Annotated in this window: 109 protein-coding genes, 1 other RNA gene and 1 pseudogene (1 of these 111 running past the window's edge); 36 read left to right on the top strand and 75 right to left on the bottom strand. The window is 64.0% G+C overall.

The genetic code is table 11. The features are described 5' to 3' along the window. Window positions 1-180 carry the 5' portion of a multidrug effflux MFS transporter gene (locus J2X35_RS19095; protein WP_056110419.1) on the bottom strand. 1026 nt of this gene lie to the left of the window's left edge, so only the first 180 of its 1206 coding nucleotides appear in the window; the start codon lies at window positions 178-180; its stop codon lies off the left edge, out of view. A gap of 161 nt (window positions 181-341) precedes the next feature. Between J2X35_RS19095 and J2X35_RS19090 the strand changes: the two genes are divergently transcribed. From J2X35_RS19090 to J2X35_RS19075, 4 genes are all read left to right on the top strand, one after another. Then, entirely contained in the window at window positions 342-1022 is a 681-nt protein-coding gene (locus J2X35_RS19090) for a TetR/AcrR family transcriptional regulator (RefSeq protein ID WP_310189115.1), read from the top strand. A 169-nt stretch (window positions 1023-1191) separates the two neighbouring features. Continuing rightward, window positions 1192-1731 carry an SspB family protein gene (locus tag J2X35_RS19085; RefSeq protein WP_056110423.1) on the top strand — a complete coding sequence of 180 codons (540 nt, stop codon included), beginning with the start codon at window positions 1192-1194 and terminating at the stop codon, window positions 1729-1731. A gap of 14 nt (window positions 1732-1745) precedes the next feature. Further along, window positions 1746-1943 carry a DUF4169 family protein gene (locus J2X35_RS19080; protein ID WP_310189113.1) on the top strand — a complete coding sequence of 66 codons (198 nt, stop codon included), beginning with the start codon at window positions 1746-1748 and terminating at the stop codon, window positions 1941-1943. A 4-nt stretch (window positions 1944-1947) separates the two neighbouring features. Further along, the gene (locus J2X35_RS19075) at window positions 1948-2169 is read left to right on the top strand and encodes a ribbon-helix-helix domain-containing protein (RefSeq protein ID WP_056110427.1); all 222 of its coding nucleotides are present in this window, start codon (window positions 1948-1950) and stop codon (window positions 2167-2169) included. Window positions 2170-2251: 82 nt separating this feature from the next. Here J2X35_RS19075 and J2X35_RS19070 read toward each other — a convergent pair whose 3' ends face one another. After that, window positions 2252-6157 carry an AsmA-like C-terminal region-containing protein gene (locus tag J2X35_RS19070; protein WP_310189110.1) on the bottom strand — a complete coding sequence of 1302 codons (3906 nt, stop codon included), beginning with the start codon at window positions 6155-6157 and terminating at the stop codon, window positions 2252-2254. Window positions 6158-6325: 168 nt separating this feature from the next. Here J2X35_RS19070 and J2X35_RS19065 point away from each other — a divergent pair, with 168 nt between their 5' ends. After that, the gene (locus J2X35_RS19065; RefSeq protein WP_056206750.1) at window positions 6326-6736 is read left to right on the top strand and encodes a DUF3011 domain-containing protein; all 411 of its coding nucleotides are present in this window, start codon (window positions 6326-6328) and stop codon (window positions 6734-6736) included. 63 nt (window positions 6737-6799) lie between these two features. Here the strand turns inward: J2X35_RS19065 and J2X35_RS19060 are convergent, their stop codons facing one another. Beyond that, a complete protein-coding gene (locus J2X35_RS19060) occupies window positions 6800-8215 on the bottom strand; it encodes an FAD-linked oxidase C-terminal domain-containing protein (protein ID WP_310189108.1) in 1416 nt (471 codons plus the stop codon). A 110-nt stretch (window positions 8216-8325) separates the two neighbouring features. On the opposite strand from J2X35_RS19060, the gene J2X35_RS19055 reads away from it, so the two are divergent. Next, window positions 8326-8808 (top strand): thioesterase family protein, encoded by a 483-nt coding sequence (locus J2X35_RS19055; protein WP_310189107.1) that lies wholly within the window; start codon window positions 8326-8328, stop codon window positions 8806-8808. A 152-nt stretch (window positions 8809-8960) separates the two neighbouring features. Then, window positions 8961-9158, top strand: a complete 198-nt coding sequence (locus tag J2X35_RS19050) for a hypothetical protein (RefSeq protein ID WP_056110439.1) — start codon at window positions 8961-8963, stop codon at window positions 9156-9158. A gap of 196 nt (window positions 9159-9354) precedes the next feature. Here J2X35_RS19050 and J2X35_RS19045 read toward each other — a convergent pair whose 3' ends face one another. Then, window positions 9355-9603, bottom strand: a complete 249-nt coding sequence (locus J2X35_RS19045) for a hypothetical protein (protein ID WP_056115677.1) — start codon at window positions 9601-9603, stop codon at window positions 9355-9357. Between the two features lie 332 nt (window positions 9604-9935). Here J2X35_RS19045 and J2X35_RS19040 point away from each other — a divergent pair, with 332 nt between their 5' ends. Together J2X35_RS19040 and J2X35_RS19035 are read left to right on the top strand one after the other, a co-directional pair. Next, window positions 9936-11030, top strand: coding sequence for a histidine kinase dimerization/phosphoacceptor domain -containing protein (locus J2X35_RS19040; protein ID WP_244478734.1), 1095 nt, complete (start codon window positions 9936-9938; stop codon window positions 11028-11030). A gap of 8 nt (window positions 11031-11038) precedes the next feature. Then, on the top strand, window positions 11039-11536 hold the full coding sequence (locus J2X35_RS19035) for a response regulator (protein ID WP_310189103.1): 498 nt from the start codon (window positions 11039-11041) through the stop codon (window positions 11534-11536). A 15-nt stretch (window positions 11537-11551) separates the two neighbouring features. On the opposite strand, the gene J2X35_RS19030 is transcribed toward J2X35_RS19035, so the two are convergent. After that, complete coding sequence (locus tag J2X35_RS19030; RefSeq protein ID WP_310189101.1) at window positions 11552-12430, bottom strand: dienelactone hydrolase family protein; 879 nt, start codon at window positions 12428-12430, stop codon at window positions 11552-11554. 142 nt (window positions 12431-12572) lie between these two features. Between J2X35_RS19030 and J2X35_RS19025 the strand changes: the two genes are divergently transcribed. Next, the gene (locus J2X35_RS19025; RefSeq protein WP_056110444.1) at window positions 12573-13007 is read left to right on the top strand and encodes a hypothetical protein; all 435 of its coding nucleotides are present in this window, start codon (window positions 12573-12575) and stop codon (window positions 13005-13007) included. 14 nt (window positions 13008-13021) lie between these two features. Here J2X35_RS19025 and J2X35_RS19020 read toward each other — a convergent pair whose 3' ends face one another. Next, window positions 13022-13474, bottom strand: coding sequence for a pyridoxamine 5'-phosphate oxidase family protein (locus tag J2X35_RS19020; protein ID WP_056110447.1), 453 nt, complete (start codon window positions 13472-13474; stop codon window positions 13022-13024). Window positions 13475-13541: 67 nt separating this feature from the next. On the opposite strand from J2X35_RS19020, the gene J2X35_RS19015 reads away from it, so the two are divergent. Next, the gene (locus J2X35_RS19015) at window positions 13542-14126 is read left to right on the top strand and encodes a LysE family translocator (RefSeq protein WP_310189099.1); all 585 of its coding nucleotides are present in this window, start codon (window positions 13542-13544) and stop codon (window positions 14124-14126) included. A 28-nt stretch (window positions 14127-14154) separates the two neighbouring features. On the opposite strand, the gene J2X35_RS19010 is transcribed toward J2X35_RS19015, so the two are convergent. From J2X35_RS19010 to J2X35_RS18975, 8 genes are all read right to left on the bottom strand, one after another. After that, window positions 14155-16470 (bottom strand): glucose/quinate/shikimate family membrane-bound PQQ-dependent dehydrogenase, encoded by a 2316-nt coding sequence (locus tag J2X35_RS19010; RefSeq protein WP_310189096.1) that lies wholly within the window; start codon window positions 16468-16470, stop codon window positions 14155-14157. Between the two features lie 254 nt (window positions 16471-16724). After that, on the bottom strand, window positions 16725-17156 hold the full coding sequence (locus J2X35_RS19005; protein ID WP_310189094.1) for a type II 3-dehydroquinate dehydratase: 432 nt from the start codon (window positions 17154-17156) through the stop codon (window positions 16725-16727). A 10-nt stretch (window positions 17157-17166) separates the two neighbouring features. Beyond that, window positions 17167-18468, bottom strand: a complete 1302-nt coding sequence (locus J2X35_RS19000; protein ID WP_310189091.1) for a TRAP transporter large permease — start codon at window positions 18466-18468, stop codon at window positions 17167-17169. Next, window positions 18465-18971 carry a TRAP transporter small permease subunit gene (locus tag J2X35_RS18995; RefSeq protein WP_310189090.1) on the bottom strand — a complete coding sequence of 169 codons (507 nt, stop codon included), beginning with the start codon at window positions 18969-18971 and terminating at the stop codon, window positions 18465-18467. Before J2X35_RS18995 ends, J2X35_RS19000 begins: the two co-directional genes overlap by 4 nt. Window positions 18972-19155: 184 nt before the next feature. Further along, window positions 19156-20142 (bottom strand): TRAP transporter substrate-binding protein DctP, encoded by a 987-nt coding sequence (gene dctP / locus J2X35_RS18990; protein ID WP_310189088.1) that lies wholly within the window; start codon window positions 20140-20142, stop codon window positions 19156-19158. 36 nt (window positions 20143-20178) lie between these two features. Next, a complete protein-coding gene (dctP, locus tag J2X35_RS18985) occupies window positions 20179-21165 on the bottom strand; it encodes a TRAP transporter substrate-binding protein DctP (protein ID WP_310189085.1) in 987 nt (328 codons plus the stop codon). 46 nt (window positions 21166-21211) lie between these two features. Next, on the bottom strand, window positions 21212-22102 hold the full coding sequence (locus tag J2X35_RS18980) for an SMP-30/gluconolactonase/LRE family protein (RefSeq protein WP_310189084.1): 891 nt from the start codon (window positions 22100-22102) through the stop codon (window positions 21212-21214). Next, the gene (locus tag J2X35_RS18975) at window positions 22099-23007 is read right to left on the bottom strand and encodes a shikimate dehydrogenase (protein ID WP_310189082.1); all 909 of its coding nucleotides are present in this window, start codon (window positions 23005-23007) and stop codon (window positions 22099-22101) included. The genes J2X35_RS18980 and J2X35_RS18975 overlap by 4 nt, the downstream gene beginning before the upstream one ends. 276 nt (window positions 23008-23283) lie before the next feature. On the opposite strand from J2X35_RS18975, the gene J2X35_RS18970 reads away from it, so the two are divergent. Continuing rightward, the gene (locus J2X35_RS18970) at window positions 23284-23967 is read left to right on the top strand and encodes a TetR/AcrR family transcriptional regulator (protein WP_310189079.1); all 684 of its coding nucleotides are present in this window, start codon (window positions 23284-23286) and stop codon (window positions 23965-23967) included. A 27-nt stretch (window positions 23968-23994) separates the two neighbouring features. On the opposite strand, the gene J2X35_RS18965 is transcribed toward J2X35_RS18970, so the two are convergent. Next, window positions 23995-24432 carry a VOC family protein gene (locus tag J2X35_RS18965; RefSeq protein WP_310189077.1) on the bottom strand — a complete coding sequence of 146 codons (438 nt, stop codon included), beginning with the start codon at window positions 24430-24432 and terminating at the stop codon, window positions 23995-23997. A gap of 707 nt (window positions 24433-25139) precedes the next feature. On the opposite strand from J2X35_RS18965, the gene J2X35_RS18960 reads away from it, so the two are divergent. Both J2X35_RS18960 and J2X35_RS18955 read left to right on the top strand, forming a co-directional pair. After that, the gene (locus J2X35_RS18960) at window positions 25140-27050 is read left to right on the top strand and encodes a TIM barrel protein (protein WP_310189075.1); all 1911 of its coding nucleotides are present in this window, start codon (window positions 25140-25142) and stop codon (window positions 27048-27050) included. Between the two features lie 91 nt (window positions 27051-27141). Next, window positions 27142-29910, top strand: a complete 2769-nt coding sequence (locus J2X35_RS18955; protein ID WP_310189074.1) for a UvrD-helicase domain-containing protein — start codon at window positions 27142-27144, stop codon at window positions 29908-29910. Window positions 29911-29947: 37 nt separating this feature from the next. On the opposite strand, the gene J2X35_RS18950 is transcribed toward J2X35_RS18955, so the two are convergent. Together J2X35_RS18950 and J2X35_RS18945 are read right to left on the bottom strand one after the other, a co-directional pair. After that, the gene (locus J2X35_RS18950; protein ID WP_310189071.1) at window positions 29948-30454 is read right to left on the bottom strand and encodes a DUF6998 domain-containing protein; all 507 of its coding nucleotides are present in this window, start codon (window positions 30452-30454) and stop codon (window positions 29948-29950) included. 399 nt (window positions 30455-30853) lie between these two features. Next, entirely contained in the window at window positions 30854-31201 is a 348-nt protein-coding gene (locus tag J2X35_RS18945) for a DUF559 domain-containing protein (RefSeq protein WP_310189383.1), read from the bottom strand. A 175-nt stretch (window positions 31202-31376) separates the two neighbouring features. Between J2X35_RS18945 and J2X35_RS18940 the strand changes: the two genes are divergently transcribed. Both J2X35_RS18940 and J2X35_RS18935 read left to right on the top strand, forming a co-directional pair. Further along, the gene (locus J2X35_RS18940; RefSeq protein WP_310189068.1) at window positions 31377-32096 is read left to right on the top strand and encodes a hypothetical protein; all 720 of its coding nucleotides are present in this window, start codon (window positions 31377-31379) and stop codon (window positions 32094-32096) included. A gap of 243 nt (window positions 32097-32339) precedes the next feature. After that, a complete protein-coding gene (locus J2X35_RS18935; protein ID WP_310189380.1) occupies window positions 32340-32813 on the top strand; it encodes a VOC family protein in 474 nt (157 codons plus the stop codon). Between the two features lie 273 nt (window positions 32814-33086). Here the strand turns inward: J2X35_RS18935 and J2X35_RS18930 are convergent, their stop codons facing one another. Continuing rightward, on the bottom strand, window positions 33087-33950 hold the full coding sequence (locus J2X35_RS18930; protein WP_310189065.1) for a DMT family transporter: 864 nt from the start codon (window positions 33948-33950) through the stop codon (window positions 33087-33089). A gap of 88 nt (window positions 33951-34038) precedes the next feature. Here J2X35_RS18930 and J2X35_RS18925 point away from each other — a divergent pair, with 88 nt between their 5' ends. The 3 genes from J2X35_RS18925 to J2X35_RS18915 all read left to right on the top strand — a co-directional run bounded on the left by J2X35_RS18925 (window position 34039) and on the right by J2X35_RS18915 (window position 38755). Then, complete coding sequence (locus J2X35_RS18925; RefSeq protein ID WP_310189062.1) at window positions 34039-35463, top strand: PLP-dependent aminotransferase family protein; 1425 nt, start codon at window positions 34039-34041, stop codon at window positions 35461-35463. 262 nt (window positions 35464-35725) lie between these two features. Next, window positions 35726-37120, top strand: a complete 1395-nt coding sequence (locus J2X35_RS18920; RefSeq protein WP_310189059.1) for a DUF2778 domain-containing protein — start codon at window positions 35726-35728, stop codon at window positions 37118-37120. A 141-nt stretch (window positions 37121-37261) separates the two neighbouring features. Further along, window positions 37262-38755 (top strand): esterase-like activity of phytase family protein, encoded by a 1494-nt coding sequence (locus tag J2X35_RS18915; RefSeq protein WP_310189056.1) that lies wholly within the window; start codon window positions 37262-37264, stop codon window positions 38753-38755. 63 nt (window positions 38756-38818) lie between these two features. Here the strand turns inward: J2X35_RS18915 and J2X35_RS18910 are convergent, their stop codons facing one another. The 3 genes from J2X35_RS18910 to J2X35_RS18900 all read right to left on the bottom strand — a co-directional run bounded on the left by J2X35_RS18910 (window position 38819) and on the right by J2X35_RS18900 (window position 40029). Then, on the bottom strand, window positions 38819-39133 hold the full coding sequence (locus J2X35_RS18910) for a long-chain fatty aldehyde decarbonylase (RefSeq protein ID WP_056110485.1): 315 nt from the start codon (window positions 39131-39133) through the stop codon (window positions 38819-38821). A gap of 70 nt (window positions 39134-39203) precedes the next feature. Beyond that, the gene (locus tag J2X35_RS18905; protein ID WP_056115691.1) at window positions 39204-39485 is read right to left on the bottom strand and encodes a hypothetical protein; all 282 of its coding nucleotides are present in this window, start codon (window positions 39483-39485) and stop codon (window positions 39204-39206) included. A gap of 94 nt (window positions 39486-39579) precedes the next feature. Beyond that, entirely contained in the window at window positions 39580-40029 is a 450-nt protein-coding gene (locus tag J2X35_RS18900) for a low affinity iron permease family protein (RefSeq protein ID WP_310189052.1), read from the bottom strand. A gap of 276 nt (window positions 40030-40305) precedes the next feature. On the opposite strand from J2X35_RS18900, the gene J2X35_RS18895 reads away from it, so the two are divergent. After that, window positions 40306-41487 (top strand): hypothetical protein, encoded by a 1182-nt coding sequence (locus J2X35_RS18895; protein ID WP_310189049.1) that lies wholly within the window; start codon window positions 40306-40308, stop codon window positions 41485-41487. Between the two features lie 76 nt (window positions 41488-41563). Here J2X35_RS18895 and J2X35_RS18890 read toward each other — a convergent pair whose 3' ends face one another. The 4 genes from J2X35_RS18890 to J2X35_RS18875 all read right to left on the bottom strand — a co-directional run bounded on the left by J2X35_RS18890 (window position 41564) and on the right by J2X35_RS18875 (window position 43847). Next, on the bottom strand, window positions 41564-41854 hold the full coding sequence (locus J2X35_RS18890; RefSeq protein ID WP_056206755.1) for a hypothetical protein: 291 nt from the start codon (window positions 41852-41854) through the stop codon (window positions 41564-41566). Between the two features lie 184 nt (window positions 41855-42038). Beyond that, window positions 42039-42680 (bottom strand): DapH/DapD/GlmU-related protein, encoded by a 642-nt coding sequence (locus J2X35_RS18885; protein ID WP_310189046.1) that lies wholly within the window; start codon window positions 42678-42680, stop codon window positions 42039-42041. A 104-nt stretch (window positions 42681-42784) separates the two neighbouring features. Next, entirely contained in the window at window positions 42785-43264 is a 480-nt protein-coding gene (locus tag J2X35_RS18880) for a CreA family protein (protein WP_310189378.1), read from the bottom strand. 76 nt (window positions 43265-43340) lie between these two features. Beyond that, window positions 43341-43847 (bottom strand): cytochrome b/b6 domain-containing protein, encoded by a 507-nt coding sequence (locus J2X35_RS18875; protein WP_310189043.1) that lies wholly within the window; start codon window positions 43845-43847, stop codon window positions 43341-43343. 227 nt (window positions 43848-44074) lie between these two features. On the opposite strand from J2X35_RS18875, the gene J2X35_RS18870 reads away from it, so the two are divergent. Both J2X35_RS18870 and J2X35_RS18865 read left to right on the top strand, forming a co-directional pair. Next, window positions 44075-44653 carry an SCO family protein gene (locus J2X35_RS18870; RefSeq protein ID WP_310189040.1) on the top strand — a complete coding sequence of 193 codons (579 nt, stop codon included), beginning with the start codon at window positions 44075-44077 and terminating at the stop codon, window positions 44651-44653. Window positions 44654-44672: 19 nt separating this feature from the next. Next, window positions 44673-45545, top strand: coding sequence for a 50S ribosomal protein L11 methyltransferase (locus J2X35_RS18865; RefSeq protein WP_310189038.1), 873 nt, complete (start codon window positions 44673-44675; stop codon window positions 45543-45545). A gap of 16 nt (window positions 45546-45561) precedes the next feature. Here J2X35_RS18865 and J2X35_RS18860 read toward each other — a convergent pair whose 3' ends face one another. Beyond that, entirely contained in the window at window positions 45562-45741 is a 180-nt protein-coding gene (locus tag J2X35_RS18860; protein ID WP_056110498.1) for a hypothetical protein, read from the bottom strand. 202 nt (window positions 45742-45943) lie between these two features. Between J2X35_RS18860 and J2X35_RS18855 the strand changes: the two genes are divergently transcribed. Continuing rightward, entirely contained in the window at window positions 45944-47791 is a 1848-nt protein-coding gene (locus J2X35_RS18855; protein ID WP_310189036.1) for an aminopeptidase P family protein, read from the top strand. Here J2X35_RS18855 and J2X35_RS18850 read toward each other — a convergent pair. The 28 genes and pseudogenes from J2X35_RS18850 to J2X35_RS19880 form a co-directional block, all read right to left on the bottom strand. Further along, the gene (locus tag J2X35_RS18850) at window positions 47788-48084 is read right to left on the bottom strand and encodes an AzlD family protein (RefSeq protein WP_056110502.1); all 297 of its coding nucleotides are present in this window, start codon (window positions 48082-48084) and stop codon (window positions 47788-47790) included. The two genes, J2X35_RS18855 and J2X35_RS18850, sit on opposite strands and share 4 nt — an antisense overlap. Beyond that, window positions 48081-48802: pseudogene (locus J2X35_RS18845) on the bottom strand (AzlC family ABC transporter permease). The gene J2X35_RS18850 and the pseudogene J2X35_RS18845 overlap by 4 nt, the downstream one beginning before the upstream one ends. 98 nt (window positions 48803-48900) lie before the next feature. Beyond that, complete coding sequence (locus tag J2X35_RS18840) at window positions 48901-49596, bottom strand: TIGR02453 family protein (RefSeq protein ID WP_310189376.1); 696 nt, start codon at window positions 49594-49596, stop codon at window positions 48901-48903. Further along, on the bottom strand, window positions 49596-51800 hold the full coding sequence (ligA, locus tag J2X35_RS18835) for an NAD-dependent DNA ligase LigA (RefSeq protein ID WP_056115699.1): 2205 nt from the start codon (window positions 51798-51800) through the stop codon (window positions 49596-49598). Before ligA ends, J2X35_RS18840 begins: the two co-directional genes overlap by 1 nt. A 270-nt stretch (window positions 51801-52070) precedes the next feature. After that, window positions 52071-53741: a DNA repair protein RecN gene (gene recN / locus J2X35_RS18830; protein ID WP_056110508.1), complete on the bottom strand. Its 1671-nt coding sequence runs from the start codon at window positions 53739-53741 to the stop codon at window positions 52071-52073. A 54-nt stretch (window positions 53742-53795) separates the two neighbouring features. Further along, a complete protein-coding gene (locus tag J2X35_RS18825; RefSeq protein WP_056110510.1) occupies window positions 53796-54659 on the bottom strand; it encodes an outer membrane protein assembly factor BamD in 864 nt (287 codons plus the stop codon). 204 nt (window positions 54660-54863) lie between these two features. Then, window positions 54864-55817 carry a UDP-3-O-acyl-N-acetylglucosamine deacetylase gene (gene lpxC / locus J2X35_RS18820; RefSeq protein WP_310189032.1) on the bottom strand — a complete coding sequence of 318 codons (954 nt, stop codon included), beginning with the start codon at window positions 55815-55817 and terminating at the stop codon, window positions 54864-54866. 274 nt (window positions 55818-56091) lie between these two features. Next, window positions 56092-57729 carry a cell division protein FtsZ gene (ftsZ, locus tag J2X35_RS18815; RefSeq protein WP_056110512.1) on the bottom strand — a complete coding sequence of 546 codons (1638 nt, stop codon included), beginning with the start codon at window positions 57727-57729 and terminating at the stop codon, window positions 56092-56094. Window positions 57730-57823: 94 nt separating this feature from the next. After that, the gene (gene ftsA, locus J2X35_RS18810; protein ID WP_056110514.1) at window positions 57824-59131 is read right to left on the bottom strand and encodes a cell division protein FtsA; all 1308 of its coding nucleotides are present in this window, start codon (window positions 59129-59131) and stop codon (window positions 57824-57826) included. Continuing rightward, window positions 59128-60069 (bottom strand): cell division protein FtsQ/DivIB, encoded by a 942-nt coding sequence (locus J2X35_RS18805; protein WP_310189028.1) that lies wholly within the window; start codon window positions 60067-60069, stop codon window positions 59128-59130. Before J2X35_RS18805 ends, ftsA begins: the two co-directional genes overlap by 4 nt. After that, window positions 60057-60983 carry a D-alanine--D-alanine ligase gene (locus tag J2X35_RS18800; RefSeq protein WP_310189026.1) on the bottom strand — a complete coding sequence of 309 codons (927 nt, stop codon included), beginning with the start codon at window positions 60981-60983 and terminating at the stop codon, window positions 60057-60059. The genes J2X35_RS18805 and J2X35_RS18800 overlap by 13 nt, the downstream gene beginning before the upstream one ends. A gap of 256 nt (window positions 60984-61239) precedes the next feature. Next, window positions 61240-62202 carry a UDP-N-acetylmuramate dehydrogenase gene (murB, locus tag J2X35_RS18795; protein ID WP_405023245.1) on the bottom strand — a complete coding sequence of 321 codons (963 nt, stop codon included), beginning with the start codon at window positions 62200-62202 and terminating at the stop codon, window positions 61240-61242. Continuing rightward, window positions 62202-63608, bottom strand: coding sequence for a UDP-N-acetylmuramate--L-alanine ligase (gene murC / locus J2X35_RS18790; protein ID WP_310189021.1), 1407 nt, complete (start codon window positions 63606-63608; stop codon window positions 62202-62204). Before murC ends, murB begins: the two co-directional genes overlap by 1 nt. Further along, a complete protein-coding gene (gene murG / locus J2X35_RS18785) occupies window positions 63605-64732 on the bottom strand; it encodes an undecaprenyldiphospho-muramoylpentapeptide beta-N-acetylglucosaminyltransferase (protein ID WP_310189017.1) in 1128 nt (375 codons plus the stop codon). The genes murC and murG overlap by 4 nt, the downstream gene beginning before the upstream one ends. Then, window positions 64733-65893: a putative lipid II flippase FtsW gene (gene ftsW, locus J2X35_RS18780; protein WP_056110527.1), complete on the bottom strand. Its 1161-nt coding sequence runs from the start codon at window positions 65891-65893 to the stop codon at window positions 64733-64735. A gap of 2 nt (window positions 65894-65895) precedes the next feature. Next, window positions 65896-67293 (bottom strand): UDP-N-acetylmuramoyl-L-alanine--D-glutamate ligase, encoded by a 1398-nt coding sequence (gene murD / locus J2X35_RS18775; RefSeq protein WP_310189014.1) that lies wholly within the window; start codon window positions 67291-67293, stop codon window positions 65896-65898. Window positions 67294-67297: 4 nt separating this feature from the next. Further along, the gene (gene mraY, locus J2X35_RS18770; RefSeq protein ID WP_310189011.1) at window positions 67298-68380 is read right to left on the bottom strand and encodes a phospho-N-acetylmuramoyl-pentapeptide-transferase; all 1083 of its coding nucleotides are present in this window, start codon (window positions 68378-68380) and stop codon (window positions 67298-67300) included. Between the two features lie 22 nt (window positions 68381-68402). Beyond that, entirely contained in the window at window positions 68403-69836 is a 1434-nt protein-coding gene (locus tag J2X35_RS18765; protein ID WP_310189008.1) for a UDP-N-acetylmuramoylalanyl-D-glutamyl-2,6-diaminopimelate--D-alanyl-D-alanine ligase, read from the bottom strand. Further along, the gene (locus J2X35_RS18760; RefSeq protein WP_310189005.1) at window positions 69833-71278 is read right to left on the bottom strand and encodes a UDP-N-acetylmuramoyl-L-alanyl-D-glutamate--2,6-diaminopimelate ligase; all 1446 of its coding nucleotides are present in this window, start codon (window positions 71276-71278) and stop codon (window positions 69833-69835) included. The genes J2X35_RS18765 and J2X35_RS18760 overlap by 4 nt, the downstream gene beginning before the upstream one ends. Before the next feature lie 81 nt (window positions 71279-71359). Further along, window positions 71360-73066 (bottom strand): penicillin-binding protein 2, encoded by a 1707-nt coding sequence (locus tag J2X35_RS18755; RefSeq protein ID WP_310189002.1) that lies wholly within the window; start codon window positions 73064-73066, stop codon window positions 71360-71362. Beyond that, window positions 73063-73446, bottom strand: a complete 384-nt coding sequence (locus tag J2X35_RS18750; RefSeq protein WP_056110541.1) for a hypothetical protein — start codon at window positions 73444-73446, stop codon at window positions 73063-73065. The genes J2X35_RS18755 and J2X35_RS18750 overlap by 4 nt, the downstream gene beginning before the upstream one ends. A 3-nt stretch (window positions 73447-73449) precedes the next feature. Further along, window positions 73450-74466, bottom strand: a complete 1017-nt coding sequence (rsmH, locus tag J2X35_RS18745; protein ID WP_310188999.1) for a 16S rRNA (cytosine(1402)-N(4))-methyltransferase RsmH — start codon at window positions 74464-74466, stop codon at window positions 73450-73452. Beyond that, a complete protein-coding gene (gene mraZ, locus J2X35_RS18740) occupies window positions 74463-74921 on the bottom strand; it encodes a division/cell wall cluster transcriptional repressor MraZ (protein ID WP_056110545.1) in 459 nt (152 codons plus the stop codon). The genes rsmH and mraZ overlap by 4 nt, the downstream gene beginning before the upstream one ends. 380 nt (window positions 74922-75301) lie before the next feature. Beyond that, window positions 75302-75694: RNase P RNA component class A (gene rnpB / locus J2X35_RS18735), an RNA gene on the bottom strand. A gap of 80 nt (window positions 75695-75774) precedes the next feature. Continuing rightward, window positions 75775-76551, bottom strand: coding sequence for a transglycosylase SLT domain-containing protein (locus tag J2X35_RS18730; protein ID WP_310188996.1), 777 nt, complete (start codon window positions 76549-76551; stop codon window positions 75775-75777). Window positions 76552-76716: 165 nt separating this feature from the next. Further along, a complete protein-coding gene (locus J2X35_RS18725) occupies window positions 76717-77502 on the bottom strand; it encodes an N-acetylmuramoyl-L-alanine amidase (RefSeq protein ID WP_310188995.1) in 786 nt (261 codons plus the stop codon). Beyond that, window positions 77499-78218 (bottom strand): DnaJ family molecular chaperone, encoded by a 720-nt coding sequence (locus J2X35_RS18720; RefSeq protein ID WP_310188992.1) that lies wholly within the window; start codon window positions 78216-78218, stop codon window positions 77499-77501. Before J2X35_RS18720 ends, J2X35_RS18725 begins: the two co-directional genes overlap by 4 nt. Window positions 78219-78355: 137 nt before the next feature. Next, window positions 78356-78682 carry a hypothetical protein gene (locus J2X35_RS19880; RefSeq protein WP_405023244.1) on the bottom strand — a complete coding sequence of 109 codons (327 nt, stop codon included), beginning with the start codon at window positions 78680-78682 and terminating at the stop codon, window positions 78356-78358. A gap of 89 nt (window positions 78683-78771) precedes the next feature. Between J2X35_RS19880 and J2X35_RS18710 the strand changes: the two genes are divergently transcribed. After that, window positions 78772-80019 carry a DUF3419 family protein gene (locus J2X35_RS18710; RefSeq protein WP_310188990.1) on the top strand — a complete coding sequence of 416 codons (1248 nt, stop codon included), beginning with the start codon at window positions 78772-78774 and terminating at the stop codon, window positions 80017-80019. Next, window positions 80016-80684, top strand: a complete 669-nt coding sequence (locus tag J2X35_RS18705) for a class I SAM-dependent methyltransferase (RefSeq protein WP_310188988.1) — start codon at window positions 80016-80018, stop codon at window positions 80682-80684. The genes J2X35_RS18710 and J2X35_RS18705 overlap by 4 nt, the downstream gene beginning before the upstream one ends. 31 nt (window positions 80685-80715) lie before the next feature. Here the strand turns inward: J2X35_RS18705 and J2X35_RS18700 are convergent, their stop codons facing one another. After that, the gene (locus J2X35_RS18700) at window positions 80716-82092 is read right to left on the bottom strand and encodes a serine hydrolase (protein ID WP_310188985.1); all 1377 of its coding nucleotides are present in this window, start codon (window positions 82090-82092) and stop codon (window positions 80716-80718) included. A gap of 205 nt (window positions 82093-82297) precedes the next feature. Here J2X35_RS18700 and J2X35_RS18695 point away from each other — a divergent pair, with 205 nt between their 5' ends. Further along, window positions 82298-83089 carry a GH25 family lysozyme gene (locus J2X35_RS18695; RefSeq protein ID WP_310188982.1) on the top strand — a complete coding sequence of 264 codons (792 nt, stop codon included), beginning with the start codon at window positions 82298-82300 and terminating at the stop codon, window positions 83087-83089. Window positions 83090-83162: 73 nt separating this feature from the next. Beyond that, window positions 83163-84341, top strand: coding sequence for a lytic murein transglycosylase (locus tag J2X35_RS18690; protein WP_310188981.1), 1179 nt, complete (start codon window positions 83163-83165; stop codon window positions 84339-84341). Between the two features lie 37 nt (window positions 84342-84378). On the opposite strand, the gene J2X35_RS18685 is transcribed toward J2X35_RS18690, so the two are convergent. The 3 genes from J2X35_RS18685 to J2X35_RS18675 all read right to left on the bottom strand — a co-directional run bounded on the left by J2X35_RS18685 (window position 84379) and on the right by J2X35_RS18675 (window position 88024). After that, window positions 84379-85599 carry an alanine racemase gene (locus tag J2X35_RS18685; protein WP_310188978.1) on the bottom strand — a complete coding sequence of 407 codons (1221 nt, stop codon included), beginning with the start codon at window positions 85597-85599 and terminating at the stop codon, window positions 84379-84381. Window positions 85600-86081: 482 nt separating this feature from the next. After that, window positions 86082-87002, bottom strand: coding sequence for a methylenetetrahydrofolate reductase [NAD(P)H] (gene metF / locus J2X35_RS18680; RefSeq protein ID WP_056110565.1), 921 nt, complete (start codon window positions 87000-87002; stop codon window positions 86082-86084). Continuing rightward, window positions 87002-88024 carry a metalloregulator ArsR/SmtB family transcription factor gene (locus tag J2X35_RS18675; RefSeq protein ID WP_310188976.1) on the bottom strand — a complete coding sequence of 341 codons (1023 nt, stop codon included), beginning with the start codon at window positions 88022-88024 and terminating at the stop codon, window positions 87002-87004. Before J2X35_RS18675 ends, metF begins: the two co-directional genes overlap by 1 nt. A gap of 124 nt (window positions 88025-88148) precedes the next feature. On the opposite strand from J2X35_RS18675, the gene J2X35_RS18670 reads away from it, so the two are divergent. Next, on the top strand, window positions 88149-88463 hold the full coding sequence (locus J2X35_RS18670) for a DUF2293 domain-containing protein (RefSeq protein ID WP_056110568.1): 315 nt from the start codon (window positions 88149-88151) through the stop codon (window positions 88461-88463). Between the two features lie 7 nt (window positions 88464-88470). Here the strand turns inward: J2X35_RS18670 and J2X35_RS18665 are convergent, their stop codons facing one another. The 4 genes from J2X35_RS18665 to J2X35_RS18650 form a co-directional block, all read right to left on the bottom strand. Next, complete coding sequence (locus tag J2X35_RS18665) at window positions 88471-89088, bottom strand: MOSC domain-containing protein (RefSeq protein WP_310188974.1); 618 nt, start codon at window positions 89086-89088, stop codon at window positions 88471-88473. A gap of 91 nt (window positions 89089-89179) precedes the next feature. Further along, complete coding sequence (locus J2X35_RS18660) at window positions 89180-90301, bottom strand: beta-ketoacyl-ACP synthase III (RefSeq protein WP_310188972.1); 1122 nt, start codon at window positions 90299-90301, stop codon at window positions 89180-89182. Window positions 90302-90452: 151 nt separating this feature from the next. Next, entirely contained in the window at window positions 90453-91229 is a 777-nt protein-coding gene (gene tam / locus J2X35_RS18655; protein WP_056110574.1) for a trans-aconitate 2-methyltransferase, read from the bottom strand. 405 nt (window positions 91230-91634) lie between these two features. Further along, entirely contained in the window at window positions 91635-92021 is a 387-nt protein-coding gene (locus tag J2X35_RS18650) for a hypothetical protein (protein ID WP_310188969.1), read from the bottom strand. A gap of 263 nt (window positions 92022-92284) precedes the next feature. Here J2X35_RS18650 and J2X35_RS18645 point away from each other — a divergent pair, with 263 nt between their 5' ends. Continuing rightward, a complete protein-coding gene (locus tag J2X35_RS18645) occupies window positions 92285-94012 on the top strand; it encodes a hypothetical protein (protein WP_310188968.1) in 1728 nt (575 codons plus the stop codon). A gap of 100 nt (window positions 94013-94112) precedes the next feature. On the opposite strand, the gene J2X35_RS18640 is transcribed toward J2X35_RS18645, so the two are convergent. Together J2X35_RS18640 and ettA are read right to left on the bottom strand one after the other, a co-directional pair. After that, window positions 94113-94343 carry a hypothetical protein gene (locus tag J2X35_RS18640; protein ID WP_310188967.1) on the bottom strand — a complete coding sequence of 77 codons (231 nt, stop codon included), beginning with the start codon at window positions 94341-94343 and terminating at the stop codon, window positions 94113-94115. 36 nt (window positions 94344-94379) lie between these two features. After that, a complete protein-coding gene (gene ettA / locus J2X35_RS18635) occupies window positions 94380-96029 on the bottom strand; it encodes an energy-dependent translational throttle protein EttA (RefSeq protein ID WP_310188966.1) in 1650 nt (549 codons plus the stop codon). Between the two features lie 197 nt (window positions 96030-96226). Between ettA and J2X35_RS18630 the strand changes: the two genes are divergently transcribed. From J2X35_RS18630 to J2X35_RS18600, 7 genes are all read left to right on the top strand, one after another. Beyond that, entirely contained in the window at window positions 96227-97501 is a 1275-nt protein-coding gene (locus J2X35_RS18630; protein ID WP_310188965.1) for a GGDEF domain-containing protein, read from the top strand. A gap of 79 nt (window positions 97502-97580) precedes the next feature. Beyond that, window positions 97581-98540, top strand: coding sequence for an alpha/beta hydrolase (locus tag J2X35_RS18625; RefSeq protein WP_310188964.1), 960 nt, complete (start codon window positions 97581-97583; stop codon window positions 98538-98540). A gap of 54 nt (window positions 98541-98594) precedes the next feature. Then, complete coding sequence (locus J2X35_RS18620) at window positions 98595-99767, top strand: CaiB/BaiF CoA-transferase family protein (protein ID WP_310188963.1); 1173 nt, start codon at window positions 98595-98597, stop codon at window positions 99765-99767. 28 nt (window positions 99768-99795) lie between these two features. Continuing rightward, entirely contained in the window at window positions 99796-101445 is a 1650-nt protein-coding gene (locus tag J2X35_RS18615) for a thiamine pyrophosphate-binding protein (protein ID WP_310189372.1), read from the top strand. A gap of 127 nt (window positions 101446-101572) precedes the next feature. Beyond that, the gene (locus tag J2X35_RS18610; protein ID WP_310188961.1) at window positions 101573-101896 is read left to right on the top strand and encodes a metalloregulator ArsR/SmtB family transcription factor; all 324 of its coding nucleotides are present in this window, start codon (window positions 101573-101575) and stop codon (window positions 101894-101896) included. Next, window positions 101893-102324 carry an SRPBCC domain-containing protein gene (locus J2X35_RS18605; RefSeq protein WP_310188959.1) on the top strand — a complete coding sequence of 144 codons (432 nt, stop codon included), beginning with the start codon at window positions 101893-101895 and terminating at the stop codon, window positions 102322-102324. Before J2X35_RS18610 ends, J2X35_RS18605 begins: the two co-directional genes overlap by 4 nt. 51 nt (window positions 102325-102375) lie before the next feature. Continuing rightward, complete coding sequence (locus J2X35_RS18600; protein ID WP_310188958.1) at window positions 102376-102597, top strand: hypothetical protein; 222 nt, start codon at window positions 102376-102378, stop codon at window positions 102595-102597. A gap of 86 nt (window positions 102598-102683) precedes the next feature. Here the strand turns inward: J2X35_RS18600 and J2X35_RS18595 are convergent, their stop codons facing one another. The 11 genes from J2X35_RS18595 to J2X35_RS18545 all read right to left on the bottom strand — a co-directional run bounded on the left by J2X35_RS18595 (window position 102684) and on the right by J2X35_RS18545 (window position 112278). Next, entirely contained in the window at window positions 102684-103658 is a 975-nt protein-coding gene (locus J2X35_RS18595; RefSeq protein ID WP_056110596.1) for an ABC transporter substrate-binding protein, read from the bottom strand. A gap of 47 nt (window positions 103659-103705) precedes the next feature. Next, window positions 103706-104860 (bottom strand): ABC transporter permease, encoded by a 1155-nt coding sequence (locus J2X35_RS18590; protein WP_310188956.1) that lies wholly within the window; start codon window positions 104858-104860, stop codon window positions 103706-103708. Window positions 104861-105059: 199 nt separating this feature from the next. Continuing rightward, complete coding sequence (locus J2X35_RS18585) at window positions 105060-105929, bottom strand: ABC transporter permease (protein ID WP_310188954.1); 870 nt, start codon at window positions 105927-105929, stop codon at window positions 105060-105062. Then, on the bottom strand, window positions 105926-106408 hold the full coding sequence (locus J2X35_RS18580) for a hypothetical protein (protein ID WP_310188952.1): 483 nt from the start codon (window positions 106406-106408) through the stop codon (window positions 105926-105928). Before J2X35_RS18580 ends, J2X35_RS18585 begins: the two co-directional genes overlap by 4 nt. 91 nt (window positions 106409-106499) lie before the next feature. Further along, window positions 106500-107291, bottom strand: a complete 792-nt coding sequence (locus J2X35_RS18575) for an ABC transporter ATP-binding protein (protein WP_310188950.1) — start codon at window positions 107289-107291, stop codon at window positions 106500-106502. A gap of 82 nt (window positions 107292-107373) precedes the next feature. Further along, window positions 107374-107751, bottom strand: coding sequence for a hypothetical protein (locus J2X35_RS18570; protein WP_310189370.1), 378 nt, complete (start codon window positions 107749-107751; stop codon window positions 107374-107376). Window positions 107752-107753: 2 nt separating this feature from the next. Beyond that, on the bottom strand, window positions 107754-109205 hold the full coding sequence (gene hydA, locus J2X35_RS18565; RefSeq protein WP_310188949.1) for a dihydropyrimidinase: 1452 nt from the start codon (window positions 109203-109205) through the stop codon (window positions 107754-107756). Between the two features lie 10 nt (window positions 109206-109215). Beyond that, the gene (locus tag J2X35_RS18560; RefSeq protein ID WP_056110607.1) at window positions 109216-110088 is read right to left on the bottom strand and encodes a hypothetical protein; all 873 of its coding nucleotides are present in this window, start codon (window positions 110086-110088) and stop codon (window positions 109216-109218) included. Beyond that, window positions 110089-110721, bottom strand: coding sequence for a LysE family translocator (locus J2X35_RS18555; protein WP_310188946.1), 633 nt, complete (start codon window positions 110719-110721; stop codon window positions 110089-110091). It abuts the gene before it with no gap. A 4-nt stretch (window positions 110722-110725) separates the two neighbouring features. Further along, the gene (locus J2X35_RS18550) at window positions 110726-111976 is read right to left on the bottom strand and encodes a Zn-dependent hydrolase (protein WP_310188944.1); all 1251 of its coding nucleotides are present in this window, start codon (window positions 111974-111976) and stop codon (window positions 110726-110728) included. An 8-nt stretch (window positions 111977-111984) separates the two neighbouring features. After that, on the bottom strand, window positions 111985-112278 hold the full coding sequence (locus tag J2X35_RS18545; protein WP_310188941.1) for a cupin domain-containing protein: 294 nt from the start codon (window positions 112276-112278) through the stop codon (window positions 111985-111987). Window positions 112279-112462 lie beyond the last annotated feature (184 nt).

The following is a 112462-nucleotide window of genomic DNA, read 5'->3' as shown; positions in this document are numbered from 1 at the left end:
GATCTGGCCGAGACCCATCGACAGGAAGAAGATGAGCAGGCTCCACTGTACGGCCGAGGTCGATGCATCGAGATCCTGGCCGATGGACGGCAGCGCCGGCAGGTACATATCGATGGCAAAGGGACCGATGGCCGACAAAAGGCCGAGCACAACCGCGAGGCGGAGATAATTGGTAGGCATGACAATGGCTTCTTTCAGTCTGGTTCAGCCGGCGGGCGGCATAACCCAAGGACGTTCCATCCCTGACGATTCCGACTCGTGCGAGCCGCAATCCATATTTTGATTGACCAATTTTTTAGACACACTTGTCCAATTCGTCAATCACCTGTATATATTTTTTCATGAAAGCACACGCCTCTCCTGACACTTTCCCGCCACGCGGCCATACGGCCAAGCGCGTCTCCATCATTGATGCAGCCGGCGCGGTATTCTGCCGGGAGGGCTTTGCAGGAGCCAATATCGACCTGATCGCGGTCGAAGCCGGTGTATCGCGGCAGACCGTATATAATCATCACGGCGACAAGGAAAACCTCTTCGTGGCGGTGGTGCGCGACCTGTCGGAACAGTCCAACGCCAGCGTGTTCGCCACGCTCGCCACCTTCCCCGATCACCCGAAGGACCTCGAGGCCGACCTCGCCGCCTTCGCGGTGCGGCTCAATTGCAACTGCCTCTGCAACCGCGAGGGCAAATTCCTGCGCAAGCTCATCCAGGCTGAGGGCGAGCGCTACCCCGAATTGTTCGCCGAGTGGCGCGACGAGGGCTCGACGAAAATCTGGTCCGCTCTTGCCGCCCGCTTCGCCCGTCTCGCCTATGCAGGGTTCCTCGACATCGACGACCCGGACCTGACGGCGCGGCAGTTCCTGGCCCTCGTCAATGCCGAATTGCAGACCAAGTTCATGTTCGGCCAGACACCGACGGAAGCCGAAATTCGCAAGGCCGCGGCCAATGCCGTGCGTACCTTCCTCCGCGCTTTCGGCAAGCAGCCGGCAAAAGCCAGACGGCGTGAAACCATCGAAGCATAGGGTCAGGACCTGTTAGTCCTGTCGCGGACAACTGTTTGTCCGACCGAATTTTCCGATCAATTTCTGTATCGGCCCCTGCCTATCGTCCGGCGGGGCCTTATATCCAGTTTACGAGGCCGCGAAGCTTGATTACAGCTATGCGGGCGATTCAAAGGACCCAGACCGCCGCATGGCCGACGACCACATCCGATACGACATCCTTACCCAGGAAGCCCTGCGCGGCGTCATGCGCAAGGTCCTGGCCGAGGTTGCGCGCACCGGTCTGCCCGGCAATCACCACTTCTTCATCACCTTCCTGACCAACGCGCCCGGCGTGCGGATATCCACCCGGCTGCGCGAGCGCTATCCGGAACAGATGACGATTGTCATCCAGTTCCAGTATTGGGACCTGAAGGTGTCGGACACCGGTTTCGAGATCGGCCTGTCCTTCTCGGACGTGCCCGAGAAGCTTGAAATCCCGTTCTCCGCCGTGCGCGGCTTCTACGATCCCTCGGTCAATTTCGAGGTCGAGTTCGACGTCCGGACCGAAGCCCCCATTGCGGCGACGGCGGAAAATGTCGAAACCGGCCCCGTCGCAATCCCGACGGAGAAAAAGCCGGAAAGCAAGAAGGCCGCCGATGCGGCCAAGACGGCCGCGGCCGCGGCGGCAGCCGATCCGTCCGGCAAAGGCGCCGACGTCGTGTCGCTCGACGCCTTCCGCAAGAAATAAGCTTCAGCACGGCCATGGCCGAAATCGTCAACCTCCGCCAGGCCCGCAAACGCAAGGCGCGCGCCGACAAGGAGCGCACGGCCGAGCAGAACCGCCTCCAGCACGGGCGCACGACGTCCGATCTGGTGCAGCGACGGCTGGCCAGCGAAAAGGCCAACCGCTTGCTCGACGGCCACCGGTTGGAGCCCCATCCTCCTTCGGAGGACGAGTGAAACCGTGAGCGCGGTCGAGAAGCGATCCGTCAGCATACGCGGGCACCGCACCAGCTACTCGCTGGAAAAGCCGTTCAACGACGAACTCATTGCTCTCGCCGCCGCACGGAACGTGACGCTGGCGGCATTGATTGCCGAGATCGACGAAGGCAGACCCCGCGAAAGCAACTTGTCGTCAGCGCTGCGGATTTATGTCCTCGAGCAGGTCAAGTCCGCCCGCCGCTGATATCGCCTGCGTCCGCAAAGGCTCGCGAACAACACCCGATCATCAGCATCCCGGCTATCCGCATACGAATGACAGCCCAAAATCATTGGGTGTCGAACACGTCTCCCAGCGGCGACGCGTCCGGCTGGCGCAGCGGTTTTGTCTGTGGCGCCGGGGATGGCACCGGTGTCCGTTCCGCCGGAGGCGCGGGCTGGGGAGCCGGCTGAGACGCCGGGCGGCTGGCCTTGCGTTCCGCCTCCTGCCTGGCCTTTTCCTCCGACGCGATGCGCTCTGCTTCCTCGGCCTTGCGCTCGATTTCTTCGGCGACGGCTTTTTCAGCCGCCTTGCGTCCGGCTTCCTCGGCCGCAGCTTTTTCAGCGGCTTTCACCTTCTCCGCGTCGGCGGCAGCCTTTGCTTCGGCATCGGCCTTCGCCCTGGCGGCTTCTTCCGCGGCCTTTCTGTCTTCCTCGGCCTTGCGGGCCGCTTCCTCCTGCTGGCGGCGCAGTTCCGCGGCCGCCCGCGCGCGTTCATCCTGCAGGGCGGCGTAGTAGCGCACCTCGCGGCGCAGCCGTTGCTTTTCCAGCAGTGAGGCCTGCATCGCCTCGACGCGCCGCTGCTCCTTCTCCAGCGCGCGCTGCGTCAGGAATTGCGCCAGCGGCGCACTGTCGAATGTCCGCACCGTCGCGCCAGGCGCGCCGTCGAGACTGAAGTTCACGATCGGCTCCGAACCGACCAGCGCCTCGTCGCCCGGCCGGTAGGCGATCGCGCCGCGCGCCGCGACGGTGCCGGCGTTCAGGTCGGCGCTCAGATCGGCGCTCAGCGTCGCCGCCGGGTTTTCGAAGGTGACGGGCGGCGCCCGCAGCGTCCCGTTGGCAAGCGTGAAGGCGATGTCGGTATCGGCGGCGTCGAAACTGCCGGCTGCCGCCAGCGCCGGCGCAAAAGCGGCGGTTTTCCCGGCATCGATGTCGCGCCCGGTGGCGTCGGCCTGCGTGATGAAAGCCGGAAATGCCTGCGGATTGACGTTGGCGATCGTCAGCCCCTTCAGCGAGACCGTCCCCGAGCCGGAAAGCGATGCGATCATCGCATCCACCGACTTGCCGCTGGTGGAAACCGTCGTCGTGAGCCCGGCCGCTCCGGTCAGGCCGGCATCGGGCAGCATCATCGTGAGGTCCGTGCCGGAAAGCGTCGCCTGGCCGGTGAAAAGGCCGGTGCCGCCATTGTTCTTGAGCTCGAACAGCCCGGCCAACTCGCCACCGAACAGTTTGCCCTTGAGGTTCGCTACCGAAAGCGCCTCGTCGCCCAGTTTGAAAGCCATTGTCGCATCGTAGACCGTGGCGAAGGCGCCGGCCGCCAGCGCGCCGGTGCGGATGTCCAGGTCGGCGGTAAAGGGGGCGTTCGACTTTCCGGCGAAAGGAGCAACCGGCCAGCCCTCGGCGACGCTTTCCAAGGCGGTGCTGCCGAAAAGCATGGTCGCCACCGGTTCAAGATCCAGTTCGTCCAGTTCCAGCGCACCGGCCAGATGCGGCCGCCCGTCCTTGATCTCGGCATTGATGTCGCCCGCGACCGCCGCCTCGTTGATCGTTCCGTTGAGCCCGCTCAGCACCAGCAGGCCGCTGCCATAATCGGCGTCGGCGGCCAAGGTCGTGCCCATGCCAGCGCCCATGCCGGGCAGCGCGATGCCGGTCGTCATCAGCCACGGTTCGAGGTCGGCGGCGTCGAGGCTGGCCCTGCCCCTCGCAACGGCGCCCTGCTGACCATTCGCCACTGTTCCATTGAAGGTGAAGCTGAAATCATTGCCGGAAAGCCCGAACTGGGTGGAAAGACCGTCGCGCAACGTTCCCTTGGCGGACAGGTCGGTGCTGCCCTCGCCCGCCACCCCGAGCGGCAGAACCGGGACGCCGTAAAGCGCCAGCAGCGCGGTCGCGTCGTCATTCTTGGCGTTGAACGTCACGGTGAGTGGCGCATTCGCCAGATCGTCCGGCCTGCCCTGTCCCGAGAGCGAGGCGGAAAAGGCCGAGCCGCCGGCGCTGCCATGCGACGACAGCGCCACGCCGATGCTGCCATCGCCAGTGCCGGCCATGCTGGCGACCAGATCGACCTGCGCTTCATTGAACAGGCCCGGATAAGCCCTTGCGCGCGCCGCGAGCCCCTTCACGACCGCATTGCCCGGATAATGCCGCGCCGCCGCATCGATCAGCGGCGCAAGATCCAGCGACACGACCGATGCATCGATATTGCCGGTCGGATTGGCTGGGAAATCCTCGATGCGTCCGGTGGCGCTTATGGCCGCGCCTGCGAGCCCGTCGACCGAAAGCCGATCGATTTCCAGCGTGCCGGCGCGCAGCCGCAGCGCCGTGTCGATCCTGTCGGCGGTCAGGCCGGCGGCGGTGACGGGCCCGGCCTTGATCTGGAAATCGAGATCGCGGTCGGCAAAGCGGTTGGCGCCCTTGTCGGAAACGAAAAGCGAGACGAACGCCGTCAGCCCCTCGACGTCCAGTTCATCGCCGTCCAGCTTCATCTGCACCGAAGGCCGAGCGTTTTCCGGTTGGGCGGAATCGATCGAGCCGTGGAATCTGGCTTTGCCAAGGATCAGTTCGAGATCGCTGAAGGTCTGGCGCGCGTCGGTCATGTCGACGTTCGCCTTGAAGCCGGCGGCCGGAAGACGGCGGATCGCCTCATCGATATCCTTTGAAAGCCAGGCTGCGAAACCGGAAGGCTGCGCCACGGCAAGCAGCAGCGAACCCTTGAAGCCCAGCCGGCCGGCGACGCTCACCGCCCCGCTTGCCTCGAGTTTCGTGCGGCCGGGCAAGGTCGCAGCCAGCGATTTGACGGTCCACCCGGTTGGCGCGGGCTCTGCCGAAAGCCTGACATCGCGGATTGTCGTGTCGCCCGCCACCACCGCCGGCAGCTTCACTTCGACCGTGCCTGGAATCGTCGGCTTAGGCAGGTCGAGCAGCGCGGTTTCAAGCCCCGACACGCGTTGCGCCAGCGTCAGCCCGGCCTTGGTATCGGCGCCGACCGCCTCATCGAACTGCATCTGGGCGCCGCTGGCCTCGACGGCGAAGCGCGGAGCCGGCCCGAGATCGACCGACGCCTTTCCGTCCGCCGTGTAGGGATTGTTCAGCGGACCGGTTTCGAAACGGAAAGCGTCGACCGTCAGCTTGCGATGATCGAGTTGGAACTTGCCGTTCAGCCTGTATCCGGGTTCCGCCTTGCCCGCGCTGACCTTGACCGGCTCGCCGTCGCTGCCGCGCAGTTGCGCAGTGTTCTTGTCGTCGCCGGCGATCCTGAACTGTCCTGAATAATCCGCCCCGCCCTTGTCGATGCGGGCGGTGCCGTCAGTCTCGACGGTCAGCGGATAGGCGTCGGGGTCGGCCCTGACACGGACCCTGAGCGCGCCGGTCTCATCCACTCTTCCCGTTGCCACGGCAATTTTCGTCCGCATGCCGTCGATGCGCAGCGATCCGTCCATCCGCCAGGGACCGGCCAGCGATTTGGCCGAGATCGTGCTGTTGATCTCCGACAGCAGGTGTTTGCGCGCTCCGGACTCATGCAGAACCGTCACCTGTCCTTCGGTAACGGTGAGCTTTTCAATGGCGACGTGGCCGGCATCGAAGGGCGAGGAGGGGCGGATCGCCCAGTCGACGCCACCGTCCGCGGCGATATCCACCGTCGCCCTTGGCCGCACCAGCCGCATGTCGTAGATCAGCACTTCGCCGCGCAGGAACGGCGCCAGCTCGGCGTCCATTGAAAAGGTTTCCACGGTCATGGCCGGCTGCCCGTCAGGGCCGCCCGCGACCGACACGTCGCTGAACGTCACCGATGGAAACGGCAGCAGCCTCGCCGTTGCGTCGCCCTTCACCGTTACCTTGCGGCCGAGTATGGCGCTCGCCTCGCGCTCGAAATCGGCCCGGTACCCAGTCCAGTCGATAAAGGGAGGCGCCACCAGCGCCGCAAGCAGCACCAGCACGAAAAGACCGCCGAATATAACAAACAGGCGAGCGAGCATCACCCCGACATATTTTTAGGAACCCAACGCACTCTAGCCGCATTGGCGTGTCGATAAAGTGGCAATTCGTTAAGCCTGCCCTTTTCCAGGCCGCGGAGCGAAACACTGGATGTCTTGCGCGCGTTATCGACTTTGCATAGGATTTTCCTGCGGGAGAAAGGTGAAGACATGCTGAGGTTTATTGCTGTTTTCTTCGTTGCATTCGCAGGCTGGGGATTGTCGCCTGCCGCGGCTCAGGGGCGAGCCATCGCCTGCGAATCGCAGGGCAATCAGTACACCGAGTGCCGGTCCTATTTCCGCGCGCCTGTGATCGTCCAGCAGAGGTCGAAGCGCAGTTGCGTGCGTAACCGCACATGGGGCTATGAGCGCGGCATCATCTGGGTGGACAATGGCTGCCGCGCCGTGTTCGCCGAAGGCGCCCGCCCGCGCTACCGCTCTGACTACGGCCGGAGATATGACAACCGCCGCTACGACGACGAGGACGACAGCGGCATCATGATCATGCCCGGTGACGACTTGTATGGCCGGCGTCGCGGAGAAGGCCCGCCTCCCTGCCCCTTCGGCGGGTGCCGGGACTGACGGATACGTCTGCCGGACTTCAAGACCCGGCGACCCTGATTTCCCGTAAGCGCTGCAGGCCGGTCAGGTCTGCGCCGGCAGGATTTTTCCCGGGTTCATGATGTCGAGCGGGTCGAGCGCCTGCTTGATTGTGCGCATCACGTCGACGCCATGCCCGAGTTCCTTCCGCAGGAACCCGGCCTTGCCCTGGCCAATGCCGTGTTCACCCGTGCAGGTGCCGTCCATGCGGATTGCGCGTTCGTTGAGCCGCGCGACGAATTTTTCCACCAGCGCGATCTCCTTCGGATCTTCCGGGTCCATCAGCGCCAGAACGTGGAAGTTGCCGTCGCCGGCATGGCCGACAATCGGCGCGATCAACCCCATTTCGGCGATGTCGGCTTCCGTTTCCGTCACGCATTCGGCCAGCCGCGATATCGGCACGCAGACATCGGTCGACAGGCCCTTGGCGCCGGGCCGCAGCGTCAGCGACGCCCAGTAGGCGTCATGCCGCGCCTTCCATAATTTGGCCCGCTCTTCCGCCACGCTGGTCCACAGGAACGGTCCGCCGCCCTGCTCCTCGGCGATCATGCCAAACGTCTCGGCCTGCTCGGCCACGCTCGCCTCGCTGCCGTGGAACTCGACGAACAGGCAAGGGCTTTCCGGATAGTCTAGCCTGGAATAGGCCTTCATCGCCCGCATCTGCAGGGCGTTCACCAGTTCGATCCGCGCCACCGGGATGCCCATCTGGATCGTCGCGATCACCGCCTGGCAGGCGGCGTCGAGGCTCGGAAACGGGCAGACGCCGCCGGAAATCGCCTGCGGAATGCCCTGCAATTTCAACGTCAGCGCGGTGATGACGCCAAGCGTGCCTTCCGAGCCGATCAGTAGCCGGGTCAAATCATAGCCGGCGGCGCTCTTCTTGGCCCGCTTGCCGGTCGTGACAACTTCGCCGCTCGCCATCACCGCTGTCAGCGACAGCACATTCTCGCGCATCGTGCCGTAGCGCACCGCATTGGTGCCGGAAGCGCGCGTCGCCGCCATGCCGCCAAGCGTGGCATTGGCGCCGGGATCGATGGGAAAGAACAACCCTGTATCGCGCAGGTAGTGATTGAGGTCTTCGCGGGTGACGCCGGGCTCGACGGTGCAGTCGAGATCCTCGGCATTGACGGCCACGATGCGGTTCATGCGCGACGTATCCACCGAAACCCCGCCGCCCGGCGCGTTGACATGCCCTTCCAGCGAAGTGCCGACGCCGAAGGCGATGACCGGCACGCGGTGCTCGGCGCAGGCGCGCACGATCTCCTGCACCTCGGCCGTGCTTTCCGGCCAGACGACGCCGTCCGGCGCCTGGTTGGGAATGTAGGTTGTGGTGTGGCCGTGCTGTTCGCGCATCGCCTGCCCGGTCTGCAGCCGCTCACCGAAACGCTGCTTCAGGATGCCGAGCACGGCGGCAATGCCTTCCTCGTTGCGGTGTACCGATGCCAGGTCGCTCAGCGCCATGTTGTTCCTCCGCATAGGGGCCGGAGCTGCCCCCAAAGATGCCCTTGTCCTTCGATCCCCGATGCGTAGTCTGATCGGCCGCAGCCTGTCCAGCCTTGGAAGACCTTTCGATGACCCCAGCACCTTATGTTTCCGCAGCCATGAAGATAGAGCCCGAATGGATCGACTATAACGGCCACCTCAACATGGCCTACTATAATGTTCTGTTCGATCGCGGTTCCGACGAGGCCTTTGAACTGCTGGGCATGGGGCCGAACTATGCCAGGCAGCGCCGCCACACCACCTATGTCGCGGAAGCCCATGTCTGCTATGTGCGCGAATTGCATTTGAAGGACAGCGTCACCGTCTCCTTCCACCTGCTCGACCATGACGAGAAACGCATACGCGCCTACCAGGAAATCCGCCACGCCGAGGGCTGGCTGGCGGCGACATGCGAGACGCTGACCCTGCATGTGGATATGGCCGGGCCGAAAGTCGTCCCCTTCCCCGCCGACATCGTGATGAACATCGAGGCCATGCGGGCCGCCCACGCGCATTTGCCTTCTCCACAGCGCGCAGGCGCCTCGATCGGCATCCGCCCCAAATCGGCTTGACCCGCCGAGCCCGTGCTCGTTAACCTTAACAAATCTTGAAGGTGCATAAGCCGGATCGGCTCTTGAACGAATCGGCAAGGGATTCAAGAACCGTTGTCAGGATTGCGGAACCAGGCGGCGGACGAAAAAGCAGGCCGGCTTGAGGAACGAGCATGAAAATCGACATCGAGGCCGCCTCGGCAAAGCTCGCAGCCGATCCGCGCATCAGCGATTATGATTTCTGGCGTTCGCTCAAGAACCTCAACAACGAGATATTCCAGATCGCCAACAGCAACGAGCCTATCCCCATGGATATGATCCGCTGGCGCGTCATCCTCAAGCAGGCCCGCTCCAAGCGCGGCCACGCCTGAAATCTGCCCCGAGCCTAATGGCCCGAACGCATTCATCCGCCTGAGATTTTGTATTTGCCTTGGCCATTTCGTCTTGGCTGGATAGCGACTTGCCCTGATGCATGTCGCCCAAATACGCAGCGGTTTTGGGAAAGCGACATGCATAAAAACAAGAACTTAAAGCACGTCGTTTGAATCCATTTTGATCCGGCGTGCTTTAGAACGCGTAGGCCGCCGTGGCTCCCAAGGCCAGAATGACCGCCAGCGCAACCAGCGCGGCATAGATACGCGGCAGGTCGAAGAGAATCGCGTGACCCGCGACCCATGCGGCGGTCGCGGCGCCCACCGCCATCAGAAAACCGTTGCGGTCCCCGTTGACCAGATTCGCAGCCATCAGGCCGCCGGTGACCAGCGCCCCGAACACGATGATGACGGCGATTGCCGCCTTGTCGAAATTATCGTCCATCCGCGATTCCTCGAACTTTCGCATCTATATCGCCGGGACAGGTTTACGCCAGTTCCCATGCGGAGCAAGCGCAAAGTGAAGCCGGACAGACCCCATCCGCGCAGATTTGCAGTTTCCGTTTGCGTCAAACCCGCGCTTCAACTGCGCATAGATCGCGGATTCCAGAATTGATATGGAAATCATGACGTTATCGTCGGATCCGGAATCCATTTTTCATCTCGAAACGATTCAAGATTGAACCAAATCCGCTCCCCGCCCGTTTATGCCCGCCAGAGGCTTGGAGTGAAATGATGGAATTTAAACCGACCAGGGAATCACCTGACGCGTGGCATATGACGGACGACCTGCATGCCGAACACGGCAAGGGCGATCCATTTGCCGCAGCCATCCGTGCGACCCGCATGTCGATGATCATCACCGACCCGCGCAAGGCGGACAATCCAATCGTATTCGTGAACGACGCCTTTCTGAGGCTGACCGGATATTCGCGCAATGAGGTCCTCGGCAGCAACTGCCGGTTCCTCCAGGGCCCCGACACCGATCGCCAATCGGTCGAGCGGGTGCGCCAGGCCATCCAGGCCAACTCGGATATATCGATCGATATTTTGAACTACCGCAAGGACGGCTCGGCATTCTGGAATGCACTGTACATCAGTCCTGTTTCCAACGATCGCGGCGAGGTGCAGTTCTTCTTCGCCTCGCAACTGGATGTAACCGACCGCAAGGAGTCCGAGCACAGGGTGAAGGCGGACAAGGAGCGTTTCGAAGCCGCCGTCAAGGAGCGAACCCGGGAGCTGGAAGAGGCCCTCGAAGCGCAGACGGTTCTGATCCACGAGGTGGATCACCGGGTCAAGAACAACCTCCAGATGGTCGCGTCGCTGATCGTCATGCAAAAGCGCACCATAAAGGACGAGGAAACGCGCCATTCGCTGGATGCCATGCTTTCGCGGATTGAAGCGCTTGGCACAGTCCATCGGCGGCTCTACCAGTCGAAGGATGTCAGCCGTTTCGATCTGGCCGACTTTGCCGACGATCTGATCTCCGATCTGCTGACCGCGTCGGGCCATAGTGAAATCCGTAAGGAACTGGATCTGCAGCCAGTCATTATATCTGCTCACAAGGCGACGCCTGTTGCGCTGATGATGAACGAGCTTGTCACGAACGCTTTGAAGCACGCCTTCAAGAACGGTGGAGACGAGAGCTTGAAGGGCACGTTGGGCGTGCGGCTTCACAATCACGGTGAGCACATCAATATCGAAATCGCCGATGACGGCGTGGGTTTTGACGGCAAACAGGAAAACAGCACCTCCTTCGGGACCCGCTTGATCCATTCGCTGGCCCGCCAATTGCGTGCCGAAGTGACTTGGGAGAATGCCAATCCCGGCACCCGCGTGAAGATAAAACTGCCTGCCGACGAAATGCAGTGAGGTATATGATGTTGAAGCCGCTCAAGGTGCTGATTGTCGAAGACGAGGCGCTCCTTGCCATGGAGCTGGAAAGCCTGATTGAGGACGCCGGTCATGAAGTCGTCGGCTGGGCGACCTCTTCCAGCGAAGCCCGCGAACTGATCGATACGGTCGACGCCGACATCGCCTTCGTCGATATTCACCTGACGGACGGGCCGACGGGGGTCGATGTCGCCGAATATATAGTCGGCAAGGACAATTCGATGGTCGTGTTCATGACGGCCAACTCAAAGCGAATTCCGGAGAACTATGCCGGCGCTGTCGGCGTCATCGCCAAGCCCTATACGATGGCCGGCCTGAATTCGGCGCTGCGCTATTGCAGGAAGGCGTGCGGGAACCACCACCGGTTTCAACCTGTCCGACCGGGTTCACCCTGTCGCCCGACTATCAATCGGCGTGGTCGTCTTCCCACAATTGATGAAAAGCCCACCCTCCGCGGGTGGGCTTTTCGATTCGGATTGATCTAGGCTGAGTCGATTGATCTAGGCCGAAAGATTTTCCTTGAAGAAGCTCACCGTCCGCTGCCAGGCAAGGTCAGCCGCCGCCTTGTTGTAGCGGGCTTCCGACGTTTCGTTGTTGAAGGCGTGGTTGGCGCCCTCATAGATGTAAAGCGTGTATTTCTTGCCGTTCTCGTCCAGCGCCTTGCGGAAGACATCGATGCCGGCATTGATGCGCTCGTCCAGCCCGGCATAGTGGAGAAGCAGCGGCGCCTTGATCTTCGGCACGTCCTCCGGCTTAGGCTGCGCGCCATAATAAGCCACCGCCGCGGCAAGATCCGGCGCGTTCACCGCCAGCATGTTGACCGTGCCGCCGCCCCAGCAGAAGCCGACCGCGCCGACCTTGCCATTGCCGCTCTCGTGGCCCTTGAGGAACGCGACCGTGGCAACCGCGTTGGCCTGCACCTGGGCGGGATCGAGTGTGGAAAACTGTTGGCGCGCCTTTTCCTCATCGGCTGGCGTGCCGCCGAGCGGCGACATGAAATCCGGCGCCAAGGCTACATAGCCTTCCAGCGCCACCCGCCGCGCCACATCCTTGATATGGGCGTTCAGGCCACGGTTCTCGTGCACCACGATCACGGTGCCGAGCTTGCCCGACTGGTCGGCGGGCCGCACCAGATATCCCTTCATGTCGCCACCGCTGCCCGGATAGGTGACGTCCTCGGCCTTCAGCCTGCTGTCATCATCGGCGATCACCGCCGCTCTGGCGGCATTGGTGGCAAGCATCGGCGCGATGGCGACCGCTGCTGCGCCCGATCCGGCCAGTCTGGTCAGCGTCTCCATGAAGCCGCGCCGGTCGAGCGTCAGATGCGTATATTCATCATAAGCGTCTATCATCGCCTGCGTGATCAGGGGCTTGTTCATTTTTGTGTTCTCCGTTCTGCGCCGATGCGATTAGATAGCGGTCGAACCTGCATGGTCTAATCACGACGAAGTGAGTGGCCCGTGTAGGCCGGTCATGCCGCTATCGGGCGGCGCGCTGCGGCAGGGGCGAGAGAGGAAAGACATGAACGTCCAGGAGATCATCTACGCCATCTCGAACAAGGTCGATATCGACCCGATGACCATGGAGAAAGTGGTCGGCACCATCCTGTCGGTGCTGCAGCACGAGACGGAAGGCACCAGCGCCGAACGTCTGTTCGACAAGCTGCCGGGTTCGCTGCAACTGGCCGAGCAGTATGACGTCATGGCCCCGAATGCCAGTTCAGGCGGCGGGCTTCTGTCCTCCCTGCAAGGTGCGCTGGGCGGTGCCCTCGGCGAAAAGGCCGGTGCCCTCATCAACGGCATCGCCCAGTTGAAGGCGACCGGCCTCGATATGGCACAGATCCAGCAGGCCGGCACGGCGCTGATCGAGGAGGCGAAGTCGGTCGCCGGCCCCAAGGCCATCGAGGACGTTCTGGCCCAGGTGCCGAGCCTGAAAGGCCAGCTTGGGCTCACCTGAGTGTGCGGCCCCGTTTAGGTCGCATTGACGGCTTCGCGCCCGACAACCTCATCGATGACAAGGCGGTAGAAAAGAGGGTGAGAATGATCCTCGGCTGGTGCGCCTGAGGGTTTCAATGCGCCTGGTTCCCACCAATTGGCGTACTTGCTGAGCAGGGACCAGGCCCGCTCTCGTTCAACCATCAGATCCGCGTCATCTGAGAGTTCCTCATAGTGACCCTGCACCATGACGCTCGTCCAGGAACGGTTGTCTGAGAATTGCTCGACGACCATGGCTGCCTGCGGATTGGCGCGCATGATGTCTACTTTCTTGCCGGGCATCGAGAACGAGTAGATAGCATTGTTTTCGAGTGCATAGTAAATTGGAACCACGTAGGGACGATCGTTCAAAGCACAGGCCAGATAGCCGAGGCGCTGTGTCTCCAAAAACTTGGTACACTGCAGCCTGCTCATTGTTTGAACCTGCATCCGATTCCCTCCTGCTCGAGCACCGATGCGATTGTCGCAGATATTGCCTCCTCTGACGACGCCATTCTTGATCACGGCGCTGCTGGTCGAGCTGACGCCTGGCCCGAATATGACCTATCTCGCACTGGTGTCCGCCAGCAATGGACGGCGCGCCGGATTGGCCACCGTTGCCGGTATAGCGATAGGCCTGGCGACCATTGGACTGATTGCAGCACTGGGCGTCGCTGAAATCATACAAGCCTCCGCCATTGTATACGAGATGCTGCGGTGGTCCGGCGTGATCTTCCTGCTTTATCTCGCTTGGGAAGGATGGATCAGCGGCACTGATGTAGTCGCCAGCGCCCCGACTGAACATGGCCGCTATTTCACTCGAGGCTTGATTACAAATTTGCTCAACCCGAAAGCGGGCGTCTTCTATATCTCTGTATTGCCGACATTCATTGACCCGACCGTGTCGGCCACACGACAGGCGATGATACTCACAGCGGTCTATGTGACCGTTGCAACGCTTATACATCTTGTCATCGTGCTCCTGGCTGGATCGCTGGAACCCGTTTTGAACGACCCCGGACGGGAGAGACTCGCCAGGAGGTTCTTTTCCTTGCTGCTGGCTGCCGTTGCGCTTTGGTTTGCATGGACAACGGCCCGCTGACCGTCACCAATGGCAAACCTTCATACGCCTACTTCCCCAGCGTGTAGGCCATGACGTAGTCACCCGCCTTGGTGCCGACCGAGCCATGGCCGCCGGCGACGATCACCACCATCTGGCGGCCGTCCGCCGTCTCGTAGGTCATCGGCGTCGACTGGCCGCCCGCCGGCAGGCGCGCTTTCCAAAGCTGCTTGCCGGTGGTCAGGTCGTAGGCGCGCAGATAGTCATCCACGGCAGCCCCCAGGAACACGACGCCGCCGGCGGTGATCATCGGCCCGCCGATGCCCGGCACGCCGACCTTCAACGGCAGCGGCAGCGGCGTCATGTCGTAGACGGTACCGTTGCGGTGCTTGTAGGCGATCTTGCCGGTGCCCAGGTCGGCGCCGGCGACATAGCCCCAGGGCGGCGTCTGGCAGGGAATGCCGAGCGGCGACAGGAACGGTCCCATCACCACCGCATAGGGCGCGCCCTCGTTGCGGTTCAGCCCCTGCTCCGACCCCCTTCCCTCGTCGTCGGGCGCAGGCACCTGATCACGCGGCACCAGCTGCGATTTGAACGCCAGGTAGGTCGGCATGCCGAACATCACCTGTCGCACCGGATCGACGGCGACGCCACCCCAGTTGAACACGCCGAAATTGCCGGGATAGACCAGCGTGCCCTGCACCGAAGGCGGCGTGTAGCGGCCTTCATAGCGCAGGCCCTGGAACTCGATCCGGCAGGCGAGCTGGTCGAATAGGGTGATGCCCCACATGTCCTTGCCGGTCAACGGCTTCGGGTTGAAACTCAGCGCCGATACCGGCTGCGTCGGCGAGGTCTTGTCTTCGGGGATCGCCCCGCCCGGCGCCGGCACTTCCTTCACCGGCAGGATCGGTTCGCCGGTCTCGCGGTTCAGCACGTAGATGTCGCCCTGCTTGGTCGGCCCGACCAGCCCCAGCACGACGCCGGAGGCGGTGGTGATATCGACCAGCGACGGCTGCGCCGGAACGTCCATGTCCCACAGATCGTGATGCACCGTCTGCCGCACCCAGCGCACATGCCCGGTATTCAGATCGAGCGCGGTTATCGACGATGCGTATTTCTCCACCGCCTCGCTGCGGTTCATGCCGAGCTGGTCGGGCGTCTGGTTGCCGAGCGGAACGTAGACCAGCCCGAGCTTCTCGTCGGCGCTCGCCGTCGACCACATGTTGGGCGAGTTGTGCGTGTATTCCTGCCCGGCGGGCAGCGGCGTCGTCACGTCCGGATTGCCGGAATCCCAGTTCCACACCAGCGCACCGGTATCGACGTCGAAGGCGCGAATGACGCCGGACGGCTCCTCGGTCGAATAATTGTCGTTGACCGCGCCGCCGACGATGATCTTGCCGCCGGCGATCAGCGGCGCCGAGGTCGAGTAATAATAGCCGTCCTTGGGAAACGGCATGTTGGTCATCAGATTGAGCGTGCCGCCTTCGGCAAAGCTGGGGCAGACCTGGCCGTTCGCCGCGTCCAGCGCGATCAGCCGCGCATCCGAGGTCGGCAGGTAGACGCGCTCGGCGCAGGCGCTGCCGGCGGCGAGCTTGACGTCGTGGTAGTAGGAAACGCCGCGGCAGGTCTGGTGCTGGCGCTGGTTCTCCGGCCCGATCTTCGGATCGAAGCGCCACTTCTCCTTGCCGGTCGCCGCATCGATGGCGATGGCGAAATTGTGCGGCGTGCAGATGTAGAGCGTCTCGCCGATCTTCAGCGGCGTCACCTGATAGGTGGTTTCCGTCACGTCGTCCGGCCCGCGAATGTCGCCCGTCCGGTAGGTCCAGGCCGGCTCGAGCTTGGCGACGTTGCCGGGATTGATCTTCGTCAGCGGCGAATAGCGCTGGCCGTAGGGCGTGCGGCCGTAGAAGTGCCATTCGCCGGGCGGCACCGCGCCGCCGAGATCGGCCGAGGGCGTCACCGCATCGGCCGAAAGTTCGCCCGAAATGTCGTATGGATCGACCGACATCGAATAGCCGGCCACGCCGAACGACGCCAGCACCGCAAGGATCAGCGGCGCGCGGCCGTCGCGCCCGGCGAGCCTGCGCCGCACCCACGGCGTCAAAAGCCACAGCGCGATGAGCACGATGATGCCGCCGCGCGGCCCGAGCGACCACCAGTCGAACCCCGCTTCCCATACCGCCCAGATGAGCGTCGCCAGTACGATGCCGGCATAAAGCCAGAGCGCGGTGCTGCGCCTGCGCCACAACAGGAAAGCCGTGGCAAGAAACGCCAGTCCGGCGATGAGATAGTACCAGCTGCCGCCCGCCGCGATCAGCCATCCGCCCCCTATGCCAAGGTAAAGTCCGATGAGGGCGAGGATGATCGAGGTGATCAGGACGGCCATGGCGTGACCCCTTTGCAATTCACTGCGCGCGGACCGAAAAACGGTCCGGATTATGTCAATCCGTCGAGCCTTTCCCGATAGCGTCGCCCTGTCAAGCAGACGGGCGTCACGCGGCGGTCACGAACAAGGGAAACCCGGATATGGTGGCTTTGGCCCATGAATGCTTTCGTGGTCCGACTGCACCCGTCGAGGCCTCGTTGCTCAGTGAAGCGCGCCGCGGGAGGAGAAACAATCCCGTACAGCCTGACGGTATTTCAGCCGTCCAGCTGCTCCACCAGCCACGTGACTGCCAGCCCGTAACCGCGCGGCCCGAGCCCCGCCAGCACAGCCGTGGCCGCCTTCGACATCAGGGAATGGTGGTAGATTTCCTCGCGCCGGTGGATGTTGGAGATGTGGAACTCGACGATAGGTCCGGGAAACATCTTGAGCGCGTCGAGGATGGGAATGGACCGGAAGCTCAACCCGGCCGGATTGATCAGGATGCCGGAGCCCTCGTCGATCGCCTCGTGGATCCAGTCGACGATCTGGTGTTCGGCGTTCGACTGGTGGAATCGCACGCTGTGCGGCCCCGCCGCGTCGCGGCACAGCGCCTCGATCTCGGCAAGCGTGGTGCGTCCGTAGATTTCCGGTTCGCGCGTGCCCAGCCGGTTCAGGTTCGGACCGTTGATGACATAGATCGGCTTCATGGTTCGCGTCCTATCCCTGGTAGCCCAGCAGCCGCGGCAGCCATAGCACCAGCGACGGAAAGAAGGTGATAAGCCCCAACGAAACGATCATCGCGTAGAGGAAGGGCATCGTGTCCCGCACCAGGTCGCGCAGCGGCACTTCTGCGATGCGCGTCATGATGAACAGCAGCAGCCCGTAGGGCGGCGTGATCAGCCCGAGCATGATGTTGACGACGACCATGACGCCGAAATGCACCATGTCGATGCCGAGCGCCTGCGCGGTCGGGATCAGGACCGGCACCACCACCAGCAGGATCGTCGTGCCCTCGAGCACGCAGCCGAGCAGCAGCAGGATGACGTTGACCAGGATCAGGAAGCCGGTCGGCGACAGGTCCCAGCTCGTCAAAAGCACGCTGATCGACTGCGGGATGTTCTCCACCGTGACGACGTAGTTGAACACCAGCGCGCCGGCGATCAGCATGCCGATCGAGGCGGTGGTGCGGGCGCTCGACAGCACCGAGCGGTAGAATTCGCCGAAGGAAACGCTGCGGTAGAGCACCACGGAAATCAGCAGCGCATAGGCGGCGGCGACGGCCGCTGCCTCGGTCGGCGTGGTAATGCCGGTATAGATGCCGCCGAGGAGCACCACCGGCATCATCAGCGACGGCAGCGCCCGCCAGGTGACGCCGGGCAGTTCGCGCACCGGTGTCGGCTTCTCGAGCGGGAAATTCTTTCGCCGCGCATCGAAGAACACGATGACCATCTGCGACAGCGCCATCAGCAGGCCGGGGATGACACCGCCGAGGAACAGGTAGCCGATCGAGGCATCCGACACGAGCGCGTAGATGACCATGGGGATCGACGGCGGGATGATCGGGCCGATGACGGCCGTCGCCGCCGTCAGCGCCGCCGCGTAGCTCGCCGGATATTTGCCGTCCTTGGTCATCAGTTGCTGCATCATCTTGCCGGTGCCGGCAGCATCGGCGATGGCCGAACCCGACATGCCTGCGAAGATGATCGACTGCAGGATGTTCACATGCGCCAGCCCGCCGCGGAAACGGCCGACGACGGCGTTGCAGAACGCCATGAGCCTGTCGGTCATGGAGCCGATGTTCATCAGTTCGGCGGCGAGGATGAACAGCGGAACCGCGAGGATGATGTAGTTCGAATACATGCCGTTGAGGAACTGCTCCGCCACCGTTCCCATGTCGAGGCCCGCGAGCAGCAGGTAGAGGATCGAGCCGGCGATCATGGCGTGGCCGATGGGCAGGCCGAGGAAGGCCAGCGCCGTGATGGCGACGATGGAAAGCGAGAATGGGCTTGTCAGGTTCATACGCCGGATCCCGCCTTGGTCGGATCGAATTCTTCCGGCGCCTTGCCGAACATGGCCTGCCACGACAGCCACAGATAGCGGGCGATGATGGCGATGACGAAGACGATGTAGATGGAATAGAGCCAGTCGAAGCGGATCTTCAGATAGGCGGTCTTCTCCACGCGCATGAAGGTCACATAGTCCCAGACTGCCGGGAAAGAGACGGCGTAAAGGACGATGAGGGCGAAGGCCGAGATGAGGAACATGACGCGCCGCGCCTTGGCGCCGACCGCCGAATAGATCAGGTCGAAACGGATTTCCTCTTCCTCGCGCACGACGAAGGCGGCGCCGAACAGCACCAGCCAGATCCACAGGATGACGCTGATCTCGTTGGTCCAGCCGATCGGCAGGTTGAGCACGTAGCGGAAGACGATCTGCAGCAGGAACGCCGCGAACATCAGCGCCAGCATTGCCGCCAGGATGTTCTCGGCGCGGCGGTAGAGCCAGCCGCCTGTCTGTTTCACTTGTGGATTCAAAGGTCCCTCCAAGGACGCTGGCCCCTATCGACCGCCCACCCTTACCCTCCCCGCAAGGGGGAGGGAGGCGTCGACGTCTCAAAATCCCCTCCCCCTTGGGGGGAGGGTTAGGCTGGGGGTGTCAAGTCGTGCACGGATGGTCTGACCGACTTGTTCAGTCCCCGAAGCGCCCTCACATCGCGTTGATCTTGTCGATCATCCCGGCCGGCCAGTCCTTGGCAAGGTCGGACGCCAGGTATTTTTCCTGCGCGAACTTGCGGAAGGCCGCCACATCCGGCTCGTACACCTTCAGGCCCTTGCCCTTGAAGGTTTCGACCAGTTCCTTCTCATGGTCGAGATGCTTCTGCGTCGAGAACTCGATCGCGGCGTCCGCGGCAGCCTGGAACTTGGCCTGCTTGTCGGCGCCCATCTCGTCCCAGACCTTCTTGGAAACCGCCAGCAGGTCGAAGCCGACGAGATGCGAAGTCATGACGATCTGCGACATCACTTCGTAGAACTTCATGTTCTCGACGTTCGGCAGCGGGTTGTCCTGGCCGTCGATGGCGCCGGTCTGCAGGCCTGTATAAACCTCGGCATAGGCCATCGGCGTCGGATTGGCGCCGAGCGCCTGGCCGAGGAACTGCCAGGCGTCGCCGCCCGGCATCCTGAGCTTGATGCCGGCCATGTCGGCGGGCGTCTTGATTTCCTTGTCGGGCTTGAGGCCGACCTGGCGCAGGCCGAAATAGGTCGGCCCGAGGATTTTCACGCCGAGTTGGTCCTCGGTCATCTTCTTCAGCTCCGCGCCCTGATCGCTGGCGAAGAACGTCTTCAGATGCGCCGCGTCGCGGAACAGGTAGCCGGCGGTGACGATCGACCATGCCGGGATCTGCTTGGAAATGTCCTGCGGGGCGATGTTGCCCATTTCGAGGTTGCCGCGCTGCATGGCGACGAGCTCGGTGCCCTGCTTGAACAGGTTGCCGCCATAGTAGCCTTCATAGGTGAAGTCGTCCTTGATGGCGTCGGCGAACTTCTTCATCATCTCGGCGCGGATATCCTGCTCCGAGAAGACGGCCGAGAAGCGCAGCTTCGGCTTGTCCTGCGCGAAGGCAGGCAGGGCCGAGCCGATGGCGGCGGCCCCGGTCGCGGCCAGGAACAGGCGGCGGTTCATTTCAAGTTTCATGTCAGTACCTCCCAGTGTTGATCATGCACGATAATTTCAAAGCGCGTTGATCCGCTCGACCATGCCGGCGGGCCAATCTTTCGAAAGCGGCGATTCCAGATATTTCTTGTTGGCGTAGGCGCGGAACGCGTCGACGTCGGGCGTATAGACGTCGAGCTTCTGCTGCTTGAAGAAGTCGACCAGTTCGGCTTCCTGCTTGACGTATTCGGCGTCGCTCCAGGCAAAGGCGGCGTTCGCCGCGTCCTGCATCTTTTTCTGCTGGTCCGGCGTCAGGCTGTCGAACAGCTTGGCGTTGATGAGCAGCAGGCCGAAGCCGACATTATGGCCGGTGAGAACGATCTGGTTCGTCACCTCGTAGAACTTCATCAGTCTGTCGTTGGGCAGCGGATTGTCCTGCGCGTCGATGGCGCCGGTCTGCAGGCCCGTATAGACCTCCGCATAATCCATCGCGACCGGATTGGCGCCGATGGATTCGCCGAGGAACTGCCACGCCTCGCCGCCCGGCATCCTGAGCTTGATGCCGGCCATATCCTCCGGCTTCATGATCTTCTTGTCGCCCTTGAGGTTGACGTGCCGCGCCCCGTAATAGGCCGGCGCCAGGATGACGACGCCCATCTCGTCGCGCGCCAACTTCTTGAACTCCGCGCCGATGTCGCTATCGAAGATCGCCTTCATGTGCCTGGCGTCCCGCACCAGATAGGCTGCCGTCAGGATCGAGAAGGCCGGAACCTGCTTGGCGAAATCCGATGGCGGCATCAGCGCCATCTCCAGGTTGCCGCGCTGCACGGCGACGATCTCGGTGCCCTGCTTGTAGAGCGACGAACCGAAATAGGGTTCGAAGGCGAAATCGGCCCCCAGTTCCTTGGCGAAGATGTTGACCAGCGCCTGCGAGCGTGGCGCATCCGCCGTCGTGGAATCGGCGAAGCGCAGCTTGATCGCCTCGGCCATCGCCGGACCGGCCATCGCCAGCACGCCGAGAGAAATCGCGCCCGCCAGCAGCGTCCGTCTTGTCACCCTGTTCATTCCAGTCCTCCCGTTTTCCTCCCGGCGCTTTCCCCGCCGGCCAATTTCACGCGCCGAAACGATGCTCCGGCAGCCCCTGCCCGACGCCCTCTATGGCGAACAGCCCGCCAGCCTGCGGCTCCTCCGCGAGTTGTTCCGGGCTCAGGAATTTCCACGCCGTCGTCACGTAAAGCGTCTTCAGGTCGCGTCCGCCGAACGCCAGGCATGTCGGATTGGTCACCGGCATTGCGATCGTGCGATCGATCCGCCCGTCCGGCCGGTAGCGGACGATGCGCCCGCCGGCGAAGAACGCCGCCCACAGGCAGCCGTCGGCATCCACGCACGCCCCGTCCGGCCTGTCGCCGCTTGCGGAATAGTCGGCGAAGACACGGCGGTTGGCGATCACCCCGTCGTCGAGGTCGAGATCGTAGGCGAAGCTGGTGTAGCGGCGCGTGTCGGTAAAATAGAGCGTCCCGCCGTCAGGCGAGAACGCGATGCCGTTGGAGACGACGACGCCGGTCTCGACGCGCGTCGCCACGCCGTCCGTGTCGACGCGGTAGAGCGATCCGTTCGGCTGCGACAGGCCGTTGTCCATCGTGCCGACCCAGAAGCGGCCGCGCGCATCGACCCGGCCGTCGTTCAGGCGGTTGTCGAGCCCGTGCTCCAGCGTGAGCAGGTCGCAGGGGTAGCCGGTATCGGCGTCGCGCGAGTATAGCGTCAGGTCTTCCGCCAGCAGCCTGTCGCCGGCCTTGGTCAGCGCCTGGGTGCCGGCATAGGTGCCGGGCAGCGCCACGGTCTCCTGCGCGCCGCTTGCCGGATCGTAGGATCGCAACGCCGGGTTCTCGATGTCGATCCACCACAGCTTTTGCGTGCGGTCGCACCACAGCGGCGTCTCGCCGAGGCGGTCGCGGCTTTCCACCACGCAGTCGATACGGACGTTCGGCGTCACCGCGTTCATAGCGCCGCCTCGAAATGGCCGGCCATGGCGCGCCGGTCCGCCGGGCGGCCGGTGAACAGTTCGAACGCGCGCACCGCCTGGTAGATCGCCATGCCGGTTCCCGGCAGCGTCCGGCAGCCAGCCGCCCGCGCCTGCGCGAGCAGTTCGGTGTCCGGCGGAAAATAGATGATGTCGGCGACCCATTTTTCCGGCCGCAGCAGCGCCGAATCGAACGGCGTGCCCGGATATTTGGCCATGCCCACCGGCGTCGTGTTGACGATGCCGTCGGCGGCCCGCACGGCGGCGGATGGATCGGCGCAGGCCTCGACGCGGTCGCCGAAGAAAGCGCTCATGCGCAAGGTCAGGTCTTCGGCGCGGCCGGGCTCGGTATCGACGATCGAAAGCCGCCCCGCCCCCAGCTGCATGAGAGAATGGCCGACGGCGGCCCCCGCGCCGCCGGCCCCGAACAGCGCGACGCGCCCCATCGGCGCGCCCGCCATCGATTCGTGGAAACTCTCGGCAAAACCCCAGCTGTCGGTGTTGTGGCCTTCCCTGCGGCCGCCCGCGAACACCACCGTGTTGACCGCGCCGATGGCGCGCGCCTCGTCCGACAGGGCGTCCAGCACCGGGATCACCGCCTGCTTGAAAGGATGCGTGACGTTGAGGCCATGGAAACCGGCGGCTTGAGCGGCTGAGACTAACTCGCCGAGCGCCGCATCCGGCAGGCCGAGCCGGTCGAAATCGAGCAGCAGGTAGGAATAGGCGATACCGAGGCGGCGCGCCTCGCGCTCATGCATGCCCGGGGTGCGCGACGACTGGATGCCCCTGCCCGCGAGGCCGACAATAACGGTATCGTGGCCCGTTCCGGCGGCGCCGCGATGGTCGGCCACAAGTTGGCCAAGCAGGTCGACGAACGTGTCGGCCATTCCCGTCTGTTCCTCCCTCGGCGAGCCGCCTCCAGGCTCGCGGACGATCCGCGGATCGCCTCTTCTCCCATCGCACAGTTCTTCCAGTGCCCCCTTTCAAGGCGCCATTCCTGTCAGCGTCTCTCCCGGCGACTTGACTTCCCAGTGCTTCGCTTTCGCAGCGCTCTTGTCTTCATGCGGGACCCGCCGGTAAATGGAGCCGTCCCGATTTGCGGACAATGTACTAACTGGTTAGTTTAGTCAATTGCCGATGGAACTCGGTGGAACGGAATTGGCATGGCAGCGGTGAAACCCGGACAAAAGCCCAAGAAGGATCGGGGCGCGACACGCGTCCAGGACCCGGACGGCACGCGCCGCAACATCCTTGAGATCGCTTCGAAGGAGTTTGCGCTGAACGGCCTGTCGGGCGCGCGGATAGACGAGATCGCGGCCCAGACACGCTTCAGCAAGCGGATGATCTATTATTATTTCGGCGACAAGGAGGGGCTGTACCTCCATGCGCTGGAGAATGCCTACCGGCAGGTGCGCGAGGGCGAGGCGCGGCTCGACATCGAAGGGCTGCCGCCGGTCGCGGCGCTGACCCGCCTGGTCGAATTCACCTTCGACCACCACCATCTGCATGAGGAATTCATCCGCATGGTGATGATCGAGAACATCCATCACGGCGAGTATCTGGAACAGTCCGACGTCATCCGCGAACTGAACGTCACCGCCATCGACCACATCGCCCGCGTCTATGCGCGCGGCGTCGAGGACGGCAAGTTCCGGCCGGGCCTCGATCCGGTCGAACTGCATTGGCAGGTCAGCGCGCTCTGCTTCTTCAACGTCTCCAACCGCGCCACCTTCTCGAAGATTTTCGGCCGCGACATCGGCGCGCCCGATCAGCTTGAGCGGCTGAAGCGCAACACCGTCGATATGGTGCTGCGCTTTGCTTCCAAGGCCGAAGTGCTGGGGGAGTGAACCTGTCCGGAAAGTTCGTAATTGTCCTCAGCCCAGTTCCTGGGCGAGTCCGATGAGAAGGCCTTCAGGCCCGCGAATGTAACAGAGCCGATACACGTCCTTGTACTCGACGACCTCGCCTACAAGCTGCGCGCCGCGCTTGCTAAGCCTCGCAAGCGTGTCGTCTATATCGTCGACGGTGAACATGACGCGGAGGTAGCCTAACGCGTTGACCGGGGCATTCCGGTGATCCGCGACGACCGCCGGCCGGATAAAGCGTGAAAGCTCGAGCCGGCTGTGGCCGTCCGGCGTGCGCATCATGGCAATCTCGACATGCTGGTCGCCCAGCCCGGTCACACGCCCGGCCCATTCTCCTTCGACCGTGGCCCGCCCTTCGAGTTCGAGGCCGAGTTCGCGAAAGAAATCGATTGTCTCCCCGAGGTCTTCGACCACGATTCCCACATTGTCCATCCGCTTGAGCGCCATTTCAGATCTCCGGTGTGCCGTTCCAGGTCATTCCAGTCTCAACGTGCCCAGCATAAAGGCTGCCGCCCATTCTTCACAATCTGCAATTGCCTTCCGCCCGCCGCTCACCAGTCCCTTCTCCCCTTGTGGAGAAGGTGGCCGAGCCGAGCGGAGCGAAGCGAGGTCGGATGAGGGGTGCTCCAGCCAGCGCAGCCCACGCTCCGGCCAGCACCCCTCATCCGTCTCGGCGCTGCACGCCAATCCACCTTCTCCCACAAGGGGAGAAGGCAACTCCCCACCCCGCCTGCGGCGCGACCTTTCCACAAAAAGGGGACGGAAGAGGCCACACCTTCGTCATCCCGGCGGAGCAGGCCGAAGGCCGTCGCGCAGACCCGGGACCCATTGAGCAGGGCGGCCGGGTTCGAGGTTTGCATCATCAATCGCGAGGCGCGCCACCGCCCAAGAGCAGGAAGGCGCACCAACGCAAGGACCGGGCCGCGCCTGACTATCTTGCGGCCAAGGGTCCCGGATAGCCTCCGTTTCCCTCCGGCTTCCGGGATGACGCATGGTGCGCTCGGCCCGCCTCCGGATGACGAAGGGCATGCGCGGACCCCCGATGCTCCGCATCACCCTTGCCGCCCTTGCCGCCGTCTCCCGCCCTTGCCGCCGCTCTCGCCCTGCCATAATGTACGAACCAGTTCGTACATTATGGCTTCGGGAGGGTCGTGGTGAAAACATCCATCGCAACGGTGTCGATTGCCGGCGACCTTGCCGAGAAATTCGCCGCCATCGCCGCCGCCGGTTTCGACGGCGTCGAGATTTTCGAGAACGATTTCCTCGCCTTCGACGGCTCGCCGCGCGATGTCGGCCAGATGGCGCGCGACGCCGGCCTCGCCATCACCCTGTTCCAGCCGTTCCGCGATTTCGAAGGCCTGCCCGAGCCGCAGCGCAGCCGCGCCTTCGACCGCGCCGAGCGCAAGTTCGACGTCATGCAGGAACTGCGGACCGACCTGATGCTGGTGTGCTCGTCGGTATCGCCGGTTTCGCTCGGCGGCATCGACCGCGCCGCCGCCGATTTCCACGAACTGGGTGAGCGCGCCGCCCGGCGCGGCCTGCGCGTCGGCTACGAGGCGCTGGCCTGGGGCCGGCATGTCTACGACCACCGCGACGCCTGGGAGATCGTCCGCCGCGCCGATCATCCCAATATCGGCCTGATCCTCGATTCCTTTCACACGCTGGCGCGCAGGATCGACCTCGCCTCCATCCGCTCGATCCCGAAGGACCGGATTTTCATCGTCCAGCTTGCCGACGCGCCGCAGATCGAGATGGACCTGCTCTACTGGAGCCGGCATTTCCGCAACATGCCGGGCGAAGGCGACCTGCCGGTGCGCGACTTCATGCAGGCGGTGGCGGCGACCGGCTATGATGGCTATTTGTCGCTGGAAATCTTCAACGACCAGTTTCGCGGCGGCTCCGCCCGCGCCATCTCGGTCGATGGCCACCGCTCGCTGGTCTGGCTGATGGATCAGGTGCGCCGGCAGGAGCCCGAAATCACGACCTCCGTTCCGGCCATGCCCGACCGCATCGCCGTCGAGGGCGTCGAGTTCATCGAGTTCGCCGCCGATCGGCAAGGCGCCGGGGAACTCCGGATGCTGCTCGAAACGCTCGGCTTCACCGAGGCCGGCCGGCATGTATCGAAGGACGTCACGCTCTATCGGCAGGGCGACATCAACATCGTCGTCAACACCGAGCGGCAGGGCTTCGCCCATTCCTCCTTCGTCGTCCATGGCACCTCGGCCTATGCGATCGGCCTCAAGGTCGAGGACGCCGCCGCCGCCGTGGCGCGCGCCCGGGCGCTGGGCGCGGAGGTGTTCCACCAGCCTGTCGGCCCGGGCGAGCTGACCATTCCCGCCGTGCGCGGCGTCGGCGGCGGGCTGGTCTATTTCATCGACGGCAAGACCGATCTCGTCAGGGTCTGGGACATCGAATTCGCGCCCCTGCCCGCCACAAACGCTCAGGGCGGCGTCGGCCTGACCCGCATCGACCATATCGGCCAGACGATGGCGCAGGAGGACATGTCGAGCTGGCTGCTCTTCTATGTCTCGCTGTTCCAGACCACCAAGACCCCGCTGATCGACGTCATCGATCCCGGCGGTATCGTCCGCAGTCAGGTCGTCGAGGGAACGGACAAGCGGCTGCGGCTCACCCTCAACGGCGCCGGGAGCCGCCGCACGCTGGCCGGCCATTTCGTCGCCGAGACGTTCGGCTCCGGTGCGCAGCATCTCGCGCTCGCCACCGGCGACATCTTCGCGACCGCCGAGGAACTGCGGTTGCGCGGCTTCGAGCCGCTGGCGATATCCCCCAACTACTACGACGATGTCGAGGCCCGCTTCGGCCTCGAACCGCAACTTGCCGACCGGCTGCGCGCCGCCAGCATCCTCTACGACCGCGACGATCATGGCGAGTTCTTCCAGCTTTACGCGCGCACCTTCGGCGAGGGCTTCATCGTCGAGATCGTCGAGCGGCGCGGCGGCTATGCGGGTTACGGCGCGCCCAATGCGCCCTTCCGCATCGCCGCGCAGAAGCGGCTGATGCGCCCCAAGGGCATGCCGAAAGACGGCGCCACCGCCTTCCTGTAGAGACGCCGGCAGAGAACACTTTGGCAACATTGCCGGGCTGCCGGACCGAGATTGCTGGCCTTTTCGCCCCGAATCACTACATTCGGAGGAAATGTCCGGCTTTCCCGACGACGACATGCCCTTCTTCGATGAACCGGGCGCGAGGCCCTCTGCCCCGTCCGGCGGGAAGAGTGCGCCCTCGGCGGCGCCGTCCGGCATCGCCGCGCGCGCCATGGCGGCCCGGCAGGGCGGCAACCAGCCGCCCGATTATCTGAACGGCCTCAACCCCGAGCAGCGGCTTGCGGTGGAAACCACGGAAGGCCCGGTGCTGGTTCTGGCCGGGGCCGGCACCGGCAAGACCCGCGTGCTCACCACCCGCATCGCCCACATTCTGGCCACCGGAAAAGCGTGGCCGAGCCAGATCCTCGCCGTCACCTTCACCAACAAGGCCGCGCGCGAGATGAAGAACCGCATCGGCCTGCTCGTCGGCGAGGCGGTCGAGGGCATGCCGTGGCTCGGCACCTTTCACTCGATCGGCGTGAAGCTGTTGCGCCGCCACGCCGAGCTGGCCGGCCTGCGCTCCGATTTCACCATCCTCGACACCGACGATGTCGTGCGGCTGATCCGCCAGCTGATCCAGGCCGAGGGGCTGGACGACAAGCGCTGGGCGCCGCGCACCTTCGCCCAGATGATCGACGGCTGGAAGAACAAGGGCCTCGGTCCCGCCGACATTCCCGAGGGCGACGCCCGCGCCTTCGCCAACGGCAAGGGCCGCGAGCTCTACAAGGCCTACCAGGACCGGCTGATCACGCTCAACGCCTGCGACTTCGGCGACCTTCTGTGCCACCCGATCCGCATCTTCCGCGCTCATCACGACGTGCTGGCGGAGTATCACCGGCGTTTCAAATACATCCTCGTCGACGAGTATCAGGACACCAACACCGCGCAATACATGTGGCTGCGCTTGCTGGCGCAACGGCCGAAATCAAGTGACGGCCTACCGGCCGAAGGCCGAGGCGGCGACCGCCGCCCGCCCGACGTTTCGGGCGCGCCCGCGCAGGCCAGTGAGCGAAGCGAACGCGCGGCCGCGAGCGAAAACAAAGTCAACATCTGCTGCGTCGGCGACGACGACCAGTCGATCTACGGCTGGCGTGGCGCGGAAGTGGACAACATCCTGCGCTTCGAGAAGGATTTCCCCGGCGCCGCCGTCATCCGCCTCGAGCGCAACTACCGCTCGACCGCCCACATCCTCGGCGCCGCCGCCCATCTCATCGCCCACAATGAGGGCCGGCTCGGCAAGACGCTGTTCACCGACCGCCCGGACCCCGAGGACCCGAAGGTCAACGTCCACGCCGCCTGGGATTCCGACGAGGAGGCCCGCGCCATCGGCGAAACCATCGAGGCCTATCAGCGCAACAGGCACAACCTCAACGACATGGCGATCCTCGTGCGGGCCTCGTTCCAGATGCGCTCGTTCGAGGACCGCTTCATCGAGATCGGCCTCAACTACCGCGTCATCGGCGGTCCGCGCTTCTACGAGCGCGCCGAAATCCGCGATGCACTGGCCTATCTGCGCGTCGTCGCGCAGGGCGCCGACGACCTCGCCTTCGAGCGAATCGTCAATGTGCCGAAGCGGGGCCTCGGCGAAGCCACGATCAGCCAGATCCACGCCACCGCCCGCGCGCTGCGCATTCCCATGCTGGAAGCCGCCGCCAGGCTCGCCGAAAGCGACGAGCTGAAACCGAAGCCCCGCGCCGCGCTCCGCGAGGTCGCCGCCAATTTCGAGCGCTGGCAGACGGCGCTGGAAACCACGCCGCACACCGAGCTGGCCGAGACCATCCTCGAGGAGAGCGGCTACACCGACATGTGGAAGAACGACCGCTCGGCCGAGGCGCCGGGACGGCTGGAGAACCTCAAGGAGCTGATCCGCTCCATGGAGGATTACGAGTCGCTGCGCTCCTTCCTCGAACATGTCGCGCTGGTCATGGACGCCGAGCAGAACGAGGGCATGGACGCCGTCTCGATCATGACGCTGCATTCGGCCAAGGGGCTGGAATTCGAGACCGTGTTCCTGCCCGGCTGGGAGGAAGGCCTGTTCCCGCACCAGCGCGCGCTGGACGAGGGCGGCCGCTCCGGCCTGGAGGAGGAGCGGCGGCTGGCCTATGTCGGCCTCACCCGCGCCAAGAAGAATTTGCATTTGTGGTTCGTCTCCAACCGCCGCATCCACGGCCTGTGGCAGTCGACCATTCCGTCGCGCTTCCTCGACGAACTGCCGGAAGCCCATGTCGAGGTGCAGGAAGGCGGCAATTCCTACGGCGGCTACGGCAACCCCTATGGCGGCGGTAATTTCGCCGGTGGGCGGGGCGGCTTTTCCGGCGGACGCCAGAACCCCTACGGCGCCTCCCGCTTCGACACTTTGAAGACCGGTGCCGAAGGCATCGGAAGCGCCGGTGGCGCTTTCGAAGGTCGAGAAGGCCGGGTCGCTGCCGGAGGCAGCGGGCACCCGGCAGGCGGCCGATCAGGCGCCTTCTCCAACACTTACGCGACGCCCGGCTGGGCGCGCGCGCAGCAAAACCGCACCGAGGCGACCAGCCGCAACTGGGGCACGCGCTCCGGCCACCAGGTCGAGCGCATCGGCTATGGCGAGACGGATTCCGGCTACGGCGCCGGCGCGGGTTCGGTCAAGGGCCGCACCATCGAGGGCGAGCTGGTGGCGAAATCGGTGGCCGACACCCCTTCCCCCTTCTCGGTCGGCGACCGCGTCTTCCACCAGAAATTCGGCAACGGCAACATCGCCAGCATCGAAGGCAACAAGCTGACGATCGACTTTGATAGAGCGGGGCAGAAAAAGGTTCTGGACGGGTTTGTGACTGGGGTGTGAGGGGCCCTTGGTAAGGATTACTTAGACACCAGAGGGCTTATAGGAAGGAATGGTTCGTCCATTTGGGGCCTTCGGTGTGAAATAGTTTTAGACGCTGATGTTCTTCAACTTTTTTGTCTGCGGCGCGAATTTGAGCGGGCGACACCATCCGCTGATTGTTGAATTTTACAGGCAATGTTTTGGTAGCGATACTCTCAGGACCGTTAAATACAACCGTTCCTTGCGCTTCCTCGAAATCGAGATCAAAAAACAAAAGGTGCGCGGCACGGGTTTCTGTCTGCCGGAAAGCAGGTCCTCTACCAGTCCCGGTTGCCTTGACTTGCACGGTTGTTTTTCCATCCGGAGCATAGCCGTCGATCCCTGGAATTGATCGAGTTTCGACAAGACGTATCCCAAAAAGCTCGGCAGCAATCGCCTCGCCAAGATCTCCAACCAAATTGCCATCCAATGTGAAACGCAGCCCAACCGCACTGTAGTGATCTCGGAGCTTGTTCCTTGCGAAAACAAGGTCAGAGATTGCCGGCGGTAGTTTAAACTTTTGCATAGTCTAGTCTTCCTCTCGCTCGTGGATTTACTAGGCGATCCGCTCCATCCGGGTGCGCATCACGCGCATTGCCCAACCCCTATCTCCCCCCTTGCGGGGGAGAAAGCGATTTCAGCATCTTAGCGAGCAACCGAGCCTGCGACGGCAAGCGAGCTAAGTGCTAGAAATCGCAAGAGAGGGGCTTTCGCAGGCAAAGCCTAAATTGCCCCTCTCTTGGATTTTCTACGACTTAGCCTCGCTGACGCTTCGCGCCGCTCGGCTAAGATCGTGAAAATCCTTTCTCTCCCGCAAGGGGAGAGATGGCCCCGCGCCCGGTAACGGATGTGGCCTCCCAAGGGAGAGATAGGCCGCGCATTGCCAAAGCGGCGCACCTTACAAGGGGAGAGATAGCACCCCGCATCATCGTCCCGCCTCGCGCATGATCTTCACGCACACAGCGTCCAGATTGCCGGTCACCTCGTCGTTCCAGAAGCGCAGCGTCCGGAAACCCTGACTTTCGAAATGCCGGTCGCGCTCTGTATCGCCAGCGGATTCGGCATGTTGCGACCCGTCGACCTCCACGATCAGCCGGGCGTCGAAACAGGCGAAATCGAGAATATAGCCGTCGAGCGGCACCTGCCGCTTGAACTTCAGGCCGGCGAGCTGCCTGTTGCGCAAAACCTGCCAAAGCATGGTCTCGGCCTTCGTCGCGTCTGCCCTCATGGCGCGCGCGAACTTGCGGTGCTGAGGCGGCGTGAGCCGATGGATCAAGATACCCCCCGATTGCATTTCTTAAGCATTTGCTCGGGACAAGTCTGTTCGCAAGTACAGCAAATACTTTTCTTGCTACAGGAAGAAAGCCCCCACCATCCCTCCCCTCTTTTATCCACGCCCCCACCCCCTTCCCCCATAATCCCTCCGCCTCCGTGCCGGGGAGAAGGTCTTGGACTGGAAAGTTGCCATCGACATCCACCGCGAGGCGCTGAGGCGCATCCTGGCAATGCTCGTCGCCATGGCGGGTCTTCCGGCTTCGCCCGCCTCTGGCGGCGGTGCGGCCGGCGCCAACGGCACCACCTTGCCGCGCCGGCTGCATCGCGCCCTGCTTGCCCTGCTGCGCCCCGCCGAAGCGGCGGCGCGGCGGCTGGTCATTATCGCCGCGCGCGGCCTCGTCGTGGTGCTACCACCGCGCAAATCCTCACAGGAGGGTTCGGCCCTGCGCATCGCCGGCAGTCTGCCGACGCCGCCGAAAGCCGTCGCGCGCGCCCTGCCGCTGTTCGATCCTTTGCCGCGCTGGACCCGACACATTTCTCATTCGGCCGTGCCGCGAATTTCCGTTCCCGGCTTCAACGCACCCTTCCCGGTCGCGCTCCCTTCGCCGCACGATCCGATCGGCGCGGCGCGTCTCCTGCTGCGCCTCGAGGCACTGGGTTCCGTGCTGGACGACCTGCCGCGCCATGCCCGCCGCCTCGCCTGCCTGCGGGCGGCAAGGCGCCAGCCCGCCGCGTCGGCGATTGCCGGTCCGGTGCGGCTCAAGCGCACCTGGCCGCTGCGGCCGGGCCGGCCGCCGGGCTCCCGGCCAAGCCGGCGATCCGCCCATGCGGTTCACGCGGTTCTGGGCGATCTCCAGGGCCTCGCCGTCTGGGCGCTTTCAGACACGTCCTGACGGTCGGTCCCTCCAGCGTTGCGGCCAATGCCATCCGTCGAAGCATGTCGCTTGCCGACGGTCGTTTCCGCGCGCCTCTGCTCTCGTCATCCCGGAAGCCGGTGGAAAATCAAGCAGCATGACGCGCGTGGTCAAACGGACGAAAATTTCGATGCCCGTGTCGGTATCCCCTCTCCCGGAACGTCCTATGCCTGGCCGTCGTTTCAGGACGGACAGTTTGAACCGCAAGGAGCCCCCATGACCATTCCGAAAAACACCATCTGCATCTGGTACGACAAGGACGCCGAGGCGGCCGCGAACTTCTACGCCTCGGTCTTCCCGGATACCAAGGTCGGCGCGATCCATCGTTCGCCGAGCGACAATCCGGGCAACAAGGAAGGCGACGTGCTCGTGGTCGATTTCACCGTCTGCGGCATCCCCTGCATCGGCCTGAACGGCGGCACGATCTTCAAGCAGACGGAAGCCTTCTCCTTCCAGATCGCCACCGACGACCAGGAGGAGACCGACCGCTACTGGAACGCCATCGTTTCCAATGGCGGCCAGGAAAGCGAGTGCGGCTGGTGCAAGGACAAATGGGGCGTTTCCTGGCAGATCACGCCGCGCACCCTGACCGAGGCGATGGCCGCCGGCGGCGCCGAAGCCAAGCGCGCCTTCGACGCAATGATGAAAATGCGGAAGATCGACGTCGCCAAGATCGACGCCGCGCGGCGGGGGTGAGAGCCCGGTTCGCCGAAGGCGAATCCATCGTGCCGGTGGCACGATGGAAGGGCTCGAACGCCGGGGAGCTGCGGAGCAGCGGGGGCCCCCGGCAGGGACAGCGGACGCGAACGCCTCCTACCTCCCCCTTGTGGGGAGGTCGGCGGGCAAGGCCCGCCGGGTGGGGGTGGATCAACGAAGAAGGTTTTTCACCCCCACCCCCTCTTGCAAACTTCGCTTCGCTTCCATCGCTCGTCCGACCCTCCCCACAAGGGGGAGGGTAAAACGCTCCTTCTACCGGGCGAATTTCCTCGCCCCGGCCACGCACAGGATCACCGCCACCGTCACCGCCAGCATCAGCGGCGTCACCGGCTCATGCAGCAGCGTCGCCGCCAGCGCCAGGCCGAAGAAGGGCTGCAGCAGCTGCAGCTGCCCGACCGCCGCGATGCCGCCCTGCGCCAGTCCGCGATACCAGAACACGAAGCCGATCAGCATGGAGAACACCGAGACGTAGGCGAGGCTGGCCCAGGCCGGCGTTTCTATGTTCGAGAAGCTCGGCGGCAGGGTGAGGCAGACCAGCACGGCCATGACCGGCAGCGACAGCACCAGCGCCCAGGAGATGACCTGCCAGCCGCCGAGCCGCCGCGACAGCCGCGCACCCTCGGCGTAACCGAGCCCGCAGGCAAGGATCGCCGCCAGCATCAGCCCGTCGCCGATGGGCGAGGCCTCCAGCCCCTGCGACAGCGCGAACCCTGCGACCAGCGCGCTGCCGGCCACCGAAAACACCCAGAAGATCGGCTTCGGCCGCTCCCCGGCGCGCATCACGCCGAACACCGCCGTCGCCAGCGGCAGCAGCCCGACGAAGACGATGGAGTGCGCCGCCGTGACATGCTGCAGCGCAAGCGCGGTCAACAGGGGGAAGCCGATGACGACGCCCAGCGAGACCACGGCGAGCGCCGTGAGGTCGCCGCGCGCCGGCCGCTTCTCCCGAAACATGGCGAGCAGGCCAAGCGCCAGCACGCCGGCGATCGCCGCGCGGGCGACGGTCAGGAACACCGGATCGAACTGCAGCACGGCGATGCGCGTCGCCGGCAGCGATCCGCTGAAGATCACCACGCCGACAAAGCCGTTGAACCAACCGGCGGCTGACCGCTCCATGCCATGCTCCTTCGAAACTGCCCGCTTCGTATCGGCGTTCCGGACTGGCGAAACCAGAAACGGTTCGATACAGTTCGTTCAAACTGTTATGGTGTTGGATTCAGTACAGATGAGTGACTCCCTTGCCGGCACGCGGGTCGAGCATGTCATGCGAACGGTGCGCCAGCGCATCGCCGGGCGCAGCCTCACCGTCGGCGCGAAACTGCCCTCCGTCCGCGCCATGGCCTCGGCGCTCAAAGTGTCGCCCTCGACGGTGGTGGAGGCCTATGAGCGGCTGGTCGCCGAGGGCGCCATCCGCTCCCGTCCGGGCTCGGGCTTCTACGTCGCCGGGCAGGCGACGCCGCTGGCCCTGTCGGAGGTAGGCCCGAAGCTCGACCGCGCCGTCGATCCGTTCTGGGTTTCCCGGCAATCGCTTGAGGCCGGCGAGGCCAGCCTGAAGCCGGGTTGCGGCTGGCTGCCGCCGTCCTGGATGCCGCAGGACGGCATCCGCAAGGCGCTGCGCGCGCTCGCCCGCGCCGACGGCCCTGCCCTGGCCGATTATGGCTCGCCGCTCGGCCTGCCGCCGCTGCGCCGGCTCATCGCCCGCAGGATCGCCGAACGCGGCATCGAGGCGGCGCCGGACCAGATCCTGCTGACGGAGTCCGGTACGCAGGCGCTGGACCTGCTCTGCCGCCTGCTTCTGGAGCCGGGCGATGTGGTGCTGCTCGACGACCCCTGCTACTTCAATTTCCAGGCGTTGCTGCGCGCCCACAGGGTCCGCGTCGTCAGCGTGCCCTATACGCCGACCGGTCCCGATATCGAACGTCTCGAAGCGGTGCTCGCCGAGCACCGGCCGCGCCTCTACCTCACCAATTCCGCCATCCACAACCCCACCGGGGCGGTGCTGTCGCCGGTCGCCGCCCACAAGGTGCTCAAGCTGGCCGAGCGGTTCGCGCTGACGATCGTCGAGGATGACATCTTCGCCGATTTCGAACACGGCCCGGCGCCCCGTCTGGCTGCGTTCGACGGATTGGACCGCGTCATCCACATCGGCAGTTTCTCCAAGACGCTGTCGGCCTCGGCGCGCTGCGGCTATGTCGCGGCGCGGCCCGAATGGATCGAAAGGCTGATCGACCTCAAGATCGCCACCACCTTCGGCGGCGGCCGGCTGGATGCCGAACTGGTGCTGGCCGTCCTGAGCGATGGCGGCTACCGGAAGCACCTGGAACATCTGCGCGGCAGGCTGGCGCGCGCCCGCTTCGACGTCGCGGGGAGGCTGAGCACCATCGGCGTGACGCCCTGGCTCGAGCCGCAGGCAGGCATGCTGTTGTGGTGCCGTCTGCCGGGCGATGTCGATGCCGCCGACATTGCCCGCGCGGCGCTTGCCGAAAACATCGTGCTCGCGCCGGGAAACGTGTTCAGCCCGTCGCAATCGGCCCGAAGCGCGATGCGGTTCAACGTCTCGCAGATGTCGGACGACCGCATTTTTCAGGTGCTGGACAGGGTGTTGCGGGGCACCGTGCAAAACCGCTGATGCGTCCTTTTCTTGACTCCACGCCAAAAACCGGGCTTTAGAAAACCCAAGGAGAGTGGGACTTGCCGCTTTTCGTGGCCGGAAAACGCGAATGCGCATCGGCCCGCCAGAAAAATGGCGGCGGCACAGGGATTGGTTAACCAACTTTGTCCATCTTTTGAATCAATCGGCAACAACGGCATGGCGCGGGGGCGCGCCGCAGGTTTGTTCGGCAGCGTCGGTCCTGAAGGCCGCGACGCCGGTTGAGAGAAAATTGGTTGGTATGGCGTATTTGTTTGTGAAGGGCGGACGTTCCGCCAGCGGCTCGACCCGCAAGCCGGCTGGCTATGGCAGCGTCCTGCGCTGGGCCGTGATCCCCGCTGTCGGCGCCGGCCTCGTCCTGTGGTCGCTGGCGATGATGGCCGGCCTGTCCTCGGCGGCGAACACGCTGGCCTCGGACCTGAATCCGCATGCCCTGCCCTCGTCCACGCTCGCTGCCCTTTCCGGCGCGCCGCGGCACAGCCTCCGCCTTGCCGGCGCACAGCCTGTCGCCAAACGCGAGGCCCGCGTCCTGCCGGGCTTGAAGCCGTCCGGCGTGGAAAAATCGGTTCGCCTCGCCAGCCTCGACGCTACGCCGCTTGCGCATATCCAATCCGCCGCCGAGCGTTTCGACCGCAAGGTAACCGAGGCGGCGTTGTCGCCGGCCAAGCTTGCCGCCGTCTTCGCGCAGGCCGATATGGTCCTTGCCAGCGCCGAGCCGGCCCCGCCACCCATGCGCGAGCGCTTCTCCAGCGCGATATCCGTTCACGGTGCGCCCGAGGCATCCCGTTTCGGCCCCGGCGTCACCGAGACTGTACGTTCGTCGCGCCTCGCATTGGCGCTTGCCGCCGCCGGTGAAGTCGAGGTCGCCCTCGCCTATCCGACCGCGACCGCCTCAGACGTGCCGGACGGCATTTTTGTGTCGCCGCTGGAACCGGTCGAGGCAGAAGGCGACACGGTCCTGCTCGCCGCCATTCCCGAGGCTGCGCCGTTGCCGACGCGTCGTCCGAAGCTGACCGAAACCGCGCGCGCCGAGGCTGCACCCTCCAATGCCGCGCGGCCGGACGCCGGACCACGCATCGCCGAAGCAGCCAAACCCGCGCGCAAGCCCGCCGAAAAGCCGAAACAGGAAATGCTTGCCTTCGCCCGTCCGGACAATCCCGATGGCGGCGGCATTTTCAAGAAGCTGTTCTCGGCCCCGCGCCCCCGCAAGGACACCGCCATCTACGACATCAGCGCGCAAACGGTTTATATGCCCGACGGCACGCGGCTGGAAGCGCACTCCGGCATCGGACGGATGGTCGACAATGTCGCCTATATCGGGGTGAAGAACCTCGGCCCGACGCCGCCCGACACCTACAGGATGGTGATGCGCGAATCGCGCTTCTATGGCGTCGAGGCGATTCGCCTGCTGCCGGTCGACGGCAAGACCAAGCATGGCCGCGATGGGCTGCTCGCCCACAGCTATCTGCTGCGTGGCGGCGCTGCGCAGTCGCATGGCTGCGTTGCCTTCAAGGACTATCCGAAGTTCCTCAAGGCCTTCAAGGCAGGCAAGGTCAAGTACCTCGTCGTCGTGGCCGGACGCGGCGGCCGAAGCCAGCCCGCCACGCGCATGGCCCGGAACGGCAACGACGCCTGATCCCAAGCCGGGAAACGGGCGACCTTTCAGCGTCACGGCGTTGTCACGCACCTATCATGTTGGCGGCCTAGACAGGCAGGCGAACGTTCCGGCCATGGCCGGAGCGCGGTTCAGCCGTCTATCGCCCTTGAGAGGTCCACCATGAAGAATATCCACCCTCCGGTTGCGCGTGCCATACTCCTGGCAGCGCTGACGGCTCTTACGTCATCCGTCGCCCTGGCTGACAATTCCGCCACCGTTGGCGGCACCGCCTTCGTCAACAAGGGACTGGTCGGCGCCGGCCGTATCCCAGCCAACCAGAAGGACAAGTTCGGTGAGACCTTCGGTTCCGGTTCCGGCATGGCCATCGACCAGCAAGGCTGGACGCGCGACGCCAACGGCTACAAGGGCACGTTGTGGCTGCTGCCGGACCGCGGCTACAACGCCGTCGGCACCGTCGATTACCGCCCGCGCCTCAATACGCTGTCGATCGAGTTCGCGCCGGTCGTTCCGGGCGCAGCACCGCAGGTCGGCAACGAGCAGACCGGCGTCAAGGCGACGCTGACCGACAGTCTGCTGCTCACCGACAATGCCGGCGCCGACACCACCGGTCTCGATCCGCTCGATGGCGTCCGCGCCGCCGCCGGCGACATGCCGATCCTGCCGGAAGCCAACGGCAAGATCGCGCTCGACAATGAGGCGATCGCGCGCCTGCCCGACGGGACCATGTTCATTTCCGACGAATATGGTCCGAACATCTACCGTTTTTCGGCCGAGGGCCGGCTGATGTCGGCGACGCAGCCGCCCGCCGCCATGGTACCGATGCGCAAGGGCACGGCCAATTTCGCCTCCAACAATCCGGGATCTGGAGCGGCCGCGCCGGAGCCGAAGAACCCCGAGACCGGCCGGCAGAACAATCAGGGCCTTGAAGGCATGGCGCTGACGCCGGACGGCAAGACGCTCATCGCCGTGCTGCAATCGGCGGCGCGGCAGGATGGCGGCGACGCGCCCTCGACGCGCCAGAACACCCGCGCGCTCGTCTATGATGCGACCGACCCGTCTCAGTTGAAGCTTGCGCACGAATACATCGTGCCGCTGCCGGTCTTCACCGATGCCAAGGGTAAGACCACGGTCGCCGCCCAGAGCGAGATCGTGGCGCTCACCGACAAGACCTTCCTCATGCTGTCGCGCGACAGCGGCAACGGCCAGGGCCTCAAGGGCGACACCTCGCTCTACCGCTCCATCGACATCGTGGACGTTTCGGCCGCGACCGACATTGCCGGGACCGATTTCGACAAGGACAAGTCTGCCGCGCCGAAGGGCGTCGTGGACGCATCGATCAAGCCGGCAACGCTCACGCCTTTCATCGACATGAACGGTGGCGCCGATCTGGCCCGATTCGGCCTGCACAACGGCGCGCCGAACGACAAGGACAATCTATCCGAGAAGTGGGAAGCGATGTCGCTCGCCAGCGTGCTCGACCCCAAACTGCCGGACGACTACTTCCTCTTTGTCGCCAACGACAATGATTTCCTGACGCAGGACGGCTATCAGGTCGGCGCAGCCTACAAGGCGGAGGACGGCGCCGATGTCGACACCATGTTCCTCGTCTATCAGGTCACCCTGCCAGGGTTGACGACGCACGCATCCCAGTAACGTCAGATTTGCCCGGGACCATTGAAAAGGGCCCGATTTCGGGCCCTTTCGCGTCGATCCGTATCAGTCGACCTTCTTTTCACCCTTCTCGCCGGCTTTGACGATGTCTCCGGTGGTGAAGAGTATTTCCTTCAGTTCGGTGCGCCAGTCCGGCTTGGCCCGCAGCAGCCACTCCAGATCCATGCCGAAATGCTTGAATTCTTCCTTCTGCGCGTTCTCCATAATCGCCCGCGCCGACTTGTCCTTCTCAACCGAGATGCGCTGTTCATACCAGCTTATCGCCTCGGCTTCCTCGATCAGCGACGTGATCATGCGCGCGAATGTGCGCACCTTCTGCGTCAGCTCTTCGGGTGGCTCGTGATATTGCTCGGTGGCCATGGTTCTCTCCGATTACCTCTATTGCCTCCAGCAACGGACGACGTGCCAAGAGGGTTGCGATGCCGGCTGTTCAGCCGCGCATGTCCTTGAGTTTCTCCGCCGCCGACGCCGCAAGGTCGGCATAGCGGTCCTCGAGGCGCTCCGCGGCCTCGATAATCGGAAAATCGTGGCCGAATTTCTCCAGCGCCATGCGCAGCTTCTCGACGAAGTCGGCCTGAGTCTCCAGCGCGGAAAACAGCGCCCTCACCTGCGCCTCGCTGATCTCGGGATCGTCAAGCATCGACGGCACGTCTCGGCTCATCCTGTCGCCCGTCTCCGTCTGTTGCCTGAGGATTTCCAGCCAGTCGTTCAAAAGCGGCTCTCCGTTCATCGGCGGCACCATGCTCGGCGCATCAGGCCGGGTCAATCATTGTAACGGCGACAGCTGCCGGGAAAGAGCGCGGCGATCAGGCAGCGCTCTGGCGCGCCTTCTGTTTCCTGGAACTGACCGTCTCGGCGGTCTTGCGCGCGATCTTCTTGACCTTTTGTTCCTCGTCCCGGTCGTGGCGCTTGGCGGCCTCTTCGCATTTGTTGCGGATTTCCTCCACCTCGCTTTCCGTCAAATGTTCGATGCCAATGAAATGATTCTGCGCCTCGCCCACCCGGATCAGCTCGTCGAGCTTCGCCTGAATGGCAGCACCATCGCGGTTCTGGGTGTTCTGAATGAGAAAGACCATCAGGAAGGTGATGATGGTCGTGCCGGTGTTGATGACCAGTTGCCAGGTGTCCGAAAAGCCGAAGACAGGCCCGCTGACAGCCCAAACGATCACGGTCAGGCAACAGATCGCGAAGGTGAGCGGCAGGCCGGTTATATGGGCAACCTTGTTGGCGACCTTGGTGAAAAGCTTTTCGAACATGGGATTCCCTTTTTTGCTTTCAGAAACATCCGCCCCCTCGCAAAAGTTCCAAGGCCGCCGGCATGGCTTTGCAACTGATAGCAACCATAGGGTGAACAACGAAGGAAAAGCGCCTTAAAGTTGATTTGAGACACTCTCCCTGCAGGCAAAGAGCCTGTTCCTTCCGCCCAAAGCGGTACCTCCGGCCCCTTCCGCCAGCCGCCACCCCGCATGGCGGAAGGGGTCTCTCACCGGGGTGCTGCCAAGTTCGCGGCATGCCGGGGAGATGGTCGAACGATGCGCCGCCTTGCCGCGATTGTCCTGTTCGCCGCGGCCGGCATCGGCCACGTGGGCGCAAGTCGGGCAGGCGGGGAACCGGTTCAAGACTGGCAGTCGACGGGCAGCATCGAGCGGCACTTCACCAGCAACGCGCTGGACAGCGACCGACCCGTGTCCGACTGGTACACGCTCATGCGCGGCACGCTGCAGCGCCAGTTCGGTGAGGACGACGCCAAGCTCACGCTGTCCGGCGAACTCCAGGCATCGCGCTACGATCAAATTTCAATCGAAGACGACCGGGCGCTCCTGCTCGCGGCAGAAGCATTCCGGAGGTTCGGCGCCGCGGTCGAACTTCGCGGCACGCTGAGCTACCGCGTCGCGCGCGAGGGCGATGACCTTTCGATAGGCCCGCTGACCCTGGGCACCGCGACGGCGAAGCAGGTCCTCACCGGCCAGCTCCAGCTCGGGCTGAACCTCGGCAAGGCCACGACGCTGATCCTGGAAGCCTCCGACAGCGTGGAAAATGTCGGCCGCACGCATTTCCAGCATGACATCCTGCCGGCGACGCGGCTCGACCCCGACCGCGACAAGCGCCGCTTCGCCGCCCGCGTGACCCGCACCGCCGGTCGGCTGGCCTTCGGCGGCTCGGCTTCGGCTCTGCTGGTTTCGGTCGAAGAACTGGGAACGCCCCCGGTAGGGCTTTCGTTCGCGCAGTACGGGCTGCGGGCGGAAGCCGTCATGACCGGCGAGGACGGCTCGACGCTTGGCCTTGCGCTCGGAGCCGAGTTGCTGCGCGCATCGGTGAACGGCCTCTACAGCAAGGTCAGGCCGGAATGGCAGTTGACGGCTTCCAAACCGCTGCCCCTGGGCTTCGAACTTCGCGGCGCCTGGTTCGGCCGCTACGAAACCGCCGACAGCGACGATCCGCTGGCTTCGTGGCTGCAGCGCGCCGAGGTCGAGACAAGTCTGAAGCTTCGCGAGGATCTTGTTCTTGCCGCCGGCGTTTTCCGAGAGAACAAGCGCAATCTCCTGTTCGAAAACGACGAACGCGGCCACGGCTTCTTCGCCGAAGCGACCTACAAGGCCAGCGGCAAGCTGCATATCGTGGCGCGGGTGGATTTTTCCAGGACCTTCAAGACCGTCGTCGGCACTCGCGAGGAAACCACCGATATTTTCATCGCCATGCGGTCCAGGCTCTAGCGAATACGAAAAAACGGGAAGGTTCGGCTGAACCCTCCCGTCCCCTGCCGGGCAATTTAATGTCCGGCCGTCCCGTTCAGTGCTTCTTGATCTTGTAGCTGTTGTTGAGGGTGTTGATGCCAATGCCGCTCAGCACGCCGCTGAGGACGTTGGTCTTGTTGCCGTTCAGGATACCGGAAACGACGTTGCCGCTGAGAATGGCATTGCCATTGCCGATGCCGTTGAGGACGCTCACATCGCCGAGGCCGATGTTGACGAACCCGCTCGAATATCCCGAATGCCCTCCCTTGCCGAAGCCGCCGGCCTGCGCGCCAACGGCAGAAAAGGAAACGACAGCGGCGGTCAAAGCAAATGCGTACTTGTTCATGACTCACTCCTATTGTTGCTGAGGTTTCCTTCCGCTTTCCAAAACGTATCTCCGAGTTCATTACTGCATTTCAGCCAGATAACTTCAACCTTGGATTGTTTGATTTGATCAATACAACCCGTTTTCCAATTTTTAACTTTAATCTTTTACGTTAAGCGACGTGGTTACCGGCGCTGCCTGATATTCACGAAGCGCCGTTTTCCCAGCGGTCGAGAAAAGCCCCGATGGCCAGCGACTGCATGTCGGGAATGGCTTTTGCCAGCCTCTCCGGCGGCCAGTCCCACCAGGCCAGCCGCTCGATGCGCGCGGCGATGTCCGGTTCGAAGCGGCGGCGCAAGAGACGCGTCGGCACGCCGGCCACGATTGTGTAAGGCGCAACATCCTTCGTCACCACGGAATTGGCGCCGATCACCGCGCCATTGCCGATCGTGACGCCCGGCATGATGACCGCCCCATGGCCGATCCAGACATCGTTGCCGATGGTGACGTGCTTTTCTCGCCGGCGCTCGCGAAATGCCGCATCGACCCCCAGCCAGCGGAAATACTCATTCGGCCGGTAGCTGACCTTATGGGTCGTCAGCCGCTCAACAGGGTGTTCGAGCGCATGGATGCGGCTGTTGGCGGCGATGGAGCAGAATTTGCCGATGCTCGTGTAGATCGCCTCGGAATGCCGCTCGAAATAGGAGAAGTCGCCGACATCGACCTCCCGCAACACGACCCGCTCGCCGATCGAAACATGGCGCCCCAGCCGGCATGACTTCAACTCAGCCGTTGGATGAATGCGCGGCTCGGAATCTTTTGCGATGAGGTCGTCTCGGCGGTCCATATCGCGGCTTTACGCCGCCGCGCCAGGTGCCGCAAGCAAGAGGTGAACGAGATTCAGGACACGGCGAGCAGAAAAAGCCGTGTGCAGGCCGACCTCACCTGAATCTACTGCGGCTTCCCCTTCGCCCACACCACGCTCTGCCCATAGAGCGGAACGGTGGTGAGCGACATCTTGGCCGAGCCGTCCTGCACCTGACGGGAATGCGACAGATAGATCAGCGTCTCTGTGGATTTATCGTAGATCCGGTTCACCACCTGTTTCTTCCAGATCAGGCTGATGCCCTGCTTGAACACCTCCTCACCCTCCTCGCCGAGGTCGATGTCGCCGATGGTGATGGGTCCGGTCTGCCGGCAGGAGATGGAGGAATCGGACGGGTCCTCGAACCAGTTGCCCTTCTGCAGCCGGTCGATCACGCCGCGGTCGAAATAGGACACGTGGCAGGTAATGCCTTCCACCTTGGGATCCTTGACCGCCTCGATGACGATGTCGTTGCCGAGCCAGTCGACGCCGACCTTTCCGACCTCCTGTGCAGCGGCGGCACCGGCGCAGGCAAGACTGGCGATGGCTAGGAAGCCCTTTAAGATATGCCGCACGGTCGAACTCCTGCCTATGTTTATGGTCAGCGACAGGTGGGAAGGAGATGCGGATTTTGCAAGCAGTTCATGCCCGGTCAAATGCGATCATGCGGCGAAGCACATTGGTCTTGAGCACGAAATGCTGGACGAGCGCGCCGGCGATATGGATCGCAACGACGTACATGAGCACCGTCTTGCCGATCAGATGCGCGCCTATGGCGCCCTGCACCCCGAAAAACCAGGCCACCGCGCCGGAGAACGGCACCAGGAAAATCAGCAGGTAAATCAATCCGTGCGTGATATGCGCAAGCCATTTCAAGGGCTCAGGCTCATCCGCCGGCAGCGACGGCACCCCTCGCGTTGCCCGCAGCCACAGCCGCACCGCAGCAAGCACCAGAACGATCACGCCGAAGGCGGCGTGCATGTAGGCAAGCGGCAGGTCGGCGGCGGAAGCTTCCTGCCCGCGCACGAATGCCCGCCATGCGTGCTCCATACCCTCGGAAAACAGGTACTGTGCGAGGATAAGGACCGCGATGGTCCAGTGCAGGATGATCTGGGTCCGGGAATAGGCTGAGGGCGCGGCGTTGGGCATTTGCAGGCTCCGTGGTCGGCTTCGATGCTAATGCCAACCGGACGGGCCAAGTCAAATGAAGGTTTGGTAATGCCGGTGAAAGCCACCCCGGGTTGCGGCATTGCGGCGTCTTTGCCCGACGTCGCCGCGGCGGTAAGCTTGTCGGCGAAATCCGCGTACCGTATCAGGCAGTCCTGAACGCGCGCGGCCGCGCCGTGACGGCGCGCAACGACCGGATGGATTGTCTCATGATGCGTTCGATACTGATCGGCATTCTCGTGCTCATGGCGGCAGGCATCGGCTGGCTGACCTTCGACTGGTATCGCGGCCACTATGGCGGCGAGCCGTTCGGCGCGTCCTTCACGCTCGTCGACCAGAAGAACCAGCCGATCACCGAGGCCGCCTTCCGCGGCCAGCCGAGCGTCCTCTTCTTCGGCTTCACCCATTGCCCGGAAGTCTGCCCCACGACGCTGTTCGAAATGGCCGGCTGGCTGAAGGACCTCGGCGCCGATGGGCAGAATTTGCGCGCCTATTTCGTCTCGGTCGACCCCGAGCGCGACACGCCGGAGATCATGAACACCTACATCAGCAACTTCTCCGACCGCATCCTCGGCATAACCGGCGATCCGGAGAAGGTCCACGCCATGGCCAAGTCGTTCGGGATCTACTGGAAGAAAGTGCCGACGGACGGCGGCGACTACACGATGGACCACACCGCATCCGTGCTGCTGCTCGACGGCAAGGGCGACTTCGCCGGCACGATCGCCTATGGCGAGAGCGCCGAAACCGCCAAGACCAAGCTCAAGAATTTGGCTGCCAAGGGCTGATCACCGAAAGTCGCTGCAGATGGGCCAGACGCGCCTTCACTTGACTGCCTCAAAGGCGGAAGCCGACCGAATCTTCGCCGCGCTCGAATTTGCGTTCGAGGAAGACGGCTTTCCCCTTGCCGTGCTCGAACTCGACGAGGAGCGCGATCTACACGAAGTATCCCTGTACGCCGAGGACGATCTGGACGGCGTCGAGAACCGCATCCGCGACATCCTGGCCGGCCTGTCACTGTCGCGCGCCGTCGAGCGCGAAGCGCTGCCCGACATCGACTGGGTGGCGCAATCCCTGGCGGGGCTGAAACCGGTCCGCGCCGGACGTTTCCTCGTCCATGGCGCTCATGATCGCGGCAAGCGCCGCAATGGCGATCTGGCGATCGAGATCGAGGCCGGGCTGGCCTTCGGCACCGGCCATCACGGCACCACGGCGGGTTGTCTGGAAATGCTGGAGCGGGTTGTCTTGCGCGAGCGCCCGCGAAACGCGCTCGATCTCGGCACGGGTAGTGCCGTGCTGGCGATCGCCCTGGCGAAACTCGCCCGCATTCCGGTGCTGGCGACCGATATCGACCCGGTCGCCGTCCGCGTCGCGGCCGCCAACGTGCGGCTGAACCATGCGGCTTCGCTCGTCACCACGGCCACGGCGCCGGGATTTCATCATCCGGTCTTTAGAGACCGGGCGCCGTTCGATCTCATCGTTGCCAACATACTGGCAAGGCCGCTGATGCGCCTGGCGCCGGCCATGGCCCGGCATATATCGCGGGGTGGTTCGCTCGTCCTGTCCGGCATTCTCGACCGCCAGCGGGACGCGGTCGTCTCAGCCTATGTCGGCCAGATGTTCCGGCACGTCCGCACGACGCACCGCGAAGGATGGGTCACCATCCATCTGAAGCGCTGAAGGCGCGGCATATCGTTCAGATGTAGAGCGAACGCGAGCGCTTCTGCAGATCTTCGCGATTGTGGCCGAGGGCCTTGAGCGTCTCGTCGTCATAGGAAAGCAGCGCACCATTGACATAACGGGCAGCTTCGCGCTGGCGCGCGGTGATGAGGGCGTCGAAGGCGTTCCTGAAGAAACCGCGGGTCGAAGTAGCCATGGTCGTTCTCCTGTCCAGAAAGGTTCAACTCGTTCCTCCCTGCAAAATAGGTAAGCATTACTGACCTTATTTGAGAACAGCCGATTGAGCATGGGACCCATGCAGCGATGCAGGGCCGACAGAGGCTGGATCAAGCGCCCCGCATTGCCAGCCAACCGGCGGATGGGTACGGTCGCGTCACAAGCGAGGAGATGGCGGCAGCATGTTTCAGACTTTCGATCCGGCAGGCGATCCTTCCGTTGGCAAGCCGCGCGTGGCGACGCTGCGCAAATGGCTCTCGGACAACGATCTCGACGGCTTCATCGTCCCGCGCGCCGACGAGCACCAGGGCGAATATGTGCCCGCACGCGCTTCCAGGCTGAAATGGCTGACCGGTTTTTCCGGCTCGGCCGGCGTCGCCATCGTGCTGAAGGACCGCGCCTTCGTCTTCGTCGACGGGCGCTATACGTTGCAGGTGCGCCAGGAAGTCGATCTCGACGTCTTCGCCATCGAAAGCCTCGTCGATAACCCGCCGCGTCTCTGGATCGGGGACAATCTCGGCAAGGGCGCGCGTCTCGGTTTCGATCCCTGGCTGCACACAACAGGCGAGGTCAAGGCACTCAGGGCGGCGGCCGAAAAAGCCGGCGCCACCCCTGTCCCGGTGGAAACCAACCCGGTCGACGCCATCTGGAGCGACCAGCCCGAACCGCCGCTTGCCCCGGTCGAGTTGCACCCGATCGTCTTTGCCGGCGAACTCGCCAGGGAAAAGCTGGCGCGGTTGGCCGCCGCCATCACCAAGGAAGACGCCACCCACGCCGTGCTGACCGATCCGTCGTCGATCGCCTGGGCCTTCAACATACGCGGCGGCGACGTCCCGCACACGCCGCTGGCATTGGGCTTCGCGATCCTCGCCGCCGACGGCAATCACCGGCTTTTCATGGACAGCCGCAAATTCTCGCGCACCGTGAATGCCTACCTCACGCAGTTGGCCGAACCGCACGAGCCGGCGGACTTCGAGCCGGCCGTGGTGAAACTGGCGAAGGGCGGCGCGAAAATCGCCCTCGATCCGGCGCTTGCAGCCGAAAAGCTGCGCATGCTGGTCGAGGAGAATGGCGGCACGGTCGTCGCCGCGCCAGACCCTGCCCGCATCCCGCGCGCCACCAAGAACCAGGCCGAGATCGCCGGCAGCCGCGCCGCGCATCGCCGCGATGGCGCCGCGGTCGCCAAATTGCTGTGCTGGCTGGACCGTCAGAAACCCGGATCGCTGGACGAGATCGCCGTGGTGACGAAGCTCGAGGAATGCCGCCGGCAGACCGGCGAGGAAACGCAGATGCCGCTGCGGGACGTCTCCTTCGACACGATTTCCGGCGCGGGGCCGAATGGCGCCATCATGCACTACCGGGTTTCGCGCACCACCAGCCGCGTGCTCGGCGACGGCGAATTGTTCCTGCTCGATTCAGGCGCGCAATACCAGGACGGCACCACCGACATCACGCGCACGGTGCCGATGGGCAAGCCGACGCAGGAGATGCGCGACCGTTACACGCTGGTGCTGAAGGGCATGATCGGCATTTCGATGCTGCGTTTTCCGCCGCGCACGCGCGGCTGTGACATCGACGCGGTGGCGCGCATGGCGCTGTGGCGGCACGGTCTGGACTTCGCCCACGGCACCGGCCACGGCGTCGGGTCTTATCTCGCGGTTCATGAAGGCCCGCAGCGCATCGCCAAGACCGGCACCGAAAAGCTGCTGGAGGGCATGATGATCTCCAACGAGCCGGGCTACTACAAGGAAGGCGCCTACGGCATCCGGCTGGAGAACCTCATTCTGGTCTCGCCCGCCGAGGCGGTCGGAGGCGGCGACATCGACATGCATTCCTTCGAGACACTGACGCTGGCGCCCTTCGACAAGCGGATGCTCAACACCGAACTGATGACCCGTGAGGAACTGCACTGGCTGGATGCATACCATGCCCGCGTGCTGGCCGAGATCGGCCCCATGCTGGACGGCGAGGCGCTGGCCTGGCTGGAAAAGGCCTGCGCGCCGCTGCCGCACGACGACAAGACTGCTTAAGCCATGAACTGCCGGGCGGCGATCAGCACCGCCGCACCGACCAGAAACATCGGCATCAGACCGAAGCGCAGCGACACCAGCAGCGCGATCACGATCGCCAGCCATTCGGCGGGACCGGCATTGATCATCTCCGGCGCCACCAGCGTGGTCAGCACAGCTGCCGGCACCGCATTCAGGCCCGCTTCGACGCGCGGATGAATCCTGTCGAACCGGGAAATCACCAGATGGCCGCCGACCCGCGTCAGATAGGTGGCGACGGCGGCCGCGAGGATGATCCATATGTTGACGCTCACGCCAGCGCCTCCCCATCCGGCTTCGCCGGCACGATGGCGGCAAAGAGGATGCCGGCCATGGCGCCGATGGTGACATGCCAGGGCGACCCGACGGTCTTGTAGGCGATGATGGAGGCGACCGCGCTTGCCGCCACCACCGGCAGCCACAGCGGCCGCTTGCGGAAGCCCATCACCAGGCCGAGGAAGTAGATCGGCAGCAGGAAGTCGATGCCAAGCGCATGGGTATCGGGAATGAGGCTGCCGAACACCGCGCCAATGACGCCTTCCGCCACCAGACATAGACGACGATCCCCGCGCCCAGATACCAGGCGAAGCCGACCTTGCCGCGCTCCTCGGCTTCACGCTCGGTCAGCACATATTGCGGGTCGGTCAGAAGGTGATAGCCCAGCGCCTGCTGGATCAGCGGCCAGCCCGAAAGGTGACGGCCGACCGCCGCCGAATAAAGAACATGGCGGAAATTCACCGCCAGGATCGACAGCACGATCAGCCATGGCGCGACCTTCTGGCCAAACAGGCCGATGCCGACCATCTGGCTCGCACCCGCATAGACGGTGGCGCTCATCAGGAACGCCTCGAACACGGTGAAGCCGTTCTCGACCGACAACGCCCCGAACAGCAGGCCGAACGGCGCCGAGGCAACGACGACCGGAAAGCCGAGCCGCATGCCGCGCCAGAATTCGCCTGCGACGGCGCGTTCGGAAACCATTTCCGACGTCATCGACAACTCCTTGAAAGACGGGACTGTTTAGAAAGCGGCGCCCGGGCTGTCACACCAAATCGCTTGAGCCAGCGATCAAGGAAAGTGATCGCCGCGACTCAAGCGCCGGCCGGCACCCTGCCCTCGATGCGCCTGCCCCAGTCGAGCAGCGGTTTTGCGCGCCGGGTGAAATCGACAAGCTCGTCCACCAGTTCCGGCGAATGGATGGACGCCGGGTCGATCTCCTGCCGCACGACGAAGTGGCGGTTGCGGATGGCGGCCGCGAGGTCTTCGTCCGCCACGCCCTCGGAGCCGCGCGGCATGCGCTTCATCCGCTCCTGGTCGTCGAGTTCGAGCCTGCCCTTGGCCAGCTTCGCTGCCAGCGCGCGAAAATCCTGCGGCTTTTCCGCGATGGCGCGCCGCATCGCCTGCAGCAGGTCCGGACGCGGCTGCCACCACGCGACGGCGGCGAAGCAGCGCTCCAGCCCGATATGGACGAAGAACACGCCCTGTTCCATCTTCGTCCCGTCCGGCGACAGGATGGCCGACAGGTGCCGGTTGTAGGGCCGCTTGTCCTTGGCAAAGCGAACGTCGCGGTTGATGCGGAACAGCGACTTCCTGCGGTCGCCCTTCAGGTCCAATCCCTCGGCAGCGAAGCGCTCGGTGAGCGTGTCGACCAGATCGCCGAACGGCTCCTTGAGGTGCAGCTCGAACAGGTCGCGGTTCTCCAGGAACCATTCGCGGCTCTGGTGAAAATCCAGCGCCTTCAGGAACGGAATGGCCTTGTCACCGAAGCCTTTGAACGAACCGCTCATCACGCTCGACCGATCCGTTCCAGCCATGCATCCTCGTCGATCACCTCGACGCCGAGATCGGTAGCCTGCTTGAGCTTCGAACCCGCGCCCGGCCCAGCCACCACGAGATCGGTCTTGGCCGAGACGGAGCCGGCCACCTTGGCGCCGAGGCGCTCGGCCATCGCCTTGGCCTCAGAGCGCGTCATCTTCTCCAGCGAGCCGGTGAACACGACGGTCTTGCCGGCGACGACGCTGTCGGCCGAAGCGGTCACAACATAAGGCTTGGGATGCACATGCGTGAGCAGCGCCTCGATCACTGCGTCGTTGCGCTCATTGCCGAAGAAATCGCGCAGCGCCCCGATCACCGTGTCGCCGATTCCATTGACCGACGGGAAGACCGTGTGCGGGTCCTCGGCCGCGGCCGTCTCCTTGCCGACCCGGATCAGTTCCTCGATGGTCGAGAAGGTACGCGCCAGCACCGCCGCCGTTGTGTCGCCGATATGGCGGATGCCGAGCGCGAAAATGAAGCGGTCGAGTTCCGGCTCGCGGCGCGCGTCGATGGCCGCGAACAGCTTGTCGAGGCCTTCATAGGTCCGCTCCTCCGCCGACAGCACCTTCTTGCGCGTCGTGCCCTTGGCAGCCTCACGAAGTTGAGCCTGCGCCTCGCGCCGCTCGAACAGGGCGCGCTGGACATCGGCCTTGCGGTCTTTGAGAGTAAAAATGTCGGCGGCGGTCTTGATCAGGCCGGCATTGAAGAACAGATCGATGTTTTCCGCGCCCAGTCCCTCGATATCCATGGCGCCGCGCGACACGAAATGGCGCAACGCCTCCACCGCCTGCGCCGCGCAGATCAGTTCGCCGGTGCAGCGGCGGCGCGAATCCTCCTTGCCGGTCTTCTCGTTGATCTCGCGCGTCGCCGGCGAGCCGCACACCGGACAGGCGTGCGGCATCTCGTAGGGCCGCGCCTCGGCCGGCCGCTTTTCGAGGAGGACATCGACGATCTGCGGAATGACGTCCCCTGCCCGCTGGATGACGACGGTATCGCCGATGCGGATGTCCTTGCCGTCGCGGATGGGCAGGCCGTTCGAGTCCTTGCCGGCGATATAATCCTCATTGTGCAGCGTGACGTTGACGACCGTAACGCCGCCGACCGTCACCGGGTCGAGCCGCCCCACCGGCGCCAGCGTGCCGGTGCGCCCCACCTGGATGTCGATCTCGCGCAACACCGTGGTTGCCCGTTCAGCCGGGAACTTGTGCGCCACCGCCCAGCGCGGCTCGCTGGAAACGAAGCCCCAGCGGCGCTGCAGTTCGAGCTGGTCGACCTTGTAGACGACGCCGTCGATGTCGTAGCCGAGCGACGAGCGCTGCGCCTCGATGATCTTGTATTGCGCGATCAGTTCCTCGACCGACTTCGCCCGCACCATCAGCGGGCTGATCTTGAATCCCCAATCGGCGAATTTCCGCACCGCTTCGTACTGCGTCGGCGCAGGATCCTCCGTTGTGTGACCCCAGGCATAGGCGAAGAATTTCAGGTTGCGGCTGGCGGTGACGGAGGCGTCCTTCTGGCGCAGCGAACCGGCCGCCGTGTTGCGCGGATTGACGTAATCCTGCCCGCCCACCGCCGCCGAACGCTCCTTCAGCGCCTGGAACTCGGCATAGGTCATGTAGACCTCGCCGCGGATTTCGATCACGTCCGGCCAGCCGGAGCCTTTCAGCCGGTGCGGAATGTCGGCGATGGTCTTGAGGTTCGCGGTTATGTCCTCGCCCACCGCGCCGTCGCCGCGCGTCGCGCCCTGCACGAACACGCCATTCTCGTAACGCAGCGACGCCGACAGACCGTCGATCTTCGGCTCCGCCGTGAAGGCGATGTCGAAATCCTTGTCGCGCTCGAAAAAGCGCTTCGCCCGTTCCAGGAAATCCACCACGTCCTGGTCGGTATAGGCCTTGGCAAGGCTGAGCATCGGCACAGCGTGGCGCACCTTGGCGAAACCTTCCGCCGGGGGCGCGCCAACTTTCAGAGACGGCGAATCCTCGCGCACCAGCTCCGGGAAGCGTGCCTCGATGGCGGCATTGCGGATGCGCAGCGCATCGTATTCCGCATCCGTGATGGTCGGCGCATCCTCGCCATGGTAGCGCCGGTCGTGCCCCGCGATCTCGGCGGCAAGCCGCTCCAGTTCGGCGGCGGCTTCTGCCGCGCTCAATGCATCAATGGGTTTGTCGGACAAGGACATGGCAGATTCCGTCATGGTTCGGGGACGGACTATGGCCGCAGGGCGGGGTGGCGTTCAAGTGCCGCGTGCCCTTTACCCTCCCCCTTGTGGGGAGGGTCGGCGAGCAGTCGTAGCGAAGTGAAGATTGCGAGACGGGGTGGGGGCGCAGAATCGTTTCCATACCCCCACCCGGCGGGCGTTGCCCGCCGACCTCCCCACAAGGGGGAGGTAGGGCGCCGCGCCAATCTTGACTTCTCCCTTGTAGGAGAAAGAAGGATGGCATACTCAAACCGCCGCGTTTTCCCTGAGCAGCCGCTCCGCCGCCGCGCGGGCCTCGTCGGTGATGGTCGCGCCGGCCAGCATCCGGGCGATCTCCTCCTGCCGCGCCGCCCGATCCATCTCTGCAATGCCGGTGGCGACGCGGTCGGCCCCGCCCGTCTTGGAAATAAGGAAATGCGTCTCGGCTCGCGCCGCGACCTGCGGCGCATGGGTAACGGACAGCACCTGAACCCGCTTGGAAAGAAGCGCCAGCCGTTGGCCGATGGCGTCCGCCACCGCGCCGCCGACACCAGTGTCGATCTCGTCGAAGACCAGTGTCGGGGCCGAGCCGCGGTCGGCCAGCGCCACTTTCAGCGCCAGCAGGAAGCGCGACAGCTCGCCGCCGGACGCCACCTTCATCATCGGTCCGGGCCGCGTGCCCGGATTGGTGCGGACCCAGAACTCGACCTGGTCGATCCCCTCTTCCATGCGGCTGTCCGGCTCGCTGGAAAGCTCCACGATGAAGTCCGCCCGTTCAAGCTTCAGCGCCGGCAGCTCCGCCATCACCGCCTTGGTCAGGCCGATCGCTGCCGCATGGCGCAGCGCGGAGAGCTGCGCGGCGGTCGCATCGTAGGTTTCCCGCGCGGCCACAGCCTGCTTTTCCAGCCCGTGCAGGCGCTCCTCGCCGGCGTCGAGATCGGCCAGATCCGCCGCCATCGTGTCGCGCAGCTGGGCGAGATCATCGACGGCCACATTGTGCTTGCGCGCCGCTGCCCGCAAAGCGAACAGGCGTTCTTCGGATTTCTCCAACTTCTGAGGATCGTATTCCGTCGCCCGCAGCGCTGCCTCGACACCGGATTGCGCGGCATCGAGCGACAGCAATGCTTCATCAAGAGAAGTCACCACCTCGTCCAGCAGGCCGGGGGCTTCGCCTGCCTTGCGCTGCAGGCGGCGCAGCAGGCTGGCCAGTTGCGGCAGCGGCGATGACGCTCCCGACAGCACGTCCTGCGCATCGTGGATTTCCGAGGCTATCTTTTCGGCCCGCATCATCGCCGCGCGGATGTCGGCCAAATCCGTTTCCTCGCCGGGCTGCGGGTCGAGACCGGACAACTCGGCCACGGAGGCGCGCAGATAGTCGGCCTCCCGCGCGGCCGCCTCCACCTTGGCGCGGTGCTGCGCCAGTTGCTGCTCGCAGGTCCGCCAATGGCGCCAGGCTTCGCCCGTGGCGCGCACGGCTCCCATATTCCCGCCGAACGCGTCCAGCAATTCCCGGTGCGAGGCGGCATCCACCAGCGCGCGTTCATCGTGCTGGCCATGGATCTCGACCAGCGCACGGCCGATGTCGCGCATCAGCGCCACGCTGGAAGGCTGGTCGTTGACGAAGACGCGCGTGCGCCCATCCGCCGTTTGCAGCCGCCGCAGGATGACGTCGCCGTCGTCGTCGATGGCGTTCTCGGCCAGCAGCGCGCGCACCGGATGGTTGCGCGGCACGTCGAACACGGCGGTCACCTGGCCCTGCGCCGCGCCGTGGCGGACGAGCCCGGCATCGCCGCGCGCTCCGAGCGCCAGAGACAGCGCATCAAGAAGGATGGATTTGCCGGCGCCTGTCTCGCCGGTGAGCACGGACAGGCCGGACGCAAAATCGATGTCCAGCTTTTCTATCAGGACGATATCGCGAATCGACAACCTGGAGAGCATCGACAGCCTATAGCACCTATCCAATGAAGCCGTGATGCGGCCTCAAAAGCCGCATCAGGCGCCGGTGATCATCTTTCCGGCCTTGGATATCCAGGAAGCACCGTTCTCACGCGGCTCCAGGCCCTTGGTCTGCAGCAGCTTGTAGGAATCCTTGTACCACGGGCTGTCGGGGAAGTTCTGGCCGAGAACCGCGGCGGAAGTCTGCGCCTCGTCGGTCAGGCCCATGGCGTAGTAGGCTTCGGTCAGGCGAGACAGGGCTTCTTCGACATGGCGCGTGTTGGAATAGGTCTCCACCACGGTGCGGAAGCGCTTGATGGCGGCGATATATTCGCGGCGCTCCAGATAATAGCGTCCGACCTGCATTTCCTTGCCGGCGAGCTGATCCTGCGCGAAGCGCATTTTTGCTCTCGCGTCCTCGGCATATTCGGAATCGGGCCAGCGGTTGACCAGATCCTGCATCGCCTGGATGGTCTGGCGCGCTTCCTTCTGGTCCTGCGTCACGTCCTTGATCTGCCGGTAGTAGCTCAGGCCGATAATGTACTCGGCATAGGCCGAATCCTCGGTGGACGGATAGAGCGTCAAATAGCGCTTGGCCGAACTGATGGCATCGTCGTAGTTGCCCTGCCGGTAATTGGTGAAGGCGCCCATGACCATCGATTTGCGCGCATATTCAGAATAGGGGTGCTGCCGGTCGACCGCGGCGAATTTCTTCGCCGCCTCGCCCAGCCGCCCCGAATTCAGGTTGGCCAGGCCCTGATTGTAGAGCACATCGGCCGGCTCCGTCTGGTCGACATAGGTCGACAGGTCGACGTCGGTCTCCGACGACATGCAGGCGGAAAGGAAGAGCGGCGCAGCAATCACCGCGATGAAAGCGGCGCTTGCCGGTGCTTTCGCTATATCAGCCCGTCTGAAAAACATGATCGGTTCGCTCTTTCGGCACCGTTTCGGTCATTCGGCGAGCAGCCATAGACTATAACTGCCCAGTGCGGCAACGCTATCGTCCGGCAATCGCACATTTTTGTGGCGCAGCCCACCCAGCCGGCGGACAGCAGGTTTCGGCTGGCGCGCGTGACATTTGGGCAACAGGCCGGCGCAAGGGGCAGTCTGCGGGCGGATAAGGGATCAGATCACCCAAGGCGCATGAACAGGCGCGCTCACCGGGCTCATCTCGGCCGTGCGGCCGCGATCCCGGCGCGTCGTTTCGACAACCTCGAAGGCGGTGCGGTCCGAAAGCAGACGCCGCAACGCCGCCGCGTTCAGACGATGGCCGCCGCGGTAGGAGCGGAAGCAACCGATGAAGCGCGCGCCGGCAAGCGCCAGGTCGCCCATCGCGTCCAGCGTCTTGTGCCGCACGAACTCGTTGGGATAACGCAGCCCGCCGATGTTGATGACCTTGTGATCGTCGCCGATGACCAGCGAATTATCCAGCGATGAACCCAGCGCATAGCCGGCCGCCCACAGCCGTTCGACATCCTTCATGAAGCCGAAGGTGCGTGCGCGGGCGATGTCCCGCCTGAAGATATCCGCATTCATATCGGAGGCGAATTGCTGACGGCCGATGGCCGGCGTCTCGAAATCGATCTCGACCTCGAACCGCGTGCCGACATAGGGACGGAATTCTGCCCAGGATGCGCCATTTTCGATGCGCACCGGCTTGACCACGCGGATATAGCGGCGCTTGGAAGACAATGTCTCGATGCCGGCCTGGTCGAACGCCTCGACAAACCCCATCGCGGTGCCGTCGAGAATAGGAACCTCGCTGCCCTCGATCTCGATCACGAGATTGTCGACGCCCATGCCGAAAAGCGCCGCCATCAGATGCTCGACGGTCGCGACGTGGTAGCCCTCCGGATCGCCGAGCAGCGTGCACAGGTCAGTGGCGCCGACTTCGGACACCAGCGCGCCGAGCTCCTTGACGACGGATCCGTGCTCGCCCAGCACGTGGAACACGATCCCTGTATCGGCTTCAGCAGGAACGAAATGAACGGAAACGGGCTTGCCGCTATGAACGCCGATGCCTTCCAGCGTTATCCGCGATCTGACCGTCGTTTGATAATCGTGCAAGATCAACCCCACGCCCGAAGCTTCCGCGTCCGCTTTGTCAATTCCGTGTTTGCGGCTCTTGGTTGTCATGACACTCCGGCGAAATCCCCAAAACGCCGCATGCCACCTCAAGTTTTGTGGAAGATAGTGGTGCCCGGAATATACGCCAAATCACGGTTTCTTACTCTTTGTTACGAAACAAGACGTTTCCACGACACGAATAAGCGATTGATTCTGTTGCGCTAAAAACATCAACAGGCAAACGATCTCTCGTTTGCCTGTTGATAATCGTCGGGACTTGGGGACGTCAGTTCGCCTGGCGGCGCAGGAAGGCCGGAATCTCCAGCTGATCGTCCTCCTGAGTCCTTTGCGACTGCGGAGCCAGACGGCCATGCTCGTCGAGCTGACCACGACGCGGCGCATAGAGCTGGGCGTCATGACCGGCAAGGCGGCGAACCTCGGGCGCGGCCTGGCGCAGTTTCGGCTCACGCGGCTGTGCCGGCTGCAGTCTGGCAGGCTCCTCCTCGCGACGGGTCAGGCCCGTGGTGAGGCGCTTGAGCAAGCCCATCGGACCGCTGTCATGGTCGATCGGGTTCGTCTTGGCTTCCACTTCGGCCTTCACGACCGGCGGGAAGTCTTCGACCCGCGGCATACGCTGCGCGGCCACAGGTTGGACCATCTCGCGCATCTGCACAGGCTGCGGAGCCGGCTGAGCGACAGGCTGCTGCATCTGCGGCTGGGCAGCGGGCGCCTGGAACAGCTTGCTCTGCGGACGAGCCTCTTCCACTGCCGCCGGGCGCAAGGCCATGGCGGCGGCGTTCGCTTCAGCCTGCTGGATCGCCTCGGCCACCGGATCGGCGGCACGCGGCTCCTGGATCGGCGGCTGGGCGACAGGACGGATCTCGGCAGTGGCAGGCCGCGCGACCGGCTTGGGCTGCGCGGGACGGATCGAAATCGGCGCGGCGGCGATCTGTTCGGCCGACTTGTCGATGCCGGTGGCGACCACCGACACGCGGATGACGCCTTCCAGATCCTCGTCGAAGGTGGCGCCAAGAATGATGTTGGCGTCCTGGTCGACCTCCTCGCGGATGCGGGTAGCCGCCTCGTCGACTTCGAACAGGGTGAGGTCACGGCCGCCGGTGATCGAGATCAGCAGGCCCTTGGCGCCCCGCATCGAGGTTTCGTCGAGCAGCGGATTGGCGATCGCGGCTTCGGCGGCGGCCATCGCCCTGCCCTCGCCGGAAGCCTCGCCGGTGCCCATCATCGCCTTGCCCATCTCGCGCATCACCGAACGGACGTCGGCGAAATCGAGGTTGATGAGGCCTTCCTTGACCATCAGGTCGGTGATGCAGGCAACGCCCGAATACAGCACCTGGTCGGCCATGGCGAAGGCGTCGGCGAACGTGGTCTTGTCATTGGCCAGCCGGAACAGGTTCTGGTTGGGGATGACGATCAGCGTATCGACGCTCTTCTGCAGTTCTTCGATGCCGAAGTCCGCGGTCTTCATGCGGCGCTGGCCTTCGAAGTGGAAAGGCTTGGTGACGACGCCGACGGTCAGGATGCCCTTTTCGCGGGCAGCGCGGGCAACAACGGGAGCAGCACCGGTGCCGGTGCCGCCGCCCATGCCGGCGGTGACGAAGCACATGTGGGTGTTGGACAGGTGATCGATGATCTCATCGATGCACTCTTCGGCGGCGGCCCGGCCGACTTCCGGCTGCGAACCGGCGCCGAGGCCCTCGGTGACGTGCGCGCCGAGCTGGATCAGCCGTTCGGCCTTCGACATGGTCAACGCCTGGGCGTCGGTATTGGCCACCACGAAATCAACCCCGCGCAACCCGGCGGTGATCATGTTGTTGACCGCGTTGCCGCCGCCACCGCCGACACCGAACACGGTGATCCGCGGCTTGAGCTCGGTGATGTCCGGCTTTTGTAGATTGATTGTCATAGTCCTCGTCCTTTGCCTTTCCCGCCGCTTCGCCGTCGCGGCCGCTTACGGGTTGCCCCGCCAAATCCAAAACCTACGGGTTGCCCCGCCACATCTAGAAACTGTCCCTCAACCACTGACTCATGCGATGGAACGTTCCACCCGTTCCCGTCATCTTCAGACGGGACATTCCTTGCGCATATTGGCTCTCGAAGCTGGCCATCTGCGGATAGATCAAAAGGCCGACCGCCGTCGAGAAAGCCGGCCCCTTGGCCGCTTCCGGCAGCCCGGCCACGCCGAGCGGACGGCCGACGCGAACGTTGCGTCCCAGCACCCGCCGCGCCGCTTCCGGCAGGCCGGAAAGCTGGCTCGCGCCGCCTGTGAGCACGACGCGCTTGCCGACGGCATTGCCGAAACCGGACTTGTTGATGCGCTCGCGCAGCATTTCCAGCGTTTCGTCGATGCGGGCGCGGATGATGCGCGTCATCACCGAGCGCGGCACCTGCAGCGGTGCGTCGCCTTCCTCGCCGATCGGCTGGATCGTCACCAGGTCACGGTCGTCGGCGCTGCCGGGCAGCGCCGAGCCATGCATGACCTTGAGCCGTTCGGCAGCCTCAATGGAGGTCGACAGCCCCTTGGCCAGATCGAGCGTCACATGATTGCCGCCGACCGGAATGGCGTCGCCATAGACGAACTTGCCTTCGGAAAACACCGAGATCGTCGTGGTGCCGCCGCCCATGTCGATGCAGGCGGCGCCCATTTCGAGCTCGTCGTCGACCAGCGCCGCCAGGCCGGAGGCATAAGGCGTCGCCACCATGCGCTCGACCGAGAGGTGCGAGCGGTTGATGCCGAGTTCCAGATTGCGCAGCGGCGCGGAATCGCCGGTCAGCACATGCATGTCCACGCCCAGCGTGTCGCCGACCATGCCGCGCGGATCGCGCACGCCGCGTTCCGAATCCAGCGAGAAACCGACCGGAAGCGAGTGGAGCACTTCGCGTTCGGCCCGCAGCGCCTGCTTGGCGCCGGCGGCCAGCACACGCTTGATGTCCGCCTCGTCGACCTCATGGCCGCCGAGATTGATCGTCGCCGAGAAACCTTCGCTTTTCAGCCGTCCCGCCGTCATGTTGACGATCAGCGAATCGACAGTCAGGCCGGCCATGCGCTCGGCAGCGTCCACCGCCAGGCGGATGGCGTGCTCGGCGCGATCGAGATCGACGACCACGCCAGATTTGACGCCCTGCGACTTCTGGTGGCCGATGCCGATGACCTGGATGCGATGCGACCGGCCGCGCAGCAGCTTGCCGTCGTCGCAGGGCTTCAGCTTCGCCACCACGCAGCAGACCTTGCTCGAGCCGACGTCGAGCGCCGTCAGCACGCCCGAACGGCGCGCGCCGGCATCGTTTTGACCGCCAAGCCAGCTCATATCCGTGCCTCCGGCTTGCGCTTCATCGCCTTCGGCTTTTCTTTCAGCGCCGCGGCCCGCTCGGTGACGGCCTCGGGCGTCAGCTGCACCACCAGCTTGTCGGCAAGGCGCATGTCGATGGCGACGATGTTGCGCGACAGGATGCCCTTGTCGCGATCCATCGCCACCAGATCGGCAATCGCCTTGTCTTCGCCGACTTCCGGCAGCTTCACGGTGATGCCGTTGTCGAGCTTGATGTCCCAGCGCCGTTCGCCGACACGGATATAGCCTTTGACCCGCGACGCCAGGTCCGGATACGGCGCCAGCTTGGCCAGCAGGTCGGGCGCATGTTCCGGCGCGCCGAAGCCGACGATCAGCGGCAGTTGCGCCTGGTTGCCGCCGGCATAGGGCGCGATGCGGTTGCCGGAACGCTCGATGACCGAAAGCTGCGATCCCTGCTGCCAGATCGCGAACGGCGTGCGCTCGTCAAGGCGCACTTCCAGCGTATGCGGATAGACCTTGCGGACGGCGGCTTCCTGCACCCAGGGCAGCGTCGCGATGCGCTCGCGCGCCGCCTCGGCGTCGAAGCCGACCAGCGAGGTCCAGCCATTGAGATCGAGCTTGTCGAGAACGTCGATTTCGGAGGTTTCGCGGTTGCCGACAACCTTGATCTGATCGACGGCAAAGCCGGTGCGCGCGGTGACCGCCTGCACGAAACTATCGAGATGGCCGCCCAGATAGCCGCCGTAAAGAGAGCTGGAAGCCAGGAACACCGCCGACATGATGGTCGCGGCATAAGGCGGTGCGTTGACCTCGCCATTGCCCATGCGCGAAAGCAGGCGCACCGGCCGGCGCAGCCAGCGCGGCAGGACGAAATGATCGAACGAGAAAGACAAGGCCGACAGCGGCGTCCGGGCCGAACCTGTCCTCCTGATCTGTCCCGACCTCAACGCAGACACGAAGCGTCCTCCACCATCCAGCTCAACAGATCGCCGAACGAATGACCCGCTTGCGCGGCGATCTCCGGCACAAGCGAGGTCGGCGTCATGCCCGGCTGGGTGTTGATTTCCAGCCAGACGACCTCGCCGTTTTCGGAGTGACGGTCGTCATAGCGGAAGTCCGACCGGGAGACGCCCCGGCAGCCGATTGCTTGGTGAGCCTTGAGTGCCAGTGTCTGTATTTTTTGGTAAATATTTAATGAAATTTTAGCCGGAACTTCGTGTTTTGATCCGCCGGCGACGTATTTTGAATCATAGTCGTAGAAGGAATGGCCCGTCGGGATGATTTCGCACACCCCGAGCGCCACATCGCCCATCACCGCGCAGGTCAGTTCGCGGCCGTGGATATAACGCTCCACCATGACCGTATCGCCGTACTTCCATTCCGGCGACGAGATCACCTGTGGCGGATGCGATTGCCCTTCCTTGACGATGACGACGCCGAAACTCGAACCTTCGTTGACCGGCTTGACCACATAGGGCGGCTTCATCGGATGCTCGCCGCCGATTGAATGGCGGTTCATGACCTTGGATTCCGCCAGCGGAATGCCGGCCGCCCTGGCGACTTTCTTGGACTGCTCCTTGCTCATGGCGAGAGCCGAAGCGAGCACGCCCGAATGCGTATAGGGGATTGCGAGATATTCCAGGATGCCCTGGATCGTGCCGTCCTCGCCGAACGGGCCGTGCAGCGCATTGAAGACGACATCCGGCTTGAGATCGGCGAGCACCGAGCCGACATCGCGTCCGACATCGACGCGCGTGACCTGGTAGCCTTCAGCCTCGAGCGCATCTGCGCAAGCCTTTCCCGAAGACAGGGACACGGGCCGCTCGGACGAGAAACCACCTAGCAGGACAGCCACATGCTTGTTTTTCATATCCCCGTCATTTCCCTCTCACGGCGGGTCCGCACTTCAATTCCGGAGTTGAATCCGACGTCTTCCGGCTGGGTGCCCCACCGGACGGAAAACGCGCCGCACGCGCTGCACGACTCAAATCAGGAAACTCTTGAACCCACAGAATCAGAGAGTTGATTCGCTGGCAAGTGCTTCGGATTCCGAGGGATTCACTTTCTGAAAAAACTTGGAAGAAAAAGTTCGACTGAGTCCGCAAAGCAACGGAAAGGACAATCGATCAGAGCAACTGGCCGAGGAATTCCTGAACCTCGCGGCCGGAGCGGAAATTGCCGATACGGCGAATTTCCCAATGCAGGCGGATGCCGGAATTTTCCATCACCCGGGCGCGCACGGTCTCACCGAGATATTCCAGCTCGAAACCGGTGGCCGAACCGGTGTTGATCATGAAGTTGCAATGCATCGGCGACATCTGCGCGCCGCCGACCATCAGGCCGCGGCAGCCGGCCTTGTCGATCTCCTTCCAGGCCGAGGTGCCTTCCGGATTCTTGAAGGTTGAGCCGCCGGTCTTCTCGCGGATCGGCTGCACCGTCTCGCGATGATGCTGGACCGCATCCATGGCCGTCCTGATCGCTTCCTTGTCCTCGGCATACCCCTCCATCACCGCCGACGTGAAAATCAACCCGGCCGGCGCGGACGAATGGCGGTAGGCGTAGCCCATGTCGGCATTCGTAAGCGTATGAATCTCACCCTTGCGGTCGAGCGCCCGCACCTCGACCACGCGCTCGCGGGTCTCGACGCCGTTGGCGCCGGCGTTCATGCGCAGCGCGCCTCCGATGGAGCCCGGAATGCCATGGTAGAAATGAAACCCGCCGATCCCGGCTTCGAGCGCCGCGGCTGCAACGCGCTTGTCCGGCGTCGCCGCGCCGGCCTTCAGCCGGGTCGGCGAAATCGCCTGCGTCTCGCCAAAACCCTTGGCCGAGAGGCGCACGACAAACCCCGGCACGCCGCCGTCGCGCACCAGAAGGTTGGAGCCGACGCCCACAATCTTCAGGGGGATTTCTTCCGGCACCGCGCGCAGGAACTGCGCCAGGTCCTCCTCGTCGGCAGGCTGGAACAGCACCTGGGCAAGCCCGCCGGCCCGGAACCAGGTGATCTTGTCCATGTCGGAGTTCGGCGTCAGCCGGCCCCGCAGGCCGGCCAGCCTGTCGCCGAGTTTGTGAAGAAGCGCGTCGCCCTGCATCAAGCGGCGGCCTCGGACAGTTCGCGCGGCAGCGCATAGGCCCATTGGGTGATATTGCCGGCGCCGAGGAAGACGACGAAATCGCCGGGTTTTGCGATGTCGCGCACAATCGGCGCCACGGCTTCCGCGCCCTCGATGTAGCGCGCGTCGCGATGCCCGCCGGAGCGGATGCGCGAAACCAGCGCGTCGGACGACACGCCGTCGATCGGATCTTCGCCCGCCGCGTACACCGGCGCCACCATGACCGTGTCGGCATCGTTGAAGCAGGCGGCGAAATCGTCGAACAGATCGTGCAGACGCGTATAGCGGTGTGGCTGCGCGATGGCGATCACCCTGCCCCTGGCCGCGTCCCGCGCCGCCGCCAGCACCGCCTTGATCTCCACCGGATGGTGGCCATAGTCGTCGAACACCTCGACGCCGTTCCACGACCCTGTATGGGTGAAGCGCCGCTTGACGCCGCCGAAGGAAGCCAGCCCCTTCTTGATCGCGTCTTCCGAGAGTCCGAGTTCATGCGCCACCGCAATGGCGGCGGTGGCGTTTGATACATTGTGCCGGCCTGGCATCGGCAGGCGCAACCCGGACATGGTGACGGTCCTGCCGTTCTTGCGGTCGCGGATGACGACATCGAATTCCGAGGCAGCGCCATCGACGCGATGATTGGTGAAGCGCACATCGGCCTGCGCATTCTCGCCATAGGTGATGACGCGGCGGTCCTCGATACGGCCAACCAGCGTCTGCACCTCCGGATGATCGGTGCACATGACGCCGAAGCCGTAGAACGGCACGTTCTCGACGAACTGGCGGAACGCCTCGCGCACCTTGTCGAACGAGCCGTAATGGTCGAGATGCTCGGGATCGATATTGGTGACCACGGCCACGTCCGCCGGCAATTTCAGGAAAGTGCCGTCGCTTTCGTCGGCCTCCACCACCATCCATTCGCCGTCGCCCATGCGGGCGTTGGTGCCGTAGGCATTGATGATGCCGCCATTGATAACGGTCGGATCGAGTCCGCCGGCGTCGAGCAGCGTCGCGACCATCGAGGTCGTCGTCGTCTTGCCATGCGTGCCGCCGATGGCGACCGCCTGGCGAAACCGCATCAGCTCGGCCAGCATTTCGGCGCGCCGCACGATCGGCAGCAGTTTTTCCCGCGCCGCCTTCAGTTCAGGATTGGCTTTCTTGATGGCGGTCGACACGACAACCACCTCGGCCTTGCCGAGATTCTCGGCGCGATGGCCGACGAAGCACTCGATACCCTTGTCGCGCAGCCGCTGCACATTGGCGCTGTCGGCCTGGTCCGAACCCTGCACCTGGTAGCCGAGATTGTGCAGGACCTCGGCGATGCCGCTCATGCCGATGCCGCCAATGCCGATGAAATGCACCAGACCGATGGTCTCCGGCATCTTCATGCGCTCATATCCTTCCTGAATTCCGAAACCGTTTTGCCGGACGCAATAGCCTCTGTCAGGTCGGCGAGCAACCGCGCCGCGTCCGGTTTTCCGGCCGATTTCGCCGCCGCCGCCATGCCGGCAAGCCTGTCCGCGTCGTCCATCAGCCCGCCGATCAGCTCGGCGATGCGTTCCGGCGACAGCGTCGCCTGCGGATGCACCTCGGCGCCGCCGGCCGCGGCCAGCGCGGCAGCATTGGCCGCCTGGTCATGGTCGAGCGCATGCGGATAGGGAACCAGCAGGGCCGGCCGGCCCACAACGGCGATCTCCGACACGGTCGAGGCCCCGGAACGCGACATCACCAGATGGGCAGCGGCGATGCGCTGCGCCATGTCGGTGAAGAAGGGCGACACCTGCGCTTCCACGCTCAAGGCACCATAGGCCTCCTTGACGCGCGCGACGTCGTCGGCGCGCGCCTGCTGCACGATCTTCAACCGCCGCCGCTGCGCCTCGGAAAGCAGAGCGATCGCCGCCGGAACCGCATCGGAGAAGAACTGCGCGCCCTGGCTGCCGCCGAAGACCAGGAGATGGAACGGCTCATCGCCCCGCGACGGTGTGTAGGGCGTTGCGGCTGCTTCGATCACCGCCGGACGAACAGGGTTGCCGGTCGTCACCGTCTTCGCACCGGCGGCGCTTTCGTCTTCGGCGAGAAACCCGCCGGCAATGGCATCGACCCGGCGCGCGAGCACGCGGTTGGCGCGCCCCATCACCGCGTTCTGCTCATGGACCAGCGACGGCACCCGGCGCCGCGTCGCGGCATAGAGCGGCGGCAGGGTCGGATAGCCGCCAAAACCGACCACGGCGTCGGGCTTGATGCGCGCAATCACGCTGGACGCCTGTCGCACGCCGCGCCAGATCGACCAGAATGAGGCGGCCACCGCCAGCGGGTTGCGCGAGCCGATCGTCGCCGACTGGATCTGGTGAACGCCGGCAGCCGGGAAATGGCCGGTAAAACGGTTGACGCGGTCGTCCGTGGCCAGATGCACCGTCCAGCCGCGTTCCTTCAATTCATGCGCAAGCGCCTCGGCGGGAAACAGATGCCCGCCGGTGCCGCCCGCTGCGAGGAGGATGACACCTCTCGCCATCTATTCCGCCGGCATCGGATGCTGGGCAACGCCGCCGAAGCCGATCGGACGGCGTTTCTCCGGCTTCTTGCGGGTCAGCGCCAGCACCATGCCCATGGAGATGGCGATGGCGATCTGCGAGGAGCCGCCATAGGAGATGAACGGCAAGGTCATCCCCTTGGCCGGGATGAGCTGCAGGTTCACGCACATGTTGATGGCCGATTGCAGGCCGAACACGGTGACCAGCCCGCCGACCGCGTAGCGGCTGAAATCGTCATGTTCCTTCATGGCGGCGTTCAACCCGCGCAGAACGATAAAGGCGAAGATGGACATGATGAAGAAGCACATGACGAGGCCGAACTCCTCGCCTGCGACCGAGAAGACGAAGTCGGCGTGGCTGTCGGGAATGACGCGCTTGATCGTCCCCTCGCCCGGACCGACGCCGAACCAGCCGCCATTGACCAGCGCCTCGTGGCCCATGTCGACCTGGAACGTATCGCCCTCTCCGGTCAGGAAGCGGTCGATGCGGCCGGCGACGTGCGGGAACACGGTATAGGCCGCGAACAGGCCGGCGGCGCCCGTCGCGCCGAGCACGATGATCCACAGCCACGGCAGGCCTGCCATGAAGAACATGACACCCCAGGTGCCGGTCACCAGCATCGTCTGGCCGAGATCGGGCTGCGCCACCAGAAGGGCGAGCACAAGGCCGAGCAGGATCATGGCGAACAGGTTGCCCGGAATATCGGGGTGACGCTTGTGCTCGGCGAACAACCAGGCGCAGATCACCACGAAGGCCGGCTTGAGGAATTCCGACGGCTGGATCGACAGGCCGGCGAAGGAAATCCAGCGCCGCGCGCCCTTTACTTCGACGCCGACGTAAAGAACGGCCACCATCAGCACCAGCATGACGCCGAGCATGAGCAGGGCCGTGCGCCTGATCTGACGCGAATCTAGGAACGAAACCGCCAGCATCACGCCCAGCGCCGGCACGGTGAAGATGATCTGGCGGGTCGCGAAATGGAACGGATCGAGGCCGATGCGTTGCGCGACCGCCGGGCTTGCGGCGAAGGACAGCACGATGCCCAGCCCCATCAGCGACAGGAAGGCCGCCAGGAACCATCGATCGACGGTCCACCACCATGTGGCGACCGGGCTTTTATCCAGACGGCTCGCGCGTGCCATAGTCAATTCCCTCCGATGGGTTCGACACCCTCGATAGCATTCGCAGCTTGCCTGAAGGCTTCGCCGCGAACCTCGAAATTCTTGAACTGGTCGAAACTGGCGCAGGCCGGCGACAACAGCACCGCCGCCTCGCTGCCCGTTTCGCGGGCCGCATCTGCAGCCGCGTGCTCGACCGCCGCCGCCAGCGTGCCGGCGATCTCGTAAGGCGCCGCCTCGCCCAAAGTCGCAGCGAAGGCCGGCGCCGCCTCGCCGATCAGGTAAGCCTTGGCGATACGCGGAAAGTAGTCGCGCAGCGGCTCGATGCCGCCTTCCTTCGCCAGTCCGCCGGCGATCCAGTAGATGCGCTCGAAGCTCGACAGCGCCGGTGCCGCGGCATCGGCATTGGTCGCCTTGGAATCGTTGATGAACAGGACATGTCCCTTGCGGCCGACCTGCTCCATGCGGTGCGCCAGCCCGGGGAAGCTTTGCAGGCCTGACTGGATTTCCGCGGCGCTCAACCCGACCTTGAGGCAGGCGGCCAGGGCGGCGAGCGCATTCTGCGCATTGTGCTGGCCGCGCAGCGAACCGATGCTGTCCAGCGAGGCGACACGGCTGACGCGGCCCCCGGCTGCTTCCATCAGGTTCGCGCCGTCGGCGAAATAACCGTCCGCGAGCGCCCGCCGCTTGGAGATGCGCACGACATCACTGCCGGCGCGCTCCAGCCGGTCTGCGATCTTGGCGCACCAGTCGTCATCGACCCCGACGATGGCCGTCCGGCTGCCGGCTACCAGCCGCTCCTTGATCGCGGCGTAATGCTCCATCGAGCCATGCCGGTCGAGGTGGTCGGGCGTCAGGTTGAGCAGGATGCCGGCCGTCGGATCGAGCGAGGGCGCCAGGTCGATCTGATAGGATGAGCATTCGACCACGTAGTGCCGCTCGGGCGCAGGCGGATCGAGCGTCATCACCGCGCGGCCGATATTGCCGCCCATCTGCGTGTCGCGTCCGGCGGATTTCAGCACATGCGCAATCAGCGCCGTTGTGGTCGATTTGCCGTTGGTGCCGGTGATCGCGATGAAGGGCGCATCCGGCGACTGCTTCGCACGCTCGCGCACGAACAGCTCCACATCGCCGATGATCTCGACGCCCGCCTGATGCGCCAGGTCGACGGTCCAGTGCGGCTTCGGATGCGTCAGCGGCACCCCCGGCGACAGCACGAACGACGAAAAGCCGGACCAGCCGGCCTCGCGCAGATCGGCGGTTGCGATGCCCTGCGAGGCGGCCTTGGCCACGCTGTCCGGATTGTCGTCCCAGGCCAGAACGTCAGCCCCGCCCGCCTTCAGCGCGAGCGCGGTCGCTATGCCGGACCCGCCGAGCCCGAACAGCGAAACGCGCTTGCCAGCGAAGGTCGTTGCGGGAATCACGGGCCTACCTGAGCTTGAGGGTGGAGAGGCCGACCAGCGCCAGGATGACGGCGATGATCCAGAAGCGGATCACCACCTGGCTCTCCGTCCAGCCGAGCTTCTCGAAATGGTGGTGGATCGGCGCCATCAGGAAGACGCGCTTGCCGGTCATCTTGAAATAGCCGACCTGGATGATCACCGACAGGATTTCGACCACGAACAGGCCGCCGACGATGGCCATGACGATCTCGTGCTTGGTGGCAACGGCCACCGTGCCGATGAGGCCACCGAGCGCCAGCGAGCCGGTGTCGCCCATGAAGATCGCCGCCGGCGGCGCGTTGAACCAGAGGAAGCCGAGACCGGCGCCGATCACCGCGCCGAGCACCACCGCCAGTTCACCCGTGCCGGGCACGAAATGGATCTGCAGGTATTCGGCGAACACCGCGTTGCCCGACAGATAGGCGATGACGCCGAAGGACGCGGCGGCGATCATGATCGGCACGATGGCGAGTCCGTCGAGGCCGTCTGTCAGGTTGACGGCGTTGCCCGCGCCGACGACGACAAAGGCTGCGAACGGAATGAAGAACCAGCCGAGGTTGATCAGGAATTCCTTGGCGAAAGGGAAGGCCAGCGATGACGAGAACGGCTCCTGGCCGTTGTGCATGATGACCCAGGCGGCGATGCCGGCGATGATGAATTCCAGCGCCAGCCGCGCCTTGCCGGAAAAGCCGAGATGCGACTGCTTGGTCACTTTGAGATAGTCGTCGTAGAAGCCGATAGCACCGAAACCGACCGTCACCAGCAGCACCGTCCAGACATAGACGCTCGTCAGGTTGGCCCACAGCAGCGACGACCCGATGATGCCGGTCAGGATCATCAGGCCGCCCATCGTTGGCGTGCCGGCCTTCTTGAAATGCGTCTGCGGTCCGTCGGCGCGGATCGGCTGGCCCTTGCCCTGCCGCAGGCGCAGCGAATTGATGATCGCAGGGCCGAAGATGAACACGATCAGCGCCGAGGTGATCAGCGCGCCGCCGGTTCTGAAAGTGATGTAGCGAAAGACGTTAAACGCCTGGAAATCTTCCGCGAAATCGACGAGCAGCGTAAACATGCGTTTGTCCCCCGGTCCGACCCTAGCCCTGTCCCTTGACAGGCGCTTCCGCCGGAAATTTCTTCAGCAGCGCATCGATCAGCCTGGAAAAGCCGACCCCCTTCGAAGACTTGACGACGACGGTGTCGCCGCCTTCGACCATGGCCATCAGCTTGGGCTTCAAATCATCCGCCGTTGGCTGGTGGACGACCTCGACTTCGCCGGACAAAGCCTCGGCCAGTCCCTGCATGTGCGGCCCGGCCAGCAGAAGCACATCGACGCCGGCTTCCTTGACCGGTCCGGCCAGAGCGGCGTGCAGCTTTGCCGAATGTTCGCCCAGTTCCAGCATGTCGCCGAGGACGGCGACCCGCCGCCCGCCCTCGCCGACCGGCGCGGCCTGGAGCAGGGAAAGCGCTGCCTGCATGGAGGCCGGGTTGGCGTTGTAGCTTTCGTCGATCAGCGTGATCGTGCCTTTCGGGTGACGCAGCCTATGGCGCTTGCCCCTGCCCGCCTCGGCCGAAAGATCGCCGAGCGCCAAGGCGACCGAGGGCACATCCGCGCCGACCAGATGCGCCGCGCCAAGCACGGCCAGCGCGTTCTGCACCATGTGGCGGCCCGCGGCGCCGACCCGGGCGACGATCTCGCGCCCGCCAATCTTGGCGGTGATGGTGGAATGATCGGCATGCAGCGCGTAGTCCAGCAGCCGGTAGGTCGAGCGCGCGTTCTCGCCGAAGCCGTAGACATGCTCGACGCCGGCGGCCCGCGCCATCTTGCCCAGCATGTTGGCGCGCGGATCGTCGCGGTTGAGCAGCGCCGAACCGCCCGGCTCGATGCCTTCGAAGATTTCGGCCTTGGCCTTGGCGATCTCGTCGAGATTGCGGAAGAAGCCGAGATGCGCCGCCGCGATCAGCGTGACGATGGCGACGTGCGGCCTCACCATCTTCACCAGCGGACGGATCTCGTCGGGATGGTTCATGCCGATCTCGAACACGGCATAATCGGTGTCCTGCGGCAGCCGCGCCAGCGTCAGCGGCACGCCCCAGTGGTTGTTGAAGGACTTGTCGGAGGCGTGCACGGTGCCGACAGTTGCAAGGGTGTGGCGCAGCGCCTCCTTGGTCGAGGTCTTGCCGACCGAACCGGTCACCGCGATGACCTTCGCGCTCGTGCGCTGCCGCGCCGCGATGCCGAGCTTCTCCAGCGCGACGAGAACGTCAGGCACCACGATCATCGGCGCGGTGAGACGGCCGAGCCCGGCCAGCCGCCCCTCGGCCACGACCAGCACCGCAGCGCCGGCCTTGACGGCGGCGGTTGCGAAATCATGGCCGTCCATCGCGTCGCCCTTGATGGCGAAGAAGGCGTCGCCCGGCTTCAGGCTGCGGCTGTCGATCGAAATGCCCGTGATGCCAGCCGGCAGGGTGCCGAAAGGCCGTCCACCCATGGCCTGCACCAACGCATCCGAAGTCCATAAAAGGGTCATGCTGCGCGCTCCTTCAGCGCCGCCCGCACCTCTTCATGATCGGAAAACGGCAGGGTCTGCGACCCTACGGTCTGCCCTTCCTCGTGGCCCTTGCCGGCGACGATCAGCGTATCGCCCGCCCTCAGCATCGCTACCGCTTCATGGATCGCCCGCCGCCGGTCGCCGATCTCGATGGCGCTGGGGGCAGCCACGAGGATCGCAGCACGGATGGCTTCGGGAACTTCGGAACGCGGATTGTCATCGGTGACGATCACCACGTCCGCCAGCCGCGCTGCGATCTCGCCCATGATCGGACGCTTGCCCGTGTCGCGGTCGCCGCCGCAGCCGAACACGACGACCACGCGCCCGGTGGTGAAGGGCCGCACCGAGGCGAGCACATTCTCCAGTGCATCGGGCTTGTGGGCGTAGTCGACATAGACCGGCGCGCCACCGACGGTCGTGCCGACGAGGTCGAGGCGGCCCGGCGCTCCCTTCAGCTTCTCCAGCGCGGCAAGCGCCCTGTCCGCCGGCGTGCCGGTCGCGATCGCCAGACCTGCCGAGACGAGCGCGTTGGATATCTGGAAATCGCCGGCAAGCGGCAGGTCGATCTCGCGCAGCACGCCCTCGAACTCGACCTCGGCGCGCTGCCGATGGCGTTCGTGCTCGACACGCTTCAGCTTGAGGAAATTCCCGTGCCGCCCGACGGTCAGTACATCCAGGCCCGATGCCGTTGCAGCCTTGATAGTCGGTTCCGACCACGGATCGTCGGCGAAGATCACCGCCGGCGCGCCCTTCGGCAGCAGCGCCTCGAACAGCCGCATCTTGGCCTGGTGGTACGCCTCGACGGTCGGGTGATAGTCCATGTGGTCGCGACCTAGATTGGTGAATCCGCCGGCCTTCAGCTTGACGCCATCGAGGCGGCGCTGGTCGAGGCCGTGGCTGGATGCTTCCATCGAGGCGTGGCTGACGCCGGCATCGGCGAGTTCGGCGAGCAATTTGTGCAGGGCGATCGGGTCCGGCGTCGTCAGCGAGCCGTAGTCGTTGCGGCCCGGGGCCACCACCCCTGTGGTGCCGATGGAGGCGGCTGCATAACCCGCCTGCTCCCATATCTGGCGGGTGAAGGCCGCCACCGAGGTCTTGCCGCTGGTGCCGGTCACGGCGACCATCGTCTCGGGTTGCCGGCCATAGAATTTAGCCGCCGTCAGCGCCAGCGCCAGGCGCGCGTCCTCTACCTCAATAACCGGAACCGAAACGCCGGTGCTGCCGCGCGTCGAGGTCACGATGGCGGAAGCACCGCGTTTGGCGGCGTCGGCGGCATAGGCCATGCCGTCAGCCTTCGTGCCCGCGAGCGCAAAGAAAAGCGTTCCCGGCACGACCTGCCGGGAATCCGACGAAACGCCGGTTACCGCGGTGTCGGAGAACCCTTCGACAGGCAGGATACCGGCTAGATTTCTAAGCTTCATCGAATCCCAGTCATTGCAACGAATGGACGCGCATCGGGCGCAAGGGCAATTCCGCCGGCCTGTGCGGAAACGCCGGAAGAATCATTGGAAGGAAACCAGCGTTGGATCATTTTCATGGCTGAAATCTGGCTTCACGCCAAGCATGGCGGCCGAACGGGCGATGATGTTGTGGGCAATCATGCCGGCGTTCGACGCCGCGGTGGCGCCCATGCCCGGCTTTTCCGCCTTTGGCTCGTCGGCGATGCTCAAAACGATGTATTGCGGGTCATCCATCGGGAACGCCGCGACGAAGGCGTTGAAGTTCTTTTCCTTGGAATAGCGGCCGTTGACGACCTTTTCCGCGGTTCCGGTCTTGCCGCCGACGCGGTAGCCCGGCACGCGCGCATTGCGGCCTGAGCCTTTCTCGGCGTTGAGGCGGTAGACATAGCGCATCCCCGCGACCGTGGTATCCTTGACCACGCGCTTGGCGGTCGCCATCGCTTCTTCCTGCGTGCGGCGCAGGAAGGTTGGCTCCATCAGGAAACCGCTCATAAGCGCAGCACAACCCACCGCCGTCTGCAGCGGCGTCGTCGAGACGCCGTGTCCGAAGGCGATGGTGATGGAGTGCACCTTCTTCCACACTTTCGGCTCGGTCGGCCTGGCGACTTCCGGCAATTCCGTCTGCATTTTTTCAAGAATGCCGAGGCGATGCAGGAACTCGCGGTGGCCGTCGATGCCGACCACGTCGGCCTCCTTGGCCGAACCGATGTTGGACGAGTAGATGAACACCTCCGGCACCGTCAGCCAGCGGCCCTTGCCGTGGAAATCGTGAATGGTCTGGCGGCCGATGCGGATCGGGCGCGTCGCATCGAACTTGGTGTCCATGGTGACCTTGCCGGAATCCAGCGCCATGGCCGTGGTGAAGCTCTTGAAAGTCGAGCCCATTTCGTAAAGGCCGGCCGACATGCGGTTCAGCCGGTCCTTGTCCTGCGCGTTATAGGGATTGTTCGGATCGAAATCCGGCACCGACGCCATCGCCAGCACTTCGCCGGTCTTGATGTTGAGCACGACGGCGCCGGCGGCGATCGCATGATATTTCTCCATGCCGATCGCCACCTCGTCGCGCACGACATGCTGGACGCGCAGGTCGATCGACAACTGCACCGGCTTCAGATCCTTGGCGATGGCGAGCCCCGACTGCTGCAGGTCCGAAAGGCCCTGCTCGTCGATATATTTCTCCATGCCGGAGATGCCCTGATTGTCGATGTTGGTCAGGCCAACGACATAGGCAGCGGTTTCGCCACCTGGGTAGAACCGGCGCTTCTCGGTGCGGAAGCCGATGCCCGGTATGCCGAGTTGCAGGATTTCGCCCTGCTGCTTCGGCGTCAGCTGGCGCTGCAGCCAGACGAACCCCGCCCCGCTCTTCAATTTGCGATAGGTCTGCTCGTAGTCGATCTCGGGCAGCACCGTCGCCAGCCGCTCGATCGCCTCGTCGGCATCGACGATGTGGCGCGGCTCAGCATAGAGCGACGCGGTCTTGATGTCGGTCGCCAGCACCTCGCCGTTGCGGTCGACAATGTCGGGTCGCGACGCGGTGATGCGACTCGCCGGAACCCCGGAGGTATCCGGGTCCTGGAAGCCGAGATAGACCAGCCGCCCGGCAATCGTCGAATAAATGGCGAAGAACACTGCCATCGTCATGACAGTGCGCGTCCTGGTGCGGCCCCCGGTCGCCTTGCGGGCGCTGTCGAACACGATGGAGCCGTCGGATGCGGCCGTCGAGGCCCTTTTCAGCAGCTTGCCGATCATCGCACCGCTCCAGTGACCGTCTGATCGACCGTCTTGTCCTGGCCGTTGTCGGCCATGTCGCCACCTGGGTCCGCCGACAGATCCTCGATCGTCAGCGCCCGAATGGGGATATCGTCCAGCTTGACGATCTGGTGCGGATCGACCGGCTCGAGCGCCAGCTGGGATTTGTAGATCTCTGCCAGCTTCTGCAGCCGTGAGGGTTGCGTCAACAGGCTCCAGTCGGCCTTCAGCAGGTCGATCGTGTCTTCCTCGGCGTTGATCTGTGCCTGCAGCCGGTGCACCACCGTCTGCTGTTCCTCGGCCTCGCGCTTGATCTTGTAGGTCAGGGCCGCAGCCGAAACCATGACAGCGATCAGGACTATGTCGGTGGTACGGAACACGTCTTACCTCTCTCCCGGGCGGTCGATGCCGGGCAGCTTTGGAAGGCCGAAAATCGAAAGATCGTCCGAGCGCGCGGGCGCCCCGGTGCGCACCGCGGCCCGCAGCCGGGCGGAGCGCGAACGCGGATTGGCGGAAAGTTCGGCCTCGCCGGCGGTTGCCGCGGACCCAAGTTTCTGGAACGTGGCGACGCGCGCCTGCGCCTCCGGCATGTGCCGCGACCCGCTGCCCATCTCGGAACGGTCGGCGATGAAGCGCTTGACGATACGGTCTTCGAGCGAATGGAACGTGACCACGACAAGCCGCCCGCCCGGCTTCAGCACGCGCTCTGCCGCGAGCAGCGCCCTCGCCAACTCGCCCAGCTCGTCATTGACGAAGATGCGCAGCGCCTGGAACACGCGCGTCGCCGGGTGGATCTTGTCGCCCGGCTTGCGGCCGATATGCGTCTCGATGGCGTCGGCGAGATCGAGCGTCCGCTCGAAGGGACGCTTCTCCCGCCGTTGTTCGATCATCCGGGCGATGCGGCCGGCGTGGCGCTCCTCACCGAGGAAACCGAAGATGCGCGCCAGGTCGCCGGCCTTGAAGCTGTTGACCACTTCGGCGGCGCTCAGGCCCGCCTGCGCCATGCGCATGTCGAGCGGGCCGTCGAAGCGGAAGGAAAAACCGCGCTCCGCCTGGTCGATCTGCATGGAGGAGACACCGATATCGAGCACGACGCCATCGGCGCTTTCGGCATGTTCGTCGAGAGTTGAGAACGGCGCCTGTACCAGTCGGAGCCGGCCTTCGGCTTCCTGCTCCAGCGGCCTGCCGGCCGCTATCGCGTCGGGATCGCGGTCGATGGCGACAACCGATGCGCCGGATTCCAGGACCGCCTTGGTATAGCCGCCGGCGCCGAATGTTCCGTCGATGATGGTTTCACCCGGCCGCGGCGAAAGCGCCGTCAGAACCTCGGCGAGAAGGACCGGAATGTGACGGGCCGGTCCGCCAACGGCGTGAAGGTCATCGCCGTGGCCCGCCATCATTCCGGCTGCCCCCCGGTTTTCGTCCCCTGCCGAAGCTTCAAAAGCCGCGCCCGCGCCTGCGCCCCATAAGTCGCCAGCCGCGCCGGTTCCCAGATCTGGAAGAAATTGCCACGTCCGACGAACGCCACGTCCGTCGAGATGCCCGTATGCTCGCGGATGAAATCCGTGACGGTGATGCGCCCGTCCTGGTCCAGCTTCAGGAACGCTCCGTCGCCATGGCAGAAGAAGGACATGTCGTCCGCCGTCTGCAGGAAAGGGTCCTCCTGCGCGATACGCTGCTCGTAGCGGTCCAGCAGATCGGGCCCGCCCACGTCCATTGCCGGATTGTCCAGGCAGCGCAGCGCATAGAGGTCCGCATAACCGCGCTTCTGCACCACCGAACGGAAATGCGCCGGCACGGAGACCCGCCCCTTGGCGTCGATCCTGTTCACCGCGTTTGACAGAAAACGGTCCATGACGCCCTACAGCCGCTTCCGCCGCCGCACCCCTCTCCATCCTCGCATCCGCGTCGCCTCGGCGCGGTCCCTTGCGCGCTTCGCATGTGTTCGGGCGAGCGAAGGTCTGCAAACGAAAAGCCACAGCGGCTGCCCGTCTGGCGTACGCTTCACCCTGACACGGAACGAAGGCTTGAATGAGTGAATGGGATAACATGGGGCACTATGGGCGTCAACGGGAACAAGCTTCACGAATCGGGCGCCAGGCCCCTGTCACAGGGCTTTGCGCAGATTCCCGTATTTATCGTCCATTAAGCCTAACGAACCGTTTAAACGGCCGAGCGCCGACGGCGGCGGCCGACCGCTCGGGTCGCCGTCGTTGCAAGGCACAAATGTCGAAAAATGCCAGCCGGCCTGTAAGCCGGGTTCTGTATGGCCCCTGCCTCGCGGCAGGAACGTGGCGGCCATTCATCTTGAGCGCATGTCGCCATGCGCCTCACGCAACCTACCCGGGTGACTGGGCCGGAAACAGCCCTGAAGGTTGCCCTTCGCGCCACCCCTATTCGGTTTTGCTCCCGGTGGGGTTTACCTTGCCGCGTCCGTTACCGTCCGCGCGGTGGGCTCTTACCCCACCCTTTCACCCTTGCCGCGAAAATCGCGGCGGTTTGCTTTCTGTGGCACTTTCCCTGGGGTCGCCCCCGCCGGCCATTAGCCGGCACCGTGTTTCCATGGAGCCCGGACTTTCCTCACCCGCAGCCTTTCGGCTTCGCGGGTGCGGCCGCCCGGCCAGCTGGCAGAGCGTATAAAGGGGTTCGCGCATGAAAACGCAAACGAAAAAGCCGGCAGGGCGGAGTGCCGCCTCGCCGGCAAGCCATCAGGCTCCGACGCCGAGCGCCGCCATTTGCACCTTGACCTTGGCGCAATAGGCTGAAGACACCGGATTCATCCGCTTGGCGGCATGTCCGGCATTGTATTTCAGGATCGTGCCGCAGGTGCTTCCGCCGCCCAAATCCTGCGCCATCGCCAGATATTTGATGCCGTATTTGATGTTGGTCTCCGGATTGTAGAGCCCGGCCACCGAACCGCTGTAGCCCAGCATCCGCGCCGTCGCCGGCTTGATCTGCATGAGACCGATCTCGCCGGCGCTGCCGACGATGTTCGGCTGATAGTTGCTCTCGACGCTGATCACCGCATGGGCAAGCGAAACCGGAACGCCGTAGCTGGCGGCATAGCGCGAAACGATGGCCGAATAGCGCGTACCGCCGGAGGCCGCGGCGATCACCGCGGGCTTTCCGATCGTACGTTTGCGCGCCTTGAGCGAAACGGTCTTGACCGGCTTCGTCGCGCGCTTCTGGGCTTTGACCGTTTTGGCCGCTTTGGCCTTTTCCGTGCCGGCTTTTGCAACCTTGCCGGACTTGGACGGGGCTTCGTCAGCCTTCTTGGTTCCGGGCTTGATGGCCGCGCTCTGGCATCCGAAGACGGAGCAGATGCCGGCGTCGTTTTTCTCAGGCGACTTGGCGGTTTTGGTCTTGCCCGCTTCGATTTTCTTGGCTGCCTCACCCGTGTAGACGTCCCCGACATCTTTGGCGTTGGCAGCAAAACTCGTCATCGCGGCAGCAATGGCGGCCGCTACAAAAATATAGCTCTTCATTTGGTCCTGTTTGTCCCGGCCGCTTGAAAGATGTTTTCAGCGGCAACCTCGAATAGTGCTGGTTTATTTTTGTGTATTGACCAACACGGGTGCGGAACAGGCTTTTGCAGGCCCAATGCGCATCAAAAAGGGCAGCGCAATTCACATTGCGTAACAGTATGTAACTTAAAGAAATTGAACAGGTTGCTTTCCGGTCGCCTTTGGAAGGCGTTCGTGAAGAGCGCGCAATGTGCCGATGGTGGACGCATCGGCGACGCCATCGACGCGGCGCGGGCGGAAATGCCTCTGGAAGGCTTCGACCGCGGTTCTGGTCTTGTTGTTGAACCTGCCGCAGGCCTCAACGCCATAGCCATACTGCTGCAGCAGGGCCTGAAGTTCCTCCACGGACGGTCCGGCGTCACCCAAACCGAGGCCTTTTGCCGAGCGTATTGGAGCGGCGGGAACCAGATGTCCGATCCCTGCCTTGAAGAGAGTTCGCCAGGGAAATTTCTCGCCCGGATCGACCTTCCGACCCGGCGCGATATCCGAATGCGCCAGCACACGTTCCGGAACGATCGCATGCCGGTCGATTATGCCGGCGCAAAGCGCGATCACCGCCCCGATCTGCCGTTTTGGAAACGACGGATAGCCGTTGGAATGGCCGGGATTGACGATCTCGATGCCGATGGAACAGGAATTGTTGTCCGTTACGCCATGCCAGAAGCTCTTGCCGGCATGCCAGGCGCGATCCTTTTCGCGCACCATCTGAACGATGCGACCATCTTCATGAACGAGGTAATGGGAAGAAACTTCGCTTTGCGGATTGCAGAGCCAGTCTTCGGCGGCGGCCCCGCTGTCCATCCCGGTATAGTGCAGCACGATCATGTCGGGGCCTGACGTTCCGCGCCGGGAACCGAAGTTGGGCGATGGCCTCACCGCGGCGCTGATATGATCGGGCGCGAACTCCGTCATGCCGGCGCGAGGTCCCTTTCGATCATTTCATAGGCGGCATTGATCGCCGCGACCCTCGCCGTGGCGATCTTGATGAATTCCTGCGGCAGTCCGCGCCCGATCGCCCGGTCCGGGTGGTTTTCGGCGACAAGCTTGCGGTAGTGCTTCTTGACGTCTTCGAACGGCCTGCCCCGCTCTATCCCGAGGATCGCATAGGGATCGTCCCGTCCCAGATGTACATGCCGCGCGAGGATGCTCTGGTAGTGAACCTCGTCGATCTTGAAGACGGTCGCGACCGTGTGGAGGAACCGGGCCTCACGTTCATGCAGCACACCATCGGCGGTCGCGATATGGAACAGCCCGTCGAGTATATTTTCCAGCATGTCGCAGTTTTGATGCCCCGAACCGCAAAGCTGCGCCATTTTCTCGGCATAGGCCTCGAAGCCGGCGGTATCTTTTTTCGCCAGATCGTAGAGCCGCGCCACATGATGCGTCTCCTCGCGCGGAACCTCGAAAATCTCGCGGAAGGCACGGATTTCCTCCTGCGTCACGACGCCGTCGGCCTTGGCCATCTTGGCCGAAAGCGCGATCATCGCGACAGAGAACGCGACGCGGCGGCGCAGTTCCGCATCGCCGGAAAACACGGTGCGGACGGCCTCCACCAGATCGGCGACGCCGGACGTCGCCGAGGCGGAAACACGGGTAATGAAGTCGCCAATGCGATCCCAAATCGACATGGGCGCCTGTGTAGAGCGAACCGCTTGCACACCGCAAGCCAAACGTCTTCACATGCTTGCTATCGGATGACCATTCCTGCCAGCCAAACAAAAAAAGGCCGGCAAACGCCGGCCTTTCTTCTACTCACTCACGCTAATTACTTGGCCGGAGCCGGGGTTGCCGGAGCCGGTTCAACAGGCTTCACTTCCGGGTTTGCCGGTGCACTCGGATTCATCGGCTGCTCCGCAGCCGGCGGATTGGTGCTCTGCGTGGTGGTGGTGTCGGTACCGCTGTCGCTGCAGGCGGCAACGCCCAGCAAAGCCAAAGCGGAAACAGAAGCGAGAACAAATTTCTTCATGACATCTCTCCTTTCGCAATAACGCCGTTTTCGGCGGCGGTCGGAGAGAAAATGCCTGGTGGCGGATTCCGTTTCGTCACGTTGCGTTTCGTTTTGTAACAACAGAACAGCGAGCGCCCTTGGCAACCTTGCCGCCTGTCACACAACGCGTCATCGACCTGTCATCGCCCTGCGATACCCGCTTGCCTCAATGCAAATCGGGGATTCGCGGTTCCATGACCGACATTTCAGGTGAACTGGTCTTTCGTCGCGGCAAGGAAGTCGGCAAGGCCGTCTACCAGAACCGCCCCCTCTCAAAGGCGGGCATTTCAGAGCGGCTTTTCGCGCTACTGTTTTCCGGCCTCGTCTATCCGCAGATATGGGAGGATCCCGATATCGACATGGAAGCGATGGCGCTCGGCTCAAGCCATCGCGTCGTCACGATCGCTTCCGGCGGCTGCAACGTGCTGGCTTATCTGACGCGCTCGCCCGCAAGCGTCGAGGCTGTCGACCTCAACGCCGCGCATATCGCCCTCAACCGCATGAAGCTGGCGGCGATGCGGCACCTGCCCTCGCAGGCGGATGTCTTCCGCTTCTTCGGCAGCGTCGGCAATGCGCATAATGCGGCGGCCTATGACCGCTTCGTCGCGCCGCATCTCGATCCCGTCAGCCGCCATTACTGGGAACGCAAAAGCTGGCGCGGCCGGCGCCGCATCGAGATATTCAACCGCAATTTCTACCAGACGGGCCTTCTCGGCCTGTTCATCGCGGCGGGACATCGTACGGCAAAGCTGCACGGCGTCGACCCGGCCGAACTGCTGCGCGCCGGCACGATGGAAGAGCAGCGGCGCTTCTTCGATGAGAAGCTGGCGCCGGTTTTCGACCGCCGCCTGCTGCGCTGGGCCACCGCACGGAAATCGTCGCTGTTCGGCCTCGGCATCCCGCCGGCACAATACGATTCGCTCATCACCTCCGGCGACGGCACCATGGCGAGCGTGCTCAGGGCGCGCCTGGAGAAACTCGCCTGCGGCTTTACCTTGAAGGACAACTATTTCGCCTGGCAGGCCTTTGCCCGCCGCTACCCCGAACCGGACGAAGCGGCCCTGCCCGCCTATCTGGAGAAGCGCAATTACCCGACGCTCAAGGCCAATGCCGGGCGCGCCTCCATCCACCACGCCAACATGATCGACTTCCTCGCCGCCAAGGATGCCGGAACGGTGGACCGCTTCGTGCTGCTCGACGCGCAGGACTGGATGACCGACGCGCAGCTCAATGCGCTGTGGACGGAAATCACCCGCACCGCCGCGGCAGGCGCTCGCGTCATTTTCCGCACCGCCGCCGAGCCCAGCCTGCTGCCCGGACGTGTCTCGGCCTCGCTGCTCGACCAGTGGAGCTACGAAGAGGACGCCTCGCTTGATTTCTCGGCACGCGATCGCTCCGCCATCTATGGCGGCTTCCATCTCTATGTGAAGCGCGCCGCATGAGCACGCCGGCAGCCGAACGGCTGGGCGGCCACGCCGAACTGATGGACGGCGTGTATCGCTGGCAGCGCCACATCTACGACCTGACCCGCAAATATTACCTGCTCGGCCGCGACCGGCTGGTTGCCGGTCTCGATGTCCCGGCCGGCGGCACGGTGCTGGAACTCGGCTGCGGCACCGGGCGCAATCTCGTTGTGGCAGCGCGCCGCTATCCGAACGCCCGCTTCTTCGGCCTCGATATCTCGAACGAGATGTTGGAAACGGCGCGGGCCGCTCTCGCCCGCGACGCCCTTTCCGGGCGCGTGACCGTCGCACGCGGCGATGCCACCGATTTCGACCCGTCGATTCTGTTCGGCGAGGTGAAGAGCTTCGACCGCATCTTCATCTCCTATTCCCTCTCGATGATTCCGGAGTGGGAAAAAGCGGTGACTGCGGCGCTCGCGGCACTTTCGCCTGGCGGTTCTCTGCATGTCGTCGATTTCGGCGGGCAGGAACGCTTGCCTGCGTGGTTTCGCGCGGCGCTGCGCGGCTGGCTGCGCCGGTTCCACGTATCGCCGCGTGATTCTTTGCGCGAAGTGCTGGAATCGGAATCTTCGCGAACGGGCGCAAACCTCTCTTTCCAAACGCTTTATCGCGGCTATGCCATTCTGGGGATATTGAAAAGATAGTGGTGCGTCCCTCGAGGCTCGCTCCAGATAGTTATTTCAGCGCCACCAGCAACTGGCTTGCCAGCACCTGTGGACGATACTGCAGCTTCGACGGCGTCAGGCCGAGGCGCACGACGACCAGCTTTTCGGAGGGAACGACGGCAATCGTCTGTCCGTCATGGCCGGTCAGCCAATAGCAGTCCTCGGGCAACCCGGCGGCGGCGTCCGAACTCTCCTCGTCGCCCGGGCCCTCGATCCAGACCTGGCCCCTGCCATAGATGCCGTTCGAGGCCGGAGCCGGCTCATGCATCCAGGCGACGTAGCCGGCGGGCAGGATTTCCTTGCCGTTCCAGACGCCGTCCTGCAGCAGGAACTGGCCGAAGCGCGCCCAATCGCGCGCCGTAGCGTAAAGATAGGACGACCCGACGAAGGTGCCGGTCTCATCCGTCTCCATCACCGCGCTCTGCATGCCGAGCGGATCGAACAGGGAAAGCCGTGGCCAGGCCAGCGCGTTGCCCTTGTCGCCGATCGCATCCTGCCAGATGCGTGACAGCATCACCGCGGTGCCGCTGGAATAGGAAAACACCTTGCCGACATCGCCTTCCAGCGGCTTTGCCTCGGCGAAACCCGCCATGTCGGGCGCCAGATAGAGCATACGCGTCACGTCGGTGACGTCGCCATAGTCCTCATTGAACTGCAGGCCGCTCGACATCGCCATCAGGTCGGCGATGCTGATCGCCGCGCGGCCGTCGGCCTTCCAAGGCTCGAACAGTCCGTTCTTATCGATCGCAAGCTTGCCGTCTTTCACCAGCGTGCCGACGATCGCCGCATTGACCGTCTTGGTCATCGACCAGCCGAGCAGCGGCGTCTTCTCGGAGAAACCTTCGCCATAGCGCTCGCCGGCGATCCGCCCGTTCTTGACCACGACCACGGCGCGCATGCCGGGGCCGGTCAGGGCGGGATCGTCGAGGATCCGTTTCACCTCCGGGTCCTGCGAGGGATCGACGCGGCTGCCTTCCGGCCACGGCGCATCGAGCGGCGGCGCGGGCGTCAAAGTCGGTCCCGCTATCGCCCTGGCGGCGGCGACATCGCCATTTGGAACGCTGGTGCAGCCGAGTCCATCGCGCCGGATCGCCACGCTGCGGCCAAGGATGCCCAACAATCCCGCCGAAACGGTGCCGGCCTCCCTGTCCACGTCAACCCGCATCAGCTTGAGCAGCGGATGGCCGGGCGCCTGCACATCGACGGCCAGCACCTCCCCGGCGTCCCTGTCGGCCAGGAAAACATTCGAGCAGACGATCTTGGCGGAATAGCCGGAGGCGATGCGGATCAGATCAGGCGGCGAGACATAGAGCCAAGTGAATAGCCCGGCGACGGCGAGGACAAGCAGCGCCAGAAACCATTTCACGATCCTTGCCACGATACGCATTGCGCCTCCTCCATGCTCGCCATGACGTCTGCCATGGATTCGCCGCCATTGCTCCCGCAAAATTGCAGCCGATTCACTTGGCATAACCGAATATCAACCATGTTCGGCGATGAATTCGTGGCAAGTGGGTTGCGGGGATAGCGCGGAGCGGGATGAAGCCGACGGACGCAACCATGGCATGACCTGTAACCGGTCGGGGGGACATATGCGCCGTTTCGCGGCACTCTTAGCGCTGACGCTGCTGGCCGCATGCTCGACGGTCAACGACCTCGTGCCGGTCCCCTCGGGGGGCTCCGGCGTCGCCGTGCGCTCCCCCCGCTTCGCCGACTCCGATCCGCATGAATGGGTGAGCGGCGCGCCCTGGAACTATGCTGTCCACGGCACCGACGTGTCGAAGTACCAGACCTCGGTCGATTGGCGCCAGGCAAAGGCCAGCGGCATTTCCTTCGCCTTCATCAAGGCGACCGAGGGCGGCGACCGCGTCGACGACCGGTTTTCCCAGCACTGGAGCGGCACGAGAGCGGCCGGACTCCCGCGCGCGGCCTATCATTTCTACTATTTCTGCCGCCCCGCGGCCGAACAGGCGCGCTGGTTCATCCAGAACGTGCCGAAAGAGCGCTCGTCCATGCCGCCGGTGCTGGACATGGAATGGAACCCGCAATCCCCGACCTGCAAGCTGCGTCCCGACGCCGCCACTGTGCGCAGCGAGATGAGCATCTTCCTGTCGATCGTCGAGAAGCACTACGGCAAGAAACCGATCATCTACACATCGATCGATTTCTTCGATGACAACGGTCTTTCGGGCTTCCGCGGCTATCCCTACTGGCTTCGCTCGGTCGCCGGCCATCCGCGCGAAAAGTACGGCAGCCACCCCTTCACCTTCTGGCAGTACACCGGAACCGGCGTCATCCCGGGCATGAAGGGAAACGCCGACATCAACGTTTTCAACGGCTCGGAAGCCGCCTGGAACAGCTGGCTGAGACAAAACACCCGTTGACACGGGTTCCCCTGCCTGCTTTTCGACACATGTTGTCGGCAAGCGGTGCCCAGCAACTGTTCCCGGAGAAACGATGAAATCGCGCTTCAGCCCATTCGTGGCGTTTTTGCTGGCGGCATCGGCATTGCCGGCCGCCGCGCAGGAATGCGGCGGCGACTTCGCCAACTGGAAACAGGGCGTCTCTGCCGAGGCAACCGCAGCCGGCGTCGGCCAGGCCGGCCATGAGGCGCTGGCCATTGCCACGCTCGACGACAAAGTGCTGGCCCGCGACCGCTCGCAGGGCGTCTTCTCGCAGACCTTCAACCAGTTCTCGGGCCGCATGATTTCGGCCTATCGGCTGAAGCAGGGCGCGGCCAATCTGGCGAAATACGCCGATGTCTTCGCCCGGGCGAAGCAGGAGTTCGGTGTGCCCGGCGCGGTGGTCGGCGCCTTCTGGGCGCTGGAAACCGATTTCGGCGCCGTGCAGGGCGATTTCAACACCCTCAACGCGCTGGTGACGCTGGCGCATGACTGCCGTCGCCCGCAGGTATTCCGGCCGCAGCTCATCCCGCTGCTGAAGCTCATCGACCGCGGTATCGTGCCCGCCGACGTCAAGGGCGCCTGGGCCGGCGAGATCGGCCAGACGCAGATGCTTCCCGCCGATTATCTGGCGGATGGCGTCGATGGCGATGGCGACGGCGCCATCGATCTGCGCGGCAGCGCTCCCGATGTCATCATGACCACGGCCAAGAAACTGGAGATGAAGGGCTGGAAGCGCGATCAGCCCTGGATCCAGGAGGTCCGCGTACAGGACGAGATGCCCTGGGACCAGACCGGCCGCTCCAACAAGCTGCCGCTGTCGCAGTGGACTGAATGGGGCGTCACCAACCCTGACGGCTCGCCCTTGCAGGACAACGGCCTCAAGGCCGGTATCGTCCTGCCGATGGGCCGCAAGGGTCCGGCCTTCCTCGCCTATGAGAATTACGACGTCTATCTGGAGTGGAACCAGTCGGCCACCTATGCGCTGACCGCGGCTGTCCTTGCCTCCCGCCTCGCCGGCGCGCCGGCCTACGATCCGCGCAATCCCGAAACCGGCCTCACCATGGACCAGATGAAGGACCTGCAAACCCGGCTCGAAGCGCGGGGCTACGATGTCGGCAAGGTCGACGGCATCCTTGGCAACAACACGCGCGAGGCGATCCGCAAGGAGCAGATGCGTCTCGGCATCGCCGTCGACGGCTGGCCGACGCCGGACCTGCTGGCGAGGCTTTGACGCCCTGCCTTCCCCCTTGGGGGAGAAGGCAAAGAACTCACCCCGCCATCGTCTCCAGGCTGGCCAGTCCCTGCGGTGCCTCGCCCTCGTCGAACGGTGTCGTCACCTCCACGAACGTGTCGGGGTAGAACCCGTTGAAGCGGGTCCGCAGCGACAGCGAATAGGCGCCGATATGGCCGATCTCGATCCAGTCGCCGGTATCGACCGTTTCCGGCAGCCAGAACGGCCGCGACAGGATATCGACGGAATCGCAGGTCGCCCCGCACACCTTGAACGGCACGATGTTGGCTTCCGAGCCGTTGCGCGAGCGGATGGCGGGATCGGGAATGAAACGCGCCGGCAAGGTGATCTTGCCGGTCCATGAGTCCGACAGCGACGCCCAGATGCCGTCATTGATGTAGAGCCGCCTGCCCTTGCGCAGGAGAACGCGCACGATCAGCGAGAAACAGCGCGCGACGATCACCCTGCCCGGCTCGGCGAACAGCGGCACCTCGCCGAAGCCGTACTCCTTGAGATCACCGCGCAACCGCGCCATGAGTTCGGCCAGCGACGGCATTGCCACCGCCTTGCGGTTGGGGTCGTGGCCGTATTCGGCCGGAAAGCCCCCGCCGACATCGAGCCCTGCCAGATCGAAGGACAGCCGGTTGCGCACCCAGTCGGCTGAGGCCAGCGCCCGCTCATAGGTGTCCGGCTCCTCGATCTGGCTGCCGACATGGAAGCACAGGCCGACCTTGTAGCCGGTGCGGTTCAGGCGCTCCGCAAGCTCGACCGCATAGGCCGGACCGGCGCCGAATTTCTTGGAGAGTTCGTAAGCGGCGTGTCCTTTGGTCTGCACGCGCACGTACACCGTCATCGAACCGGGGTCGATATCCAGCGCCCGCACCACGCGGGTCAGCTTGGTGATCTCGTCCTCATGGTCGACGGCGATCACCCGAATGCCGTATTTTTCCAGCGCCAGCTTGATGTCCGACTGGGCCTTGACCGGATGCATGTAAAGCATCTCGGCATCGGACGAGACCGCGCGCACCGCCGCGAACTCCCCAGGCGACGCAACGTCGAACGCCTTCACACCGGCCTCGACCAGCGTTTCGAGCACCATCGGCTCGCCATTGGTCTTCACCGCATAGGCCGTCTTGCCGGGAAACATGCTCATGAACTGGCTGGCATCCGCCTTCAGCACCTGGGGCCGGAAGCAGTAGACCGGGTCGTCCGGGCGAAGCGCCAGCGCCGCTTCGCGCGCATTCTCGAATCGCTGCATCGCGGATTCCCTTGTGGCCAGTTGGCGCACTCTATCCGGTCCGGCACGCGGAAAGAACCGTGCTTTCAAGCCGCTTCAAGGGATTTTGAACACCGCTTGTCGGGACTCAGACCGAAACCCGAATAAGGCAGTTTCGGCACATTTTTTGCACAGCGCCGGCTCCGTAATTTCGGCAGCAATTTCAAACCTTAAGCCTATAGAATGGGTAGAAAATTCCACAGTCCTGTCGCAATGCAGCACATTTTCCGCTTGTCTGTGGGCCAAATGACCCTAGACTCCCAGCCATAGCTCTTTGATGAGGAGGCTATGCATGGGACTTACGAGGCCACTTAACGCTTTGATGATCTGTGCTGCGTTCGCTTTCATCGGCGCCCTTATTGTGGGCGTTCTTCCGTAAGGCCGCATCAGCGGGGGAAGACCAGCACCTCATAGTGAAAAATCTTTGAAAGGCCGGGTTTATCGCCCGGCCTTTCTGCATGGGGTCACGCCGCTGCCGAGCCTGCGGCATCCGCCGGCTGCTGCGCTCGGATACCGATCATATGGCAGATGGCGAAAACCAGATCGGCCCGGTTCATCGTATAGAAGTGGAAGTCGCCGACGCCGCGCTCGACCAGATCCATGACCTGCTCGGCAGCGACGGCTGAGGCCACCAGCGCATGGGTCTGCGCATCGTTGTCGAGACCTTCGAAGCGCTCCGCCAGCCAACCCGGCACATGCGCGCCGGCCCGTGCGGAGAAGTTCGCCACCTGCTTGAAGCTGTGCACCGGCAATACGCCCGGCACGATCGGGATGTAGATGCCGGCTCGCCGCACCCGCTCGACATAGCGCTCGTAAAGGTCGTTGTCGAAGAAGAACTGGGTAACGGCGCGTGTCGCGCCATTGTCGACCTTGCGCTTCAGCATGTCGATATCGGTGGCGAAATCCGGGCTTTCCGGATGCTTTTCCGGGTAGGCGGAAACCGACACGTCGAAATCGCCGATCGCCCGCATCGCGCCGACCAGTTCGGCGCCATTGGCGTAACCGCCGGGATAGGGCTGATAGGCCGCGCCCGCCCCCGCCGACGGATCGCCGCGCAACGCCACGAAGCGGGTAACGCCCATCTCGGCGAATTCGCGGATGACCGAGTCCACCTCGCCGCGGGTGGCGTCGACACAGGTCATGTGCGCCGCTGGCGTCAGGCTGGTTTCCTTCAGGATGCGCTTCACCGTGCGTGCCGTGCGTTCGCGCGTCGAGCCGCCGGCGCCATAGGTGACGGAGACGAAATTCGGCTGCAGCGGTTCCAGCCGCGTCACCGTATCCCACAGCCTTGCCTCCATCTCGTCGGTCTTCGGCGGGAAGAACTCGAACGAGACCCTGATCTTGTCGCCGATATCGGGCCGGCGGGAAAAGCGAAACTGGTTCATCAGGCAATTTCCCCCATGGGCGATCTGCTGGCGGCGCGCGCGTCGGTCGACGGTTCGGCGATCAACAGCCGCCGGTCCCGGCCGAGCCAGAGCTTGACCGTCAGTTTCGGTTCGGTGCCGGCGCGCGGCTCGAAATCCTGCGTGTCCTCAAGGTCGAGACCGGCCTCGTTCAGCCATTCGGCCATCTGGATGTCCGAAAAGCCGAGACGCTGGTGCGCATGCTTGTCACGCAGGAACTCCAGCGCATGCGGCGCGAAATCGACAATCGCCAGGCGGCCGGCCGGCCGCAGCAGCCGCGCCGCCTCACGAATGGCCCGGGCTGGATCATCGAGATAATGAAGCACCTGGTGAATGGTGACGAGATCGAAGGAATCGCGCTCCACGGGCGGCGAAAAAATATCGCCCTGCCGTACCTGCGCGTTGGATATGCCCGCCTTGTCGAGATTGGCCCGCGCCACGGCGAGCATTTCTCGCGACATGTCGATGCCGACGCCGCGCCGGTAAAGCGGCGAGAAGATTTCCAGGATGCGCCCCGTACCGGTGCCGAGATCGAGCATGGACTGGAACGGCCGCTTGCCCACCAGCTTCAGCAGCGCCGCCTCCACCGCGCGGTCCGGCACATGCAGCGAGCGGATGTGGTCCCAGCTGGCTGCATTTTCAGAGAAATACTCGGCGGCGCGGTCCTGCCGCCGGCGCTTGACGCCCGCAAGCCGCTCCAGGTCACGTTCGACCTGCGCATCGCCGGAGCGGATTCCCGACACAAGCCGCAGCACGAAGTCGCGCGCCGCATCGGAATCCGAAAGGCGGAAAAAGGCCCATGAGCCTTCCTGATAGCGGCCGATCAGCCCGGCTTCCATCAACAGCTTGAGATGGCGCGAGACGCGCGGCTGCGACTGGCCGAGAATGTCGGTCAGGTCGGAGACCGTCAGATCCCCGCGCGACAAAAGCGCCAGAATGCGCAGCCGGCTGGATTCGGCCGCCGCCTTCAATGTATCTACCATCGTGTCGAGCGAGACATGCATGGGCGGTCTTCTTGTCTAAAAGATATAAAGATATGTTTATGTCGATTTCGTCTCCATTGCAATCGCCAATGTCGCTGCACGGCAAGAAAACGGCGCGGCTGGACAGTGCGCGGCAGGACCGCCGATGAGCGCGCCGACCGGCCGCCGCCGCGCGATCGCCAAGGCCTTGACCGCGCTTCTGCCAATGGCGCCCTATGCGGACATGGAAAAAATCCGCGCCGATGCCGGCGCCGTCCACATGAAGACCCTGCCGCCATCGATCGCGGTATGGCTGGCGACCGTCGCGCATGTGCGGCATGGCTACACCGACTACGAAAAGCTGCTGGCCGAAGGCTACGACCGCGACTCGGCACGGTTCTTCGTCATCGACCAAACCAATGAAACACTGACCCGCTGGCGCGCGACACGCCTGCTCGATGCCGACGATGAGGAAGGCTGAAGCGCCTTTAGCCCCGATATATCCACTGCTCGGGCACGCGCACGGAAATCTCCTCGCCCTGCCGGATCAAGCCCGGCTTCTCCACCCATGCGACCAGCCCGCGCAGTCGCTTTGCCGCCTTGACGAAGGCGAGCGCGCCGGCCGGCTGGTCGGCCATGCGCGCCTGCTCGGCCACCAGCCGCCCCGTCTGGCGGCAGGGGTTGTTCAGCGCATCGATCTTTAGCGTCGCGCCGCTCTTGAAGAACAGCAGCGTGCCCGACGGCAGCAGCGAGAACCGCGGCAGGCCTTCGATCAGAAGGTTGGCGCCCATCCATTCCGGCTTGATTTCGGCGATGCCCATGGTCTGCGCCACCTGCGCCAGCTCGTCGGGCGCCACCAGCGAAAGCTGGCGCTCGTTGCGGATCTCGGTGCCGCGCGGATACCACGGTTCGCGCCCGCCCGATCGGCGCGTCACGCCGGCGTGGTAGTCGCCGGCAATGCCCTCGAACCCGACTGCCAGAGCATCGACTGCCCGCGTCTCGAAATGGTCGGACGGCGCCGCATAGACGCCGGCCACCCGCGCGGCCAGCTTCCGGACCGGGACGATCTCGGGTTCCGCATTCGGTGTTTCGAACAAATCGAGCATCGTGCAATCCTGTCTGGACGGCGAAAATGTCGAGTCTTGCTGCCACCGTCCAGCCAAAAAGCCTGAAGCCGGCATCAGCGCCGTCGATGGGTCACATCATGCGCAGCAGCGCGCCGCCGATCGAGTAGCCGGCGCCGAAGGCGCACAGCAGCCCGAAGTCGCCGGGCTTCATGTCGGCATGGTTTTCCGACAGCGCGATGATCGACCCGGCCCCCGCCGTATTGCCGAGGCGGTCGAGCACCATCGGCGCGCGGTCGTGGTCGACGTCGTGGCCGAAGGCGAGCTTCAGGATCATCGAGTTCATCCGCGCATTGGCCTGGTGCAGCCAGAACCGGCGAATGCCCTCCGGCGTCAGCCCGTGCTCGGCGAGGAAATCGACGATGAAGCGGTGCCCGGCGACGGTGACTTCCTTGAACACCTTGTTGCCGACCTGCTTGATCATGTTGCCTTCGAGGCCGATCATGTAGGGGTCGTCCAGCGCCGTGCGGGTCAGGTAGCCGAGATTGGTGCGGATGTTGGAGGACATCTGCGTCCAGGTGCGCGTGTCCAGCACCTCGAAACGTCCGGCCCGCGTCTCGCCCTCGTCCAGCGCCTCGACCACCATGGAAACGGCGGCGTCGCCGAAGATGAAATGCGTCTGCCGGTCGCGGAAATTCAGATGCCCGGTAATGATCTCCGGCACCACCACCAGCACGCGCTTCTGGGCGCCGGCCCGCACCAGATTGGCCGCCACATGCAGCGCCGCCGCCGCCGAGGAGCAGCCGAGTCCCATGTCGAAGCCGGCGCCCTGCGTGCCGAGCGCCTGCTGCATCTCGATGGCGATGGCCGGATAGGGCCGCTGCAGATGCGACGACGAGCAGATCACCATGTCGATGTCCCGCGGCGCACGGCCGGCATGCGCCAGCGCCTTGCGCGCCGCCGCGATGCCGAACTCGGCCTGCAGCGACAATTCCTCGTCGGCGCGCGCCGGAATGCGCGGCGCCATGCGCGCCGGATCGAGGATGCCTTCGCGCTCCACCACATGGCGCTGGCGCACGCCGGAAGCATGGACGATGAAATCGGCGTCGGACTTCTGCAGAGGCGCTTCGCCGGCAGCGGCGCGCCGGGGGTTTTCGGCATCGACCCAGGCGTTGAAACTGGCGACCAGTTCCTCATTGGTAATCGACGCCTGCGGAATTTCGACGCCGATGCCGCTTATCACTACGCGATGCATATCTAATTCGTCCCGTACGCAACCCTGCGACGTTCATGGGAAGGGCGATGCGAGGGCGCCCGCACCTTTGCACGGGGCCGGTTTACGCCAGCTTAAGCGGCTGGGCGAGCGATTCTTTTGAGGCCGGCGCGGCCTGCCGGCGCGGCGACCGTCAGTCCCCGCGCACCGCGACGATGAACAGCCGCGGAAATTTCAGCAGCACCTTGCCGTCGGCGGTAGGCGGATAGGCCTGTGTGATGCGCGCCGTGTAGCGCTGCAGGAACAAGTGCCGCCCGGCCTCGTCCAGCGGATCGAGGAACGGCTTCAGCCCGGTCGACTTCACCCATTCCACGATGGCCTCGGCATTCGCCAGCGGGTGGTTGTAGGCCGTGTGCCAGATGTCGACCCGCGCCGAAAGCGGCGTCAGCAGATCGTAGTAGAACGACACCGGGGGCAGCGGCGGGCGCGCCGCGCCTTTCAGCGTCTGCGTGAACGGCGCTTCCGCCGCCACCTCGCGCATCAGCCGGTGCGACGGCTCGGCGATGTTGTCCGGCATCTGCACCGCGAGCGCGCCGCCGGGCGAAAGCAGCCCCATCAGCCGCTGGAACACGGCAGGATGTTCAGGCAGCCACTGGAACACGGCATTGGCGAAGACGACGTCGACCGGCTCGTCCGGCGCCCAGGACGCCGCGTCGGCCAGCTCGAACGAAACCTGCGGCAACCGCCTGCGCGCCTTGTCCAGCATATCGGGCGAGGTATCCAGCCCGCTGACCTTGGCGTCCGGCCAGCGCGCGGCCAGCAGCTCGGTCGAATTGCCCGGCCCGCAGCCGATATCGACGACGCGCTTCGGCTCCGCCACCGGAACCTGCGCGAGCAGATCCCGCGCCGGCCGCGTGCGCTCATCCTCGAATTTGAGATATTGGGCGGCGGACCAGTCTGGCTTTGTCATGGGGTAACCTCGTCAGCAATTTTTCGGCGATGCCTGAATGCCACTCCGATGAAGGAATGGCTAGGCGGGCAGAAGCCCACCCTCCCCCTTGTGGGGGCCCGAAGGGCGGGCGAGACCCGTGGCTCGCCCCGGCAGGTCGCGGAGCAATTGAAGCCAATGCGGAAATTGCGACGCGGGGTGGGGGTGCGCGGCGGTTATAGTGCTTCTGCAGCACCGCCATCCACCCCCACCCCGTTTCGCACACTTCACGTCCGTTTCGTGTGCTCACCGACCCTCCCCACAAGGGAGAGGGTAAAGACGCACCTCACCCCTACCACGCTGCCCTTCGGCCCTGGTCATTGATTGTCGAAAAGAATGGAAGACCGCGCCGCGAGAGCCGACAGCGCCAAACCGCATTTTCACGGGTCAGGACGTATCGAACCCCTGCCCTCTCACGTTGCATCGACCGGCGAAATGCGCCGCCGCCTCGGCGGCCATCGGCGCGAGGCCGGCGCGGTCGCGGCCGCCGAGATCGCAGGCGAGAAACGCCAGCATAAGGGCAAGCGCCCGGAAGCGCGCCGCAAGCAGCAGCACCGATGCCGGATCGTCGCCTTCGCCGCCCGGCAACGCGACTTCCTCTGCGAGCAAGCTCCACGCGGCCTGCTCCGCCGGCAGCAGAAAACACAGCACCGAAACGCGGACGGCGCGCCGAGCGCGGCACGCGCGCTCGGCAAGGGCGCTGAGGCCAAGCAGCAGCACGACGATGCGCATCAACTGCTCCCTCATGCCCTCCTCGTCCGCACTCCAGTCCATCGCCGCCTCCAGTGGCAGGGGATTATGGGGCGGGGTGGAGGGAGGTGGATAAGGGAGTGATTGGCTAAGATTGAAGAGAAATCTAAGGGTAACTTGCGACCTGACTACAGTCGGTCAAAGGGTCACTTAGGCTTCTCGGAGGCCGTCTTTGCTGACCACATTCATCGTCACACAGCACAGCAACTGTGGCAACAATCTTGAATCCATGGCACACCGAAGAAGATCTTTTGAAGAAATGTTCACGATGCCTCCGGGAGAGATTCATGTCCGTTGAACGTGTTCGCCAGCAGATGGAAAAGTTTCTCAAATCTGACGCGGCAGAAGTTCTTTGTATCCGTGGTCATTGGGGCACAGGAAAAACCTATACATGGATGGAAGCGTTGAAAAAGGCGGCTGCCCCCAGCGGCGGACTTGCATTTGAAAAATACGCCTACGTTTCGCTTTTCGGCCAGAATAGCTTGGAGGATGTCAAGCGTGAGTTGACATATCAGACCGTGAACCGGGACCGGATCGGCAAAGAGTTCGACGTCAAGGATTTAAAAAGTATTCTGAGCGGGCTGCCTCAGCTAGGCGGTCTGAGCGCTCGGCTGATCAATGCAGTCGCGGGCGAAGGTTATTCAAGCTTTGGCGCGGGGTTGCTATACCTTACTGTCCGTAACCGTCTTGTATGCTTGGATGACCTCGAACGAAAAGGGGAGGGTTTACGCAGTGTCGACGTTCTGGGACTTATCTCTCATTTGAAAGAAGATCGAAATTGCAAGGTTGTCTTGCTACTCAACGACGAGCAGTTAGAGGATCGCGTCGCTTTCGATTCCTTTCTTGAGAAGGTCGTTGATATCAATCTCAAATTCTCGCCGTCGCCGTCCGAAAGCGCGGCCATCGCGTTGGACACGCTGGACGATGACAAGAAAGTTAAGGATCTGGTGAAGGCACAGGCAATAAAGCTGGGTATCGATAACATCCGGGTCATCCAAAAAATTTTCCGAACCGCTAAGGACATCGCTGACCTTCTTACGAGCTACAAGCCAGGGGTGCTTGATACGGTCGTAAAATCAATCGTCCTGTTTGGGTGGGCGTACCACCAACCGGAAATAGCTCCACCGCTAGACTACATCAGTTCCATCGGCGAGTACTCATCGATCCCCGAAAATCCTGATCCACGGCTTGTAGCCCTTAAAAAGCAATGGGGCCCAGTTCTTCGAAGTTACGGTTATGTGTTTACGGACGAATTCGACAAGGTTCTCATCCAAGGCGTCATCAATGGCCATTTCGATGCTGAGGTGGTTGCAACCCATGCCACCCTATTGCACGGCAGAGAAGAAGCTGGAGAGGCTAACGAGGAACTCGACAAAGTCTGGAACATGTTCCACGCCTCCTTCGACGACAATGCAGATAATCTAGTAGCTAGCTTCGTCGGTTGTGTGGAGCGCAATGCAAAACACTACATGTTCAATACGGTCGTGCAGGTTGTTGACCTTCTCAGGCGTCTTGAGCGCCCGATTGAAAGCGATCAGGCTTTCGCGGCTTTTGCTGACGCACACAAAAACGACCCCGGAGTGTTCGACCTCGACCGGCTGGCCCGCTTCGGCCACGAATTGCCCGAAGATATTCTAGCAAAGGTCACGGCAATTAAGAACAACATTAAGCCGGATCTCTCGAACGACGAATTGTTTATGAGGCTGAAAGAGTTTGGATTCGGCTCAGATGAGGCCACCAAGCTGGCCGGCCTTCCGGTCGAGGAATATATCCGAGTGCTTACTGCACATTCCCAAAATGAGCTTCAGCGGATCCGAGACGGGCTCACGGACTACGTGACCGTCGACAATCCGAACGCAAACGCTATAGCGATTATGAATAGGGCAGCCGATGCCCTCAAGGCGATTGCTGCACAGAACCCGCTTAATCAAGCGAGGGCGAGGACGTGGCGCCTGATTCAGTGGCAGGAGGCTAGGAATGCCTCGGCTAATCAAGCGACCGGAGGCCTTAGCTAAAAGAAAACGCCCCCAGTTCGCGGGCCTTAACGCAGACTCATTTCATTGCTCGGGAAGGACCAGACCTAGGATGCCCCTCACCTATCCCACCCCGCACGCTCTACCCTTCAAACGCCACCTTGACCCCGCGCTGGCGGAAATAAGCCTGCATGAGCTTGCGGCCGGAGCGGTTGTTTTGCGCCAGGCGGGCCGGATCGAACACCGCTTCCTTGACGCCCTCGCGCGCCATCGCCGCCTTGAGCGACGCGATGCCTTCGTCGAGGCCGGCATTGTCGGCCTGCAGCGCCGCGTAGATTGCCTCGGTCGCCTCGGCCACGGTCGGATCGCTCATGGGTTGCACTCCTGATTGATCGGCAAGCGCCATGGTCTACCGCGTCAGCCGCTTGTACGTCATGCGGTGCGGGTTGACCGCCTCGGGTCCGAGGCGCCGGATCTTGTCCTGCTCGTAATCCTCGAAATTGCCCTCGAACCATTCGACATGGCTGTCGCCCTCGAAGGCGAGGATGTGGGTGGCCAGCCGGTCCAGGAACATGCGGTCGTGGCTGATGATGACGGCGCAGCCGCCGAAATTCTCCAGCGCGTCTTCCAGCGCCGCCAGCGTTTCGGTGTCGAGATCGTTGGTCGGCTCGTCGAGCAGCAGCACGTTGCCGCCGGTCTTCAGCATCTTGGCCAGGTGCACGCGGTTGCGCTGGCCGCCGGACAAATTGCCGACCTTCTGCTGCTGGTCCTGGCCGCGGAAGTTGAACGATGAGCAGTAGGCGCGCGTGTTCGCCTCGAACTTGCCGAGCTTGACCACCTCGGCGCCGCCGGAGATTTCCTCCCAGACGGTCTTGTTCGGGTCGAGCGCGTCGCGGCTCTGGTCGACATAGCCGAGCTTGACGGTCTCGCCGACACGGATCGAGCCGTCGTCCGGCTTTTCCTGGCCGGTGATCATGCGAAACAGCGTCGTCTTGCCGGCGCCGTTGGGGCCGATGACCCCGACGATGCCGCCGGGCGGCAGCTTGAATTCGAGGTCGTCGATCAGCAGCGTCTCGCCAAAGCCCTTCGACAGGTCGGAGACCTCGATCACCACATTGCCGAGCCGCTCGCCATGCGGGATGACGATCTGCGTATCCGACGGACGCCGCTTGTCGGCCGCGTCCAGCAGGTCCTGGAACGCCTGGATGCGGGCTTTCGACTTGGTCTGGCGGGCCTTCGGGCTGGACTGGATCCATTCGCGCTCGCGGCCGATGGCGCGCTGGCGGGCGTCGTCCTCGCGGCCTTCCTGCTTAAGGCGCTTGGCCTTGGCTTCGAGATATTTGGTGTAGTTGCCCTCGTAGGGGATGCCGCGGCCGCGGTCGAGCTCGAGGATCCAGCCGGTGACGTTGTCGAGGAAATAGCGGTCGTGGGTGATGATCATCACCGCGCCCGGATAGGCGCGCAGGTGCTTTTCCAGCCAGGCCGTGGTCTCGGCGTCGAGATGGTTGGTCGGTTCGTCGAGCAGCAGCAGGTCGGGCTGTTCGAGCAGCAGCTTGCAAAGCGCAACGCGGCGGCGCTCGCCGCCGGAAAGCTTGGTCACGTCGGCATCCTTGGGCGGGCAGGCCAGCGCCTCCATCGCCATCTCGACCTGCTGTTCCAGGTCCCACAGGTTCAGCCGGTCCATGTCGTCCTGCAGCCTGGCCGACTCATCCGCCGTTTCGTCGGAGTAGTTCATCATCAGCTCGTTGTAGCGCTCGATGATGGCGGTCTTCTTGGCGACGCCCTCCATGATGTTCTCGAACACCGTCTTTTTCGGATCGAGCGCCGGTTCCTGCGCCAGGTAGCCGACGGTGGCGCCTTCGGCCAGCCAGGCCTCGCCGTTCCAGTCCTTGTCGATCCCGGCCATGATCTTGAGGATGGTCGACTTGCCGGCTCCGTTGGGGCCGAGAATGCCGATCTTGGCGTCCGGGTAAAAGGAAAGATGGACGTTCTCGAGCACCTTCTTGGTGCCGTAGGCCTTGTTGAGACCGGCCATGTGATAGATGAACTGGCGTGCCACGCTTGGCTTATCCCTGTATGAAAATCGGAATGGATGGAGGTTGCGCGCTATGTAGGCGATGCCGGCCCGAACGGCAATCGCTTTCGCCACCCTTCTGCCTTTGCGGGCGCGAAGAAACACGCGCTTAACCCTTATGCGTCAAAACTGGCCGGTGCAGGAACCGCTATCGTGCGGCTCCGACATATGGGCATCGAACCTTGCAGAACAGCCTCCTGCTCCTGGCCGAAGCGCTTCTCTACTTCACCGCCATGACCGCCCTGTTCCGCGCGCGCGGCCGCATCGGCATCGGCGTCTTCATGTGCGCCATCGGCGTCATGCATTTCCTGGAAACCTATCTCGCCAGCGTTTTCTATGTCGTGCTGCCCTTCGGCATCGTTTCCCCCGGTTCCGCCGTGCTGTTCTCGGGCAAGCTGGTGATGCTGCTTCTCCTCTATATCAAGGAAGGCGCCGCAACCGTGCGCCAGCCGATCTATGGCCTCTTGCTCGGCAACGCGCTGATGGTCGGGCTGGTTCTGATCCTGCGGCAGCACCAGATTGCGCCCCTGCCGGATGGCCGCATGCCAGATCTCGCCTTCATCGACGAGATGGGCTGGCTGATGGTGTGGGGCACGGCGCTGCTGTTCGCCGATGCAATCCTCATCATCCTGCTTTACGAAAAGCTCGGCCGCTATTTCCGCAAGGCGCTGTTCGCCCGCATCCTTGTATCGGTAGCCTGTGTGTTGACCTTCGATCAGGCCGGTTTCTTCACCGCGCTGCATTTCGTCTCGGGCGCACCGTTGGAGGTTTTCCTCGGTGGCTGGGTGGCGAAAATGGGGGCGGCGCTCGTCTTCAGCGCCATGCTGGTTGGCTATCTGCGCTATGTCGAAACCGAACGTCTTGCATCACCGCGCGGGCTGACGGACGTGTTCGAAACGCTGACCTATCGCGAGCGCTATGAGGCGCTGGTCCAGGATGCCGGGCGCGACGGGCTGACCGGCCTCCTGCACCGCGGCCGCTTCGACGCCGATGGCCAGCAGGCGGTGGCCAAAAGCCGTGGCGGCGGGCTGCCGCTCAGCCTTCTGGTCATCGACGTGGATCATTTCAAATCGATCAACGACCGCTTCGGCCATGCCGAAGGCGACCGGGTGTTGCGGGCGATCGCAACCATGCTGCAGGAAACCACCACGCCGGGCGACCGGGTGTTCCGGGTCGGCGGCGAGGAATTCGCGGTGCTGTGCAGCCATCCGCATGCGATAGCGCGCCTGCTGGGCGAAAAGATACGCCATGCGGTCAAGGCAGCGGAGATCGGCGGCCTCGAGGTGTCGGTGAGCGTTGGCGTGGCGACCGTTTCGGGAGACGCCGACAGCCTCGACAAGCTTTTCGCGCTCGCCGACCAGCGCCTCTACGCGGCGAAATCCTCCGGCCGCGACCGGGTGGTGGGTGAAGGCGCGGAGCCTCGCGCACAGGCTCAGGCGGCGCAGGCGAGAAATTAGCTTCAGCACGAGGGATCGACGATCGGTCTGTCTCTTGACCCCTGCCTCGCCTGTGCGACAGTCGTTTCAGGGAGCAGTCATGCCATTCGACAGACAAACGACGCTGGCTTCGCCGACAGGCGCGGCGATCAATCTCTACAGGCGCAAGGCGGAAGGCTCCGCGCGCGCTGTCGTTCAGATCAACCACGGGCTTGCCGAGCACGCCGCCCGCTATGAGCGCTTCGCCGATTTCCTCGCCGAGCGCGGCTTCCATGTCTACGCCCACGATCATCGCGGCCACGGCTACACCAAGGCGCCGGATGCGCCGCCCGGCAAGTTCGGCCAGCCGGACGGCGCGGCCAGTGCTCTGGGCGATATCGGCGCGGTGCACGATCTGATCGCGCAGGAGCATCCCGGCCTGCCGGTCATCCTGTTCGGCCATTCGCTCGGCGGCGTTCTGGCGCTCAACTTCATGCTCCAGAACTCGGCGCGGCTGCATGGAGCCGCCATCTGGAACGCCAACGTCTCCGCCGGCCTGTCCGGGCGGGCGGCGCAGGCCATCCTCGCCTGGGAAAAATTCCGGCTGGGGTCGGACGTGCCCTCCCGCCTGCTGCCGAAGCTGACCTTCGAGGCCTGGGGCAAGGCGGTGCCCGGCCATCGCACCCTGTTCGACTGGCTGTCGCGCGATCCGGTCGAGGTCGAGAAATACATCGCCGATCCGCTGTGCGGCTGGGGGGCGTCTGTATCGCTGTGGCAGGATATCTTCGGCCTGATCTTTCAAGGCGCAGACGACCGGAATTTCGTCCGAGCACGGCGCGATCTTCCCGTCCTCCTGGTGGGCGGCGGCAAGGACCCCGCCACTGACGGCGGCAAGGCCGTTCGCCATCTGCATGACCGCATGCGGCGCATGGGCTTTTCGCGGCTGGCGTTGAAGATCGACCCCGAAGCCCGGCACGAATGCCTCAACGATCTGGATCGCGACGCCGTCATGGCGGATTTCGTTTCATGGGTTGAGGGCGTGATAGAGCACAAGCGGATTGGCACAGCGCAAGTGTCGTGACATGGCCGGTGGCGCTTGCTACAGCCTGAAGCGTCCGAACAATCTGGGTAAGCCATGAGCGAACCTCCGCTGAAAGGCGTCCGCGTCATCGAACTCGCCCGCATCCTGGCCGGTCCGTGGGCGGGCCAGTTGCTCGCCGATCTCGGCGCCGATGTCATCAAGGTGGAGAACCCGGATGGCGGCGACGACACCCGCAAATGGGGTCCACCCTTCGTGACCGGCCATGACGGCGAGAACCTTTCGGCCGCCTATTACCACGCCTGCAACCGCGGCAAGCGGTCCGTGGCCATCGATTTCTCGACGCCGGACGGCGCCGAAAAGATTCGGAAACTCGTGGCTTCCGCCGATGTGCTGATCGAGAACTTCAAGCTCGGCGGCCTGAAGAAATACGGTCTCGACCATGACAGCCTGAAGGCGATCAACCCGAAATTGGTCTATTGCTCGATCACCGGCTTCGGGCAGGATGGCCCCTATGCCGCCCGCGCCGGCTACGATTTCATCGTCCAGGGCATGTCCGGCCTGATGTCGATCACCGGGGCTGCCAACGGCGAGCCGCAGAAAGTGGGGGTTGCCGTCACCGACATCTTCACCGGGCTTTACTCCGTCATCGCAATCCAGGCGGCGCTCCGCCATGCCGAGGCCACCGGCGAAGGCCAGCATATCGACATGGCGCTGCTCGACTCCCAGGTTTCCGTGCTTGCCAACCAGAATTTGAACTATCTGGTCTCGGGCGTGTCGCCCGTACAGATGGGCAATGCTCATCCGAACATCGCACCCTACGAGGTGCTGCCGGTCAGCGACGGCCATTTCATCCTCGCTGTCGGCAATGACGGCCAGTTCGCAAAATTCTGTGCCGTGGTCGGGCTCGACGGGCTGACGGCGGACGCTGCCTTCAAGACAAATGCCGCGCGCGTCGCCAACCGCGAGGCGCTGCGCGGCCACATGCTTCCCGCGCTCGCCGCCTTCGACCGCGACGGCCTGTTGGCCCGGCTGCAGGCAGCCGGCGTGCCGGCCAGCCCGATCAACACCATTGCCCAGATGTTCGACGACCCGCAGACACAAGCGCGCGGGATGCGCCTCGACCTCGACGACGGCCACGGCAACACCCTGCCCTCGGTGCGCGCGCCGATGGTGATGAGCGCGACACCACTGACTTATGAACGTCCTTCGCCCCGGCTGGGTGAGCATACGGCGGAGGTTCTGGCGGAACTGGCGGACAAGGCATGATGGAAATGTCGGAAAGCAAGACAACATGATGCGCACAGGCGGACAACTCATCGTCGAGGCGCTCGAGGCCAACAAGGTCGAGCGCATCTTCTGTGTGCCGGGGGAATCCTACCTCGCCGTGCTCGACGCCCTGCATGATTCCGCCATCAAGACCATCGTCTGCCGCCAGGAAGGCGGCGCCGCCATGATGGCCGATTGCGAGGGCAGGCTGACCGGCCGCCCCGGCATCTGTTTCGTCACCCGCGGCCCCGGCGCCACCAATGCGTCGGCCGGCGTCCACATCGCCATGCAGGACTCCGTGCCGATGATCCTGTTCATCGGCCAGATCGCCGCGCACGCCAAATATCGCGAAGCCTTCCAGGAAGTGAACTACCAGTCCTTCTTCGGCGGCATCGCCAAATGGGTGGTCGAGATCGAGGACGCGGCCCGCATCCCCGAACTCGTCACCCGCGCCTTCGCCGTCGCCACCTCGGGCCGCCCCGGCCCCGTTATCGTTTCGCTGCCGGAAGACATGCTGACGAGCGAGGCGGAAGCGCCGACCGCCCTGCCCTTCACGCCGGTCGAGACCTCGCCGGGCGAGGCGGAAATGCACGCGCTGTTCGAGCGGCTGGAAAATGCCGAGCGGCCCGTCGCCATCCTTGGCGGCACGCGCTGGAGCGCCGAGGCCAAGTCGGCCTTCGAGAAGGCGGCGGAGGAATGGGCGCTGCCGGTCGCCTGCTCCTTCCGCCGGCAGATGCTGTTCGACCATCTGCACCCCTGCTATGCCGGCGATATCGGCATCGGCCCGAACCCCAAGCTCGCCGCCTATATAAAGCAGTCGGACCTCGTGCTGCTGATCGGCGGCCGCTTCGGCGAGATGCCGTCCTCCGACTACACCGTGCTGAAAAGCCCCTACCCGGACCAGGCGCTGGTCCATGTCCATGCCGATGCGGGCGAACTCGGCCGCGTCTACCGGCCGGAGGTCGCCATCAACGCCTCGCCGGCGGCCTTCGTGAAGGCGTTTGCAGGCCATTCGCCCAAGGCGCCACCCGCATGGGACGGCGAGACCGCGCAACTGCACGGCAGCTATCTCGACTGGTCGACGCCACCGCGGACCGGACCGGGGGCGGTGCAGATGGGGCCGATCATGGCATGGCTGGAAGAGACGCTGCCGGACGACGCGATCCTGACCAACGGCGCCGGCAACTACGCCACCTGGCTGCATCGCTTCCACCGCTTCCGCCGCTTCGCCACGCAGGCGGCGCCGACCTCGGGCTCGATGGGCTATGGCACGCCCGCCGCCGTCGCCGCCAAGGCGCTGTTCCCCGACCGCCAGGTCATCGCCTTCGCCGGCGATGGCTGCTTCCTGATGAACGGCCAGGAATTCGCCACCGCCGTGCAGTACGGGCTGCCGATCATCGTCGTCGTCGTCAACAACGGCATCTACGGCACCATCCGCATGCATCAGGAGCGGGAATATCCCGGCCGCGTCTCCGGCACCGACCTCGTCAATCCCGATTTCGCAGCGCTCGCCCGCGCCTATGGCGGGCATGGCGAAACGGTGGAAAAGACCGCAGACTTCGCGCCCGCCTTCGAACGCGCCGCAGCCAGCGGCAAGCCGGCGATCGTCGAGGTGAGGCTCGACCCCGAGGCGATCACGCCGACACGGACGCTCAGCCAGATCCGGCAGGGAAGCTAGCGGCGCCAGCCAGCCGACTTTTTGGCGATGGTCGGCGCGGATGAGCACCCGCCGGCCATCCGGCGCTTGACATCCATAACTTCGCGGTTATATGAATAATCATAACCACAGAGTTATTGATACGATCATGAGCAGCACCCACGATACCCTCTTCAGGACACTGGCCGATCCGAGCCGGCGGGCCATCTTCGAACGGCTGTGTCACGACGGCGAACAGACGGTCGCGGCCTTGACCGCGCAGGCCGGCATTTCGCAGCCGGCGGTCTCGAAGCATCTCGCGGTGCTGAAGCGGGCCGGTCTCGTCCATGATCGCCATGAAGGCCGGCAGACCCATTACAGCCCCCGGCCCGGCGCGCTCGCGCCCCTGCTCGACTGGACCAGCCAGATGGCCGGGTTCTGGGAAAGCCGCTTCGATGCGCTCGAAAACCTGCTGAAAAGGATGGATCAATGAACCAGGCCTTGCCTGAAACGCGCACCGTCATCGTCGAGCGGGATTTCCCGCATCCGCCCGAAAAGCTGTGGCGCGCGCTGACGCAGCCGCACCTGATGGAGGAATGGCTGATGAAGAACGACTTCAAGCCCGCTGTCGGGCACCGTTTCAACCTGCGCGGGGAATGGGGCGGCGTGCTGGATTGCGAGGTGCTTGCCCTCCAGCCGCACGAAAGCCTCTCCTACAGCTGGGACTTCGCCCATGAGGACGCTGCCTACAATCTCAAAAGCGTAGTGACGTTCATCCTGGCTCCGACGGCAACCGGCACGCGCCTGCGCGTCGAGCAGGCGGGCTTCCGTCCGGAGCAGAAGCAGGCCTATGGCGGCGCAAAGGCCGGATGGCAGCAGATGCTGGAAAAGCTGGAGCTGGTCATCGCGCGGCCGCAATAGCGCTCAGCCACCGCGCGCCATCGAATCCGATCGATCGAAAAAGGAACAGTCATGAACTGGAACAAAGGGATCCGGCAGTTTCACCGGTGGGTGTCCATCATCTTCACCGCGACCGTCGCCAGCAATTTCGTCGCCATGGCGCTTGTCGGCCAGCCTCCGGCATGGATCGTCTATTCACCCTTGCCGCCGCTGTTCCTGCTGCTGTTCAGCGGTCTCTACATCTTCGTGCTGCCTTATGCGACGAAGCAGAAAAACGAGCTGCGTCGCGCTTGACGGCTGGCGCAAGCGATTCCGCCGGAAACGAAAAAGGGGCGGTTGCCCGCCCCTTTTCATGTACGACGAACGAACGTCCGTAACCCCTACTGCTGGATCGCCTTGTCGGTGATCGCGGTGGTGTAGGCGCCTTCCGGCTGCTTGGTGATGATCTTCTGGTCGAGCAACGCCTTGGCGGTCCGCTCATAGGCCTCCGGGATCAGCTTGCCATCGGCATTGTCGATCAGCTTGGCCACCTCGCCCATCATGCGTTTCTGGTGGTTCTCGTCCTGGCCGCCATTGTCCATGACGATTTCGGCGGCTTCGTCGGAATGCTCGGTGGCGTACTTCCAGCCCTTCATCGAGGCGCGGACGAACTTCACCATCTTCTCCTCGAAGGCCGGGTCCTTCAGCTTGTCCTCGAGCGCATAGAGGCCGTCCTCGAGCAGGTCGTTGCCCATCGCCGTGTAGTTGAAGACGGTCAGATCTTCCGGCTTGTAGCCGGCGTCCATCAGCTGCCAGTACTCATTGTAGGTCATGACCGAAATGCAGTCGGCCTGCTTCTGGATCAGCGGCTGCACGTCGAAGCTCTGCTTGAGCACCGTCACGCCATCGGCGCCGCCTTCGGTCGAGAGGCCGAGCTTGTTCATCCAGGCGTAGAACGGATATTCGTTGCCGAAGAACCAGACGCCCAGCGTATGGCCCTTGAAATCGGCCTCGGTCTTGATCGGTCCGTCCTTCGGGCAGACCAGCTCCATGCCGGCCTTCTTGAACGGCTGGGCGATGTTGACCAGCGGCACGCCCTTTTCGCGCGCCGCGAGCGCGCCGCCCATCCAGTCGACGATGACATCAGCGCCGCCGCCGGCGATCACCTGTTCGGGCGCGATGTCCGGGCCGCCTGGCTTGATATCGACGTCGAGGCCTTCCTCTTCGTAGAAGCCCTTGTCCTTGGCCACATAGTAGCCGGCGAACTGCGCCTGCGTGACCCATTTGAGCTGCAGCGTCACCTTGTCGGCGGCCAGCGCCTGGAAGGCGGCCAGCGACATCGCTCCCGCCAGAACCGGAATGATTATCTTTTTCATCTGTTACCCTCTGAAGTTAAACCCTGAAGTTCATACCCTATCCGCATCTATCCGCCACGGACAGATGGATGCCAGAACGTAGCCGCCCTTTCGCAGAGCGCGATAACGCCATAGAAGACCGAACCTGCGAACGCCGCAACAGCGATTTCCGCCCACACCATGTCGATGTTCATGCGGCCGACCTCGGTGGAGATGCGAAATCCCATGCCGACCACCGGCGTGCCGAAGAATTCGGCGACGATCGCGCCGATCAGCGCCAGCGTCGAATTGATTTTCAGCGCGTTGAAGATGAAGGGCGCCGCCGCCGGCAGCCTGAGCTTCCACAGCGTCTGCCAGTAGTTCGACGCATAGGTGCGCATCAGGTCGCGCTCCATGTGGCCGGAGGCGGCCAACCCCGCGACCGTGTTCACCAGCATCGGGAAGAAGGTCATGATGATGACGACGGCGGCCTTGGACTGCCAGTCAAAGCCGAACCACATGACCATGATCGGCGCGACGCCGATGATCGGCAGCGCCGACACCATGTTGCCGATCGGCATCAGCCCGCGCCGCAGGAAGAGGAACCGGTCGGCGAGGACGGCGACGATGAAGCCGGCGGCGCAGCCCAGCACATAGCCGACGATCACCGCCTTGAAGATCGTCTGGTTCACGTCCGCCGCCAGCACCGGCAGCGAGTTGACGAGGCGCGCGCCGATGGCGCTGGGCGGTGGAAGCAGGATGAACGGGATGCCGGCGCCGCGCGTGATCGCCTCCCAGAGGATCAGTATCCAGGCGCCGAAGATCGTCGGAACGAGAACCCGCAGAGTCCGCGCCGCCCACAGCGAGGCCGGGCGCATGGATGAGAGCACGGCGACGCAGCGCCACGCGAGCAGCCATGCGGCGGCGAGGATGATGAAATACGGCGCTTTCGCCGTGCCCTCGAACCCGCCTATGCCATGGATCAGCAGCCAGGCGGCGAGATGCGCGCCGACGAGCAGGACCAGCGCTTCGAACAAGGCGGAAAGCCGCAGCATGGAGATGATCGCTGCGAGCGCCACCAGCCCCGGCATCAGGCTCTTCGTGCCGAGATAGGGGTAGGCAATAGTCGCGGTCGGATTGGCCAGCGCATCCATCTCGGCTGTCGTCATGGCGCCCAGCGCGACGGCGGCCACGACGAGAAGGATCGCGAGACCGGCCTGCCAGGATGGCTTCAGCCAGTTCATGCCGACCTCGCAGCGAAAAATAGATGTCGCGCACCCCCACCCCTAACCCCTCCCCACAGGGGGGAGGGGGACAAGGATGCGCTGTGGCTAAGTCCCCCTTCTTCTCTTTGCGAAAAGGAACAGGGGAAAACGCGAACGCCAAGTTCCCCTCCCCCTTGTGGGGAGGGGTTAGGGGTGGGGGTGCGCGACATACAAAATCTCACACCGGCCTCCCGCCCATGGCGCGATCGACAATCCGGCCGGCCAGCCCGACGACCACGACCAGCAATGCCGCGACCACCGACCCGGCCACCAGCGCCGACCAGATATCGATGGTCTGGCTGTAATAGGCGCCGGCCAGAAGCTTTGCGCCGATGCCCGCCACCGCGCCCGTCGGCAGCTCGCCGACGATGGCGCCGACAAGGCTGGCCGCGACAGCGACTTTCATGGAGGCGAACAGATATGGCACAGACGCCGGCACCCGCAATTTCCAGAAAGTCTGCGCCCGGCTTGCATTGTAGGTGTGCATCAGGTCGAGGTTCATCAGTTCGGGCGACCGCAATCCCTTCACCATGCCGACGGCCACCGGGAAGAACGACAGATAGGTGGAGATCAGCGCCTTTGGGATCAGCCCGGTGATGCCGACCGCGGCCAGCACCACGATGATCATCGGTGCGACGGCGAGGATCGGGATCGTCTGCGACGCGATGATCCACGGCATCAGGCTGCGGTCGAGCGTCGTCACATGCACGATGCCGACCGCGATGACGATGCCCAGAACCGTGCCCATGGCGAAGCCGAGCAGCGTCGAGGAGAGCGTCACCCAGGCGTGGTAGACGAGACTGCGGTTCGAGGTGATCTTGCGCAGGAATGTGTTCTCGAAAAAATTCTGCGCCACCTGATGCGGCGCCGGCAGCGTCGGCTTCGGCTGCGACATGGTCTTGGCGACCAGCTCGGAAAATGAAGACGTGACGCCGGCCCGGCGGTCGAGATCGCGCTGGAACGGCGCGTTCATGAAGAAGACGCCGACATACCAGATGACGACGATGCCGGCGAGGATGCTGGTGACGGGGATGATCGATTTTCTCAAGGACGACCGCTTTCAGTATCAACTCGAACGCCGACTATACTGGTCGTACGCGCTGAGCTGTTTGCATCCCGCAGTTTGATCCGAAATTCCCAAAACCCGGCAGGATCACCGGACTGCACCTTGAATTCGATGCGTGCGTCAGCGATCAAAACGTTTTTTCTCTGCCCCAGAGAAGCCTCATCGTAGCAGACCGTTTCGGGCACCGTCTGTGTGGCGCCATTTGGCTTCCGTATTTCGATCTCACACATGAGTTTCAAACGACCGCCTGCTTCATTCAATCCCGAAAAGAAAATCAGAACCGCAGCCGTATCCCCGGATTTAAGGGTGCTCGAAGTTTTGAACTGAGGCGTAGTTGAACTGGGCGTGTTCCATTTTTTCAGCCAATCCGTATCCGAAGTGATGAGAATTGCTGAAGTGAACTCCCCGTCTCGCTGTTGCATCATCGGCGGCGGATTGGACTGACCGGCTGCTTTGTCCAACGAGAGGCAAACCAGAAAAAAAGACGCCGCGAACAATATTGCTGATGGACATGGTGTCAGGAAATACCTCACGGCCAAGCTACCGGGATTGCTAGTCCTCATAGCTGTGCCCTGCCCTGAGTCCGTCGCGCACTCTTGCCGCGATGGCCAGAAACTCCGGCGTCTCGCGGATATCCAGCGGGCGTTCCTTCGGCAGCGTCGATTCGATCACGTCGGTCACCCGGCCCGGCCGCGGTGACATCACCACGATGCGGGTGGAGAGATAGACGGCTTCCGGAATCGAATGGGTGACGAAGCAGATCGTCTTGTTCGTGCGCGCCCACAATTCCAGCAGCTGTTCGTTGAGGTGATCGCGCACGATCTCGTCCAGCGCCCCGAACGGCTCGTCCATCAAAAGAAGGTCCGCGTCGAAGGCGAGCGCGCGCGCGATCGAGGCGCGCTGCTGCATGCCGCCGGAAAGCTGCCAGGGATATTTCTTCTCGAAACCGGCAAGGTTGACCAGCTCCAGCGTGCGGCGGATGCGCTCTTTCAGCTCGGCCTTGGGCAGCCCCATGATCTCCAGCGGCAGCGCGACATTGGCGTCGATGGTGCGCCAGGGAAACAGCGCCGCCGCCTGGAACACATAGCCGTAGGCCCGCGCCTCGCGCGCCTGCTCCGGCGTCATGCCGTTCACGGAAATCGTGCCGGAGGTGGGCTTTTCCAGATCGGCGATGACGCGCAGCAAAGTGGTCTTGCCGCAGCCGGACGGGCCGATGAAGGAGACGAACTCGCCCTTGCCGATGGTGAGATCGACATCGGCGAGCGCCTGCACGGGGCCGTCATTGGTCTGGAAGGTGAGGCCGAGCTTGCTTGCCGCAACCACGGCTGGCGATGCTGTTGTCATGGGCGGCTTCTATCCTGCCATGCCCATGGGCAATCACCGGTCATTTCAGCAGTCATGGGATCGGCCTTGTTCATCGGGCTCGTCACTTGCATAGCGATACTTCGCCCATGGTGAAGCCCGTATCGTCCGAGATCACAAGGATTTTTGGGTTCTTGGGGCTCTGCTTGATGACGAAGGTCGCCGGCGAGGTTCCTTCCTCGCCTTCGCTTTCGCAATCCGCCCCCACCTTGAGCGAGCCATCGGCTTGCGGTTCCTTGGCCGTGAAGGTGCAGGCGCTTGTGATCGTGACAAGGGACTCGCCGGTCAGGAGCAGCATGTCCTCGGCATAGACCTCCTGCCCATCCTTGTTGATGCAGCCGGACTTGTTTCCGTGCGGCCTGGACAGGTCCACGGACGCGGCCAGGGCAGAACTGGCAACCAGTAGCGACAGCGCAGCAGCGAGAACCGTCAGATAGCGCACCGTCAAACCCCGCTCGCCGGGATGCCGCTGCGCTCGACCTTGCGCGGCGCGACCAGTTCCTTCCAGGTCGACAGCGCCCGGTTGACCGCCTGGTGCGGCTGGCGGGCGACGAACTCGCCATGGCCGGGCTTCGTCTTCACCTCGTTCTCCTGGATCGCCAGTTCGCCGCGCGTGAACACGAAGCGCGGCAGGCCGGTGACTTCGACACCCTCGAAGACGTTGTAGTCGATCACCGATTGCTGGCCCTTGGCCGAGATCGTCTTCCTGCGCTGCGGGTCCCAGACGATCAGGTCGGCGTCCGCGCCTTCGACCACCGCGCCCTTCTTGGGATACATGTTGAGAATCTTGGCGATGTTGGTGGAGGTCACCGCGACGAACTCCTCCTTGGTCAGCCGCCCGGTGTTGACGCCCTTCGTCCACAACACAGGCAGCCTGTCCTCCAACCCGCCAGTGCCGTTGGGGATCTTTGTGAAATCGTCGACGCCGGTGCGCTTCTGTTGAGTGGTGAAGGCGCAATGGTCCGTCGCCACCACCTGCAGCGAACCCGCAGAGAGACCGGCCCAAAGCGAATCCTGATGCTGCTTGTTGCGGAAGGGCGGGCTCATCACCCGGCGCGCCGCGTGGTCCCAGTCCTTGTTGAAATATTCGGTTTCATCCAGCGTCAGGTGCTGGATCAGCGGCTCGCCATAGACGCGCATCCCCTTCTGCCGCGCCCGGCGGATCGCCTCGTGGCTCTGCTCGCAGGATGTATGCACGACATAGAGCGGCACGCCGGCCATGTCGGCGATCATGATGGCGCGGTTGGTTGCCTCGCCCTCGACTTCCGGCGGTCGCGAATAGGCGTGGCCTTCCGGCCCGTTATTGCCTTCGGCGAGCAGCTTCTGCGACAGGGCCGCGACCACGTCGCCGTTCTCGGCATGGACGAGCGGCAGCGCGCCCAGTTCGGCGCAGCGCTGGAACGACGCCAGCATCTCGTCGTCATTGACCATCAGCGAGCCCTTGTAGGCCATGAAGTGCTTGAACGAGGTGATGCCCTTGTCGACCACAGTCTTCATCTCGTCGAAGACCTGCTTGTCCCACCAGGTGACCGCCATGTGGAAAGAGTAGTCGCAGGCCGCCTTGGACGTCTTGTTGTCCCACATCTGCAGCGCCTCGAGCAGCGATTGCCGCGGCGCCGGCAGGCAGAAATCCACCACCATCGTCGTGCCGCCGGCCAGCGCGGCGCGCGTGCCGCTCTCGAAATCGTCGGCCGAATAGGTGCCCATGAACGGCATTTCGAGATGCGTGTGCGGGTCGATGCCGCCCGGCATCACATAGCAGCCGCTGGCGTCGAAACTCTCATCACCCGACAGGTTCTGGCCGATCTCGACGATCCTGCCGCCGTCGATCTTCACATCGGCCTTGTAGCTGCGGTCGGCTGTGACGATCGTGCCGTTCCTGATGACCCTGGACATGACTTTCTCCTTACCCCAGGCGCCGTGAGCGCCAGTTCCGCAAATCCTTCATCAACGCATCCAGCGTGCCGAACACCGGCACCGCCACGGCAAGCGTCGCAGGCTTCAGTTCCTTGGTCGGCACGCAATCCATGGCGATCTTGCGCTGGTGCTCCTCGCTGCACCAGATGCGCGAAAACTCGAGAATTTCGGCGATGATGTCCTCGCGCAGCCTGTTGATGCGCTGATGGTTCATGCGGAAGATCGACAGGATCGACAGGAACACGGTGATGATCGCCACCGCGAAGATGATCAACAGGTAATGCGGGTTGCCGGCATACCGTCCGCTCAGTTCGGCGTAGATCCACATGCCCAGCGAAAACACCACGAACGACTTGGAGATGCGGAATGTCGACAATGTGCCCTGCACCTTGTTCTTGGTGTAGTCGTCGCTGGCGATCTCGATCTCCCGCAGCTTCTTCGAAAAATCGTAGAGCCGCTGGTTTTCTTCCTCGGTGTGCTCCTCGCCGCGCGCCTCGCGCAGCGTCTGGAACGCCTTCCAGGTGATGTCGTCGATCGCCGTCCAGCCGGAGAGCGGGATGATCGCCGGCGGCAGGTAGAAACCCACACGCTCGAACGCGACATAGACCAGGTGGATCGTCGTCAGGAAGATGAACAGGATGAGCAGGATGGCGAAATCGGACACGCCGAGCGTGTCGAAGATGTTCTGGTAGTTCTGCACCACGCCGTTCAACAGGTCGATGCTGGGCAGGAAGCCGTCCGTCGTGTTGCCGATCGGGATGAACCCGGAAATGACGTAGAACACGACGCCCGCCACCAGCAGGCGCGACGTCATGAAGTTCGAGAACCGGATGACGCCCTGGAGGAGGAGCTCGACGTCCATTCAGGTCCTCAATGTGGCGAGTTTGATGCCGAAGCCAACGAACACCGCGCCGGTCAGCGCCTTGACCGCGCGTTGCACCCTGCCGCTCCGCGCCACCTTCGACAGCCGCTCGAACAAAAGCACCATCGGCCCGAACCACAGCATATTCAAAAGCGCATGAACGGCCACGAGCATGAACGCGCTGAGAGGCGAACTGCCGTGTGGAACGAACTGCGGAAAAGCCGCGATATAGAACATCGCGACTTTCGGGTTGAGTGCGTTGGTCAGGAACCCCTCGCCGAAGGCCTTTGCCAGCGTGCGCGGATTGCGCGCCGGAGCAACTTTCAAAACGTCCGCCGGCCTGCCGCGCAGCGCCTCGATCAGCGCCTTGACGCCGATCCAGATCAGATAGACCGCGCCGACAAGCTTGACGGCCAGGAACAGATTGGCCGACTGCAGCACAAGCACCGACAGGCCGAATATCGCAAACGTGCCGTGCATGAAGAACGCGGTGGCAAAGCCGGCGATATTGGCGAAACCCGCGGCTTTTCCCGATGTCGGCACGGTCTTGGCGATCAGAACGCCATTCGGTCCCGGCGACATGATCAGCAGGGCCGCCATAGCGGCGAAGGCGAGGATCGTGGAGGAGGTCATGTCTTCACCCCACGATCTCCGCCGTTTCCACAACCGCATGGAACAGCACGTCCGTGCCGGCCGCCGCCCACTCCTTGGAAATCTCCTCCGCCTCGTTGTGCGAAAGCCCGTCGACGCAAGGACACATCACCATCGCCGCCGGCGCCACCCGGTTCACCCAGCAGGCGTCGTGCCCGGCGCCGGACACGATGTTGCGGTGCGTATAGCCCAGCCGCTCGGCCGCCTCGCGCACCGCGCGCACGCAATTCTCGTCGAACGTCACCGGGTCGAAATGGCCGACCTGCTCGACTTCGAAACCGATATCCAGGGCCTCGCAGATCAGCGCGATGCCGCTGCGGATGCGCTCGTCCATCTCGTCCAGCACCTCCTTGTTCGGCGAGCGGATGTCGATGGTGAAGACGGTGCGGCCGGCGATGATGTTTCGGGAGTTCGGATAGACCTCCATGTGGCCGATCGCGCCGACCGCGTCCGGCTGGTAGTCCATCGCCACCTCGTGCACCAGTTCGGTGACCCGCGCCATGCCGAGCCCGGCGTTGCGCCGCTTCGGCATCGGCGTCGAGCCGGTGTGGCTTTCCTTGCCGGTCAGCGTCACCTGCAGCCATTTGAGGCCCTGGCCGTGGGTGACGACACCGATCTCGATGTCCTCGTCCTCGAGGATCGGACCCTGCTCGATATGCAGTTCGAAATAGGCGTGCATCTTGCGTGCGCCGACCTCCTCGTCGCCCTTCCAGCCAATGCGCGCCAGCTCCTCGCCGAAGCGCTTGCCGTCCTTGTCCTTGCGGTCGTAGGCCCAGTCCTGCTCATGCACGCCGGCGAACACGCCGGACGCCAGCATCGCCGGTGCAAAGCGCGCGCCTTCTTCGTTGGTCCAGTTCACGACGACGATCGGATGCTTCGTCCTGATGCCGAGATCGTCGAGCGTGCGGATCACCTCCAGCCCGCCCAGCACGCCCAGCACGCCGTCATACTTGCCGCCGGTCGGCTGCGTGTCGAGATGGCTGCCGACATAGACCGGCAGCGCCTCCGGATCGGTTCCCTCGCGCCGCGCGAACATGGTGCCCATCCGGTCGAGGCCCATGGTGAGCCCGGCCTTCTCGCACCAGCCCTTGAACAAATGCCGGCCCTCGCTGTCCTCGTCGGTCAGCGTCTGGCGGTTGTTGCCGCCGGCGACGCCCGGGCCGATCTTCGCCATCTCCATGAGGGAATCCCACAAACGATCTGGATTGATTCGAAGATTTTCGCCCGGTGCCGCCATGTAGTCTCCTATTTCAGTTCGACCTCGATGAACGCCATCGGCTCGGTTCCGCCATTGACGACGTTATGCTCGACGCCCTCCTCGCGACGGTATGCGAGCCCCGCCTCCATGTCGACGGTCCGCGTTGCGCCGCCCGGCTCTTCCAGCAGGAAGATGCACGGCGTCAGCGTCGTCACGACGTAATCCATGCCGTGACGGTGCCAACCGGTTTCCGCGCCCGGCGCGAAGTCCCAACGCGTGACCTTGACGCGGTCGTCGTCAACCAGGACCGTCGGATTGGCGACTTCCCGCGCGCGCAGCATAGGGTCAGGACCTGTCAATCTGGTCGAAATGGTGTGCGGCCATCTGGCCGGATACGCGGAGCGAAGACGCAGGAAGCCAAATGGCTTTCAAGTTCTTCGCGACAAAGCAGCGGGCCAGATGGAACACGTCCGAAGGACGCCGAAACGGCTTCGAGCTGCCGCGTCGAAGCCCTCGGCCGATGGA

The organism is Mesorhizobium sp. BE184, assembly GCF_031457045.1.
Lineage (GTDB): Bacteria > Pseudomonadota > Alphaproteobacteria > Rhizobiales > Rhizobiaceae > Mesorhizobium.
The sequence above is the reverse complement of the archived record's forward strand: the minus strand, read 5'-3'. Positions and strand labels throughout refer to the sequence as shown.

What these genes read in the sequence shown, in the direction of transcription:
- J2X35_RS19090 (WP_310189115.1), top strand. Translation starts at nt 342, where the DNA reads ATGAAAGCACACGCCTCTCCTGACACTTTCCCGCCACGCGGCCATACG.
- J2X35_RS19085 (WP_056110423.1), top strand. Translation starts at nt 1,192, where the DNA reads ATGGCCGACGACCACATCCGATACGACATCCTTACCCAGGAAGCCCTG.
- J2X35_RS19080 (WP_310189113.1), top strand. Translation starts at nt 1,746, where the DNA reads ATGGCCGAAATCGTCAACCTCCGCCAGGCCCGCAAACGCAAGGCGCGC.
- J2X35_RS19070 (WP_310189110.1), bottom strand. Translation starts at nt 6,157, where the DNA reads ATGCTCGCTCGCCTGTTTGTTATATTCGGCGGTCTTTTCGTGCTGGTG.
- J2X35_RS19065 (WP_056206750.1), top strand. Translation starts at nt 6,326, where the DNA reads ATGCTGAGGTTTATTGCTGTTTTCTTCGTTGCATTCGCAGGCTGGGGA.
- J2X35_RS19060 (WP_310189108.1), bottom strand. Translation starts at nt 8,215, where the DNA reads ATGGCGCTGAGCGACCTGGCATCGGTACACCGCAACGAGGAAGGCATT.
- J2X35_RS19055 (WP_310189107.1), top strand. Translation starts at nt 8,326, where the DNA reads ATGACCCCAGCACCTTATGTTTCCGCAGCCATGAAGATAGAGCCCGAA.
- J2X35_RS19050 (WP_056110439.1), top strand. Translation starts at nt 8,961, where the DNA reads ATGAAAATCGACATCGAGGCCGCCTCGGCAAAGCTCGCAGCCGATCCG.
- J2X35_RS19045 (WP_056115677.1), bottom strand. Translation starts at nt 9,603, where the DNA reads ATGGACGATAATTTCGACAAGGCGGCAATCGCCGTCATCATCGTGTTC.
- J2X35_RS19040 (WP_244478734.1), top strand. Translation starts at nt 9,936, where the DNA reads ATGACGGACGACCTGCATGCCGAACACGGCAAGGGCGATCCATTTGCC.
- J2X35_RS19035 (WP_310189103.1), top strand. Translation starts at nt 11,039, where the DNA reads ATGTTGAAGCCGCTCAAGGTGCTGATTGTCGAAGACGAGGCGCTCCTT.
- J2X35_RS19030 (WP_310189101.1), bottom strand. Translation starts at nt 12,430, where the DNA reads ATGAACAAGCCCCTGATCACGCAGGCGATGATAGACGCTTATGATGAA.
- J2X35_RS19025 (WP_056110444.1), top strand. Translation starts at nt 12,573, where the DNA reads ATGAACGTCCAGGAGATCATCTACGCCATCTCGAACAAGGTCGATATC.
- J2X35_RS19020 (WP_056110447.1), bottom strand. Translation starts at nt 13,474, where the DNA reads ATGCAGGTTCAAACAATGAGCAGGCTGCAGTGTACCAAGTTTTTGGAG.
- J2X35_RS19010 (WP_310189096.1), bottom strand. Translation starts at nt 16,470, where the DNA reads ATGGCCGTCCTGATCACCTCGATCATCCTCGCCCTCATCGGACTTTAC.
- J2X35_RS19005 (WP_310189094.1), bottom strand. Translation starts at nt 17,156, where the DNA reads ATGAAGCCGATCTATGTCATCAACGGTCCGAACCTGAACCGGCTGGGC.
- J2X35_RS19000 (WP_310189091.1), bottom strand. Translation starts at nt 18,468, where the DNA reads ATGAACCTGACAAGCCCATTCTCGCTTTCCATCGTCGCCATCACGGCG.
- dctP (WP_310189088.1), bottom strand. Translation starts at nt 20,142, where the DNA reads ATGAAACTTGAAATGAACCGCCGCCTGTTCCTGGCCGCGACCGGGGCC.
- dctP (WP_310189085.1), bottom strand. Translation starts at nt 21,165, where the DNA reads ATGAACAGGGTGACAAGACGGACGCTGCTGGCGGGCGCGATTTCTCTC.
- J2X35_RS18980 (WP_310189084.1), bottom strand. Translation starts at nt 22,102, where the DNA reads ATGAACGCGGTGACGCCGAACGTCCGTATCGACTGCGTGGTGGAAAGC.
- J2X35_RS18975 (WP_310189082.1), bottom strand. Translation starts at nt 23,007, where the DNA reads ATGGCCGACACGTTCGTCGACCTGCTTGGCCAACTTGTGGCCGACCAT.
- J2X35_RS18970 (WP_310189079.1), top strand. Translation starts at nt 23,284, where the DNA reads ATGGCAGCGGTGAAACCCGGACAAAAGCCCAAGAAGGATCGGGGCGCG.
- J2X35_RS18965 (WP_310189077.1), bottom strand. Translation starts at nt 24,432, where the DNA reads ATGGCGCTCAAGCGGATGGACAATGTGGGAATCGTGGTCGAAGACCTC.
- J2X35_RS18955 (WP_310189074.1), top strand. Translation starts at nt 27,142, where the DNA reads ATGTCCGGCTTTCCCGACGACGACATGCCCTTCTTCGATGAACCGGGC.
- J2X35_RS18950 (WP_310189071.1), bottom strand. Translation starts at nt 30,454, where the DNA reads ATGCAAAAGTTTAAACTACCGCCGGCAATCTCTGACCTTGTTTTCGCA.
- J2X35_RS18930 (WP_310189065.1), bottom strand. Translation starts at nt 33,950, where the DNA reads ATGGAGCGGTCAGCCGCCGGTTGGTTCAACGGCTTTGTCGGCGTGGTG.
- J2X35_RS18925 (WP_310189062.1), top strand. Translation starts at nt 34,039, where the DNA reads ATGGTGTTGGATTCAGTACAGATGAGTGACTCCCTTGCCGGCACGCGG.
- J2X35_RS18920 (WP_310189059.1), top strand. Translation starts at nt 35,726, where the DNA reads ATGGCGTATTTGTTTGTGAAGGGCGGACGTTCCGCCAGCGGCTCGACC.
- J2X35_RS18915 (WP_310189056.1), top strand. Translation starts at nt 37,262, where the DNA reads ATGAAGAATATCCACCCTCCGGTTGCGCGTGCCATACTCCTGGCAGCG.
- J2X35_RS18910 (WP_056110485.1), bottom strand. Translation starts at nt 39,133, where the DNA reads ATGGCCACCGAGCAATATCACGAGCCACCCGAAGAGCTGACGCAGAAG.
- J2X35_RS18900 (WP_310189052.1), bottom strand. Translation starts at nt 40,029, where the DNA reads ATGTTCGAAAAGCTTTTCACCAAGGTCGCCAACAAGGTTGCCCATATA.
- J2X35_RS18895 (WP_310189049.1), top strand. Translation starts at nt 40,306, where the DNA reads ATGCGCCGCCTTGCCGCGATTGTCCTGTTCGCCGCGGCCGGCATCGGC.
- J2X35_RS18890 (WP_056206755.1), bottom strand. Translation starts at nt 41,854, where the DNA reads ATGAACAAGTACGCATTTGCTTTGACCGCCGCTGTCGTTTCCTTTTCT.
- J2X35_RS18885 (WP_310189046.1), bottom strand. Translation starts at nt 42,680, where the DNA reads ATGGACCGCCGAGACGACCTCATCGCAAAAGATTCCGAGCCGCGCATT.
- J2X35_RS18875 (WP_310189043.1), bottom strand. Translation starts at nt 43,847, where the DNA reads ATGCCCAACGCCGCGCCCTCAGCCTATTCCCGGACCCAGATCATCCTG.
- J2X35_RS18870 (WP_310189040.1), top strand. Translation starts at nt 44,075, where the DNA reads ATGATGCGTTCGATACTGATCGGCATTCTCGTGCTCATGGCGGCAGGC.
- J2X35_RS18865 (WP_310189038.1), top strand. Translation starts at nt 44,673, where the DNA reads ATGGGCCAGACGCGCCTTCACTTGACTGCCTCAAAGGCGGAAGCCGAC.
- J2X35_RS18860 (WP_056110498.1), bottom strand. Translation starts at nt 45,741, where the DNA reads ATGGCTACTTCGACCCGCGGTTTCTTCAGGAACGCCTTCGACGCCCTC.
- J2X35_RS18855 (WP_310189036.1), top strand. Translation starts at nt 45,944, where the DNA reads ATGTTTCAGACTTTCGATCCGGCAGGCGATCCTTCCGTTGGCAAGCCG.
- J2X35_RS18840 (WP_310189376.1), bottom strand. Translation starts at nt 49,596, where the DNA reads ATGAGCGGTTCGTTCAAAGGCTTCGGTGACAAGGCCATTCCGTTCCTG.
- recN (WP_056110508.1), bottom strand. Translation starts at nt 53,741, where the DNA reads ATGCTCTCCAGGTTGTCGATTCGCGATATCGTCCTGATAGAAAAGCTG.
- J2X35_RS18825 (WP_056110510.1), bottom strand. Translation starts at nt 54,659, where the DNA reads ATGTTTTTCAGACGGGCTGATATAGCGAAAGCACCGGCAAGCGCCGCT.
- ftsZ (WP_056110512.1), bottom strand. Translation starts at nt 57,729, where the DNA reads ATGACAATCAATCTACAAAAGCCGGACATCACCGAGCTCAAGCCGCGG.
- ftsA (WP_056110514.1), bottom strand. Translation starts at nt 59,131, where the DNA reads ATGAGCTGGCTTGGCGGTCAAAACGATGCCGGCGCGCGCCGTTCGGGC.
- J2X35_RS18800 (WP_310189026.1), bottom strand. Translation starts at nt 60,983, where the DNA reads ATGAAAAACAAGCATGTGGCTGTCCTGCTAGGTGGTTTCTCGTCCGAG.
- murB (WP_405023245.1), bottom strand. Translation starts at nt 62,202, where the DNA reads ATGCAGGGCGACGCGCTTCTTCACAAACTCGGCGACAGGCTGGCCGGC.
- murC (WP_310189021.1), bottom strand. Translation starts at nt 63,608, where the DNA reads ATGAAGATGCCGGAGACCATCGGTCTGGTGCATTTCATCGGCATTGGC.
- murG (WP_310189017.1), bottom strand. Translation starts at nt 64,732, where the DNA reads ATGGCGAGAGGTGTCATCCTCCTCGCAGCGGGCGGCACCGGCGGGCAT.
- ftsW (WP_056110527.1), bottom strand. Translation starts at nt 65,893, where the DNA reads ATGGCACGCGCGAGCCGTCTGGATAAAAGCCCGGTCGCCACATGGTGG.
- mraY (WP_310189011.1), bottom strand. Translation starts at nt 68,380, where the DNA reads ATGTTTACGCTGCTCGTCGATTTCGCGGAAGATTTCCAGGCGTTTAAC.
- J2X35_RS18765 (WP_310189008.1), bottom strand. Translation starts at nt 69,836, where the DNA reads ATGACCCTTTTATGGACTTCGGATGCGTTGGTGCAGGCCATGGGTGGA.
- J2X35_RS18760 (WP_310189005.1), bottom strand. Translation starts at nt 71,278, where the DNA reads ATGAAGCTTAGAAATCTAGCCGGTATCCTGCCTGTCGAAGGGTTCTCC.
- J2X35_RS18755 (WP_310189002.1), bottom strand. Translation starts at nt 73,066, where the DNA reads ATGATCGGCAAGCTGCTGAAAAGGGCCTCGACGGCCGCATCCGACGGC.
- rsmH (WP_310188999.1), bottom strand. Translation starts at nt 74,466, where the DNA reads ATGATGGCGGGCCACGGCGATGACCTTCACGCCGTTGGCGGACCGGCC.
- mraZ (WP_056110545.1), bottom strand. Translation starts at nt 74,921, where the DNA reads ATGGACCGTTTTCTGTCAAACGCGGTGAACAGGATCGACGCCAAGGGG.
- J2X35_RS18730 (WP_310188996.1), bottom strand. Translation starts at nt 76,551, where the DNA reads ATGAAGAGCTATATTTTTGTAGCGGCCGCCATTGCTGCCGCGATGACG.
- J2X35_RS18725 (WP_310188995.1), bottom strand. Translation starts at nt 77,502, where the DNA reads ATGACGGAGTTCGCGCCCGATCATATCAGCGCCGCGGTGAGGCCATCG.
- J2X35_RS18720 (WP_310188992.1), bottom strand. Translation starts at nt 78,218, where the DNA reads ATGTCGATTTGGGATCGCATTGGCGACTTCATTACCCGTGTTTCCGCC.
- J2X35_RS18710 (WP_310188990.1), top strand. Translation starts at nt 78,772, where the DNA reads ATGACCGACATTTCAGGTGAACTGGTCTTTCGTCGCGGCAAGGAAGTC.
- J2X35_RS18705 (WP_310188988.1), top strand. Translation starts at nt 80,016, where the DNA reads ATGAGCACGCCGGCAGCCGAACGGCTGGGCGGCCACGCCGAACTGATG.
- J2X35_RS18700 (WP_310188985.1), bottom strand. Translation starts at nt 82,092, where the DNA reads ATGCGTATCGTGGCAAGGATCGTGAAATGGTTTCTGGCGCTGCTTGTC.
- J2X35_RS18695 (WP_310188982.1), top strand. Translation starts at nt 82,298, where the DNA reads ATGCGCCGTTTCGCGGCACTCTTAGCGCTGACGCTGCTGGCCGCATGC.
- J2X35_RS18690 (WP_310188981.1), top strand. Translation starts at nt 83,163, where the DNA reads ATGAAATCGCGCTTCAGCCCATTCGTGGCGTTTTTGCTGGCGGCATCG.
- J2X35_RS18685 (WP_310188978.1), bottom strand. Translation starts at nt 85,599, where the DNA reads ATGCAGCGATTCGAGAATGCGCGCGAAGCGGCGCTGGCGCTTCGCCCG.
- metF (WP_056110565.1), bottom strand. Translation starts at nt 87,002, where the DNA reads ATGAACCAGTTTCGCTTTTCCCGCCGGCCCGATATCGGCGACAAGATC.
- J2X35_RS18675 (WP_310188976.1), bottom strand. Translation starts at nt 88,024, where the DNA reads ATGCATGTCTCGCTCGACACGATGGTAGATACATTGAAGGCGGCGGCC.
- J2X35_RS18670 (WP_056110568.1), top strand. Translation starts at nt 88,149, where the DNA reads ATGAGCGCGCCGACCGGCCGCCGCCGCGCGATCGCCAAGGCCTTGACC.
- J2X35_RS18665 (WP_310188974.1), bottom strand. Translation starts at nt 89,088, where the DNA reads ATGCTCGATTTGTTCGAAACACCGAATGCGGAACCCGAGATCGTCCCG.
- J2X35_RS18660 (WP_310188972.1), bottom strand. Translation starts at nt 90,301, where the DNA reads ATGCATCGCGTAGTGATAAGCGGCATCGGCGTCGAAATTCCGCAGGCG.
- tam (WP_056110574.1), bottom strand. Translation starts at nt 91,229, where the DNA reads ATGACAAAGCCAGACTGGTCCGCCGCCCAATATCTCAAATTCGAGGAT.
- J2X35_RS18650 (WP_310188969.1), bottom strand. Translation starts at nt 92,021, where the DNA reads ATGGACTGGAGTGCGGACGAGGAGGGCATGAGGGAGCAGTTGATGCGC.
- J2X35_RS18645 (WP_310188968.1), top strand. Translation starts at nt 92,285, where the DNA reads ATGTCCGTTGAACGTGTTCGCCAGCAGATGGAAAAGTTTCTCAAATCT.
- J2X35_RS18640 (WP_310188967.1), bottom strand. Translation starts at nt 94,343, where the DNA reads ATGAGCGATCCGACCGTGGCCGAGGCGACCGAGGCAATCTACGCGGCG.
- J2X35_RS18625 (WP_310188964.1), top strand. Translation starts at nt 97,581, where the DNA reads ATGCCATTCGACAGACAAACGACGCTGGCTTCGCCGACAGGCGCGGCG.
- J2X35_RS18620 (WP_310188963.1), top strand. Translation starts at nt 98,595, where the DNA reads ATGAGCGAACCTCCGCTGAAAGGCGTCCGCGTCATCGAACTCGCCCGC.
- J2X35_RS18615 (WP_310189372.1), top strand. Translation starts at nt 99,796, where the DNA reads ATGCGCACAGGCGGACAACTCATCGTCGAGGCGCTCGAGGCCAACAAG.
- J2X35_RS18610 (WP_310188961.1), top strand. Translation starts at nt 101,573, where the DNA reads ATGAGCAGCACCCACGATACCCTCTTCAGGACACTGGCCGATCCGAGC.
- J2X35_RS18605 (WP_310188959.1), top strand. Translation starts at nt 101,893, where the DNA reads ATGAACCAGGCCTTGCCTGAAACGCGCACCGTCATCGTCGAGCGGGAT.
- J2X35_RS18600 (WP_310188958.1), top strand. Translation starts at nt 102,376, where the DNA reads ATGAACTGGAACAAAGGGATCCGGCAGTTTCACCGGTGGGTGTCCATC.
- J2X35_RS18595 (WP_056110596.1), bottom strand. Translation starts at nt 103,658, where the DNA reads ATGAAAAAGATAATCATTCCGGTTCTGGCGGGAGCGATGTCGCTGGCC.
- J2X35_RS18590 (WP_310188956.1), bottom strand. Translation starts at nt 104,860, where the DNA reads ATGAACTGGCTGAAGCCATCCTGGCAGGCCGGTCTCGCGATCCTTCTC.
- J2X35_RS18575 (WP_310188950.1), bottom strand. Translation starts at nt 107,291, where the DNA reads ATGACAACAGCATCGCCAGCCGTGGTTGCGGCAAGCAAGCTCGGCCTC.
- hydA (WP_310188949.1), bottom strand. Translation starts at nt 109,205, where the DNA reads ATGTCCAGGGTCATCAGGAACGGCACGATCGTCACAGCCGACCGCAGC.
- J2X35_RS18560 (WP_056110607.1), bottom strand. Translation starts at nt 110,088, where the DNA reads ATGGACGTCGAGCTCCTCCTCCAGGGCGTCATCCGGTTCTCGAACTTC.
- J2X35_RS18555 (WP_310188946.1), bottom strand. Translation starts at nt 110,721, where the DNA reads ATGACCTCCTCCACGATCCTCGCCTTCGCCGCTATGGCGGCCCTGCTG.
- J2X35_RS18550 (WP_310188944.1), bottom strand. Translation starts at nt 111,976, where the DNA reads ATGGCGGCACCGGGCGAAAATCTTCGAATCAATCCAGATCGTTTGTGG.
- J2X35_RS18545 (WP_310188941.1), bottom strand. Translation starts at nt 112,278, where the DNA reads ATGCTGCGCGCGCGGGAAGTCGCCAATCCGACGGTCCTGGTTGACGAC.